The 114006-nt window shown below is 67.0% G+C and carries 102 protein-coding genes and 3 pseudogenes (1 of these 105 only partly in view); 79 read left to right on the forward strand and 26 right to left on the reverse strand.

Annotated features, from left to right (window positions below):
- The 3 genes in view from IED13_RS01710 to IED13_RS01720 are tightly spaced (at most 2 nt apart) and all read left to right on the forward strand, a layout consistent with a single transcriptional unit that may run on beyond the window.
- Positions 1-582, forward strand: the 3' portion of a protein-coding gene (locus IED13_RS01710; protein ID WP_113252194.1) for an ABC transporter permease. It extends 369 nt beyond the left edge of the window; only the last 582 of its 951 coding nucleotides appear in the window; its start codon lies off the left edge, out of view; its stop codon occupies positions 580-582.
- A 2-nt stretch (positions 583-584) separates the two neighbouring features.
- The gene (locus IED13_RS01715; RefSeq protein ID WP_191123167.1) at positions 585-1442 is read left to right on the forward strand and encodes an ABC transporter permease; all 858 of its coding nucleotides are present in this window, start codon (positions 585-587) and stop codon (positions 1440-1442) included.
- Complete coding sequence (locus tag IED13_RS01720) at positions 1442-3109, forward strand: ABC transporter ATP-binding protein (RefSeq protein WP_191123168.1); 1668 nt, start codon at positions 1442-1444, stop codon at positions 3107-3109. Before IED13_RS01715 ends, IED13_RS01720 begins: the two co-directional genes overlap by 1 nt.
- A 7-nt stretch (positions 3110-3116) precedes the next feature.
- Here IED13_RS01720 and IED13_RS01725 read toward each other — a convergent pair whose 3' ends face one another.
- Positions 3117-3605: an Lrp/AsnC family transcriptional regulator gene (locus IED13_RS01725; RefSeq protein WP_038361612.1), complete on the reverse strand. Its 489-nt coding sequence runs from the start codon at positions 3603-3605 to the stop codon at positions 3117-3119.
- A 255-nt stretch (positions 3606-3860) separates the two neighbouring features.
- Here IED13_RS01725 and IED13_RS01730 point away from each other — a divergent pair, with 255 nt between their 5' ends.
- The 6 genes from IED13_RS01730 to IED13_RS01755 all read left to right on the forward strand — a co-directional run bounded on the left by IED13_RS01730 (position 3861) and on the right by IED13_RS01755 (position 9778).
- Positions 3861-5186: an NAD(P)/FAD-dependent oxidoreductase gene (locus tag IED13_RS01730; protein WP_191123169.1), complete on the forward strand. Its 1326-nt coding sequence runs from the start codon at positions 3861-3863 to the stop codon at positions 5184-5186.
- Positions 5187-5330: 144 nt separating this feature from the next.
- A complete protein-coding gene (locus IED13_RS01735) occupies positions 5331-6077 on the forward strand; it encodes an ABC transporter substrate-binding protein (RefSeq protein ID WP_191123170.1) in 747 nt (248 codons plus the stop codon).
- A gap of 19 nt (positions 6078-6096) precedes the next feature.
- Complete coding sequence (locus tag IED13_RS01740) at positions 6097-6753, forward strand: amino acid ABC transporter permease (RefSeq protein ID WP_038361606.1); 657 nt, start codon at positions 6097-6099, stop codon at positions 6751-6753.
- Positions 6750-7484 (forward strand): amino acid ABC transporter ATP-binding protein, encoded by a 735-nt coding sequence (locus IED13_RS01745; RefSeq protein ID WP_210323456.1) that lies wholly within the window; start codon positions 6750-6752, stop codon positions 7482-7484. Before IED13_RS01740 ends, IED13_RS01745 begins: the two co-directional genes overlap by 4 nt.
- A 10-nt stretch (positions 7485-7494) precedes the next feature.
- Positions 7495-8805 carry an NAD(P)/FAD-dependent oxidoreductase gene (locus IED13_RS01750; protein ID WP_191123171.1) on the forward strand — a complete coding sequence of 437 codons (1311 nt, stop codon included), beginning with the start codon at positions 7495-7497 and terminating at the stop codon, positions 8803-8805.
- Between the two features lie 67 nt (positions 8806-8872).
- Positions 8873-9778 (forward strand): LysR family transcriptional regulator, encoded by a 906-nt coding sequence (locus IED13_RS01755; RefSeq protein WP_191123172.1) that lies wholly within the window; start codon positions 8873-8875, stop codon positions 9776-9778.
- A 15-nt stretch (positions 9779-9793) separates the two neighbouring features.
- Here the strand turns inward: IED13_RS01755 and IED13_RS01760 are convergent, their stop codons facing one another.
- From IED13_RS01760 to IED13_RS01775, 4 genes are read right to left on the reverse strand one after another with little or no spacing between them, the layout of a single operon-like run.
- Entirely contained in the window at positions 9794-11164 is a 1371-nt protein-coding gene (locus IED13_RS01760) for an FAD/NAD(P)-dependent oxidoreductase (protein WP_191123173.1), read from the reverse strand.
- Positions 11161-11412, reverse strand: coding sequence for a (2Fe-2S)-binding protein (locus tag IED13_RS01765; RefSeq protein ID WP_191123304.1), 252 nt, complete (start codon positions 11410-11412; stop codon positions 11161-11163). Before IED13_RS01765 ends, IED13_RS01760 begins: the two co-directional genes overlap by 4 nt.
- A gap of 59 nt (positions 11413-11471) precedes the next feature.
- Positions 11472-13460: a hydantoinase B/oxoprolinase family protein gene (locus IED13_RS01770; protein ID WP_191123174.1), complete on the reverse strand. Its 1989-nt coding sequence runs from the start codon at positions 13458-13460 to the stop codon at positions 11472-11474.
- 5 nt (positions 13461-13465) lie between these two features.
- Positions 13466-15553, reverse strand: a complete 2088-nt coding sequence (locus IED13_RS01775) for a hydantoinase/oxoprolinase family protein (RefSeq protein WP_404801874.1) — start codon at positions 15551-15553, stop codon at positions 13466-13468.
- Between the two features lie 228 nt (positions 15554-15781).
- Between IED13_RS01775 and IED13_RS01780 the strand changes: the two genes are divergently transcribed.
- The 11 genes from IED13_RS01780 (at position 15782) to IED13_RS01830 (ending at position 27279) form a co-directional block, all read left to right on the forward strand.
- Entirely contained in the window at positions 15782-16918 is a 1137-nt protein-coding gene (locus IED13_RS01780) for an NAD(P)/FAD-dependent oxidoreductase (RefSeq protein ID WP_191123175.1), read from the forward strand.
- 274 nt (positions 16919-17192) lie between these two features.
- Positions 17193-17933 (forward strand): FadR/GntR family transcriptional regulator, encoded by a 741-nt coding sequence (locus tag IED13_RS01785; RefSeq protein WP_191123176.1) that lies wholly within the window; start codon positions 17193-17195, stop codon positions 17931-17933.
- A gap of 48 nt (positions 17934-17981) precedes the next feature.
- On the forward strand, positions 17982-18875 hold the full coding sequence (locus IED13_RS01790; protein ID WP_191123177.1) for an NAD(P)-dependent oxidoreductase: 894 nt from the start codon (positions 17982-17984) through the stop codon (positions 18873-18875).
- An 8-nt stretch (positions 18876-18883) separates the two neighbouring features.
- Positions 18884-19567 (forward strand): amino acid ABC transporter permease, encoded by a 684-nt coding sequence (locus IED13_RS01795; protein WP_191123178.1) that lies wholly within the window; start codon positions 18884-18886, stop codon positions 19565-19567.
- A 13-nt stretch (positions 19568-19580) separates the two neighbouring features.
- The gene (locus tag IED13_RS01800; protein WP_191123179.1) at positions 19581-20249 is read left to right on the forward strand and encodes an amino acid ABC transporter permease; all 669 of its coding nucleotides are present in this window, start codon (positions 19581-19583) and stop codon (positions 20247-20249) included.
- Between the two features lie 15 nt (positions 20250-20264).
- Positions 20265-21029, forward strand: a complete 765-nt coding sequence (locus IED13_RS01805) for an amino acid ABC transporter ATP-binding protein (protein WP_191123180.1) — start codon at positions 20265-20267, stop codon at positions 21027-21029.
- Positions 21030-21057: 28 nt separating this feature from the next.
- Entirely contained in the window at positions 21058-21846 is a 789-nt protein-coding gene (locus IED13_RS01810; protein WP_038361579.1) for a transporter substrate-binding domain-containing protein, read from the forward strand.
- Between the two features lie 64 nt (positions 21847-21910).
- Positions 21911-22357: a ribose 5-phosphate isomerase B gene (rpiB, locus tag IED13_RS01815; protein WP_038361576.1), complete on the forward strand. Its 447-nt coding sequence runs from the start codon at positions 21911-21913 to the stop codon at positions 22355-22357.
- Between the two features lie 255 nt (positions 22358-22612).
- Entirely contained in the window at positions 22613-25330 is a 2718-nt protein-coding gene (locus IED13_RS01820; RefSeq protein WP_191123181.1) for a caspase family protein, read from the forward strand.
- 480 nt (positions 25331-25810) lie between these two features.
- The gene (locus tag IED13_RS01825; RefSeq protein ID WP_038361573.1) at positions 25811-26068 is read left to right on the forward strand and encodes an acyl carrier protein; all 258 of its coding nucleotides are present in this window, start codon (positions 25811-25813) and stop codon (positions 26066-26068) included.
- Entirely contained in the window at positions 26065-27279 is a 1215-nt protein-coding gene (locus tag IED13_RS01830) for a beta-ketoacyl-[acyl-carrier-protein] synthase family protein (RefSeq protein WP_191123182.1), read from the forward strand. Before IED13_RS01825 ends, IED13_RS01830 begins: the two co-directional genes overlap by 4 nt.
- Before the next feature lie 16 nt (positions 27280-27295).
- Here the strand turns inward: IED13_RS01830 and IED13_RS01835 are convergent, their stop codons facing one another.
- Positions 27296-27913: a ParB-like protein gene (locus IED13_RS01835; RefSeq protein WP_191123183.1), complete on the reverse strand. Its 618-nt coding sequence runs from the start codon at positions 27911-27913 to the stop codon at positions 27296-27298.
- 138 nt (positions 27914-28051) lie between these two features.
- Between IED13_RS01835 and IED13_RS01840 the strand changes: the two genes are divergently transcribed.
- The 9 genes from IED13_RS01840 to IED13_RS01880 all read left to right on the forward strand — a co-directional run bounded on the left by IED13_RS01840 (position 28052) and on the right by IED13_RS01880 (position 40364).
- Positions 28052-28636 (forward strand): ANTAR domain-containing response regulator, encoded by a 585-nt coding sequence (locus tag IED13_RS01840; RefSeq protein WP_038361565.1) that lies wholly within the window; start codon positions 28052-28054, stop codon positions 28634-28636.
- Positions 28633-29706, forward strand: a complete 1074-nt coding sequence (locus IED13_RS01845) for a CmpA/NrtA family ABC transporter substrate-binding protein (protein ID WP_191123184.1) — start codon at positions 28633-28635, stop codon at positions 29704-29706. Before IED13_RS01840 ends, IED13_RS01845 begins: the two co-directional genes overlap by 4 nt.
- 285 nt (positions 29707-29991) lie before the next feature.
- Positions 29992-31320: a CmpA/NrtA family ABC transporter substrate-binding protein gene (locus IED13_RS01850; protein ID WP_112763472.1), complete on the forward strand. Its 1329-nt coding sequence runs from the start codon at positions 29992-29994 to the stop codon at positions 31318-31320.
- Positions 31321-31324: 4 nt separating this feature from the next.
- Positions 31325-32539 (forward strand): NAD(P)/FAD-dependent oxidoreductase, encoded by a 1215-nt coding sequence (locus IED13_RS01855; RefSeq protein WP_191123185.1) that lies wholly within the window; start codon positions 31325-31327, stop codon positions 32537-32539.
- The gene (locus IED13_RS01860; RefSeq protein ID WP_191123186.1) at positions 32539-35226 is read left to right on the forward strand and encodes a nitrate reductase; all 2688 of its coding nucleotides are present in this window, start codon (positions 32539-32541) and stop codon (positions 35224-35226) included. The genes IED13_RS01855 and IED13_RS01860 overlap by 1 nt, the downstream gene beginning before the upstream one ends.
- A gap of 41 nt (positions 35227-35267) precedes the next feature.
- On the forward strand, positions 35268-36176 hold the full coding sequence (gene ntrB, locus IED13_RS01865; RefSeq protein WP_142020326.1) for a nitrate ABC transporter permease: 909 nt from the start codon (positions 35268-35270) through the stop codon (positions 36174-36176).
- An 11-nt stretch (positions 36177-36187) separates the two neighbouring features.
- Entirely contained in the window at positions 36188-36979 is a 792-nt protein-coding gene (locus IED13_RS01870; protein ID WP_038361557.1) for an ABC transporter ATP-binding protein, read from the forward strand.
- An 11-nt stretch (positions 36980-36990) separates the two neighbouring features.
- On the forward strand, positions 36991-38781 hold the full coding sequence (locus tag IED13_RS01875; RefSeq protein WP_038362506.1) for a NirA family protein: 1791 nt from the start codon (positions 36991-36993) through the stop codon (positions 38779-38781).
- A complete protein-coding gene (locus IED13_RS01880; protein WP_191123187.1) occupies positions 38778-40364 on the forward strand; it encodes a sulfite reductase subunit alpha in 1587 nt (528 codons plus the stop codon). The genes IED13_RS01875 and IED13_RS01880 overlap by 4 nt, the downstream gene beginning before the upstream one ends.
- 138 nt (positions 40365-40502) lie before the next feature.
- Here IED13_RS01880 and IED13_RS01885 read toward each other — a convergent pair whose 3' ends face one another.
- The 5 genes from IED13_RS01885 to IED13_RS01905 are packed head-to-tail and all read right to left on the reverse strand — an operon-like array spanning position 40503 to position 44556.
- Positions 40503-40838 carry a hypothetical protein gene (locus IED13_RS01885; RefSeq protein ID WP_191123188.1) on the reverse strand — a complete coding sequence of 112 codons (336 nt, stop codon included), beginning with the start codon at positions 40836-40838 and terminating at the stop codon, positions 40503-40505.
- On the reverse strand, positions 40838-41734 hold the full coding sequence (locus tag IED13_RS01890; protein ID WP_191123189.1) for a DUF6772 family protein: 897 nt from the start codon (positions 41732-41734) through the stop codon (positions 40838-40840). Before IED13_RS01890 ends, IED13_RS01885 begins: the two co-directional genes overlap by 1 nt.
- A 5-nt stretch (positions 41735-41739) precedes the next feature.
- Complete coding sequence (locus tag IED13_RS01895) at positions 41740-42567, reverse strand: carbohydrate ABC transporter permease (protein ID WP_260368235.1); 828 nt, start codon at positions 42565-42567, stop codon at positions 41740-41742.
- The gene (locus tag IED13_RS01900; RefSeq protein ID WP_112763465.1) at positions 42560-43432 is read right to left on the reverse strand and encodes a carbohydrate ABC transporter permease; all 873 of its coding nucleotides are present in this window, start codon (positions 43430-43432) and stop codon (positions 42560-42562) included. The genes IED13_RS01895 and IED13_RS01900 overlap by 8 nt, the downstream gene beginning before the upstream one ends.
- Positions 43432-44556, reverse strand: coding sequence for a mandelate racemase/muconate lactonizing enzyme family protein (locus IED13_RS01905; protein ID WP_191123190.1), 1125 nt, complete (start codon positions 44554-44556; stop codon positions 43432-43434). Before IED13_RS01905 ends, IED13_RS01900 begins: the two co-directional genes overlap by 1 nt.
- 98 nt (positions 44557-44654) lie before the next feature.
- Here IED13_RS01905 and IED13_RS01910 point away from each other — a divergent pair, with 98 nt between their 5' ends.
- The 15 genes from IED13_RS01910 to IED13_RS01980 all read left to right on the forward strand — a co-directional run bounded on the left by IED13_RS01910 (position 44655) and on the right by IED13_RS01980 (position 59526).
- On the forward strand, positions 44655-45446 hold the full coding sequence (locus IED13_RS01910) for a FadR/GntR family transcriptional regulator (RefSeq protein ID WP_191123191.1): 792 nt from the start codon (positions 44655-44657) through the stop codon (positions 45444-45446).
- Positions 45418-46713 (forward strand): ABC transporter substrate-binding protein, encoded by a 1296-nt coding sequence (locus IED13_RS01915; protein WP_113252167.1) that lies wholly within the window; start codon positions 45418-45420, stop codon positions 46711-46713. The genes IED13_RS01910 and IED13_RS01915 overlap by 29 nt, the downstream gene beginning before the upstream one ends.
- A 57-nt stretch (positions 46714-46770) precedes the next feature.
- Positions 46771-48060, forward strand: coding sequence for an ABC transporter substrate-binding protein (locus IED13_RS01920; RefSeq protein ID WP_191123192.1), 1290 nt, complete (start codon positions 46771-46773; stop codon positions 48058-48060).
- Entirely contained in the window at positions 48060-48809 is a 750-nt protein-coding gene (locus IED13_RS01925; protein WP_191123193.1) for an SDR family NAD(P)-dependent oxidoreductase, read from the forward strand. Before IED13_RS01920 ends, IED13_RS01925 begins: the two co-directional genes overlap by 1 nt.
- A 320-nt stretch (positions 48810-49129) precedes the next feature.
- The gene (locus tag IED13_RS01930) at positions 49130-49822 is read left to right on the forward strand and encodes an MtnX-like HAD-IB family phosphatase (protein WP_197062721.1); all 693 of its coding nucleotides are present in this window, start codon (positions 49130-49132) and stop codon (positions 49820-49822) included.
- A complete protein-coding gene (locus IED13_RS01935; RefSeq protein ID WP_113252164.1) occupies positions 49815-51257 on the forward strand; it encodes an aspartate aminotransferase family protein in 1443 nt (480 codons plus the stop codon). The genes IED13_RS01930 and IED13_RS01935 overlap by 8 nt, the downstream gene beginning before the upstream one ends.
- Before the next feature lie 17 nt (positions 51258-51274).
- Positions 51275-52198, forward strand: a complete 924-nt coding sequence (locus IED13_RS01940; protein ID WP_210323457.1) for an arginase family protein — start codon at positions 51275-51277, stop codon at positions 52196-52198.
- Entirely contained in the window at positions 52195-52557 is a 363-nt protein-coding gene (locus IED13_RS01945) for an EamA family transporter (RefSeq protein ID WP_038361524.1), read from the forward strand. The genes IED13_RS01940 and IED13_RS01945 overlap by 4 nt, the downstream gene beginning before the upstream one ends.
- Before the next feature lie 10 nt (positions 52558-52567).
- Positions 52568-53422, forward strand: a complete 855-nt coding sequence (locus IED13_RS01950) for an alpha/beta hydrolase (RefSeq protein WP_197062719.1) — start codon at positions 52568-52570, stop codon at positions 53420-53422.
- Positions 53419-54579 carry a GNAT family N-acetyltransferase gene (locus IED13_RS01955; RefSeq protein WP_191123194.1) on the forward strand — a complete coding sequence of 387 codons (1161 nt, stop codon included), beginning with the start codon at positions 53419-53421 and terminating at the stop codon, positions 54577-54579. The genes IED13_RS01950 and IED13_RS01955 overlap by 4 nt, the downstream gene beginning before the upstream one ends.
- Entirely contained in the window at positions 54576-54983 is a 408-nt protein-coding gene (locus tag IED13_RS01960) for an EamA family transporter (RefSeq protein WP_051987741.1), read from the forward strand. The genes IED13_RS01955 and IED13_RS01960 overlap by 4 nt, the downstream gene beginning before the upstream one ends.
- Positions 54964-55392: a DUF2147 domain-containing protein gene (locus IED13_RS01965; RefSeq protein WP_112763456.1), complete on the forward strand. Its 429-nt coding sequence runs from the start codon at positions 54964-54966 to the stop codon at positions 55390-55392. Before IED13_RS01960 ends, IED13_RS01965 begins: the two co-directional genes overlap by 20 nt.
- A 158-nt stretch (positions 55393-55550) precedes the next feature.
- The gene (locus tag IED13_RS29140) at positions 55551-57281 is read left to right on the forward strand and encodes a sensor histidine kinase (RefSeq protein WP_112763455.1); all 1731 of its coding nucleotides are present in this window, start codon (positions 55551-55553) and stop codon (positions 57279-57281) included.
- Positions 57278-58657 carry a sigma-54-dependent transcriptional regulator gene (locus tag IED13_RS01975; RefSeq protein ID WP_112763454.1) on the forward strand — a complete coding sequence of 460 codons (1380 nt, stop codon included), beginning with the start codon at positions 57278-57280 and terminating at the stop codon, positions 58655-58657. Before IED13_RS29140 ends, IED13_RS01975 begins: the two co-directional genes overlap by 4 nt.
- Positions 58654-59526, forward strand: a complete 873-nt coding sequence (locus IED13_RS01980) for a MipA/OmpV family protein (RefSeq protein ID WP_191123195.1) — start codon at positions 58654-58656, stop codon at positions 59524-59526. Before IED13_RS01975 ends, IED13_RS01980 begins: the two co-directional genes overlap by 4 nt.
- Positions 59527-59574: 48 nt before the next feature.
- Here the strand turns inward: IED13_RS01980 and dusA are convergent, their stop codons facing one another.
- Together dusA and IED13_RS01990 are read right to left on the reverse strand one after the other, a co-directional pair.
- Entirely contained in the window at positions 59575-60531 is a 957-nt protein-coding gene (dusA, locus tag IED13_RS01985; RefSeq protein WP_248312405.1) for a tRNA dihydrouridine(20/20a) synthase DusA, read from the reverse strand.
- Between the two features lie 32 nt (positions 60532-60563).
- Entirely contained in the window at positions 60564-61259 is a 696-nt protein-coding gene (locus IED13_RS01990; protein ID WP_191123197.1) for a hypothetical protein, read from the reverse strand.
- 90 nt (positions 61260-61349) lie between these two features.
- Between IED13_RS01990 and IED13_RS28630 the strand changes: the two are divergent.
- From IED13_RS28630 to IED13_RS02030, 9 genes and pseudogenes are all read left to right on the forward strand, one after another.
- A pseudogene (locus IED13_RS28630) lies at positions 61350-61612 on the forward strand (NmrA/HSCARG family protein); the annotation flags it as partial.
- 531 nt (positions 61613-62143) lie between these two features.
- Entirely contained in the window at positions 62144-62860 is a 717-nt protein-coding gene (locus IED13_RS01995; protein WP_191123198.1) for an IclR family transcriptional regulator, read from the forward strand.
- A gap of 1 nt (position 62861) precedes the next feature.
- On the forward strand, positions 62862-64592 hold the full coding sequence (locus IED13_RS02000) for a hypothetical protein (RefSeq protein WP_191123199.1): 1731 nt from the start codon (positions 62862-62864) through the stop codon (positions 64590-64592).
- Entirely contained in the window at positions 64589-65284 is a 696-nt protein-coding gene (locus IED13_RS02005) for a hypothetical protein (RefSeq protein WP_191123200.1), read from the forward strand. The genes IED13_RS02000 and IED13_RS02005 overlap by 4 nt, the downstream gene beginning before the upstream one ends.
- A gap of 12 nt (positions 65285-65296) precedes the next feature.
- Positions 65297-66262, forward strand: a complete 966-nt coding sequence (locus tag IED13_RS02010) for a dipeptidase (protein WP_191123201.1) — start codon at positions 65297-65299, stop codon at positions 66260-66262.
- Between the two features lie 12 nt (positions 66263-66274).
- On the forward strand, positions 66275-67336 hold the full coding sequence (locus tag IED13_RS02015) for an ABC transporter substrate-binding protein (RefSeq protein ID WP_191123202.1): 1062 nt from the start codon (positions 66275-66277) through the stop codon (positions 67334-67336).
- Positions 67321-68211, forward strand: a complete 891-nt coding sequence (locus tag IED13_RS02020; RefSeq protein WP_191123203.1) for an ABC transporter permease — start codon at positions 67321-67323, stop codon at positions 68209-68211. Before IED13_RS02015 ends, IED13_RS02020 begins: the two co-directional genes overlap by 16 nt.
- Position 68212: 1 nt before the next feature.
- Entirely contained in the window at positions 68213-69001 is a 789-nt protein-coding gene (locus tag IED13_RS02025) for an ABC transporter permease (protein WP_191123204.1), read from the forward strand.
- An 8-nt stretch (positions 69002-69009) separates the two neighbouring features.
- Complete coding sequence (locus IED13_RS02030) at positions 69010-70074, forward strand: ABC transporter ATP-binding protein (protein ID WP_191123205.1); 1065 nt, start codon at positions 69010-69012, stop codon at positions 70072-70074.
- Between the two features lie 229 nt (positions 70075-70303).
- Here the strand turns inward: IED13_RS02030 and IED13_RS02035 are convergent, their stop codons facing one another.
- From IED13_RS02035 to IED13_RS02050, 4 genes are read right to left on the reverse strand one after another with little or no spacing between them, the layout of a single operon-like run.
- Entirely contained in the window at positions 70304-71101 is a 798-nt protein-coding gene (locus IED13_RS02035) for a transporter substrate-binding domain-containing protein (RefSeq protein WP_191123206.1), read from the reverse strand.
- Between the two features lie 38 nt (positions 71102-71139).
- On the reverse strand, positions 71140-71787 hold the full coding sequence (locus tag IED13_RS02040) for an amino acid ABC transporter permease (protein WP_191123207.1): 648 nt from the start codon (positions 71785-71787) through the stop codon (positions 71140-71142).
- 3 nt (positions 71788-71790) lie between these two features.
- Positions 71791-72468 carry an amino acid ABC transporter permease gene (locus IED13_RS02045; RefSeq protein ID WP_191123208.1) on the reverse strand — a complete coding sequence of 226 codons (678 nt, stop codon included), beginning with the start codon at positions 72466-72468 and terminating at the stop codon, positions 71791-71793.
- Between the two features lie 10 nt (positions 72469-72478).
- On the reverse strand, positions 72479-73135 hold the full coding sequence (locus IED13_RS02050; RefSeq protein ID WP_260368233.1) for an HD domain-containing protein: 657 nt from the start codon (positions 73133-73135) through the stop codon (positions 72479-72481).
- Between the two features lie 111 nt (positions 73136-73246).
- On the opposite strand from IED13_RS02050, the gene IED13_RS02055 reads away from it, so the two are divergent.
- Complete coding sequence (locus tag IED13_RS02055; protein ID WP_191123209.1) at positions 73247-74137, forward strand: LysR family transcriptional regulator; 891 nt, start codon at positions 73247-73249, stop codon at positions 74135-74137.
- A 266-nt stretch (positions 74138-74403) separates the two neighbouring features.
- Here IED13_RS02055 and IED13_RS28635 read toward each other — a convergent pair.
- The 3 genes and pseudogenes from IED13_RS28635 to IED13_RS02065 all read right to left on the reverse strand — a co-directional run.
- Positions 74404-74535, reverse strand: a pseudogene (locus tag IED13_RS28635) (IS3 family transposase); the annotation flags it as partial.
- Positions 74536-74590: 55 nt separating this feature from the next.
- Entirely contained in the window at positions 74591-76246 is a 1656-nt protein-coding gene (locus tag IED13_RS02060; RefSeq protein WP_210323458.1) for a M28 family metallopeptidase, read from the reverse strand.
- A 17-nt stretch (positions 76247-76263) separates the two neighbouring features.
- Entirely contained in the window at positions 76264-78006 is a 1743-nt protein-coding gene (locus tag IED13_RS02065; RefSeq protein ID WP_191123211.1) for a M28 family metallopeptidase, read from the reverse strand.
- Between the two features lie 282 nt (positions 78007-78288).
- On the opposite strand from IED13_RS02065, the gene IED13_RS02070 reads away from it, so the two are divergent.
- Genes IED13_RS02070 through IED13_RS02115 form a run of 10 tightly spaced genes read left to right on the forward strand, consistent with a single transcriptional unit; the run spans position 78289 to position 91090 of the window.
- Positions 78289-79962, forward strand: coding sequence for an ABC transporter substrate-binding protein (locus IED13_RS02070; protein ID WP_260368232.1), 1674 nt, complete (start codon positions 78289-78291; stop codon positions 79960-79962).
- Positions 79963-79986: 24 nt separating this feature from the next.
- Complete coding sequence (locus IED13_RS02075; protein WP_191123212.1) at positions 79987-80952, forward strand: ABC transporter permease; 966 nt, start codon at positions 79987-79989, stop codon at positions 80950-80952.
- Positions 80952-81872 carry an ABC transporter permease gene (locus IED13_RS02080; RefSeq protein ID WP_191123213.1) on the forward strand — a complete coding sequence of 307 codons (921 nt, stop codon included), beginning with the start codon at positions 80952-80954 and terminating at the stop codon, positions 81870-81872. The genes IED13_RS02075 and IED13_RS02080 overlap by 1 nt, the downstream gene beginning before the upstream one ends.
- Complete coding sequence (locus IED13_RS02085; protein WP_191123214.1) at positions 81872-82879, forward strand: ABC transporter ATP-binding protein; 1008 nt, start codon at positions 81872-81874, stop codon at positions 82877-82879. The genes IED13_RS02080 and IED13_RS02085 overlap by 1 nt, the downstream gene beginning before the upstream one ends.
- Entirely contained in the window at positions 82867-83847 is a 981-nt protein-coding gene (locus tag IED13_RS02090; RefSeq protein ID WP_210323460.1) for an ABC transporter ATP-binding protein, read from the forward strand. The genes IED13_RS02085 and IED13_RS02090 overlap by 13 nt, the downstream gene beginning before the upstream one ends.
- A gap of 19 nt (positions 83848-83866) precedes the next feature.
- Positions 83867-84637, forward strand: coding sequence for an IclR family transcriptional regulator (locus IED13_RS02095; protein ID WP_191123215.1), 771 nt, complete (start codon positions 83867-83869; stop codon positions 84635-84637).
- A 21-nt stretch (positions 84638-84658) separates the two neighbouring features.
- Complete coding sequence (locus IED13_RS02100; protein ID WP_191123216.1) at positions 84659-85789, forward strand: M20 family metallopeptidase; 1131 nt, start codon at positions 84659-84661, stop codon at positions 85787-85789.
- Between the two features lie 60 nt (positions 85790-85849).
- Complete coding sequence (locus IED13_RS02105) at positions 85850-87673, forward strand: hydantoinase B/oxoprolinase family protein (RefSeq protein ID WP_191123217.1); 1824 nt, start codon at positions 85850-85852, stop codon at positions 87671-87673.
- Complete coding sequence (locus IED13_RS02110) at positions 87660-89717, forward strand: hydantoinase/oxoprolinase family protein (RefSeq protein ID WP_210323462.1); 2058 nt, start codon at positions 87660-87662, stop codon at positions 89715-89717. The genes IED13_RS02105 and IED13_RS02110 overlap by 14 nt, the downstream gene beginning before the upstream one ends.
- Positions 89714-91090 (forward strand): M20/M25/M40 family metallo-hydrolase, encoded by a 1377-nt coding sequence (locus tag IED13_RS02115; RefSeq protein ID WP_191123219.1) that lies wholly within the window; start codon positions 89714-89716, stop codon positions 91088-91090. Before IED13_RS02110 ends, IED13_RS02115 begins: the two co-directional genes overlap by 4 nt.
- Before the next feature lie 924 nt (positions 91091-92014).
- Here IED13_RS02115 and IED13_RS02120 read toward each other — a convergent pair.
- From IED13_RS02120 to IED13_RS02125, 3 genes and pseudogenes are all read right to left on the reverse strand, one after another.
- Positions 92015-92458, reverse strand: coding sequence for a hypothetical protein (locus tag IED13_RS02120; protein ID WP_210323463.1), 444 nt, complete (start codon positions 92456-92458; stop codon positions 92015-92017).
- A 152-nt stretch (positions 92459-92610) separates the two neighbouring features.
- Positions 92611-92867 (reverse strand): annotated as a pseudogene (locus IED13_RS28640) (DDE-type integrase/transposase/recombinase); the annotation flags it as partial.
- 45 nt (positions 92868-92912) lie between these two features.
- Positions 92913-93623 carry a GntR family transcriptional regulator gene (locus IED13_RS02125; RefSeq protein WP_191123220.1) on the reverse strand — a complete coding sequence of 237 codons (711 nt, stop codon included), beginning with the start codon at positions 93621-93623 and terminating at the stop codon, positions 92913-92915.
- A gap of 487 nt (positions 93624-94110) precedes the next feature.
- Here IED13_RS02125 and IED13_RS02130 point away from each other — a divergent pair, with 487 nt between their 5' ends.
- From IED13_RS02130 to IED13_RS02200, 15 genes are all read left to right on the forward strand, one after another.
- Complete coding sequence (locus IED13_RS02130) at positions 94111-95529, forward strand: amidase (protein WP_210323464.1); 1419 nt, start codon at positions 94111-94113, stop codon at positions 95527-95529.
- A 12-nt stretch (positions 95530-95541) separates the two neighbouring features.
- Complete coding sequence (locus IED13_RS02135) at positions 95542-95769, forward strand: hypothetical protein (protein WP_191123221.1); 228 nt, start codon at positions 95542-95544, stop codon at positions 95767-95769.
- A gap of 4 nt (positions 95770-95773) precedes the next feature.
- Positions 95774-97207 (forward strand): amidase, encoded by a 1434-nt coding sequence (locus IED13_RS02140; RefSeq protein WP_191123222.1) that lies wholly within the window; start codon positions 95774-95776, stop codon positions 97205-97207.
- An 86-nt stretch (positions 97208-97293) separates the two neighbouring features.
- Positions 97294-98919, forward strand: coding sequence for an ABC transporter substrate-binding protein (locus IED13_RS02145; protein WP_248312406.1), 1626 nt, complete (start codon positions 97294-97296; stop codon positions 98917-98919).
- A 73-nt stretch (positions 98920-98992) separates the two neighbouring features.
- Entirely contained in the window at positions 98993-100621 is a 1629-nt protein-coding gene (locus IED13_RS02150) for an ABC transporter substrate-binding protein (RefSeq protein ID WP_248312407.1), read from the forward strand.
- A 60-nt stretch (positions 100622-100681) separates the two neighbouring features.
- The gene (locus IED13_RS02155; RefSeq protein ID WP_191123223.1) at positions 100682-101635 is read left to right on the forward strand and encodes an ABC transporter permease; all 954 of its coding nucleotides are present in this window, start codon (positions 100682-100684) and stop codon (positions 101633-101635) included.
- Positions 101636-101647: 12 nt separating this feature from the next.
- Positions 101648-102550 carry an ABC transporter permease gene (locus IED13_RS02160; protein WP_191123224.1) on the forward strand — a complete coding sequence of 301 codons (903 nt, stop codon included), beginning with the start codon at positions 101648-101650 and terminating at the stop codon, positions 102548-102550.
- A gap of 49 nt (positions 102551-102599) precedes the next feature.
- Positions 102600-103664, forward strand: a complete 1065-nt coding sequence (locus tag IED13_RS02165) for an ABC transporter ATP-binding protein (RefSeq protein WP_191123312.1) — start codon at positions 102600-102602, stop codon at positions 103662-103664.
- Positions 103661-104713 carry an ABC transporter ATP-binding protein gene (locus IED13_RS02170; protein WP_191123225.1) on the forward strand — a complete coding sequence of 351 codons (1053 nt, stop codon included), beginning with the start codon at positions 103661-103663 and terminating at the stop codon, positions 104711-104713. The genes IED13_RS02165 and IED13_RS02170 overlap by 4 nt, the downstream gene beginning before the upstream one ends.
- A gap of 14 nt (positions 104714-104727) precedes the next feature.
- Positions 104728-105810 carry an AbrB family transcriptional regulator gene (locus IED13_RS02175; protein ID WP_248312429.1) on the forward strand — a complete coding sequence of 361 codons (1083 nt, stop codon included), beginning with the start codon at positions 104728-104730 and terminating at the stop codon, positions 105808-105810.
- 11 nt (positions 105811-105821) lie between these two features.
- A complete protein-coding gene (locus IED13_RS02180) occupies positions 105822-107261 on the forward strand; it encodes an amidase (RefSeq protein ID WP_191123227.1) in 1440 nt (479 codons plus the stop codon).
- Positions 107262-107279: 18 nt separating this feature from the next.
- The gene (locus IED13_RS02185) at positions 107280-107504 is read left to right on the forward strand and encodes a hypothetical protein (protein WP_191123228.1); all 225 of its coding nucleotides are present in this window, start codon (positions 107280-107282) and stop codon (positions 107502-107504) included.
- Positions 107501-108829 (forward strand): amidase, encoded by a 1329-nt coding sequence (locus IED13_RS02190; protein ID WP_210323465.1) that lies wholly within the window; start codon positions 107501-107503, stop codon positions 108827-108829. Before IED13_RS02185 ends, IED13_RS02190 begins: the two co-directional genes overlap by 4 nt.
- A 34-nt stretch (positions 108830-108863) precedes the next feature.
- Complete coding sequence (locus tag IED13_RS02195; protein ID WP_191123229.1) at positions 108864-110174, forward strand: amidase; 1311 nt, start codon at positions 108864-108866, stop codon at positions 110172-110174.
- 587 nt (positions 110175-110761) lie between these two features.
- Positions 110762-111202 (forward strand): PPC domain-containing DNA-binding protein, encoded by a 441-nt coding sequence (locus IED13_RS02200; protein WP_038361516.1) that lies wholly within the window; start codon positions 110762-110764, stop codon positions 111200-111202.
- Between the two features lie 10 nt (positions 111203-111212).
- Here IED13_RS02200 and IED13_RS02205 read toward each other — a convergent pair whose 3' ends face one another.
- Genes IED13_RS02205 through IED13_RS02215 form a run of 3 tightly spaced genes read right to left on the reverse strand, consistent with a single transcriptional unit; the run spans position 111213 to position 114002 of the window.
- Complete coding sequence (locus tag IED13_RS02205) at positions 111213-112043, reverse strand: ABC transporter permease (RefSeq protein WP_038361514.1); 831 nt, start codon at positions 112041-112043, stop codon at positions 111213-111215.
- Between the two features lie 4 nt (positions 112044-112047).
- The gene (locus IED13_RS02210) at positions 112048-112938 is read right to left on the reverse strand and encodes an ABC transporter permease (protein WP_260368230.1); all 891 of its coding nucleotides are present in this window, start codon (positions 112936-112938) and stop codon (positions 112048-112050) included.
- On the reverse strand, positions 112935-114002 hold the full coding sequence (locus IED13_RS02215; RefSeq protein ID WP_191123314.1) for an ABC transporter ATP-binding protein: 1068 nt from the start codon (positions 114000-114002) through the stop codon (positions 112935-112937). Before IED13_RS02215 ends, IED13_RS02210 begins: the two co-directional genes overlap by 4 nt.
- Between the last annotated feature and the right edge of the window lie 4 nt (positions 114003-114006).

The following is a 114006-nucleotide window of genomic DNA, read 5'->3' on the forward strand; positions in this document are numbered from 1 at the left end:
TCCGCCATGCTGCGCGGCTCGGTTTACGACCGCTCGGTCACGATGGCGACGATCATGGTGATCTCGGTGCCGGAATTCATGATCGCCACCGCCGGCGTGCTGATCTTCGCTGTCTGGCTGAAATGGCTGCCGGCCCTGTCCTTCGCGCGGGACGTCCACTCCTTCGGCGAGATGCTGCGCATCTATGCGATGCCCGTCTTCACGCTGAGCTTCGTGATCTCGGCCCAGATGATCCGCATGTCGCGCGCCGCCGTCGTCGAGGCGCTCAACACGCCCTATGTCGAGATGGCGCAGCTCAAGGGCGCCTCGCGCCCGCGGGTCGTGCTGCGTCATGCGCTGCCCAACGCGCTCGGCCCCATCGTCAACGCCGTCGCGCTGTCGCTCTCCTATCTGCTCGGCGGCGTCATCATCGTCGAGACGATCTTCAACTATCCCGGCATCGCCAAGCTGATGGTCGACGCGGTGGCGACGCGGGACCTGCCGCTCATCCAGAGCTGCGCGATGATCTTCTGCGTCGTCTACCTGCTCCTGATCACGACGGCGGACGTCATCGCCATCCTGTCGAACCCGAAATTGCGCTGACCATGGCCATCGACGCAGCCAACACGACAACCGCCAGCCAGCGCCGCACCGGGTATCGGTTCAACCTCACCGGCTGGATCAGCCTGATCGTCATCCTCGCCTGGGCGCTGATCGCGATCCTTGCGCCCTATGTCACGCCCCATGGCATCAGCGACATCGTCGACACCGACTATTTCGGCCCGATGAGCCTGCAGTTTCCGCTTGGCACCGACTATCTCGGGCGCGACATGCTCTCGCGCATCCTGTTCGGCGCGCGCTACACGGTCGGCATCTCGCTGGCGGCCACGCTGATCGCCTGCAGCATCGGCGTCACGCTCGGCATGGCGGCGGCCGTGACCGGCGGCTGGTTCGATACGGCGCTGAGCCGCTTCATCGATGCGTTGAGCTCGATCCCCAGCAAGCTGTTCGCCCTCGTTGCCGTTGCCGGCGTCGGCTCCTCGATCCCCGTGCTGATGCTGATCCTCGGCATCATTTACACGCCCGGCTCCTATCGCTTCGCCCGTGCGCTCGCGGTCAACGTCAACACCGCGGATTTCGTCACGGTGGCGCGCCTTCGCGGCGAGAAACTGAGCTACCTGATCCGCGCGGAAATCCTGCCGAACATCATCGGCCCGGTGCTGGCCGATGTCGGCCTGCGTTTCGTCTTCATCGTGCTGCTCCTGTCGGGCCTGTCCTTCCTCGGGCTCGGCGTGCAGCCGCCGGAGGCCGATTGGGGTTCGCTGGTGCGCGAGAATATCGGCGGCCTGCCCTTCGGCTCGCCGGCCGTGATGGCGCCCTCCTTCGCCATCGCCAGCCTGACGATCGCGGTGAACATGCTGATCGACAACCTGCCGCAGAAGATCCGCGACCGGAGCGCCTGATGAGCCATCTCGTCGAAATCCGCGGGCTCAAGGTCGAGGCGACCACCGATGCCGGCCGCCGCGTCGAGATCATCAAGGGGGTGAGCTTCGAGATCGCGCCCGGCGAGATCGTCGCGCTGATCGGCGAGAGCGGCTCGGGCAAGACCACGATCGCGCTGACGCTGCTCGGCTACACCCGCACGGGCTGCCGCATCACCGGCGGAAGCGTCAGCGTCGACGGCCGTGACATGGCGCGCCTCTCCGAGGCCGAGCGGGCGAAGGTCCGCGGAGTCGATGTCGCTTATGTGCCGCAGAGCGCGGCCGCCGCCTTCAACCCGGCGCAGCGCATCATGGATCAGGTGATCGAGATCACCCGCATCCACCGGCTGATGCCGCGCCCCGCCGCCGAGGCCAAGGCCATCGAGCTGTTCAAGGCGCTCTCGCTGCCCGCGCCGGAGACGATCGGCTCGCGCTATCCCCACCAGGTCTCGGGCGGCCAGTTGCAGCGCCTCTCGGCCGCGATGGCGCTGATCGGCGATCCGAAGGTCGTGATCTTCGACGAGCCGACGACCGCGCTCGACGTCACCACCCAGATCGAGGTGCTGCGCGCCTTCAAGTCCGTGATGCGGCAAAGCCGGATGGCCGGCGTCTATGTCTCGCACGACCTTGCCGTCGTCGCCCAGATCGCTGACCGCATCGTCGTGCTGAAGGGCGGCCAGATCCAGGAGATCGGCACGACCGAGCAGATCCTGTCCGCGCCGAAGCATCCCTATACGCGCGAATTGCTGGCGGCCTTCTCGCCCGTCGCCCGCGTCGCAGCGCAGGCGGCCGCCACGGCAAGCCCGCCGCCGCAGCCGGTCCTCGAGCTCGACGCCATCAGTGCGGGCTACGGTCGATTGCAGCCGAACGGCAAGCCGCTGATGCTCGCGGTCGACGCCGTCAGCTTCAAGCTGGAACGGGGCCGCAATCTCGGCGTCATCGGCGAGTCCGGCTGCGGCAAGTCGACCCTCGCCCGGACCATCGCCGGCATCCTGCCGCCCTCCTCCGGCCATATCCGTTTCGACGGACGGCCGATGGCCCCGCTGGCGCGCGACCGCACGCCGGAAGAGCTGCGCAAGCTCCAGATCGTATTCCAGTCGGCCGACACCGCGCTCAACCCGGCGCAATCGATCGAGGATATCCTCGGCCGTCCCCTCGCCTTCTATCACGGCCTGCGCGGGCCGGCCCGCGACGCGCGCATCGACCGCCTGCTCGATCTCGTGCACCTGCCGCGCGCCCTGAAGCACCGGCTGCCGGGCGAGCTCTCCGGCGGGCAGAAGCAGCGCGTCAACCTGGCGCGCGCGCTCGCGGCCGACCCCGAGCTCGTGCTCTGCGACGAAATCACCTCGGCGCTCGATACGGTCGTCGCCGCGGCGATCATCGAGCTGCTGAAAGAGCTGCAGCGCGAGCTCGGCCTGTCCTATCTCTTCATCAGCCATGACCTGACGACGGTGCAGGCGATCTGCGACGAGGTCGCGGTGATGTATCGCGGCGTGAAGGTCGAGCAATTGCCGGCCGACCAGGTCGGCAAGGCCGGCGGCCACCCCTATGCGCGGCTGCTGATGTCCTCGGTGCCCAAGCTCGACCCATCCTGGCTCGACACGCTCGAGCGCGATCCGGAGCTCGTCGCCGCCTTCTCGAAGCGCTGAGCTCGCCTCAGCTCGTCGCCGTGACCGGAAACAGGCTCGTCAGCGGCATGTGCGGCTTGACGATGGGCGACTTCAGCACGACGAAGCTGAAATACTTGTCGATGCCGATATCGAGGTCGATCAGCCGCTCCATCAGCGTCTGGTACTCGATGATGCCGCTGGTCACGAATTTCACGAGATAATCGTAGCCGCCCGAGACGAGGTGGCATTCGATGACCTGGTCGAGCTTCTCGATGGCCGCCAGGAACCGCGCGAAATCGACCTGGCGGTGGTTCTTCAGCGTCACCTCGGTGAAGACCGTCAGCGTCTGGCCGAGCTTGCCGATATTGATCCGGGCGGAATAGCCGGTGATGTAGCCTTCCTGCTGCAGCTTCTTGACGCGCATCAGGCAGGGGCTCGGCGAGAGGTTCACCAGCTCCGCCAGCTCGACATTGGTGATCCGGCCGTTCTTCTGCAGCTCGTAGAGGATCTTGATGTCGATCTGATCGAGCTTCATGGGGGTCTCGTCCGCTGGCGCCGTCGCAGGATGGGTCATGGGCGGCCCGGCTCCGCCCGATCATGACGGAAGCCGGCGCTCCCGGCAATCGCACGGCAGATGCTGCCGCGCGCGAAGCCCTTGTTACCGGGACTTCGCGAAAGAAGAACGCGGAATCCGCCGGTCCGAACGGAAGGAAATGCCGCGGAACGGCGATATGCGGTGCGCGCCCCCTGTCCCGACGGGCTAGGCTTCGTCTTCGTCAAGGAGACCGTGATGCCGGCACCGCTTTTCGAGATCGAGACCAGCCCGCCCCTGCCCGAGAGCGCGGATGTCGTCGTGATCGGCGGCGGTATCGTCGGAGTCTGCACCGGCTATTATCTCGCGCGCCGCGGCATCAAGGTCGCGCTCGTCGAGAAGGGGCGCGTCGGCGCCGAACAGTCGAGCCGCAACTGGGGCTGGTGCCGGCAGCAGAATCGCGATGCGCGCGAATTGCCGATGGCGACGGAGAGCCTCGCGTTGTGGGACCGTTTCGCCGCCGAGATCGGCGAGGATCTCGGCTTCCGCCGCTGCGGCCTGCTCTATCTCAGCGACGACGAGGCCCAGATCGCCGGATGGGCGAAATGGCGCGACTTCGCGATCGGCCAGGGCGTCACCACCCACATGCTTTCCAGCGACGAGGCCTCCGCCCGAGGCGCCGCCACCGGCAAAAGCTGGAAGGGAGGCGTCTTCTCGCCGAGCGACGGCACCGCCGACCCCTCGCGCGCCGCGCCGGTGATCGCGCGCGGCATCGTCAAGGCAGGCGGCACGGTGCACCAGTTCTGCGCGGCGCGCGGGATCGAGACGAGCTGCGGGCGGGTCTCGGGCGTCGTCACCGAAAAGGGCACGATCCGCACGAGCACGGTCGTCCATGCTGGCGGCGCCTGGGCTTCCTCCTTCCTCAACCAGCTCGGAATCCGTTTCCCGCAATCATCGGTGCGGTCGTCGATCCTGTCGGTGATGCCAGGGGTGTCCGGCATTCCGGACGCCCTTCACACGACCGAGGTCTCCGTGACGCGCCGCGGCGATGGCGGCTATGCGCTCGCGATCAGCGGCGGCGCCCGCGTCGATCCGACGCCGCAGCAACTGCGCTTCGCACGCCAGTTCGTGCCGATGTTCCTGCGGCGCTGGCGCAACCTCGCCATCGGCGGCCTGCAAGGCTGGCGCGCCGGCCACGAGACCCTGGCGCGCTGGCGGCTCGACGCGCCGACGCCGATGGAGGCGAACCGCATCCTCGACCCGACGCCCGATCGCAAGCAGATCGCCGAGACCCATGCGCGAGCGCTCAAGCTGCTGCCGGCCCTGAAAGGCGTGCCGGTGCAGGCGCGCTGGGCCGGCTATATCGACTCGACTCCGGACGGAGTGCCGGCCATCGGCGAGCTCGCGGGTGTGCCCGGCTTCATCCTCGCCGCCGGCTTCAGCGGCCATGGCTTCGGCATCGGCCCGGGCGCCGGCCACCTGATCGCCGACATCGCCAGCGGCGCGAAGCCGATCGTCGATCCGGCATCCTATCGGCCGGACCGGCTGGATGGCTCGGCCTTCGGCAAGGTCGCCGAGTTCTGAGCCCCGGCGGGTGCTGGCTTGCGAGCACATAAGTCGATCTTATGGGGTCGGCATGAATTCGTCTTGTCGCTCCCGACGGACGGTACGGATGCTGCATGAACCGGTTCGGGAGACCGGGTGGATTCCAAGAAGGGGAGATGGGGAATGATCGGATTGAGAACGGTTCTGGCGGCTCTCGCCATGGTGGCGGCCGGGGCCAGCGCTCAGGCGCAGACGGTCTACAAGGTCGGCTCGACGCCGACGGGCACGCCCTTCACCTTCCTCGACGCGAAGACCAACACCATCCAGGGGATGATGGTCGACGTGATCGAGGAGATCGGCAAGGATCAGGGCTTCAAGGTCGAGATCCAGCCGATGCAGTTCTCCGCGCTGATCGCGGCGCTGACCTCGGGCAAGATCGATATCATCTCGGCCGCCATGTACGGCTCGCCCGAACGGGCAAAGGTCGTCGACTTCAGCAAGGACGTCTACGCCTATGGCGAGGGGCTCGTCGTATCGACCAAGGACGAGAAGGACTATGCCGGCTTCGATGACATGAAAGGCAAGAAGGTCGGGGCCCAGATCGGCACCCGCTACATCGATGCCCTGAAGGCCGCCGGCACGGCTGCCGAAGTCAATGCCTATGACAGCCTGCCCGACATCCTGCGCGACGTCTCGAACGGGCGCCTCGACGCCGGCATCGGCGACTACCCGATCCTGGCCTACAACCTCGCCCAGGGGCGCTTCCCGCAATTGCGGCTGGTGAAGTCGTACAAGCCGTCCGTGCCCGGGCCGATCAACATCGCTGTGAAGCAGGGCAATGCCGAATTGCTGGGCAAGATCGACGCCGGCCTCGCCGCCATCAAGAAGGATGGGCGCTTCGACGCGATCCTGAAGAAGTGGGGCCTCTGAGCGCTCCACGGATCGCATCATGAGCCACTTCCTCAGCCAGGTACCGACGTTCCTGCCGATCCTGATGCAGGGCGTCTACCTGACCATCCTGGTCACGCTCGGTGCCTTCGTGCTCGCGACGGCGCTCGGCCTGCTCTGGGCCTTCATGCGGGTGAGCGGCATCGCGCCGCTCGCCTGGACGGCGCGCACGATCATCGTCGTGGTGCGCGGCATCCCCGGCCTGGTGACGCTGTTCTACATCTATTTCGTGCTGCCGGATCTCGGCCTCTCGCTGACCGCGCTGCAGGCCGCGATCATCGGTCTCGGCATCGCCTATTCGCCCTATATGGCGGAGGTGTTCCGGGCCGGGATCGAGGCGATCGACCGCGGGCAGACGGAAGCCGCGCTCTCGATCGGCATGGGCTGGGGCCTGATGATGCGGCGCGTCGTCCTGCCCCAGGCGATCCGCGTGGCGCTGCCGCCCTATGGCAGCACCATGGTGATGCTGCTCAAGGATTCCTCGCTCGCCTCGACGATCACGGTCGCGGAGCTCTCGCTGCAGGGCAAGCTGCTGGCGTCCTCCACCTTCGAGAACACGGCGATCTTCACCTTGGTGGCGCTGATCTATCTCGCCATGAGCCTGCCATTGACGGCGTTCAACGCCTGGCTCGAACGGCGTCTGGGGGCTGGCCGATGAGCATCGTCGCGCTGCACAATGTGCGCAAATCCTTCGGGCCGCTCGAGGTGATCCACGACGTCTCCTTCTCGGTCGAGAAGGGCGAAGTGGTCTGCATCATCGGGCCGTCCGGCTCGGGCAAGTCGACGCTGCTGCGCTGCATCAACGGGCTCGAGACCTATCAGGGCGGCGAGATCGTCGTGCATGGCGAGCGGGTCGATACCAAGGCGCGCAGCATCCGGCAGGTGCGGACGCGGGTCGCCATGGTGTTCCAGCGCTTCAACCTGTTCCCGCACCGGACGGCGCTGGAGAATGTCGCGGAAGGGCCGATCTTCGTGAAGAAGGAGCCGCGCGAGCAGGCGCTCGCCCAGGCGCGGCAGCTCCTCGAAAGGGTCGGGCTCGGCGCCAAGATCGACGCCTACCCCGCCCAGCTCTCCGGCGGCCAGCAGCAGCGCGTCGCCATCGCCCGCGCGCTCGGCATGCGGCCGGATGCGATCCTGTTCGACGAACCGACCTCCGCGCTCGACCCCGAGCTCGTCGGCGAGGTGCTCGCGGTGATGCGCTCGCTCGCCGACGAAGGCATGACGATGATCGTCGTCACCCACGAAATGGGCTTCGCCCGCGAGGTGGCCGACCGCGTGCTCTTTCTCGATGGCGGCGTACTGGTCGAGCAAGGGCCGCCGAGCGAAGTGCTCAGCCGGCCCCAGAACCCGCGTACGCAGGACTTCCTGCGGCGCATCCTGCAAGCATGAGGATCGCGGCATGGCACAGGTGACCGGGCCGTTCTTCGCCGAGGGCGCCGTCGACACGCCCTATTGGTGGGATGCGGCCGAGCCCAGGGCCGCCCCCTCCACCGCGCTGCCGGCCAGCAGCGAGGTCGTGATCGTCGGGGCAGGCTTCACCGGCCTCAATGCGGCGCTGACGCTGGCGAAAGCCGGCAAGCAGGTGACGGTGCTCGACGCGGAAGCGCCGGGCTGGGGTGCCTCCTCCCGCAACGGCGGCATGCTGGGGCCGGGATGGGCGACCTTCGACACGGCCATGGCCTATGGGCCGGAAAAGGCGCGCGCCATCGTCGGAGAGAGCTTTCTCGCGCTCCAGCACGTCAAGGACGTGGTGGAGCGCGAGGCCATCGCCTGCGACCTCGCTGTGGTCGGCTATTTCCGCGGCGCCATGACGCCGCGCCTCTACGAGGCCATGGGCCGCCAGCTCGACCGCATCCGCAAGGTCATGCCCTGCGACGCCTATCTGGTGCCGCGGGCCGAGCAGCATGGCGAGATCGGCACCGATCTCTACCATGGCGGCCTCGCCATTCCCGGCTATGCCGGGCTCCATCCCGCCCGCTATGTCGCAGGCCTCGCCGAAGCGGCGCACCGCGCCGGAGCCCAGCTCTTCGGCGGCGCGCGCGTTACAGCGATCGCGCCGGACGCCGGCGGCTTCACCGTCTCCGTCGGCCGGCAGCGGATCGCGGCGAAGCAGCTTCTCGTCGCCACCAACGGCTATACGGGTTCGCTCCTGCCCTTCCTGCAGCGGCGGATCATCCCGATCCGCAGCGCGCTCATCGCCACGGCGCCGCTGCCGCCAGAGGTCATGGACAGGCTGATGCCGAAGCGGCGCATGCTGGCGGGCAGCCAGCGCGTCGTGACCTATTACAGGCCCTCGCCGGACGGCACGCGCGTGCTCTTCGGCGGCCGCGTGCTCAAGGTCAACGGCGAGAACGTGGCGCGGGCCAATGCCGGCCATCTGCGCAAGCAGATGCTGCAGGTCTTCCCGGAACTGGAGCGGACGCCTCTCACCCATTACTGGCACGGCCAGACCGGCTTCACCTTCGACAAGCTGCCGCATCTCGGCGAGCGGGAGGGCATCTTCTACGCCTGTGGCTACAACGGCACCGGCATCGCGCGGGCAAGCTGGTTCGGCCACAAGATCGCGCAGCGGATGCTCGGCAGCGTGGAAAAGCCCAGCGCCTATGAGGACCTGCCGTTCAGGAGCCGCCCGCTCTATTACGGCAAGCCCTGGTTCCTGCCGCTCGCCGTCCAGTTCTACGAGATGCTGGATCGCTGGGAACAGCGTTAAAGCATCGGACTGGACATCGGCGCTCGCGGCGGCGATGTCTGCGCCATCGCCGATGCTGGAACCACCGATGCGGGCCCGCCAACTCGAAGTCTTCTGCACGCTGATGCGCAGCGGCACCGTCACCGGCGCGGCGGCGATGCTCAACATCTCGCAGCCGGCGCTGAGCCAGATCCTGCTCCACACCGAAGACCAGCTCGGCTTCAAGCTGTTCGACCGCGTGCGCGGCCGGCTGGTGCCGACGCAGGAGGCCGAGGAGCTCTACGCCCAGGCCGAGCACATCTTCGGGGAGCTCGATGCGCTGCGGCGGCGCACCGTCGACATGCGGCACGGGCGCACCGGGCTCGTCAGGCTGGCGGCGTCCGCCCCGCCCTCGATGTCGATCGTGCCGCGCGCGCTGCTCGCCTTCCGGGAAGCGCATCCCGATATCGTCGTGCGCTCGCTCATCGCGTCGCAGGTGAGCATCATCGACATGCTGCGCAGCGGCGAGGTCTCGCTCGGCATCACCATGAACAACCTGCCGCATCAGGGAATCTTCACGGAGACGGTCGGCCATGCCGATCTGGTCTGCGTGCTGCCCGCGCAGCATCGGCTCGCGGCGCTGGACCGGATCGGCTTCGCGGATATCCAGGCGGAGACCCTGATCTCCTACCGCGCCGACACCCTGCCGGGGCGCCTGCTCGCGGTTGCGGCCGAAACGGAGGGGCTTGCCTATGCTCCCGCGATCGAGATCGACCTGTCGATCACGGCGCTGCCCTTCGTGCGCGACGGCCTCGGCCTTGCCGTCGTCGACGGGCTGCTGCCATGGGAGCAGTTCAACGGCATCGTCGCCCGGCCGTTCTCGCCGCGGATCGAGGTGCCGATCGCGATCGTGACCAGCAAGGACCGGCCGCTCTCCGCCAGCCATGAATGGATGCGCGACTGCCTCAGAGCCGCCGGCCGCGACTTCAGCCGGGCGGCGCTTGCGGGCGAGTGAGCTCGCGCGGACGCCTCAACCGTCGGCGTCCCCCAGCAACGCACCGATCGGCGCGGGCCTGACCGGGGCCTGGGCCCGCAGCCGGCCGGCTTCGCGAGCACAGCCCAGGCCTGCCCGGTCGGCCACGATCTCGGCGGCGGCGAGCTCGCAATAGCGGCCCTGGCAGCGCCCCATGCCGACACGCCCGAGCGATTTGGCGCGGTTGACCTCGCCGCCGCCGAAATCGACGGTCTCGCGCAGCTCTCCTGCCGTCACACCCTCGCAGCGGCAGATCACGGTCTCACCGGGAAGCGTGGCCGCCGCCGGCCAGGGGAAGGCCTCGGCGACGCCGCCTGCGAAGCGGGCGAAACGACGCAGCCGGCGCCTGTCGGCGACGATATCGGGCGCCGGCAGGCCGAGATCCTGCAGGCAGGCAGCGGCGGCGAGGCGCCCCGCGACCTCGGCCGCGTCGGCACCGAGAATGCGCAAGCCGTCCCCCGCGAGGTAGACCCCCGCGCTGGCCCGCCCCAACTCGTCGGCCTTCGGCAGCCATTGGCGCCAGCTCTCGTCATAGGCGAAATCGCAACCGGCGAGGTCGGCGAGCCGCGTCTCGGACCGCAGATGCCAGCCGAGGCCGACCGCGTCGCAGTCCGTGTGACGCTCCTGCCCGGCCGCGTCGCGCCAGCGGATGGCCACCGGCCCGCGCGCATCGGCCTCGATCCGGTCGAGCCGGACCCCGGCATGGTAGCGACCGGCGAGGCGCGCCCGCATCGCGAGCCCGCGCAGGACGAAAACCGGCCGCGCCACGAGACCGCCGAGACCGGCAAGCTGCCGGCGCGTCGGCGAGGTGTCGAGCACCGCCGCGACCTCGCCGCCGGCCTTCAGCAACTGCACCGCGAGCAAGGTGAGCAGCGGGCCCGAGCCTGCCAACACGATCCGGTGGCCGAGCGCCGCGCCTTGCGCCTTCAGCGCGATCTGCATCGCGCCGAGGCCGTAGACGCCGGGGTTCTCCCAGCCCGGCACCGGCATGATCCGGTCCATCGCGCCGGTCGCGAGGATCAGGCGATCATAGGCGACCCAATGGCTGCCGGCCGGCCCGAGCACGAGCAGGCGCCCATCCGCGATCGCGGCAACGGAGCTGCGCGCGTGATGGACGAGCCGGCCTGCCGCGAGCATTCCGTCGAAGGCGGCATGCAGCGCCACCGCCTTCGACGCTTCCGAACCGTAGAGAGTCTCGGGCGGGCGCGTGAAACCGGGTGGCGACCGACGGTAGATCTGGCCGCCGGCGCGCTCGGCCTCGTCGATCACGATCGGCGTGAGCCCGGCCGCGACGAGCGTCTGCGCGGCGCGGATGCCAGCTGGACCGGCGCCGACGACGACCACGCGCGGCGTTCCGCCGCCGCTCACGGCCAGTCTCCCGGAGCGTCGGTCAGCAGCCGCATACCCTCAGTGAGCGGCGTCGAGCAGGCGCGGATGCGTGGCCCCTCCTCCTGCCAGACCCAGCAATCCTGGCAGGCGCCCATCAGGCAGAAGCCGGCGCGGGTTTCCGTCCCGAATTCGGAATGGCGCAGCGCCGGCGCCACGGAAAGGATGGCGCTGAGCACCGTGTCCCCGGCAAGTGCCTGCCGTTCCGCGCCGTCGAGGACGAAGCGCATCGGCGCGCGATTCGTCTCGGCAAGCCGGACGAGGCGCCCGGCCGGATGGCCCGCCGCGCTCACTCGGCCGCCTCGGGCAAGGCAGCACCGCCCTCGGGCATTTCAGGGAAGCGCAGGCGCGCTTCCCTGAAAGCCTGCGCCACGCCCTGCGCGCCCACCTTGCCCTTCATCCGGCGGAAGATCTCCGTCTTGGCGAAGAAGCGCCAGTGGATCGGCAGGCCGGCAAGCAGCGCGGTGAGCCAGTCATAGGCTTCCGGCGTCCATTGCGCCTCGTAGCCCTCGCGCTCGGGGCCGAAATGGAAATGGCCCTCGACCGGCGAGCGTGATGCGCGGCGCGCCTGCGTCGCCGCCTCGTCGACCTCGCCTGCGCGGATGACGACGCCGTACTCGCGCTCCGCCGCCTCGGCCGAGACGTAGCCGCGCGCCACATCCGTCGCGACGCGCCAGGGCTCACGGTCGAAAGGATGGCCGCGGCCGCCGCCGCCGGCGGAGCGGATTTCGAGCACATCGCCCGGCTGGAGCACGGCGGTGTCGATATTGCCGAGCCGCCGCTCCTCCGGCTGGCCGGGATTGACGACCATGTCCGACAGGCCCGCCGCGCGGCCGCCGAGCACGCCCCAGGGGCGGAAGAAGCTGCGGTCGCGGTTGCGGGCGGTGATGCGGCTATCCGGCGCGAAGACGCGGAAGGCCATCTCGGTGGCGAGCCCGCCGCGCCAGCGCCCGGCGCCGCCGCTGTCCCTGGCCAGCCCGTATCTGACGAACTCGACCGGGGTTTCCGTCTCGGTGATCTCGATCGGCGTGTTCCTGAGATAGGCGGCATCGGCCCCCGAACCGTTGGTGCCGTCGCGATGGGGCATGCCGCCGCCGCCACCCACCACCGGGTTGACCGCGGCGATGACGGTGCGGCTGGTGCGCTCGTCGGTGGTCATCACGTTGACGATGCAGTTGTTGCCGGCGGGTGCTGCCGGCAAACGCTCCGGCACGGCCTGCGAAAAGGCCCCGAAGATCACCGAGCGCAGCCGCGCGCAGGTGAGCGAGCGCATGCCGACCGCGGCGGGGAAGACCGGGTTGAGCACGGACCCTTCCGGCGCGATGCAGGTGAAGGGGCGTGTCAGGCCGGTATTGAGCAGGATCTTCGGGTTCAGCGTGTAGAGGACGTAATAGACCCCGACCAGCAGCATCGTATGCCGGGGGTTGCCGCCGCTGGGAACGTTGAGCGACGAGGCGAGCTGCGGGTCGGAGCCGGTGAAGTCGAGCACCGCCTCGCCGCCGCGGATCGTCAGTTTGAGCTTGAGGCGGCAGGGATTGGCCTCGACCGAATCCTCGTCGGCATAGTCGGCGAACTCCCAGGTCCCGTCCGGCATGGCCCGCAGCACTTCGCGCGCCTGCGCCTCGGCATGGTCGAGCAGCGCGTCGACACCCTCGAGGAAGGCCTGTCGGCCGAACTTCTCGATCATCGCCAGCACCTTGCGCTCGCCGGTGTTGAGCGCGCCGACCAGGGCCTTGATGTCGCCGATGTTCAGGTCCGGCTTGCGGACGTTCGTCGTCATGATCCGCAGGATCTGCTCGTCGAAGACGCCTTCGTTGACGAGCTTCATCGGCGGGAAGCGGATGCCCTCCTGATGGATCTCGGTCAGGGCGCGCGACAGCGAGGCCGGCACCGCGCCGCCCATATCGGTGTTGTGGATATGGCCGCCCGTCCAGGCGACGATCTCGCCCTGGTGGAAGACCGGCTTCCAGAGATGGGTGTCGGGAGCGTGGGTCGCGACGAAGCAGGAATAGGGGTCGTTGGTGAAGGCCACGTCGCCGGGCTTGTAGTCCTCGACCATCTCGATCGCGGGCGCCCAGGAGAGGCCGGGATACCAGGTCGCGCCCAGCTCCATCGGCACGGCGAAGGTGTCGCCGCGCCGGCTGATCAGCATGACGGTGAAGTCCTCCGTCTCCTTGACGAAGGCGGAATGCGCCGTGCGGTGCAGCGTATGCGCCATATTCTCCGCCGCGGCGCGGGCGTGGTTGGCGAGGACCTGCAGCTTCATCCGGTCGAACATCGGCGTCACTCCGCGAAGGTCAGGTGCAGGTTGAGATGGCGGTCGATCCGGGCGCGGGCGCCGAGGGGGATCGCGACGGTGGTGTCCTCCTGCGCCACCACGGCCGGGCCGGTGAAGCGGCTGCCGGGCTTCAGCTCGGCGCGGCGATAGAGGCCGACCGCGCGGCGGGCGCCGCCGGTATGGACCGCGATCTCGCGTTCGGGCTCTGCTTGTTCGTCGACCTCATCCCATTCGGGGAAGGTCAGCGCCGGGCCGGCGCCGATGGCCGAGAGGCGCAGATTGACGATCTCGACGCGGCCCTGCGCATCGTCGAAATCGTAGATGCGCGCATGCGTCAGGTGGAATTCCCGCGCGATCGCTTCGGCGTCGCCGCTCTCCAGCCAGGCGGGCTGCAGCGGCACCTCGATCTCGTAGCTCTGGCCGACATAGCGCATATCGGCCGAGAGCCTGAGATCGGCCGGTCCGGCATGGCCCTGGGCGGCGAGCCAGGCGCGTCCGTCCTGCACCATCGCGGCGAAGGCCCGGTGAAGCTCCGGCAGCACACCCGGCGACAATTCGGCGAAGAGCGTACGCACGAAATCGCCGCGCAGATCGGCGACGAGGCCGCCCAATGCCGAGACGACGCCGGGGCGGCGCGGCGCGATCAGCCGGGTCATGCCGAGCTCGCGGGCGAGAAAGGCGCCGAGCATCGGGCCGCCCCCGCCGAAGGGCATCAGCGTGAAATCCTTGAGATCGACACCGGCCCGCGACGAGAGCTTCTCGACCTCGACGAACATCTCGGAGACGGCGATGTCGAGGATGGCCTGGGCGGCCTCCTCCACCGAGCGGCCGAGCGCCTCGGCGAGGCGCCCGACGGCAGCGCGAGCTAGGCCGGTATCCATGCTGAGCTGGCCATAGGCCATCTCGCTATGGCCGAGCCAGCCGCAGACCACCATCGCGTCCGTCACCGTCGCCTGGTGGCCGCCGCGGCCGTAGCAGGCGGGCCCCGGCGTCGAGCCGGCCGATTCCGGGCCGACGCGCAGCACGCCCTGCCCGTCGACCGAGGCGATGGAGCCACCGCCGATGCCGATCGAGCTGACCGAGACGGAGGGGATATAGAGCGGGAACTCGCCGATCATCTCGCCGGTGCCGTATTGCGCCTCGCCGTCGATGATCAGGGCGAAATCGGCGGAGGTTCCGCCGATATCGAGGGTCAGCACGCGCTTCTCGCCGGCCTGCCGCGCGAACCAGGCCGCGCCGATCACGCCCGAGGCCGTGCCCGACAGCAGCATGGAGACGCAGGCGCGCTTGCCCTCGGCGGCGTTCATCACGCCGCCATTGGACTTGGTGAGCAGGCAGCGCGCGGGCACGCCGCGCCCCTCCAGCCGCTCTTCCAGCGCCGAGAGATAGCCGGCGATGCGCGGATGGACATAGGCGTTGAGGATCGCCGTCGTCGTGCGCTCATATTCGCGGATGACCGGCCAGACCTCGGCCGAGGTGAAGACGAAGAGCTCGGGCGCGAGCCGCGCGATCTCGGCTTTCACCACCTCCTCCTGGGCGCCGTCGCGCCAGGCATGCAGAAAGGCGACGACGATGCCGACGGCGCCACGCGCCTTGGCCGAAGCCACCGCGGCGGCAACCGCAGCAAGATCGGGCTTGACCGTCTCGCGGCCGTCCGAGCGCATCCTGGCGGGGATGCCGAAGACACGGTCGCGAGTGATGAGCTGCTCGGGGCGGGAGCAGAACAAGGAATAGACGTCGGGCATGCGCAACCGGGCGAGCTCGATGACGTCCTCGAAACCGGCATTGGTGAAGAGCGCGAGCGGCGCGCCCTTGCGCTGGATGACCGTGTTGACGCCGACCGTGGTGCCGTGGACGAAGCGCGTCACGGCGGTGGCATCGAGCCCCTCGCGCTCGGCCAGCAGCGTGAGGCCCGTCATCAGCTCCGCGCCCGGATCGTCCGGCGTCGTCAGCACCTTGAGCGAGGCGACGCGGCCGCTGCGCGCTTCCAAGGCGCAGAAATCGATGAAGGTGCCGCCGATATCGACACCGATCTTCCAATCCGCGCCGTCGCCCACATCCGTGCCGAGCGCTGCCCCGCCTGCCATGTCCATGCCTCTCCTGTGCCGATCCGGAAGCTGGCATGGGCGACGCCGCCCCGTCCAAGAGACAAGCCGGGCAGACGCATAAGCCGGACTTATGCCCTCGACGGCAGCCGCCTTGTGCCCTGTCCATAGGCGGCGCTTATGGCCTTTGCGCCAACGCGTCTTTGACTGGAGTTCCGGGGGGCGGCAGCTTCGGCAGCTGGACGACCTGCCGCCTCGGCGCGGCGAGAGGCGGATATGGACGTGATCGTGCTCGGCGGCGGCCTGATGGGGACCGCCTCCGCCTATTTCCTGGCCCGGCGGGGCTTGCGCGTGACGCTGCTCGAGCGCGGCCGGGTGGGAACGGGAGCGACCGTCGCCTCCTTCGGCAATATCCGCCGCACCGGCCGCCATCTCACGCAACTGCCGCTGGCGCATCGCTCCCGCGCACTCTGGGGCGAGGCCGCGCGCCTGCTCGGGCGCGACGTCGAGTTCCGCGCCACCGGCCATCTGCGCCTGATCTTCGAGGAGGACGCGCTGGCGGATATGCGCGCCTATGCCGAAGCCGCGCGGCCCTGGGGGCTGGAACTGGAAGAGCTCGGCGCCAACGAGATCCGGGCACGTTTTCCCGGTCTCGGGCCTGGCGCGATCGCGGCCTCGTTCTCCCCGCAGGACGGGTCCGGCAATCCGCGGCTGATCGCGCCCGCCTTCGCCGATGCGGCACGGCGGCTCGGCGCCAGCATCGTCGAGGATTGCGCGGTCACCGACCTCAAGGCGACGGCGGCGGGCTTCCGCGTCACCACCGCCAAAGGCGTGTTCGAGGCGGATCGTCTGCTCAACACGGCCGGCGCCTGGGGCGCAGCCATCGCCGCCCGTTTCGGCGAGCCCGCGCCGCTGACGCCGCGCGGCCCGCAGATGGGCGTGACGGAACCCCTGCCCCACCGCGTCCTGCCCGTGGTCGGCATCTGGAGCCGGCAGCATGGAGCAGACGGCTATTTTCGACAGGTCGAGCGCGGCAACATCGTCTTCGGCGGCGCGGCCGAGCGCGTCGCGGTCGATCTCGAGCCCGGCCATGCCAAGGCCGACCCGGCACGCCTGCCGGCCCAGTTGCGCGCACTCGTGCGCCTGCTGCCGGCGCTCGAGAATGTCGCGGTGATCCGCACCTGGTCGGGCTGCGAGGGCTATCTCGCCGATATGCTGCCGGTGATGGGCCCTTCCGCCACCACGCCGGGCCTGTTCCACGCCTTCGGCTTCAGCGGGCACGGCTTCCAGCTCGGCCCCGGCGTCGGCGACACCATGGCCGAGCTGATCGCGACGGGCACGACCGAGATCCCCCTGCACGATTTCCGCATCGAGCGCTTCGCGGCGGCTTCCGGGACAGCGGCACAGGGCTGAACGCTGCGCTCTTCGGCACGGCGCGCCGGGCGATCCACCGCAACGCCCCGGTGGAGGCGGGCTTCCCAATCCCTGAGCGAGTATTGCACCGGTGATGGCCGCCTCAGGCCGCACGGTTCAACCGGCAATCCGAACGTCTCCGGGATCGACGCGGCAAACGGAGCCCGCGAACCCGAACAGAGCACGGCTTCACTCGCTGCCGCCATCTCGCGGTTGATTTTCGCCTCTGGTCATCGTACTGGTCTTACCAGAAATAAGAACGGTGACGTCAGGGATGGATGCTCAAGGTACCGACAGCGCGTCGGGGTTCGAGCGCGTCTTCGCCTATCTGCGGGAGCGGCTGCTCGACGGCACGCTGAAGCAGGGCGAACGGCTCATGGCCGAACGCGAACTGGCCGCGCAGCTCGGCGTGAGCCGGCCGATCGTGCGCGAAGCACTGCGCGCCCTGCACATGCTCGGCATCGTCGAGATCCGCGAACGCGTCGGCACCATCGTGAAGCGGCCGGACGCCTCGATGCTGAAGGACTTCTTCACGCTCGCGCTCGCCCAGCAGGCCGACCTCATCGACGATGTGATGGAGGCGCGCATCGCCATCGAGTGCCAGGCCGTGCGCCTGGCCTGCGAGCGCGCCACCATCGCCGATTTCGAGCGGCTGCAACGCGCGCTCGTCCGCATCGGCGAGACCATCGACGATGCCGATGCGGGTGGCGACGCCGATTTCGAGTTCCACCGAGCCATCGTGCTGGCGGCGCGTTCGCCGACGCTGGCGGTGCTGCATGAATCCATGTCGACGCTGCTGGCGCGCTCGCATCGCAGCCGCCGCGAGCTCGTCCAGCGCTTCAGCTCGATGAAGACCTACCTGATCGATGACCACAAGCGCGTCTTCGACACCATCGTCGGGCGCGATCCCGACCGCGCCGAAGTGACGCTGCGCCGCCATTTCGCGATCGGCGACGAATACCGCCGCCGCGCGGTGACCGGCGAGGGCGACCGGTCGGAGACGCGGAGCGCCTAGCGAAACCGAGGCGCCGATTTCATCAAAACAATGCCGAAAGAGCAGGTTATGGGACGGAACGAAACGGGCAGCGTCGGCTTCATCGGCCTCGGCACGATGGGGCGCGAGATGGCGCGCAATCTCATCAAGGCGGGGCATCGGGTCACCGTCTACGACGTCCTCGACGAGGCGGTCACCGTGCTGGCGGCCGAGGGCGCGAAGCCGGCTGCGAGCCCGGCCGAGGCTGCGGCGGATGCCGATATCGTCATCACCATGCTGCCGGATACGCCACAGGTCGAGGATGTCGTCTATGGCGAGGACGGCCTGCTGGCCGCGCCGCCGCGCGGGCGCCTGATCGTCGACATGAGCACGATCTCGCCTGTCGCCGTCCGCCGGATGCATGCCGATCTCAAGGCGACGGGCACCGATTTCGTCGACGCGCCGGTCTCAGGCGGCCCGATCGGTGCGAAGACCGCGACTCTGACGATCATGGCGGGCGGCGAGGCGGCGGCCTTCGCCAGGGCCGAACCGTTCTTCCGGGGCATGGGCACGACCATCACCCATGTCGGCGCACCGGGCGCCGGCCAGGCGGTCAAGCTCTGCAACCAGCTGATCTGCAGCATCAATATCCAGGCGGTCTGCGAGGCGATCGCGCTCGGCCGCGCCTGCGGCGTCGATCTGGAGCAGATGCGCTCCGTGCTGCTCGGCGGCTCGGCCGCGTCCTGGATGCTCGACAAGCTCGGCCCCGCGATGATCGCGGGCGATGCCGGGGCGGGTTTCCGCATCGACCTGATGCTGAAGGATTTGCGCCTCGTGCAGGAACAGGCGCAGGCGCTTTCGGTACCACTGCCGGGCACCGCGCTCGTCACCAGCCAGTACATCGAGGCGCGCGCCCATGGCGAAGGCGGGAACGGCAACCAGGCGCTGTTTCGCGTCTATGACCGCATGACGAACCGGGCCTGACGGCGGCGATGGGGCTCCATCTCGACTTCTCCGTCGTGCTCGAACGCTGGCCGCTCTTCCTCGACGGCGCGGCGATGACGCTGAAGCTCGCCTTCATCGCGATCCTGACCGGCGGCGCGATCGGCACCCTCTGTGCCATCGGCCGCGGCAGCAGCAACCGCTTCATCGCCGGGCTCTGCGCCGCTTACGTCGAGACGATCCGCAACACGCCGCTGCTCGTCCAGATCTTCCTGGTCTATTTCGGGCTGGCCAGCATCGGCTTCAAATTCTCGGCCTTTTCCGTCGCGGCGGCCGCGCTCGCCATCAATGTCGGCGCCTATACGGCCGAGATCATGCGGGCGGGCTTCGAGGCGATCCCGCCCGGCCAGATCGAGGCGGCGGAGGGCCTCGCCCTCTCGCGCGTCCAGATCTACTGGCACGTCATCCTGCTGCCGGCGATCGAGAAGGTCTATCCGTCGCTGACCAGCCAGTTCGTGCTGCTGATGCTGGCGTCTTCCGTCACCTCGCAGATTTCGGCGGAAGAGCTGACGGCCGTCGCCAACTACGTCCAGTCCGACACCTACCGCGCCTTCGAGACCTATATCCTCGTCGCGCTCGCCTATATCGCGCTCTCGCTCGTCCTGCGCGCCGCCTTCTGGGCGCTGGGGCAGGTGCTCTTCCCGCGCCGCCGGCGCCTCGGCACGCCGCTTTAAGGGAGCGATCACCATGGGCGGCTCCCTCAATGCGAACCATCTCCTCTTCCTCGGCCAGGGCGCGCTCTGGACCATCGGGCTGTCGATGATCGCGCTGATCGGCGGCGGGATCGTCGGCCTCCTGATCGCGCTCGCCCGGGTCTCGCCGAGCAAGGCGGTGCGGCTGCTCAGCGGCGCCTATGTCCAGCTCGTCCAGGGTACGCCGCTGCTTGTGATCATGTTCCTCGGCTATTTCGGCCTCTCCGCGCTCGGCTTCGCGATCACGCCGCTCTGGGCTGCCGGAGCCTCGCTGACGATCTATGTCGGCGCCTATTTCGGCGAGATCTGGCGCGGCTGCATCCAGGCCGTGCCGCGCCCGCAATGGGAGGCGGCCGAAGGGCTGGCGCTCAGCCGCACCCAGCGCATGCTCAAGGTCATCCTGCCCCAGGCGATGCGCATCGCCACGCCGCCGACCGTGGGCTTCATGGTGCAGATCATCAAGAACACCTCGCTCGCCTCGGTCGTTGGCTTCGTCGAGCTCGCCCGTTCCGGCCAGATCATCAACAACTCTCTGTTCGAGCCCTTCCTGATCTACGCGATCATCGCCCTGATCTACTTCGCGCTCTGCTTCCCGATCTCGCTCCTCAGCCGGCGTCTCGAACGCCGCATGGGCGTCGGCCGCGCGAAGCTGATGCCGGCCTGACGAGATTTGAAAGCCATGAGCCAGGAACGCCCCCAGGAACACCTCATCGTCGAACGCCCCATCGTGGTGCTCGACAAGGTCCATAAGAGCTTCGGCACGCTCAAGGTGCTGGACGGCGTCAGCTTCACCGTCGAACGCGGCGAGGTCCTGGTGCTGATCGGCCGCTCCGGCTCCGGCAAGAGCACGGCACTGCGCTGCATCGACCGCTTCGAGAAGATCGATTCCGGCGAGATCCGCGTCTGCGAGCACCGCGTCGACGCCGCCGATATCGATCTTCGGGCGCTGCGGCAGGATGTCGGCATCGTCTTCCAGAGCTACAACCTGTTCCCGCACCTCACCATCGAGCAGAACATCACGCTGGCGCCGGTCTCGGTGAAGCGGATGAGGAAGGCCGAAGCACGCGAGCTCGCCAAGGCGATGCTGGCCAGGGTCGGCCTCTCCGAGAAGCTCGACGCCTATCCCGAGCAACTCTCCGGCGGCCAGCAGCAGCGCGCGGCGATCGCCCGTTCGCTCGCGATGCAGCCCAAGGTGATGCTGTTCGACGAGGTCACCTCCGCGCTCGATCCGGAGCTGACCGGCGAGGTGCTCAAGGTCATCGAACAGCTCGCCGCGGACGGCATGACCATGGTGATGGTTACCCATGAGATGGGGTTCGCGCGAGGCATCGCCGATCAGGTGGTGTTCATGCATGCGGGCAGGGTTCACGAGGCCGGAAGTGCCTCGATCCTGTCAGCTCCGGCCACGCCGGAACTCGCCCAGTTCGTCGGAACCGGGCTCTAACGACCAAAAAGAAGGGAAGGAACCAAGGATGAAACGCTCTCTCACGCTTGCCCTGTTGGCGGCGACGGCCCTGGCCTGCGCCGGCCAGGCCGCCCGCGCCGACCTGCTCGACGACATCATGAAGGCCGGCAAGATCCGCATCGCGACCGATCTCGCGATCCCGCCATCGGGCATGATCGACGGAGCCATGAAGCCGACCGGCTCGGATGTCGAGACCGCCGAGCTTCTCGCCAAGGATTGGGGCCTTCAGCTCGAATTCGTCCAGACCACGGGCGCGACCCGCATCCCCAACGTCCAGACCAACAAGGCCGACATCATCATCTCGACGCTGTCGGTCACGCCCGAGCGCGCCAAGGTCATCGACTTCTCAAAACCCTATGCCGCGCTGCAATCGGTGGTGGGCTGCCTGAAATCGGTCGAGGCCAAGAGCTGGGACGATCTGAAGGGCAAGACCATCGCCGTCTCGCGCGGCACCACGCAGGACACGACGCTGACCAACATGAAGGAGCGCGACCTCAAGCTCGCCCGCTACGAGGACGATGCGACGATGGTCACGGCGGCCGTCTCCGGCCAGGCCGATTGCGTCGCGAGCTCGGCGACGATCGTCTCGCAGATCGGCGTCAAGGCGCCGGCGCGGCCCTTCGAGCCCAAGGTCTCGATCACCAATTTCGACCTCGCCATCGGTGTGAAGAAGGGCGAGCCGAAGCTGATCGAGAAGCTCGACGCCTGGGTCGAGCAGAACCTCAAGAACGGCAAGCTCAACGCGATCTACAAGAAGTTCCACGGCACCGACCTGCCCGCGAACATGCGCGGCTGATCCCTACCGAGCCGGCGCTCGCCATGGGCGCCGGCCCTTCGCTCCAACCACCACAGGATATCCCATGCGCCTCGTCATCGGCTCCGACCATGCCGGCTGGTCCCTCAAGCAGCACGTCATCGACCACATCACATCGCTGGGCCACGAGGTCGTCGATGTCGGCTCCCACGACGACCAGCCGGTCGATTTCCCCGACATCGCCCGCGAGGTCGCCCGCAAGGTTACCTCCGGCGAGGCCGAGCGCGGCATCATGGTCTGCGGCACCGGCGTCGGCGCCTCGATCGCCGCCAACAAGATGAAGGGCATCCGGGCGGCCGTCTGCCACGACATCCATTCCGCCCATCAGAGCGTCGAGCATGACGACGTCAACGTGATGTGCATCGGCGCCAAGATCGTCGGCCCCTGGCTCGCCAGCGACCTGATCTCGTCCTATCTCGCCGCCGAATTCTCGACCGACGAGGATTTCCGCCGCCGGGTCGAGAAGCTCCACCAGATGGATGCCGAAGGCTGAGACCCGGATCCGGGAGCGAAACGATCCCGGTTTCCGGCTCCGTGAACAGCGATCCAGCGGCGCGGGCCGCCGGCATCGGCGCCTCTTTTCTTGCGGCCGGCTTGCGGCCGGCCCGTCTGCGCCGGATCCGGCCGGATCGCTCCGGGCTGAGCCCGATCGACCCGAAAAAGCCGCCGGGCTGCCACGTTTCATTCAAATACCGTTCAGCCTGATGGGCACAGCCTCGTTTACGGCGATCTTTCGCGGGAGGCTCCCATGTCACTATGGCGCATCGTTTGCGGCCTGTTTTTCGCAGCCGCTCTGCTGGGCGGCCCGCCCGCGCACGCGCAGTCGTCGGAAAAGCGAATCGCGCTGGTCATCGGCAACGGCGCCTATCCGGACGGCGCGCTGGCGACGCCCGCCAACGATGCAGGCCTGATCGCGCAGACGCTGCAGGCCGCCGGCTTCGATGTGGTCGGCGCGCGCGACCTCGACACCGCGACCCTGCGCTCCTCCCTGCGCGAGTTCCTCGACAAGGCAGCGGCATCGGGCCCCGATACCGTCGCCTTCGTCTACTATGCCGGCCACGGGCTTCAGTTCGAGGGCGAGAACTATCTCGTTCCCGTCGATGCCCGCATCGCACGCGACGCCGACGTGCCGCTCGCCGCCATCCGCCTGACCGATCTCGTCAGGCCGCTGGCGACGCTGCCGCTGAAGGCGCGGATCGTCGTACTCGATGCCGCGCGCGCCAATCCGTTCGCCCGCTCGGGCCAGCCGCTGGCGGGGGGCCTCGCGCTGATGCAGCCCGACCCCGGCTCGCTGATCGCCTTCAATGCCGCGCCCGGCACGATCGCACCCGAGGGCAAGGACTACAGCGCCTACGCCACGGCACTGTCGGAGATGATCAAGCAGGGCGGCCTGCCGCTCGACGACCTGTTCGAGCGCGTGCGCCTGCGCACCAGCGAACTGACGGGCGGCGCCGAGGTGCCCTGGCAGGCCTCGAAGGTGCAGGTGCCTTTCCTGTTCTTCGAGCGCACCAACGCCGCGCCGCTGGACCAGAACCGCTTCGTCGAGCTTCGCGACAAGCCGATCCGGGGCTTCGACGCGCGCGACGCCTATCTTGCCGCGCTGACCCGCGACACCATGCGCGGCTATCAGGACTTCCTGGCCGCCTATCCGGGCGATCCGCTGGCGAAGCGCGTACGCGCCATCCTGGCCGCCCGGCGCGAGGCCATCGTCTGGCGCGAAAGCGCCGTCGCCGACACCCCGGAGGCCTACTGGTCCTATCTCGGGCGCTATCCGCGCGGCCCTCATGCCGGCGACGCGCGGCGTCGGCTGGCCCATTTCGCCGTCGCCTACGAGCCTCCGGCGTCCTTTGCCGCGCTCTCCTATGACGTGCCTCCGCCCCCGCCCGACGAGATCGTCTATGTCGAGCGGCCGGTGGTCTATTTCGCCGATCCGGTCTACGAGCTGCCGCCACCGCCGCCGGTGCCGGTCGTCTTCCTGCCGCCGCGGCCCGTCTTCTATGTCGATCTGGCGCCACCGCCGCCGCCTGTCGCCGAGTTCGTGCTGCCGATCCCGATCTATCATCCGGTGCCGCTCTGGGTGGAACGCCCGGCCTATGTCGTCCCGCCGCCGGTCAATGTCGTCAACGTCAACATCCACAACACCGTGGTGGTGAACCCGGCCTCGCAGAGCGTGGTGGTGACGAGCCCGCAGGGCCAGTCCCTGCCTCCCCTGCCGCCCACGGTGACGGGGGGCGCCCCGGCAGCGGCACCTCCGGCAGGGGGACCGGCGCCGGCTCCCTCCTCGGGCCTCCAGCAAATGATCCAGGCGCATCCGGTCGCTTCCGCCGCGATCGCGGCAACCGCCGCCGCGCTGCCGGCCGCCGCCCTGTTGCGCGCCCGGCAACAGCAGGCGCAGCCTCCGCACGCCGCGGCGCCGGCCGCGACGGGGCCCCAGCCCGGTGCGCCGCAGGGCTCGCTCGCCACCATCGGCCAGCCACGTCCCGGCCAGCCACCCGCTGGCGGCCCCGCGCCTTCGGCCGCGGCTCCCGCCGGTGCAAAGCCTTTGCCGGCGCCGGGTGCCTTGCCCGCCGCTCCCGGCAACACGGCCCCGGCGCAGCATCTCGCCACACCGCCGCAGACGCCTCAGACGGGTCGCCCCGGCGCGCCGCCGGTTGCGACGGCCCCGCAGACCGCGCCCTCGCAGGCTCCGGCCGGCGCGAAGCCTCTGCCGGCGCCGGGTGCCTTGCCCGCCGCTCCCGGCAACACGGCCCCGGCGCAGCATCTCACCACACCGCCGCAGACGCCTCAGACGGGTCGCCCGGGCACGCCGCCGGTTGCCACGGCTCCGGCCGGTGCAAAGCCCCTGCCCGCGCCGGCCGCCCTGCCCGCCGCTCCCGGCAACACGGCCCCGGCGCAGCATCTCGCCGCACCGCCGCAGGCGCCTCAGACGGGTCGCCCGGGCACGCCGCCGCTTGCGACAGCCCCACGGACCGCGCCCCAGCCTGCCCAAATTCCGCAGCCGAATGCGGCCGACGCGGCGCAGCGTGCGGCGGCGCAGCAGGCCGAGCGCCAACGCGCTCAGCAGGCCGCCACCCTGCAGGCGCAGCAGCAACGCGCGGCGCAGGCTGCCCAGCAAAGGGCGGTGCAAGCGCAGCAGCAACAGCGTGCCGCACAGGCGCAGCAACAGCAGCGGGCCATGCAAGCCCAGCAGCAGGCTCAGCAAAGAGCCGCCGCGCAGGCCTCGCAGCTTCAGCAGCAGCGCGCGGCGCAAGCGGCTCAGCAAAGGGCGATGCAAGCTCAGCAGCAACAGCAACAGCGTGCTGCGCAGGCCGCCCAGCAGCGGGCCGCGCAAATGCAGCAGCAAGCTGCGATGCAGGCCCAGCAACGCGCCCAGATGATGGCCCGGCCGCGGGCACCGCAGCCTGCCCATGGTCCGCAGCCCCAGCACCGGCCGCCTTGCGAGCCCGGCAAGCCGCAATGCCGGTGAGGGGTACGCCGGGGTCCCGAAATCGATGCGCGGCGGCCCTCGCCGCGCAGAATCCGAGGGAACCATCAAATCTTGGTGCTCCCGACACGGAATGTCGGAAGCATCATCCGCGATACGGATCACTCCGGATAACGCATCAAAGCAGCCATTCGGGATTTCCCATCGATATCAAGGGACAAGCCGGTCGAACAGGAGCCCCCCCGCGCCGCTCGCGCCGGCAGGACGGTTGGCACGGAACCTGCCCTACGCGCTGCAACCCGTGACGTGCGAGGTGCGGCGCCCTTGCTTCGGCGAGCGACACTCCTTGCCCCGTATCGGCCACGAAACCGTATCGAGTCAGACGAGCGCATTTTCAAGCGAAGCGGACACCGGTTCGCGTGAAGAAAATGCGAGAAAACAAAGAGGTAGAGCAATTCGGCGGCGCTTGAAAACGCGGAATTCCTCTAGCCCCCAGCATCATGGGCAGTCGCAGGTTCGGGAATGAACATACTCAAGGTCGTGCAAGAGATCGTGGCTGGACAGATCAGCCGCGATCCCGCGGAGATCACTGAAAAGACCAGCCTCGAAGAGGCCGGATACGATTCTCTCGACGTGCTCGAAACGATCTTCGCAATCGAAGAGCGCTTCAAGATCCGCGTCCCCTTCGATGCCAACGACCCCAGGGTCAAGGAACTGAAGACGGTCGGAGACATCGCCCGCATCGTCGAGTCGGCCCTGGGCGAGAAAGCGCCGGCGTGACACGGAGACGCGTTGCGATCACCGGCCTCGGCGCGATTTCGCCGGCCGGACCGACCATGCCGACAACCTGGGAACGCATCGTGGCCGGGGACAGCGCCATCGGGCCGCTGATGCTGCCGCAGATGGACGAGCTTCCCTGCCCGATCGCCGCCCAGATCCATGACTTCGACCCCGACGCCCATTTCACCGCGAAGCGGCTGGGGTCACTCGACCGGATGTCCCAGTTCGCCGTCGTGGCGGCGCGCGAAGCGGTCGCCGATGCGGGGCTGGAGCCGGACGACGCGACGCTCGCCCAGGCGGATGTCGTCGTCGGCGTCAGCGTCGGCGGCATGACCACGCTGGACGACAGCTTCCAGCGCCTTTACCGCGAGCAGCGGCGTTCGGTTCACCCGCTCACGATTCCGAAGCTCATGGCCAACGCGCCGGCGAGCCAGATCTCGATGGATCTCGGCCTGCACGGCAACACCTTCGCCGTGGCGAGCGCCTGCGCATCGGGAACGCACGCCATCGGCCTGGCCTACCGCGCCGTCCTCCATGGGGATTGCGACATCGCGATCACGGGCGGCTCGGAAGCCTCGATCACGCCCGGCACGATGACCGGCTGGAGCGCGTTGCGCATTCTGTCGCGCGACACCTGCCGGCCGTTCTCGCGCAACCGCAGCGGCCTGGTGCTCGGCGAAGGCAGCGCCATCCTCGTCCTCGAGGAATGGGAGCATGCCGTCGCCCGCAAGGCACGCATCTATGCCGAGCTGGTCGGCTTCGGGGCCAATGCCGATGCCGGCGACCTGACCTCCCCCGATCAGGCGGGGGCCGAAGGGGCGATGCGGCGCGCGCTGGCGAGCGCCGGACTCGATCCGGCGGCCATCGACTACATCAACGCGCACGGCACCGGCACGCTGATCAACGACGTCGTCGAGAGCCGGGCCATCCGCGCGGTCTTTCCGAGCGAGAAGCTGCCTCCGGTCTCCTCGATCAAGGGCGTTCTTGGCCATTGCCTGGGCGCGGCCGGGGCGTTCGAGGCGCTGGCCACGGCGCTCGCGCTGCACCACCAGATCGTTCCCCCGACGGCGAATTGCTCGGAGCCCGACGCGGAATGCGGGCTCGACGTCGTCCCGGAGGGCGCGCGGCAGGCGGTGCTGCGCCATGCGCTGTCGAATTCCTTCGCCTTCGGCGGCCTCAACGCGGTGCTGGCGTTCGGCCGCAGCGCGTGAACGGCGGCGGCCGAGCCTAATCCTTCACGGGACCGCACCAGCCGGCCAGGTAACTGGCCTCCTGGCCCTTGGCCAGTTTCAACGCCTTCTTGAGCGCCTTCTCGAAATCCGCATCGACGAGCTTGCGCCCTATGCGTCTGCGCAGGAAATCCGCCCAGAGGAACTCGGAGTAAGGGGTGACGTCCTTGGCGAAGCCACCGAGGCGGCGCAATTCGCCGGCAAGGGAACGATAGGGATCGTCCTCGAGCCTCTCGATGCGCTTCGGCATCAATTCGATGCTGCGGCGGCGCCCTTCGCTGTCATAGGGGTGAGCCCAGTTCCGGTGCTCGCAGACGACCCAGAAGGCCGCCGTCGAGAGCCATGAGACATCGGCGACGATGTTGACGAAAACCTGCTTCTGACCCTCGTCGTGCAGGGCCCGGACGAGATGATGGTGATCGATGATATAGAGGCGCGCCTTGGGCCCCTTGATCGCCGGGACCATGTGGCTGCCGAGGAACCCCTCGGCGCGGCCGCCCTCCCGCTCCCTCCAACTCTGGCGCTTGGCCTCGACCTCACGGAGGCCCACCGTCATCTGCGTGGGGCGAAGATCGGCGATCGGAACGGAATGGAGGACGGGTTCCCGCAGTGACATGACCTTGCTCCAAAGCCGCCGCGGCAACATTCTCGACGGATATGCTGCAATGTCGAGAGCAAAGCCGGCCCGCCAGCCGCACTGGCACGATTCCTGATAGGGCGACGCCGGATCATTCGATGGGAACGACTGAAAGGCATGGTGCCCACTCTGCGCATCCTCATCGTCGACGCGAACCAGGTCAGGGCCGCCATCATCGAGGAAGGCCTGCGGGAAGCGGGCTACCAGCACCTGATCCGCATCGCCGCGACGACGGGACTGGTCGCCGCCATCGAGGCCCATGATCCCGACGTCGTGGTGATCGACCTCGAGGATCCCAGCCGCGACGCGCTGGCCGACATGTTCCTCGTCAGCCGGCATATCCGCCGGCCGATCACCATGTTCGTCGACCAGTCGGATTCCGCCTCGATCGAGGCCGCGGTCGAGGCCGGCGTCTCCGCCTATATCGTCGACGGGCTGAAGAAGGAGCGGATGCAGCCGATCCTGCAGACCTGCATCAGCCGCTTCAACGCCTTCCGCCGGCTGCGCGAGGAGCTCGACGAGGCCCGCTCGCAGTTGGAGGACCGCAAGACGATCGACCGCGCCAAGGCCATCGTCATGCGGCTGAAGGGCCTCTCCGAGGAAGAGGCCTACGCGCTGATGCGCCGCACCGCGATGAACGAGAAGCGCAAGCTCGTCGATATCGCCCGCTCCCTCATCACCGCCGCGGAGATGCTCAAATGACGACGCTGCACCTGCGTGTCGGCTTCATGCCGCTGGTCGATTGCGCGCTGGTCGTGCTGGCGAAGGACGAGGGCTTCGCCGAGGCCGAGGGGCTCAATCTCGAACTGGTGCGGGAGGTCTCCTGGTCGAATCTGCGCGACAAGTTGAATGTGCGCCTGTTCGACGCCGCCCATATGCTCGGCCCCGCGGCAATCGCCGCGACGCTGGGGATCGGCGGGGTGAAGGCCCCGATGGCCGTGCCGATGGCGCTCAATCGCGATGGCGCCGCGATCACGGTCTCGGTTCGGCGCTTCGAGGAATTGTCGCGCCTGGCCGAGGGCGATATGGCCGATACGGCCGTCTCGGCCCGCGCCCTCGCGGCCATGGTCGCGCGTCGCAAGGCCGCCGGGCTGCCGCCTTTGACGCTGGCCGCCGTCTTCGGCTTCTCGATGCATATCTACCTGCTTTGCGAATGGCTGGAGAAGGGCGGGCTCAGGCTCGGCGAGGATATCCGCTTCGAGGTCGTCCCTCCGCCGCAGACCGTCGAGGCCCTCGCCAGCGGACGGATCGACGGCTTCTGCGCCGGCGCGCCCTGGAATTCCGCTGCCGTGGCGGCCGGCGTCGGCGCGATGGTGCATGCCAGCGTCGACCTGCGGCGCGACTGCCACGACAAGGTCCTGGCCTGGCGCGCCGACGACGTGCACAGGCGCCCGGCCGCCGTTGCGAAGCTCGGCGCTGCGATCCTCAAGGCCAGCGCCTGGGCCTGCCGGCCCGAGAACTTCGCCCGCATGGCGCATCACCTCTCGGCTCCGGACCGGCTCGCGCTGCCCGCCCCGCTGATCGAGCGCATCCTGCATGGCGAGCTGATCCAGGGCGCCGAACGGCCGCCCAGGCTGATCGAGCGCTTCATCCGCTTCGACCAGGAGGCGCTGCGGCCCGAGCCTGATGATGCCGACTGGGTCCTGGCCGGGATGGAGCGCGCCGGCCAGATCGTCGCGACGCCGCAGATGCGGGAGATCGCCGCCGGCGTCTTCCTTCCCGCCTCTTTTGAAGGCATTCTTTCCGCAAGCAAAGTTTCGCCTAAAAAATAGGCCCCTGCGTTTCCATTGTGCGACGCAACAAGGCAATTGCGCCGGCCGTCGGCACCATCTCCATTCGCAAACTGTTGCAATTCAAGGCCGGCCCCATGGCGGAACGGTTGGCACGATCCTTGATACGTCTGCCGTGACGCGGCCAACGCTGCCCGCGCCCCCCGATCCGGAAGACACAGCAACGTCGCTGTCGAAATGCGCCTGGCAAGGCGTCTTTCGCGCGGCGTTTTTCGCGTTCGGGGCCAGCTCCAGGGCAAGCGGTTTTCAGCAACCGAGAGGCGATCGATGACGCAGAGCTCCAAGACCAGGATCGGGATGACCGCATTTGCGCCGGCAGGTGCCAGCCGCCGCCGCTTCCTGCAACTGTCCGGCACGGCCGCGCTGCTGGCGGCGGCGAAGACCGCCCTGCCGTCGGGCGCCTTCGCGCAAGGGACCGGGCCCGAAGTCAAGGGCACGCGCCTCGGCTACATCGCCCTGACCGACGCCTCGCCGCTGATCATCGCGAAGGAGAAGGGCCTCTTCGCCAAATACGGCCTGCCCGACATGGACATCGCCAAGCAGGCCTCCTGGGGTGCGACGCGCGACAACATGGCGCTCGGCTTCAAGGCGAACGGCATCGATGGGGCGCACATCCTCTCGCCCAAGCCGTATCTCTACACCACCGGCAAGGTCATGCAGAACAGCCAGCCGCTGCCGATGTACACGCTGATGCGGCTGAACGAGGACTGCCAGGGCCTGTCGGTCTCCAACGAATACAAGGAACTGCCGGTCGGAACCGATTCCTCCGCGCTGAAGGAGGCCTTCGCCAAGAAGCGCGCGGCCGGCAAGGAGGTGAAGGTCGCCATGACCTTCCCTGGCGGCACGCACGACCTGTGGATCCGCTATTGGCTCGCCGCCGGCGGCATCGACCCGGACAATGACCTCGCGACCATCGTCGTGCCGCCGGCCCAGATGGTGGCGAACATGAAGGTCGGCACCATGGACTGCTTCTGCGTCGGCGAGCCGTGGAACGAGCAGCTCGTCAACCAGGATATCGGCTTCACCGCCGCCACCACCGGCGAGATCTGGTTCAAGCATCCCGAGAAGGCGCTGGGCATGCGCGCCGACTTCGTCGACGCCAATCCCAAGGCCACGCAGGCCATCATGCTGGCCACGATGGAAGCCCAGATCTGGTGCGAGAAGATGGAGAACAAGCAGGAGATGGCCGAGATCATCGGCCGTCGCCAATGGTTCAACGTGCCGGTGCCGGACATCATCGGCCGCATCAAGGGCGACATCAATTACGGCCGCGGCAAGGTCGCCAAGGGCACGAACCTGCTGATGAAGTTCTGGGGCGAAGGCGGCTCGGTCTCCTATCCCTGGAAGAGCCTCGATACCTGGTTCGTCACCGAGAACATCCGCTGGGGCAAGTTCGAGGCGAACACTGACATCAAGGCGCTGGTCAACAAGGTCAATCGCTCCGATCTCTGGCTGGAGGCCGCCAAGACGCTCGGCGTCGCAGGCGCCCCGACCTCGGATTCGCGTGGCGTCGAGACCTTCTTCGACGGCATGAAGTTCGATCCTGCGGCGCCGATGGACTACCTCAAGGCGCTGAAGATCAAGCGGATCGCCTGACGCCATGGCCGAGCCGCTGATCATCGTCGGCAATGGCATGGCCGCGACGCGGCTGGTTGACGAGCTCAGCCAGCACGCGCTCGGGCGCTATTCCATCGCGGTGATCGGGGACGAGCCGCGCCTCGCCTATAACCGCGTCCTGCTCTCGCCGCTGCTGGCTGGCGAGATCGGCGAGCCGGAGATCGAGCTCAAGCCGGCCCCCTGGTGGCGGGCGCGCGGCATCTCGACCTTCTACGGCCGGCCGGCGCAGACCATCGACCGCGACGCGCGGAGGGTGACCCTCAGTGACGGGCTGACGCTGCCTTATGGCAAGCTCGTGCTCGCGACCGGCTCGACGCCGCTCAGGCCGCCCTTCCCCGGCAGCGACCTCGCCGGCGTCGCGACCTTCCGCGACACCGCCGATGTCGGCGCAATGCGGGCCTATGCCGAGCGCGGCGCCCGGATCGTGGTCATCGGCGGCGGGTTGCTGGGACTGGAAGCCGCCTATGGCCTTTCCCGAGCGGGCGGTGCGGTGACGCTGCTGCATCTGGTCGACCGCCTGATGGAACGCCAGCTCGACCATGAAGGCGCAGGATTGCTTGCGGCAGCGATGGCCGCGCGCGGCATCGATGTGCGACTGGGAGCAGAGACGAAAGGTTTCGTGGGCCGCGACCATGTCGAAGCTGTCGCGCTGACCGACGGCACCGAGATTCCCGCCGATCTCGTGGTCATCGCCATCGGCGTGCGCCCGAATACCGGCCTCGCGCGGGCTGCTGGCTTAAGCGTCGGGCGCGGCATCCTGGTCGATGACGGGCTCTCCACCGACGACCCCGCCATCTTCGCCATCGGCGAATGCGCGGAGCATCGCGGCCTCGCCTATGGGCTGGTCGAGCCGGCCTATGAGCAGGCCCGCGTATTGGCCGCGCGGCTCGCAGGGCGGGAGGGCGCCTATCAGGGCTCGCTGCTCGCGACCAATCTCAAGGTCTCCGGCGTCGGCGTCTTCTCCGCCGGTGAGTTCGAAGCCGGTGACGGCGCCGAGACCATCGTGCTGCGCGATCCCAGCGCCGGCATCTATCGCAAATTCGTGCTGCGAGACGGACGCCTCGCCGGCTGCGTGCTCGTCGGCGACACGCAAGGCGCGCTGTTCTATCTCGGGCTGATCCGCTCGGGCCAGGACATCAGCGCGATCCGCGCCGACCTGCCTTTCGGCGAGAGCTACTGCGTCAGGGAAGCCGCCTGATGCGCCATGACGCCCCCCTCGCCCCGGCCGCGACGCGCACGACCTGTCCCTATTGCGGGGTCGGCTGCGGCGTGCTGGCGACGCCGGACGGGCTCGGCGGAGCCGCAATCGCGGGCGATGCGGATCACCCGGCCAATCGGGGGCGGCTCTGCTCCAAGGGCTCGGCGCTCGGCGAGACGCTCGGGCTGGGCAGCCGGGTGCTCCATCCGCTGAAGCGCAATGCCGCCGGGAGCTATGACAGGATCGGCTGGGGCGAGGCGCTCGACGCCGTCGCCAACGGGCTGCGGAGCATCGCCGCATCGCACGGGCCCGAGGCGATCGCCTTCTACCTCTCCGGCCAGCTCCTGACCGAGGACTATTACGTCGCCAACAAGCTGGCGAAAGGCTTCATCGGCTCGCCCCATGTCGACACCAATTCGCGGCTGTGCATGTCCTCGACCGTCGCGGCGCAGCGTCGGGTCTTCGGCTCGGACACGGTACCCGGCGCCTATGAGGATTTCGACGGCGCCGACCTGATCGTCCTCGCCGGCTCGAACACGGCCTGGTGTCACCCGGTCCTGTTCCGGCGGATGCAGGACAATCGTCAAGGGCGCAGCGCGCGCCTCGTCGTGCTCGATCCGCGCGTCACCGCGACCGCGGAGGACGCCGACATGGTGCTGGCGCTGAGGCCGGGTTCCGACGCAGCACTCTTCGCGGGGCTGCTTGTCCATCTCGCCGGGCGCGGCCTGGTCGACCGCAGCTATGTCGCGCGCCATGTCACCGGCTTTGAGGAGACACTCGCCAATGCGTGCGAGATCGCCCCCGACATCGCTGCGGTTTCCGTCGCCACCGACCTGCCCACCGAGCAGATTGCGGCCTTCTACGAGCTCTGGGCCAGCACGCCGCATGTCGTGACGGCCTGGAGCCAGGGCGTCAACCAATCGGCGCAAGGCACGGACAAGGTCTCCGCGATCCTGAACTGTCATCTCGCGACGGGGCGGATCGGACGGCCCGGCTGCGGTCCCTTCTCGCTCACCGGTCAGCCGAATGCGATGGGCGGGCGCGAGGTCGGCGGGCTCGCCAACATGCTGGCCGCCCATATGGGTTACGCTCCCGAGGAGGTCGATCGCGTCCGCCGCTTCTGGCAGGCGCCGAACATCGCTCGCCGCGAGGGGCTGAAAGCGGTCCAGATGCTGGACGCGGTCGCTGAGCACCGAATCCGCGCGATGTGGGTGATGGCGACGAACCCCGCCGCCTCTCTCCCGGACGCCGACAAGGCCCGCGCCGCGCTCGCCGGCCTCGATCTCTTCATCGTCTCCGAGAACGTGCTTTCCAACGACACGCTCTCGGCCAAACCGCATTACATCCTGCCGGCCGCGGCCTGGGGCGAGAAGGACGGCACCGTCACCAATTCCGAGCGGCGGATCTCGCGCCAGCGCGCCTTCCTGCCGCTGCCGGGCGAGGTGAAGCCGGACTGGTGGATCGTCTGCGAGGTGGCGAAGCGTCTCGGCTTCGGCGCCGCCTTCACTTACACCGGCGCGCACCACATCTATGCCGAGCACGCGGCGCTGTCGGCCTTCGAGAACGACGGCAGGCGCGATTTCGACATCGGCGCCCATGCCGGCCTCGACAAGGCCGCCTATGACAGGCTGCGGCCGGTGCAGTGGCCGGTACCGGTGCAGCAGCGCGAGGGCACCGCGCGGCTCTTCGCCGATGGCGGCTTTTTCAGCCCCGAGCGCCGCGCGCAGATGCGCCCGCTCGCCACGCCGAAGCTCGCCTCTGAAACCGACAGCACCTTCCCGCTGCTGCTCAACACGGGCCGCGTCCGCGACCACTGGCACACGATGACCCGGACCGGGCTCAGCCCCCGGCTCAGCGCCCATATCGCCGAGCCTTCGGTTTCCGTGAATCCGGCCGACATCGCGCGTTTCGGGCTGATCGAGGGCGGCTTCGCACGGCTCGCCAGCGCCCATGGCAGCGCTGTGCTCAAGGTCGCGGCCGGTGAGGGCGTGGCCCAGGGATCGCTGTTCGCGCCGATCCATTGGTCCGGAGAAACCGCCTCCGACGCGCGCATCGGAGCGCTGGCGCAGCCGCTCTGCGACCCCTTTTCCGGCCAGCCCGAAATGAAGGCGACGCCGGTTTCGATCGCGCCGGTCGCCTATCGCTTCGAGGGCTTCGTCCTGTCGCGCGAGCCCTTCGCGCTGCCTGCGGAAAGCTGGTGGGCACGGCTCGCGGTGCAGGGCGGCGAAGGCCGCCTCTTTGCCACCGACTCAGCCATCGATGCCCTAGCGGCGCTGATGCGCGAACGCTTCGACGCTCATGAGATGACCGAGCTGATCGACCGCGACGGCGGCAGCTATCGCTGCGCCGTGCTCCGCGAAGGCCGGCTCGCGGCCGCCCTCTTCCTCGCGCCGGCGGGCCGCGCCCCGCTCTGGGACACGGTCAAAGCCGTCTTCGCCGATCCCGCCGCGACCGTGGAGAGCCGGCTCACCCTGCTGTCCGGACGCAGCCCCGGCGGGAGCGATCCCGGTCCGACCGTCTGCGCCTGCTTCGGCGTCGGCCTGAACGCCATCCGTGCCGCCTTCGAGGCCGGAGCGGCGACGGCCGAGGAGATCGGCCTGCAACTCAGGGCGGGGACCAATTGCGGTTCCTGCCTTCCCGAAATCCGCCGCATCGGGGCGCGGCCACGCGCCAGCGAGGCGGCATGACGCATGCGACGCAAGAGCTCGGTCAGAGGAGAGACTGGAACATGGGTCAGCCTGTCTTGAAGGACACGATCGCGGGCGCGACGGTGGTCACGCTTCCCGGCAAGCCGCCGGAGGTCGTGTCGCTGCCGGCCGCGACGTCGAAGCCGCTGGGGGCGAAGCTGGCGGGTTGGGCGAAGGCAGCGATGGTCAATCTGCTGCCGCCGCTGATCACGGTGGCCCTGATCCTGCTGTTCTGGCAGCTCGCCGCGCATGGACCGCAATCCTCCCTGCCGACGCCCACCAAGATCTGGGAAGAGGCGAAGGACCTGATCGTCGAACCGTTCTACTGGGCGGGCTCGCAGGATATCGGGCTGGGCTGGCGCATCCTGGTCTCGCTGCAACGCGTCGCCATCGGCTTCAGCCTGGCGGCCGTGGTCGGCGTGCTGCTCGGCGCGCTGGTCGGCCAGTCGATCTGGGCGATGCGCGGGCTCGACCCGGTCTTCCAGGTGCTGCGCACGGTGCCGCCGCTCGCCTGGCTGCCGCTCTCGCTCGCCGCCTTCCGCGACAGCCAGCCCTCGGCGATCTTCGTGATCTTCATCACCGCGATCTGGCCGATCATCATCAACACGGCCGTCGGCATCCGCAACATTCCGCAGGATTATCGCAATGTCGCGAAGGTGCTGCGGCTGAACCAGATCGAATTCTTCTTCAAGATCATGGTGCCTTCGGCCGCGCCCTACATCTTCACCGGCCTGAGGATCGGCGTCGGCCTGTCCTGGCTCGCCATTGTCGCCGCCGAAATGCTGACCGGCGGCGTCGGCATCGGCTTCTTCATCTGGGATGCGTGGAACTCCTCCCGCCTCTCCGACATCATCGTGGCGCTGGTCTATATCGGCGTGGTCGGCTTCCTGCTGGACCGCCTCGTCGCCCTTCTCGGCCATGTCGTCACCCGCGGCACCGCGACCCATTGAGGGCTTGAACGATGAGCTATCTCAAGATCGACCACGTCGACAAAAGCTTCCAGCGCGGCGCCGCCACAACGGAGGTGCTCAAGGACATCAGCCTCGTCATCGACAAGGGCGAGTTCGTCTCGATCATCGGCCATTCCGGCTGCGGCAAGTCGACCCTGCTCAACATCGTCGCGGGGCTGACCCCGGCGACGAGCGGCGGCATCCTGCTCGAGGGCAAGGAGGTCAACGCGCCCGGCCCGGACCGCGCCGTGGTCTTTCAGAACCATTCGCTGCTGCCCTGGCTCACCGTCTACGACAATGTCGCGCTCGCCGTGAACAAGGTCTTCGGCAGCTCCAAGAGCAGGGCCGAGCGGCATGGCTGGATCATGCACAATCTCGACCTCGTCCAGATGGCCCATGCCAAGGACAAGCGGCCGGCCGAGATCTCCGGCGGCATGAAGCAGCGCGTCGGCATCGCGCGGGGGCTCGCCATGGAGCCGAAGATCCTGCTGCTCGACGAGCCCTTCGGCGCGCTCGACGCGCTGACGCGGGCGCATCTGCAGGATTCGGTGATGCAGATCCATGCCGCGCTCGGCAACACCATGATCATGATCACCCACGACGTCGACGAGGCCGTGCTGCTCTCCGACCGGATCGTGATGATGTCGAACGGCCCCTCCGCCCGCATCGGCGAAGTGCTCGACGTGCGGCTTGCCCGCCCGCGCAAGCGGCTGGAGCTGGTCTCTGACCGCACCTACATCGGCGCGCGCGAGGCGGTGCTGAAATTCCTCTACGAACGCCACCGCTTCGTCGAGGCGGCGTGACGACGCCGGCCATGAGCGACGATTTCACCCCCGATCAGAAGCGCTATCTCGAAGGCTTCACCAGCGGCATGCAATCGGCCCGGGCCGCGCGCGGGCTCGCGCCGCTCGGCGGAGCAGGTGGCGGAACGCCTCCCGCCGGGCCCGACCGAGAACATCTGGAAGCGCAGGAGCGCGCGGTCGCCGCCGGCGGCAAGCTCGTTCCGCAGGAGAAGTGGAAACAGGCCGAGCACCCTTTCGACGCCTATGCCCGCTTCAAGGCACAGGCCGCCACCGGCGCATTTCCCAAGCCCGAGGATGATTTCCGCTGGCGCTATCACGGCCTGTTCTATGTGGCGCCGGCGCAGAACAGCTATATGTGCCGCCTGCGCATTCCCAACGGCATCCTGAACGCCTGGCAATTCGAGGGCGTGGCGGATCTCGCCGAGCGCTGCGGCGGGGGATATAGCCATGTCACCACGCGGGCCAATCTCCAGATCCGCGAGATTTCGGGCGAGAATGCGCCGTCGCTGCTGGAAGGGCTCGCCGATCTCGGCCTGACCGCCAAGGGCTCGGGCGCCGACAACATCCGCAACGTCACGGGCTCGGCGACGGCCGGCATCGACCCGCTCGAACTCCTCGACACGCGCCCGCATGCCCGCGCCTGGCATCACCACATCCTCAACGACCGCTCGCTCTACGGCCTGCCGCGCAAGTTCAACGTCGCCTTCGACGGCGCCGGCTCGATCGCGACGCTGGAGGACACCAACGATATCGGCTTCCAGGCCATCGACGTGCTGGAAGGCGCCTCCTGCGACGGGCAACCGGTCGAGCCGGGCATCTGGTACCGCCTCGCGCTCGGCGGCATCACCGGCCACAAGGATCTCGCCCGCGACACCGGCGTGATTGTCGCGCCTTCCGACGCGATTGCCGTGGCGGATGCCATCGTGCGCGTCTTCATCGCCCATGGCGACCGGACGGACCGCAACAAGGCCCGGCTCAAATATGTGCTCGATGCCTGGGGCTTCGAGACCTTCCTCACCGCCGTCGAGGAGAAGCTCGGGCGCCGGCTGCTCCGGCTCGACGGCGCCTTCGTCGCGCCGCGCCCCGTCTATGACCGTCTCGCCCATATCGGCGTGCATGCGCAGGCTCAGGCCGGCCTGAACTGGATCGGCGTCGCCTTGCCGGTGGGCAAGCTCACCGTGCCGCAGATGCGCGTCATCGCGGCGATCGCGCGCCAATGCGGCGACGGCGATATCCGCCTCACCGTCTGGCAGAACCTCCTGATCTCCGGCGTGCCCGACGCGAAGATCGAGGACGCGCTCGCGAATTTGCAAGCCGCCGGCCTCTCGGCCGAGACCTCCATCCTGCGCGCCGGGCTGATTGCCTGCACGGGCGCGACCGGCTGCAAATTCGCCGGCGCGCACACCAAGGAGGACGCGCTCGCCATCGCCGCCCATTGCGAGCCGCGCATCGCGCTCGACCAGGCGGTCAACATCCACCTGACCGGCTGCCACAACTCCTGCGCCCAGCACTATATCGGCGATATCGGCCTGATCGGGCAGAAGGTGCCGGTCGGGGACGAGGGCGACACCGTCCCCGGCTACAATGTCCTCGTCGGCGGCGGCTATGGCGTGGAAGGCGGCATCGGCCGCGAATTGCTGACGCATGTGAAGGCCGAGGAGGCCCCTGCCATCGTCGAAGCGATCCTGCGGAGCTGGCAGTCGCATCGGGCGGCGCCCGACGAAAGCTTCGTCGCCTTCGCGCGGCGCCACGAGATCGCGGCCCTGAGGGCACTGGTCACCGAGGCGGGAGAAGCGGCATGACCGTGCAGACGCCGACTCCGCTCGCGCAGATCGTCCCCGAGAGCGCGCCCTTTAGCGAGGAGCAGCGCTCCTGGCTCAACGGCTTCTTCGCCGGGCTGCTCTCGCTCGACAATGCCGGCGTCACCGCCCTGTCGCCGGCACAGAACGCCGCGATGATGGAGCAGGCCGAGGATGACGGAGCGCCCTGGCACGACCCGTCCATGCCGATGACGGAGCGCCTGCAGCTCGCCGAGGGCAAGCCCCTGCCCCGCCGGCTGTATGCTGCGATGGCCCAGCAGGATTGCGGGCAATGCGGCTATGTCTGCGAGACCTATTCCGCCGCCATCGCTTCGGGCGCGGAAGGGCGGCTCAATCTCTGCGCGCCGGGCGGCAAGGAGACGCTGCGGCAGGTCAAGGCGCTGATGGAGGAGCCCGGCGCCTCGGCCCCGGCCGCCCCCATCGAGGCCGCACCGGCAGCGGAATTGGGACCGAAAGGTCGCTGCCGCGAGAATCCGGCGCTCGCGACCTTTCTCTCGCGCCGCAAGCTCAATGGCGCGGGCTCCGAGAAGGAAACCTGGCATGTCGAGTTCGACCTCTCCGAAAGCGGGCTCGACTATGTCGTCGGCGACGCTTTCGGCATCGTCGCGCGGAACGATCCCCGCCTCGTCGATGCGGTGATCGCGCTTCTGGGCGCGCGGCCGGACGCAGAGATCGGCGGCAAGCCCCTGCGCGACAGGCTCATGGAAGATTGCGCGCTCGGACCGGCGCCTGATGCGCTGTTCCAGCTCATCTCCTATGTCACCGGCGGGGAAGCCCGCGCCAAGGCGAGGCGCCTTGCCGCCGGGGAGGATCCCGACGGCGATATCGACCGGCTCGACGTGCTCGGCACGCTGCACAAATTCTCGCAGGCGCGGCTTTCAGCGGAGGCCTTCGTCGAGGCGCTCGATCCGCTGCAGCCGCGGCTCTATTCGATCTCCTCCTCGCACAACGCCACGCCGGGCCGCATCACGCTGACCGTCGATACCGTGCGCTACAAGATCGGCACGCGCCCGCGCTGGGGCGTGGCCTCGACCTTCCTCGCCGAACGCGTCGAGCCCGGCGACAAGGTGCCGGTCTATGTCCAGCGCGCCCATGGCTTCGGGCTGCCCGCCGATCCGGCGACGCCAATCATCATGTGCGGTCCGGGCACGGGCGTTGCACCCTTCCGCGCCTTCCTGCACGACCGGCAGGCGACCAAGGCACCGGGCCGCAACTGGCTGTTCTTCGGCCATCAGCGGCGTGCCTGCGACTTCTTCTACGAGGACGAATTGCAGGCGATGAAGGAGGCCGGCATCCTCACCAACCTGACGCTCGCCTGGTCGCGCGATGCGGGCGAGAAGGTCTATGTCCAGGACCGCATGCGCGAGCGCGGCGGCGAAGTCTGGGCCTGGCTCGAACAGGGCGCGCATTTCTACGTCTGCGGCGACGCCAAGCGCATGGCCAAGGATGTCGAGCGCGCTCTGGTCGATGTCGTCGCGGAGCATGGCGGGCGCTCCAGCGAGGAGGCGATCGCCTATGTCGCGTCCTTGCGGAAGGCGGGGCGCTATCAGGCCGACGTCTATTAGGGCATGCCGATTTTGCGCGGAACCACGCCGTCATCCCGGGCCTGACCCGGGATCCATGCCTGACCCTTTTCGATCAAGGCTCCGGCATGGATCCCGTGCTTCCGCGACAACGCAGCAAGCTCTACGGATGTCCCGCGATCAGGCCTTCAGATGGAAGGTCACCAGCACGGTAATCTCGGCGCCCTCCGGCAAGGTCGCGGCGACGCGCAGGAAGTTGCCGAAATGGGCAAGCCGCTGGAAGGTCACCGCGTCCTTCGCCGCCGGCAGATCGAACTCCGAGCCCTCGGGACACCAGTGAATCCCGTCAGCGGAAATCTCGACCCGGGCCTTCGGGAGGGCTCCCTTCGGCTCCTTCAGCGCCCGGACGAAGACGATCGCTTCCTTCGCCCAGCCGGCCTCATAAGGCTCGGTGGCGCTGGCGCCGGTCCAGCTTTCGTTGCGGGCAACGACGGCGGTCAGGTTCTCGGGCAGCATCAGAAATCCCCCGACAGGCAGACGGAGTCGAGATAGGCGAAGGCGCGCTTGTCGGTGTCCGTCTCGGCGAAGAAGGCGAGGTTCAGCATGCACCACAGGTTCTTCATCGCCGGGATGCGGATGCAGTCGAACCCGTCCATGGCGAAGACGCGGTCGTTGACCTGAAAGCGCGTCGCCTGCATCGCGGCGAGGTCGAAGTCGAAGCACAGATAGTGCCAGTTCACCTTGGTCGGAATCTCGTTGTAGCAGAGCCTTTGCTCGCCGCCGGGCAGGTCCTCCCAGTCCTCGGGAGCGAGATGGTAATGCGTGATCGTCTTGCCGGCGGTGCCGATCGGCTTGATCGGCGTCGTCTTTCGTTTGAACTGCCATTTCTGCAGGTGCTGGCCGTCCTGCGCGTTGAGGAAGCGCAGATGCGGCATGACGCGATCTCCCGGCCCTGAGGCGTCGCCGATCTGGAGATCGTAGAGAAAGCCGAAGGAGCGGATATCGGTCTCCGACAGGGCGAGCTCCGTCGCCTCCGGCTTGAAGGTAAAATAGGCCTCCAGCCGGATCGGCCCGGCCTTGCGGAAGGTCAGCCGCTTGATCGCGACATTCTGCGCGCCCTTTTTCGGGCGGGTGGCGATCTTCAAGGCATAGGAGCCGTCGACGCCGCCATGCGAGCCGAAATCCCAGTTCGGCAAGGTCGAGAGCATGGCGTGGCTGTGCTGGGCATAGCCCGGCAGCATCGCGTCCAGCGTGTCCTCGTAATTGCCGACGAGCTGCGTCCAGCCGCACATGCCGCGGTCGAAATCATCGAGGCAGATGATGCGCGGCAGCGGGTCGAAGCGGCTTAAGCTTGGGTCGCTCTCGCGCAGGGCGCGTCTGAAGTCGTCGAGCCGGGAATCTGACGGGGTCATGGCGATCAGCCTTTCACCGCGCCGGCGGTGAGGCCGGCGACGAGGTGTTTCTGCATGAGGATGACGAAGGCGAGCACCGGCACGAGCTGCACGGTGGACGCAGCGAAGAGCACGCCCCATTCGACGCCCTCGACGGCGCCGATCATCTCGGAGATCACCAGCGGCGCCGTCTTGGCCTTGGTCGTCGTGAAGATGAAGGCGAAGAGGAACTCGTTCCAGGCGTAGACGATGACGAAGACCGAGACCGCCAGCATGCCCTGCGCCGCCATCGGCAGGATGACCCGCATGATGATCTGGAACTGCGAGGCGCCGTCCATCATCGCGGCCTCGTCCAGCTCGCGCGGGATCTGGTCGATGAAGGTGCGCATCACCACCGTGCCCAGCGAGACGAAGAAGGTGGCGTAGAGCACGATCAGCACGACATGCGTGTCGTTGAGCCCGAGCCAGTTCACCACCGGGAAGAGCGGCAGCGTGATCACGATCGGGGGAATGAGGCGGATGAAGATCAGGAAGAACGCCGAGGCCTGCAATCCGCGCGAGGCGAAGCGCGAATAGGCGAAGCCGGCGAGCAGCGAGACGCCGACCGCGAGCACGGTCGCACCCACGGTGACGAGAAAGCTGTTCCACAGGCCGAAGAAGAAGTCGCCCCAGCGGCTCCACAGCGCCTGGTAGTTCGCCAGCGTCGGCGCGAAGGAAAAGGCGCCCGTTGGCGAGAAGATGTCGCGGTCGGCCTTGAAGGACGACATCGCGATCAGGCCGATCGGCACGAGCGACCAGGCGACGACCGCCAGCACGCCCAAAAATTTCAGGAAATGGCGAAGCAGCTTAGGCACGCGCGAACATCTCCCGGTAGAGCCGGCGCAGATAGAACAGCGCGAGCAGGAGCGAGGCGAGCACGAGCAACCAGCCGGTGGCCGCGGCCGGGCCGAAGGCGTTGTAGCGGAAGGCCTCGAGATAGAGATAGACCGCCATCACCTCGGTCGAGCGTGCGGGTCCGCCGCCGGTCATCAGCCAGACCTCGGAAAACAGGCGGAAGGCGAAGATGTAGCGGAACAGCGCCGCGATCAGCAGCGCCGGCATCAAGAGCGGCAGCGTCACGCGGCGAAAGCTGGTCCAGGCCGAGGCGCCGTCAATGGACGCCGCCTCGTAGAGGTCGCTGGGGATCGAAAGCCGTGCGGCATAGAGGATGATGAAGCTGAACGGCAGATGCAGCCAGATCGAAAGCAGGCTGACCATGGCGAGGCCGTGGCTCGGGTTCACCGCCCATTCGATCGGCGGCAGCCCGATCGTGGCGAGCAACCGGCTCATCATCCCGACATCGGGCTCGAACAAATAGCGCCACATCACCACCGCCGAGACTTCGCTGACGGCATAGGGCGCGAGCACGATGGCGAGCAGGAGCGCGCGAAACGGCACGCCCGAGGCGAAGAACAGCGCCATGCCGAGCCCGATCAGCAACTCCACATGCACGACGATCGCGACGACGATGACGGTATTGAGCAGCGCCTTCCAGAAATACGGATCGGCCAGCACCTTGGCGTAGTTGGCGAGGCCGACGAATGTCGCCTGCTGGCCGAAGGAGGACTGGTTGAGGCTCAGCCAGAAGACATAGATCGCCGGCAGGAAGATGATGCCGCCGATCATGAGCTGGACCGGCGTGACCAGCGCGATGGCGGAAAGGGGCGTGCGGCTGGTCATCAAGCGATCCTGAAGCGCTTCAGCGCCTCGCGGTCGATCTCGATGCCGAGGCCCGGCGCCTGCGGAATGGCGAGCTTGCCGTCGACCAGTTGCGAGCCCTCGCCGACGAGCGGGCGCGTGAAGGCATCGCGCAGTGGGTTCTCGTAGACCATGCATTCGAAGGTGCGGAAGGTTTCCGCCGCCGCCGCCAATTGCAGGCTCGCGGCAACGCAGATCGCGCCTGACCAGCCGACATGCGGCGCATAGGCCGTATTGAAGGTCGCCGCGAGCTCGGCGATGCGCCAGGTCTCGGTGATGCCGCCCGAGCGCGTCACGTCCGGCTGGATCAGCCCGAGCGAGCGGTCCTGCAACGAGATCAGCGCCTCAGACGCGACATAGTCACTCTCGCCGGCCGCCAGGCGGATCGGCAGGTGCTGCGCTAGACGGCGATAGCCCTCGCGGTCATGCGGAGCGATCGGCTCCTCGAAGAAGCCGTAGCCGAGATCGGCGAGCGCGCGGCCGACGATCAGCGCATCATCGACATCATAGGCCCAGTTGGCGTCGACATAGAGGGCGATGTCGTCGCCGGCGAGCCTACGGATCAGTTTCGCGCGGGCGATGGCGTCCCTGAGCGGATGGCCGAGCTTGACCTTGATCTCGCGGAAACCGGCTTTCAGCACGGCCACTACCTCGGCCTCGACCGTCGCATCATCGAGCCAGTTGATCGAGGAGGCGTAGGCCGCGACCTCCTTGCGCCCCATGCCGCCGAGCAATCGGTGAATCGGCTCGCCCGCCTGCTTTCCGGCGATGTCCCAGAGCGCGATGTCGATCGCGGCGATCGCCTCGACGATCTGGCCGCCGGGCCGGCCTGACAAGGCAGCGCGCATCGCCTTCCAGAGCGCGCGCCGGTCGGCGGCGTCGCGCCCGATCAGGCGCGGAACCAGCGCCTCCTCGATGAAGCGCGCATAGCCCGCGGCGCCGCGCCGGCAGAGCCCCTCCCCGAAGCCGACCGTGCCGTCCTCGGTCTCGACCTCGACGACGACGATCTCGATCGCCGGGTAGTCACCCTGCGATGTCCGCTGGACCTTGGGCAGGGTCGCCCGCAGCGGATGCACGGCGATCTTCGATATCCGGCTGGCCGGCATGGGCTCGCGCCCTCCCTGAAGGACATCATCTTATCTGATAGGTTGAACAGTTGCCAAGGAACGCGGCATCTGTCAATGATCGCCGCCGGAGGAATTTGATGAGCGACACCGCCCGTTCCGTGCTGGATGAGGACGACCTTTTCGCCGGAGGCGATGTCGTGCCGATGCGTCTCGGCGATGCCGTGATCCAGCGCATCACGCAGGCGATTCATGACGGGCGGCTCAAGCCGGGCGATTTCCTGCCCTCGGAAGCGCGCATCGCCGCCTCCTTCGGCGTCAGCAAGCCGATCGCCCGCGAGGCCATCCGCCAGCTCGCGGCGATGGGCGTCGTCCATATCCAGCAGGGCAAGCCGACGCGGGTGCAGGCGCTCGATGCCGCCCCGCTCGACCGCTTCTACCGCTTCGCCGTGCGCGGCCGCGCCAATGGCCTGACCGAGGCGGTGGAGCTGCGCCGCATCCTGGAGCCGCCGATCGCGGCGCACAGCGCCGAGCGCCGCACCGCCGAGGATATCGAGAAGCTCGACCTCATCCTCGCCCGGATGGAAGATGCGCTTGGCAACGTGCCGCGCTGGATCGAGGCCGATCTCGATTTCCATGAGGCCGTCGCCGCCTCCTCGGGCAACCGCCTGCTGGATTTCCAGATCCGGGGCCTGCGGCCGGTGATCCGCGAGGTGATGGAGATCTTCAATTCGCGCGAGGCGCGTGGCCCCGCCGACTGGCAGCGCACCTTCGATCGGCATGTCCGCGTCGTCGACGCGATCCGGGCCGGCGATCCGGCCGCGGCCTTTGCCGCCATGAACAAGCATTTCGAAGCGGCCGAAGCCGCCATCGCGGAACTCGCGAACCACAGGGAGGATCACCATGAGCCAGAGGGCGACGCTCGACCGTAGGCAGTTCGGGGCCGGCATCCTGGGTTTGAGCTTCGCCGGGCTCGGCGGCGCGGCTCGGGCGCAGAGCAATCCGTTCAACGTCTTCACCCATCGCGTCATGCAGACGGTCGCGACCGGCGCGCAGGGCGGCGACATCACCAAGGACTGGGCGCAGAAGAACGGCGTCACCGTCCAGTGGACGACCTTCGACACCGGCCCGCTGCAGGAGCGGCTGTTTCGCGAGGCGAGCCTGGGCGAGAGCTCGGTCGATGTCGGCTTCGTGGTCAATACCCAGGTCGTGCCGCGCGCCGCGACTTTGTTCGAGCCGCTCGACGACTACCTCAGGAAGGACCCGGTCGAGGACCCCGCCGACATCTTTCCCGGCCTGATGCAAGGCATGAAGGTCAGCGGCAAGCAGCTCGCCATCCCCTTCCGCCACGCCTCCTCCGGCCTGCACTACAATGAGGAGATCCTGGCCGAGAAAGGCTTCTCCAAGCCCCCGGCGACGATCGAGGAGATGATCGAGATCGCCAAGGCCTGCAGCTATCGCCGCAGCGACGGCACCCAAGTCGTGGGCTTGTGCACGCCGGGCGTGACCTATCCCAACGTGATCGACCTCGCCCGCGCCTGGGATGGCGACTTCATCACGCCCGATTTCAAATGCGTCGCCGACCAGCCGCCGATGCTGAATGCGATCCGCACCTTGCGCGAGCTTTTCCAGATCAACGCCTTCCCGCGCAGCTTCGCGACGCTCTCGCCCGAGGATGTCAATGTCTGGATGCAGCAGGGCCGCGCCGCGATGAGCCTGCAGAGCATGGGCCGCAACCGCATCTACAACGACCCGCAGAAATCCAAATTCCCCGGCAAGATCAAGACGATCGCCGTACCGGCCTCGAAGACGCTCGCCGGCAAATACGATGCCGCCCCGGCCAAGGTCGAGTTCTGGGGGATGGTCATTCCGAAGAACGCCAAGCGCAAGGACCTCGCCTGGAGCTTCATCAAGGCGATGACCTCGAAGGAGGCGACATTGAAGGCCGCGCTCAACGGCAACGGCCCGGTGCGCGCCTCGACCTATGCCGACCAGAGCTTCGCCGGGACCGTGCCCTATGCCGCCGAGGAATTGAAGGTCTTGAAGGTCGCACGCGTGCCCCTGCCGGCCTTCGACGAGGCGGCCCGCGCCGGCGACTTCTTCAAGGAGGAGGCGGAAGCCGCCGTGCTCGGCATGAAGACGCCCGAGGAGGCGATGGCCTCGCTGGTCAAGCGCGTGCAGCCGCTGCTGCCGGCCTGATCGATCGACAAAAGCGGCGCGACGACAGCGTCGAAACAACATCCCGGAGGACCATCGATGACGCTCCGCATTTCACGCCGCCGGTTCGGCGCCCTCGCCGGTGCGACCGCTACGGCGGCGCTTCTTCCCAAAGGCGCCCTCGCCCAGACCAGGACGCTGACCGCGCTCGGCCACCGCGTCCACCAGACGGCGGCGACCACCGGCCCCGGCGGCGATGCCACCGAGGGCTTTCGCAAGGCGAATGGCGCCGAGGTCAATTGGGTGACCTTTGGCGATGTCAATGCCGTGCATGAGCGGCTGCTGCGCGAGGCTTCGCTGTCGGAGACCTCGATCGATGTCGCCTATCTCGTCAATGGCCGCGCGGTTCCGCGCAATCTCCAGCTCTTCGAGCCGCTTGACGCGCTGATGAAGCAGGCGCCGATCGAAGCCTTCGACGATGTCGCGCCCGGCCTGATCGCGCCGCTCAAGGTCGGCGATGCCTTGCACGGCATCCCGGTGCGTCATGCAACCAATGCCCTGATCTACAACGAGGCGCTGCTGGAAGAGCGTGGCGTCACCAAATTGCCGACGAGCTTCGAGGAGCTGACGGAGCTCGCCCGCAAGCTCACCTTCAAGCGCGAGGACGGCACGCAGGTCTACGGCCTCGCCTTCACGGCCGTCTTCGCCTCGAACTTCCTGACGCTCGCCCGCTGCCTCGGCGGCGACTACATGACGACCGACGGCAAGATCGTCGCGGCCGAGCCGCCGATGGTGAAGACGCTCACGCTCCTCGCCGATTTCTACAAGGCCGGCGTGCTGCCGCGGAACTTCGCGACAGTGAACAACGAGGAGATCACCACCTGGATGCAGCAGGGCCGGGCCGCGATGACGATCAACCCCTTCGCCCGGCTCGTCACCTATAACGACCCGTCCAAGGGCAAATATGGCGGGCGCTTCAAGTCGTTGCTGCCGCCGATGGCGGCCGATCTCGCCGGCAAGGTCGCCTTCGCGCCGACGGTCGAGTTCTGGTCGCTGATGATCCCGAAGAACGCCAAGCAGAAGCCATTGAGCTGGGAGTTCATCCGTGCGCTCTCCTCCAAGGCCGGTACGACGGCGATGGCGCTCAACGGCAACGGCCCCGTCCGCATCTCGGCCTATGCCGACGAGAAACTGAAGGCGGCGATGCCCTATGCCGCCGACGAGGCCGCCGCGCTCAAGGCTTCGCGCATCCATCTGCCGGCCTTCGACGAGCAGGCGCGCGCGCACGACATCTTCGTCGAGGAGACGCAGGCTGCCGTGCTCGGCCGCAAGCCCGCACAGCAGGCGATGGACGACGCGACCGCGCGCGTGAAGCCGCTGCTCGGCTGATGGCGGGGCCGCTTTCGGGGCGCGTCGCGCTGGTCACCGGCGCGGCGCGGGGGATCGGGCTGGCCATCGCGACCGCTCTCGCGGGCGCGGGCGCCTTCCTCGTCATCCATGACCGCGACGAGGAGGCCGAGGCGGTCGCGCGCCGGCTCGGTGGCGAGGACGGTCGGGCAACGCCACTGATCGCGGATCTGGCACGGCCCGGCGCCGTCGACGGCATGGCCGCCGCGCTCGCGCGGCTAGCGCTGGCACCCGACATCCTCGTCCTCTGCGCCTCGGCCGAGATTCGCCAGACGCTCGACACCTTGAGCGACGAGGCGCTCGCCGTGCAGAGCGAGGTCAATCTGCATGCGACGGCGCGGCTCCTGAAAGCCTTCCTGCCCGGTATGCAGGCCCGCGGCTTCGGCCGCGTCATCGCGATCGGCTCCGTGCAGGAGGCGCGTGCCAATGCCGACTGCCTCTACTACGCCGCCACCAAGGCCGCGCAGACCAGCATGATCCTCACCCTGGCCCGCACCACGCAGGCACAGGACATCACCTTCAACCTCATCCAGCCCGGCGCCGTACGCACCGACCGCAACCGCGCGATCCTCGCGCAGCCGGGCCGGGAAGAGCTGGCTCTCGCGCGTATCCCGCTGGGCCGGATCGGCAGCCCCGAGGACTGCGCGGGCATCGCGCTGCTGCTCTGCTCACCGGAGGGCGCCTATATCAACGGCGCCGAGATCCCGGTGGATGGCGGCATGCGACTCTGACGGTTGACGTCGCGCCTGCCGCAGGCGGAGAATTCGCGGGTGGCCGGCGATCGCCTTGCCTGAGTGCGAAGGATCGGGGAACCCGCCGCGAGAAAAGCCCTGCTTCCCTAAGCATTGCCGTTCGGAACCGCCTGCCCGGCAGCAGGGAGCAGGCCTCGCCATGGCTACGGGATTTGCTGCAACGGCCCTACAAAATTTGATGGCGCTTCCAAACTTTGCAGGTACCCCACGCTGTCCCAAACTTAAAAACTTATATATGACAATGATGTAAGGTTTGGCACACCGCTTGCGCTATGCGCACGGTTCCGGAGCGCATACGCATGCAGTGGCAGGCCATCATTGATTTCGACGGCACGATCTCGCGCCGTGATACGACCGACAGTGTCCTTCAGCGCTTCGCCGCGCCGGGCTGGGAAGAGATCGAGGCAGAGTGGACCGCGGGCCATATCGGCTCGCGGGAGTGCATGGCACGGCAGGTCGCCCTGCTGCGCGTCTCGCCCGACGTGTTCGACACCTTCGTCGAAAGCCTCGAGATCGACTGGGCCTTCGCCGCTTTCGTCCATCTCTGCCAGCATCACGGCATCCCCGTCACCGTCGTTTCCGACGGGCTGGACCGGACGATCCGCCGGATCATGCGCAAGGCCGGTCTCGGCGACCTGACGATCATCGCCAACCATCTGGAATCGATCGGCGGCGATCGCTGGCGGCTGGATTCGCCGCATGCCGACCCGTCCGGCGGCTGCGCGAGCGGCACCTGCAAATGCCGGGTCGCGAGCAATCTCAGCCGGCCACTGACCCTGCTCGTCGGGGATGGGCGCTCGGATTTCTGCGTGGCGGCCCAGGCCGACATGGTCTTCGCCAAGAACAGCCTGGTTTCGCATTGCCGCGAGAACGGCATCGCCCACAGGCCCTTTACCGTCTTCTCTGAGGCCATCAGCCTGCTGGAGGGCGTCCTCGCCGGCACCGTCGTGCCCGAGGAACATACAGAACTCAAGGACAAGATCGATGGATGACGGATTCCCCCGGCTCGCCACCGCCGATGCGGTGCAAGCGGCATCGCGCGCCAGCCTCGCGGCGGAAGAAGCGCGCCTGCTCGCGCTCGAGGCGGAGTATTGCTCGCATGGCGACACCGTCCACTACACGCAGTTCCCCAAGATCTTCTCGGGCTGCGAGGGTTCCTTCATGCTCGATGCGGCGGGCAACCGCTTCCTCGACCTGCAGATGTGGTATTCGGCGGTCAATTTCGGCTACGCCAATCCGCGCCTCAACAACGCGCTGAAGCGCCAGATCGACACGCTGCCGCAGGTCGCGAGCCAGTATCTCCACCGCGAGAAGATCGAGCTCGCAGCGATGATCGCCAAGGACGCGGAAGCCAAGTTCGGCGCCAAGGGCCGGGTTCACTTCAATGTCGGCGGCGCGCAGGCGGTCGAGGATTCGCTCAAGCTCGTGCGCAACGCCTCCAACGGCAAGAGCCTGATGTTCGCCTTCGAGGGCGGCTATCACGGCCGCACGCTCGGCGCCTCCGCCATCACCTCGTCCTACCGCTATCGCCGCCGCTTCGGCCATTTCGGCGAGCGCGCCCACTTCATCCCCTTCCCCTATCATTTCCGGGGCCCGAAGGGCATGAGCAAGGAGGAGTATGGCGAGCACTGCGTGCAGCAGTTCGCGCGACTCTTCGAGAGCGAGTACAATGGCGTATGGGACCCCAAGGTCGGCCAGGCCGAATACGCCGCCTTCTATGTCGAGCCGCTGCAGGGCACGGGCGGTTACGTCATCCCGCCGCCGAACTTCTTCACCGGTCTGAAGAAGGTGCTCGACGACCATGGCATCCTGATGGTCGTCGACGAGATCCAGATGGGCTTCTACCGGACCGGCAAGCTCTGGTCGATCGAGCATTTCGGCGTGACGCCGGACGTGATCGTCTTCGGCAAGGCCGTGACCAACGGGCTGAACCCGCTTTCGGGCGTCTGGGCCAAGGAAGCGCTGATCAACCCGACCATCTTCCCGCCCGGCTCGACCCACTCCACCTTCAACGCCAACCCGCTCGGCACCGCCGTCGCGCTCGAGGCGATGAAGATGATGGAGGAGGAAGACTACGAGACCATGGTCATGGCCAAGGGCGCGTATTTCCTCGACGGCCTCAAGGATCTTCAGAAGCGCCACAAGATCGTCGGCGAGGTCGACGGCCTCGGCATGGCGCTGCGCATCGAGATCTGCGAGCCGCACGACAGCTACACGCCCTCCAAGCGCCTGGTCGACCTGATGTGCGACGAGGGCATGAAGGCCGATCTCGAGATCGCTGGGAAGCGCTACGGCCTCGTCCTCGATATCGGCGGCTACTACAAGAACGTGATCACCCTCGCGCCCGCACTGACCATGAGCTACGCCGAGATCGATCTGGCGATTGCGCTGCTAGACCAGCTCTTCACCCGCGTCGCAACGGCCTGAACGCCGCAGAGGCCACCTTGCGATTGCGCGTGATCGATCTCGACGCAGGCGTGGCGGCTCAGGAGCCGCTGCGCCGGCGCATCGATGCGGGGGCCGCAACCCGCATCGATGCTGCCGACCTTGCCTGCCGCCTGCGGATCGTGGCGAGCCGGGACGCGCTGCAAAGCCTCGCTTCCCGGCTCGCACCCGATGCCGGCAGCGGGCGGGAGATCACGGTGACCTTTTACGGGTCCGGGGACTTTCACCACTTGACCGCCAGCCTCGTCTCTGGCGTCGAGGAGGACGTGACCATCGTCCATTTCGATAACCATCCCGACTGGGTGCGTTTCCCCGCCACGGTCAATTGCGGCGCCTGGGTCAACCGGGCGCTGGAGCTGCCGCATGTGCGCAAGGTCGTGACAATCGGCCCCTGCAGCGACGACCTCGTTCGGCCCGAGCTGCAATTCGCCAATCTCGCTGCCGTCCGCGATGGGCGGATCGCGCTCTATCCCTGGCGCCACCAGCCGTCGCGCGTCTGGGGACGTTACGGGCGGACGGCGTGCTACCGGCAGGAAGGCGGCCATCTCCACTGGCGCAATCTCGCCGAGGAGAATTGGTCGGACTTCCTCGACGAGCTCGTCGAGGCGATCCCGACCCGCGCCATCTGGCTGACCATCGACAAGGATGTGCTCGGCCCCGAAGACGCCTTCACCAACTGGGACCAGGGTGAGATGCCGCTGACGCATCTGCTGCGCGCAGTCCAGCGCCTGGCCTCCGCGCGCGCGATCCGCGGCATCGATGTCTGCGGCGACTGGTCGAAGCCGCGCTTCACCGATCCGTTCCGCGCGACGCTCGCCTATTTCGATCACCCCAAAGGCCTGAAGCCGGAGCCCGGAACGCTCGACCGCAATGCGCGCGTCAATGCGGCCCTGATCGACTGCTTCGAGACGGTGCTGTCATGACGCCCTGGATCATCTTCTGGTTCGTGCTCTCGGTGGCCTGCGACGTCGCGGGCCAGCTCTGCTTCAAGATCGGCGCCGACAGGCTGCCGCAAGGCGCCGATTTCCGGACCACCGCCGTGGCGGCGCTTCGCTGCGGCTGGGTCACCGCCGGCCTTGCCACCTATGTCGCCGAGTTCTTCATCTGGCTGCGCATCCTGGCGGAGGTGCCGCTTTCGATCGCCTTCCCGATCGCCAGCGCCAACTTCCTCGCCATCGCGCTCGCCAGCGCCGTGCTTCTCGGCGAGCGTGTCGGCCGCCGGCAATGGCTCGGCGCCTTCCTCATCACCTGCGGCGTCATCGTCGTCGCCCAAACCGCCTGAGACCGCGCCCGTGACCATTCAGGACCATAGCCTGCGCTACGCCGGCAACCGCACCGGGTTCCTGCTCATCCACGGGCTGGGCGGAACCCCCGTCGAGCTCAGGCTGGTGGCGCGGGCGATCCATCGCTCGGGCTACACCGTGAATTGCCCGCAGCTCGCCGGCCATTGCGGCACGGAGGCCGACCTGCTCGCCACGAGCTGGCGCGACTGGGTGGCGAGCGTGCTCGCCGAACTCGACCGCATGAAAGAATCCTGCGACCGCATCATCGTCGGCGGGCTCTCGATGGGCGCGGTGATGGCGATGCATATCGCGGCCGAGCGCCCCGCGGACGTCGCCGGCCTCGCGCTCTATGCGCCGACGCTCTGGTATGACGGCTGGTCGATCCCGCGCTATGCCTTCCTGCTCAAATGGCTGATCAACACGCCAATGGGTCGGCGCTACAGCTTCGCTGAACGCGAGCCCTACGGCATCAAGGATCCGCGAACCCGCCAGGTGATCATGGGCGCGATGAGCAGCGGCGACAGCACGCAGGCGGGGCTGCTGACGACCCCTTCCCGCGCCTTGCAGCAGATGTGGCAGCTCATCGCGCTGACGCGCCGCCAGATGCCCTCGATCCGCTGCCCGGCCCTGCTCGTCCATCCCCGCGAGGACGACATCGCGAGCCTCTCCAACGCCTTCCATATCCAGCGCCGCCTTGGCGGCCTCGTCGATGCGGTCGTCCTCGACGACAGCTACCATCTCGTCACCATCGACCAGCAGCGCGACATCGTCGTGGAGCGCTCGGTCGCACTCGCGGCCCGGCTCGAAGCCGCCCACGAGGCCGAAAACAAGACGGTGCTCCTGCGCGCCGTCGCGGCCCCATGACCGGCCTGACCGGCCAGATCGCAGGCAGCATCGCAGAGGTCGAGAGCGCGGCCTGGGACGCCTGCCTGCCGCATGAGGCCGAGTGCCATGCCTATTATGCCGCCTGCGAGACGGCCGCGGCGGTCTCGGCCGTCGGCATCCGCAGCCTTGCCGTCACCGTCTCGGATGCGCAGGGTGTCGTCGCGGTCGCGCCGTTCTTCCGCCTCGACTACCGTCTGGACACGCCGCTCCAGGGGCCGCTGCGTGCGCTCGGCGAGGCCGTTTTCCGCCGACTGCCCGGGCTGATGACGCTGCGGGTGCTCTGCGTCGGCTCGCCCTATGCCGAACGCTGCCATGTCGGCTTCGCCCCTCGCCTCGACGATGCAGCCCGCCAGCAGGCCTGCCGCGTCATGGTCGAGACGCTCGCCGCCAGCGCCGCGACCGAGCGCGCGCATATCGTGGCCTGGAAGGATCTCGCCCCCGCTGAGGACGCCCTGCTCGGCCCGTTTCTCGGCGTGCAGGGCTTCGCGGAGCTCGGCAGCCTGCCGATAGCGGTGCTCGACCTGCCCTTCGCCGACGAGGCCGGCTACCTCGCCTCGCTCTCGGGGTCGACGCGCAAGGACATCCGCCGCAAGCTCGCCAAGGCGGATCAGGTCCGCATCGAGTTCCGCGGCGACATCGCCGGCCTCGAAGCCGAGATCGACGCGCTCTACGAATCGACCCGGCAACAGAGCGGCCTCGACTATGGCGACCTCGAAGTGCTGCCGCCCGGCTATTTCAGCGGCCTGTCGCAGGCGCTCGGCGCGCGGGTCGTCTTCGCGCTCTACTGGATCGGCGCGGAACTCGCCGCCTTCAACCTGCTGCTGGTCGAGGCCGACCGCGTGATCGACAAGTTCCTGGGCATGCGCTACCCGCTCGGCCGCGAGCACAATCTCTACGCCGTGAGCTGGATGGCGAATGTGCGCTTCTGCCTGGAGCGGCGCATCAAGCTGCTGCAGAGCGGGCAGACGGCCTATGCCGCGAAGCTGCGCTTCGGCAGCCGGCTGGTGCCGTCCACCATCCGCTTCCGGCATCGCGCCGCGCCGCTGCAATGGGCCATGCGCAAGCTCAGCCCGCATCTTTCCTTCGCGCGCTTCGACCCCGATCTCGCGGCCATGGCCAGAAGGAGCGCCGCATGAGCGCCGTCGCCCCGACCCTACAGCCGTCCCGCTGGCGCCAGATCGCGATCTGGACGGCCTTCATCGTGCTCGATACCGGCACGCAGCTCGCCTTCAAATGGGGCGCGGACGGACTCGGCGACATGGATTTCGGCCTCGCCATGATCGCGAAGGCGATCTCCCTGCCGGGTGTCTGGCTCGCCTGCATAGGCTATATCGGCACCTTCGTCGTCTGGATGGCGATCCTGCGCGACATGCCGCTGAGCCGGGCCTTCCCGATGACCGGCCTCGCTTATGTCACGGTTCCGCTGTTCGCTTGGCTCGCGTTCGGCGAGCGCATCGACCTCACCCGCAGCATCGGCATCGCGCTGATCCTGGCCGGCGTGGTCGCCCTCGGAGAGAAGAATGACGATGCCGATTCCTAAGCTGTCACATGCCCTGCTGATTGCCGCGGCACTGATGTCGCTGCCAGCCCGGGCCGACAGCACCGGCGAGGTCATCGGACGTTGGCGCGACTCGGATGGCGTGTCGGAGATCGCGATCAGCCGCTGCGGCCCGGCCCTATGCGGCAAGATCGTCTGGCTGAAGCAGCCTCACGTCGACCGCTTTAATCCCGATCCGAAGCTGCGCGAGCGCCCACTGCTCGGGCTGCAGGTCCTCAGCGACTTCAAGCCGGACGCGTCCGGCGTCCTGACCGGGACCGGCTACAATCCGGAAGACGGCAAGAGCTATCGCACGACCCTTTCGCCGAAAGGGCCGGATACCCTGGAGATCCGCGGCTGCGTGCTCGGCGGCCTCGTCTGCGACGACGATCTCTGGACGCGGCAGCGATGAAGCGGCGGTTCCGCCACACGCAGCGGGACCGTCTGCCGTCGGGGTCGCCGGGCGTCCGACAGGGCGCTGAAACGGCGACCTGTCTGTTTGTTTTCGCGTTCGATTTTTCCGGGAAGCGGATTCAATCCTTCGGTCCGGCGCGGTAGGGAGGCGAAGCCGTGCGCTTCCGCATGACGACCTTGCGACTGCGGCTCGTGATCGGGTTCATGCTGGTCAGCGTGCCGGCGATGCTGGCGTCCGCCTATGTCGCCGCCTGGCTCCTTTCCAGCGCCTTCGAGGACAATGTCGAGCAGTGGCTGGGGGAGACGTCGCGCTTCTTCAGGCTCGAGGTCGAGGAAGCCTCGCAGGAGGCGCAGCGCGTCGCGGCGGTGATCGGCCAGCGCATCGAGAGCAATGCCGACATCGACGTCCGCTCGTCATCGACCTTCGACGCGGAATCGGCCCTGCTGAACTCGGTCGGCTACGATGTGATCGCCGTCTATGACGACCAGCGGACGATTCGCTACACCTCGCAGCCCTTTCAGCCCATCACGCTCCTTCCGACGGACGAGAAGCAGGGCATTTTCAAGATGACGGCGAATGGCCAGCGCCGGATCATGGCAGGCGCGGTCCAGACGATCTCCGTGAAAGGGCAGACGCTGCACGTGCTGGTCGGCTCCTGGCTCGACGAAGCCTATCTCGGCAGCATCAAGGTGGTGACGTCCCTGAACGTCCGGCTCTTCGCCGATTTCGGGCCCCGGCTCGAACCCGTGCTGGAAACCCATCCCGACAGCGTCAGCCCGGTCCCCCAGGAGATCAGGCGCCAGCTCGCATCGGGGCAGGAGGCGGTGTTCGATCCCTCGGCCGATGGGGGCACCTACCGGGCCGTCTATATCGGCTTCCAAGGGATCGACGGCGAATTGGCGGCGGTGGCTTTCGTCGGCCTGCGCAGCGAGGCGGGGCTGTTCGAGCAGCTCGGGCGCGAAAGCCTCTTTCTCGGCATCTTCCTGTTCGGGAGCCTCCTTTCCGTCGCCGTCGGCATCGTGATGTCGGACATCCTGGTGCGTCCGCTGCGCGCGCTCACCCGCGGCGTGCGGGCCATCGCCGCGGGCGATTATCGCCAGCGCGTATCGGAGACGGGAGGGCGCGAACTCGTCCAGCTCGCGGCCGGCTTCAACAGCATGGCCGAACAGCTCGGCGCGCTGCGCGACCTCGAAACCGAGCTCCGGCGCCGGGACCGGCTGTCGGTGCTGGGTCAGGCGGCCATGGTCATCGCGCATGAGGTCCGCAACCCGCTCGGCATCATCAAGACCTCGACCGAGGTCGTCCGCAACCGCGCGAAGCTCGCCGGCTCCGAGGACAAGATGCTCGGCTACGTCATCGACGAGGTCCGCCGGATCGAAACGCTGGTGCGCGACTTTCTCGAATTCGCGCATCCCAAGCCGCCGATGACGAGCGAATTGCGGATGCGGTCGATCATCGATCGCGTCGCCGCGATTGCCGGGCCGGAGCTGGCGCGGCACAAGATTTCCGTCGCGGTCACCGACGAGAGCGGCGATGCCACGGTCCGCGGCGACCCGGACCAGCTGCATCAGGCCTGTCTCAACCTCGTGCTCAATGCCATCGACGCCATGCCCAATGGAGGCACGATCCATGCGGACGTCACCGCCCAGGGCGACACCGTCTCGCTGACGATCCGCGACGAGGGCGCGGGCGTGCCGGCGGAGATGCGCGACGAGATCTTCAACCCATTCTTCACGACAAAGACGAAAGGTACCGGGCTTGGCCTTGCCAAGGTCCAGACTGTCGCCGAAGCCCATGGCGGCCAGGCCACCTGCGCGAGCGAGCCAGGCCGGGGCGCCGCCTTCAGCATCACCTTGCCGCGCTGGCGATCAAAGGAAGCGCCATGAGCCACGCTGTTCTGATTGTCGACGACGAGGCGCGGCTCGCCGACGTGCTCGCGGCAGCCCTCGAAGACCTCGGCTATCGCACGACCGCGGTGGACAACGCCCGCGCCGCGCTGCAGGAGCTGGAACAGGCCCGCTTCGATCTGGTCCTGACCGATCTGCGGCTCCCGGTGATGGACGGGCGCGAGCTGCTGCAGGAGGTTCGCAAGCACTGGCCCGAGATCCCCGTCGTGATCATCACCGCCTTCGCGACCGTGCGCGACGCCGTCGATCTCGTGAAGGAAGGCGCCTTCGACTATATCGCCAAGCCCTTCGAGATGGACGAGGTCGCCGCCACCGTCCGGCGGGCGCTGCGGCTGTCCGACGTCGTGCGCGACAACGACCGTTTGCGCAGCGAGCTGGAGGGACGCTACAGCTTCGAGACGCTGATCGGCTCGAGCGCGCCCTTCCGGCGGGTGATCGAGCAGGTCACCGAGGTCTGCGAGACGCGCGCGACCGTGATGCTGAGCGGCGAGAGCGGCACGGGCAAGGAGGTCGTCGCCCGCGCGATCCATTTCAACAGTCCCCGGCGCAACAAGCCCTTCGTCGCCGTGAACTGCGCGGCGATCCCCGAGACGCTGCTGGAAAGCGAGCTTTTCGGCCATGTGAAAGGCGCCTTCACGGGGGCGCTGTCCAACCGCATCGGCCGCTTCGCTGCGGCAGATGGCGGCACCCTCTTCCTCGACGAGATCGGCGACATGCCGGTGGCCGTGCAGGCGAAGCTGCTGCGTGCCGTCCAGGAGCGCAGCTTCGAGCCTATCGGCGCCAACCGGAGCCAGACGGTCGATGTCCGCCTCATCGCCGCCACGCACAAGGATATGCGCCAAGCCGTCGCGGAAGGCCGTTTCCGCGAGGATCTGTTCTACCGGCTCAACGTTTTTCCCATCGCCCTGCCCGCCCTGCGCGATCGCCGGGAGGATATTCCGACGCTCGCCACGCATTTTCTCGGCCAGTTGAGCGAAGCCATGGGAAAGCGAGTCATCGGCTTCACGCCCGCCGCGATTTCGGCTATGTCCGACCATGAGTGGCCCGGCAACATCCGGGAACTGCATAACTGCGTGGAGCGTGCCATCATCGTCGCGAAGTCACCCACGATCGATGTTCACGACCTGCCGCGCGACCTCTTTGAATCGTCGCCACGCCGTGGCGATTCTGGCAGCATCCCCGGCGATCTTGATGCCGAGCTCGAACGCATCGAGCGCGACTTCATCCTCGCTGCTCTGCGCCGCACCGGCGGCGTGCAGGTCCAGGCCGCGCGGCTGCTCGGCGTTGCGGAACGCAGCCTGTGGCACCGCATCAAGAAACTCGGAATCAAACTCAGCCGGAGCGCCAGCGAATGACGCGGACGACCTGCGTATCCAAGGGCCGCGGCAAGCGAGTGCCTCTTGTCCAAAACCGCGGAGCATGGCTCTCGCTGCTCACGCTGTCCTGCGGCCTTTCCGCCGCCCGGGCCGCCGACACGACGCCGGCCCTGACCGACCCGACCCCCGCCAAGGGCTGGATCATCACGATCGGCGGCTCGCTGCAATACGAGCCCGATTTCGAGGGCTCGAAATGGCGCCGCTTCTCGCCCATGCCGTCGCTGAGCTGGCGCCGTGTCGGGGAGGCCGAAGGCTTCAGCGCGCCCGATGACGGGCTCGACTTCGCCCTGTACGACACCGACCGGCTCAAGGTCGGCGTGGTCGGCGACTACAAGTCAGGCCGCTATTCCGGCGCGGACCGGAAACTTTTCGGCCTGCGCGACGTGCCCTGGACGATCGAGGCCGGCGTCTTTGCCGAATTCTGGCCCGTCCTGGATCGCTTCCGCTTGCGCGCCGAGGTGAAGCAGGGCTTTCACGGCCATCACGGCGTCGTCGCGGATCTCTCCGCCGACTGGGTCGAGCGCTTCGGCAGCTTCACCTTCTCGGCGGGCCCGCGCTTCAGCATGGGCAGTAAGAGCTACATGACGCGCAATTTCGGGATCACGCCCGGAGAAGCGGCGCTGAGCGGCATCTACAGGCCCTATCGCCCGGACTCCGGCGCGAAATCGGCGGGCGTGGCCACGGCCCTCACCTATGACTGGTCCGAAAACTGGGCGACGACGGTCTACGCGCGCTACGACCGGCTCCTGGACGAAGCGGCGGGCTCCCCTCTCGTGCGGGTCAATGGCAGCCGGGACCAGTTCACCTTCGGCACGACGCTGAGCTATTCGTTCCAGGTCGGCGGTTAACCGGATCCTGATCGAGCGGGCCTACCGCCCAAGCGGGCGCCATATCGATCAGGCCGCAGCAGCCGTCTCGTGGCGCGAGACATGCGCGGTGGCGGCACGCAGATCGGCGAGCCCGGCGCCGGCTGCGACGCAATGCTCGGCGAGATGGCGGCGGAAGAGGCGTGCGCCCGGACGGCCCGGGAACAGCCCGACGAGATGGCGTGTGAAGGCATGCAGCCGCCCGCCTCGCTCCAGATGCGCGGCGAGATGGGGCTCCAGCGCCTCCAGCATCGCGAAGGCGTCGGCGACCGGCGGTGCCTGCCCGAACAGCAGCGGATCGACCTGGAGCAGGATTTCCGGATTCTGATAGGCCTCGCGGCCGACCATGACGCCGTCGAGCCTCTCCAGATGCGGGACCCACTCGGCCGGCGCCTTGACGCCGCCATTGATCGCCACCGGCAGATCGGGATTGGCGGCCTTGAGGCGGTAGGCGCGCTCATAATCGAGCGGCGGAATCTCGCGGTTCTCCTTGGGCGAGAGGCCCTGCAGCCAGGCTTTTCGGGCATGGACGATCAGCGCATCGACGCCCCCCGCGCGGACCGCTGCGGTCAGGGCATCGAGCGCGATTTCCGGGTCCTGATCGTCGACGCCGATGCGGCATTTCACCGTGACGGGGATCGCGACCGCTGCCTTCATCGCCGCGACACAATCGCCGACCAGCGCCGGCTCGCGCATCAGGCAGGCGCCGAAAGCGCCACCCTGGACGCGATCGGACGGGCAGCCGCAATTCAGGTTGATCTCGCCATAGCCGAATTCGGCGCCGATCCGCGCTGCCTCGGCCAGAAGCTTCGGGTCGTTGCCGCCGAGCTGGAGCGCGACGGGGTGCTCCATCGCGTCGAAGCCGATCAGGTGCTCGCGGTTGCCGTGGATCACCGCCTGCGCCGTCACCATCTCGGTGTAGAGCAGCGCATGGCGCGACATCAGGCGATGGATCGTCCGGCAGTGGCGATCTGTCCAATCCATCATAGGCGCCACGGCGAATCTATATGATTGATATCTCATTGTTTTTTCTTCAACAGCAAATCGCTCGGTCGTACCGAGCGCACACGGAAGCACGCCGTGATGCGACGCTTTTCGTCACGTTTCGACGGCTGATCGCACACGGAGCGCACACGAAAAATGGCCACCTTCACGAAGCTCTCCTTCGGGTCCTGGCGCGTCCAGGTCCGACGCAAAGGACGCTGCGTGAGCGAGACCTTTCTGCGCCGGGATGATGCGCGACGCTGGGCCATCGAGGCCGAGCGCCAAGTTGATCGTGGCGAGGCCCCGAACGAATCGCGCATCGCGCGCCTGAAAACATTCGGGAACTCATCGATCTTCATATCGACGACATGTGCGACGTCGGCAAGGCTCCTTTGAGATCCAAGGCGGCCGCACTTGAATTGCTGAAGCGGCAACTCGGAAAGTGCAATATGGCGTCCCTCGATCGCGAGCGGCTCATTCGCTTCGGTCGCGACCGGGCAGCGCAGGGCGCAGGTCCGGTCACCCTTGGCATCGATGTCGGGATGATCAAGCTCATTCTGCCTCACGCGGCCGCCGTGCACGGTCTGCCCGTAAAGGTCGAGACGGTTGACCTCGCCCGCATCGCTCTGAAGCGGCTTGAGCTCGTTGGCAAAGACGAGGAGCGCAACCGCCGCCCAACGCAGGAGGAACTCGACCGGTTGATCGCGCACTTCGACGGCAATCCCCGCCAACTCATCCCTATCGGACGGACCATCCGCTTTGCAGTGGCGCCTGCGATGCGCCTGCGCAGGAAATCCGCCCAGTACGCTGGTCAGACGTAGACCGGTCCCGAGGTGGCGGCGATCTGGTCGGACGTCATCGGTCGTCCTGTGGTCTATGGCGGCAACGATCCCACCGCGTTCGAGCAGAACATGGCGAGCTTCATGCCGAAGTGGATGGCCTACGAAATGCGCCTGATGGCCGAGCGCTACGTCAGCGACGGCATGATCCCCGATGCCGGCGACCTCGAGCGGCTGACTGGATACTCGGCCGTCCGCTCCATTCCTATCGGGGGTTCGCGACCAGGATTGCCGCGGCGGCCTGACAGCCCAGCAACCGGCTCTGTGCATTTGCTTCAGCTAAGCGCGACTGGCCCGCGAGCAGGTCCGGAAGGGCCAAAACAGCCGGGCGCCCAGCGCGCTTGGCTGTTCTGGCCGAGCCTGCCTGGCGCCAGAAGCGGAAGTTGGATCCTCGCCAGGAAGCGGACACTCGCTCTCCGAGCGATCTCGGCGCACTCGGCCCGGCACCGACCGATCTGCAGCATTTTGACCCAAGTAGCGATCGTAGCGCGCGACTGCTTCGGCGGTCGGGTTTGCGCCGCCAAAAGCGAGCCAGATCGGAGTTCGGAATTTTGCGCAGACTTGCCTCTGGTCCGACATCATGCAGCGGCCGCATGTAACGGCCGGGCAACCCATCAATCGCGCTTCGGATAGCCCTCGAACAAGGCTCCCTGAGCAAACTGTCGATTTTCGCGATCGCAATTTGTCCACCCGAGCCGAACTCGCAATTTCGAGCTTGACACGGGGTTCGCGCAGTATGATTTTTATATCATACATTATCTTCTATAAGAATACAAATGGCTGTTCGCTCTCTCTCCTCCACACTCAAGACGCTGGCGGTCTGCGATATTGTCGCGGCATCGCCGAAGCCGTTGCGGCTGGCCGATGTCGTGCGGGCAAGCGGCGATGCACGCGCGGTCGTCTATCAGCGGCTGCGGACGCTGGTGGAGGCCGGTCTGCTCGACCAGACCGAGGACGGCGCATTCCGACTGGCGCTGCGCTTCCAGTTCTATGCAGTGCGCGCGCTGGAGCAGGCCAATCTCGGCGAGCGCAGCAGCGAGTTGCTCCAGCAGATCGTCGATGAGAGCGGCGAAACCGCAACGATCTCCGTCGCCGACGGCTATCACGCCGTCATCATCAACCGCGTCGAATCCCGGCAGGTCCTGCGGGCCGATCTAAGGGTCGGCGCCAAGCTGACGCTCGGCGGCAGCGCCTCGGGCGCCGTGCTGGTCGCCTTCGGATCTGAAGAGATGCGCGAGAGCCTGCGAAAGCAGGGCGTCGCACTGCCACCGGAAGCTGAATTGCAGGCAGTCCGCGAGCGCGGCTACGCGGTCTTCGCGCCGACCGACCCGCATCTCGTCGCGGCCGTCGCTGCTCCCGTCTTCGATGCCGCGCGCCAATGCGTGGCGGTGCTTGCCATCTCCGGCCCGATCTTCCGCTTCGATCATGACCGCTGCGGCCCCATCGTCGTTGCCGGAGCACGGCGTCTCAGCGCCCAGTTTGGACATTCCTGACATGACGCTTTCCGCCCTTCTCGCCACGGAAGGCCCGCTGCTGCCGCGTGCATTGATGCGCGGTCCGGAGGAAGTGATGCGGCCGGAGCGGCTCGCCGCCATCCAGCCCTCGCGCGTCAGCGCCTCGCGCAACCTGATCGCGCGGGCGTCGCGCCAGCGCTGGACGATCACGCAAAAGGCCTTCGATATCGACGAGAAAGGCCGTGGCCACGCCCGCTACGCGATCGAGGCGGGAAGCTGGCGCTTCTCCTTCCCGATCTTCTCTTTCGAGCCCTCGTCGCGCGAACGTACAGGGCGCATCATCGGCCGAGCCTGGGACATGATGGGCGCGCTGGTCGAAGGCGATATGTCGCCCGCGGCGGTCTCGGCGCTCCAGGGCGAATTGCCGAAGCTCTACGAAGGGCGCGCCACGCCCAATACTCTGACCTGGGCGCGCTCGAACCGCTCCGGCCGCCTGTTCGACCTTGCCGTCAACGCTCTGGCCAAAGGCGAGCAGCCGCCGGTCGAAGCGCTCGGCGGCACCTGTTACCTGATGCGCAACACCGGCATCGACGGCAACGGCACCTTCGGCACAAAGTCCTTCCTCGCCTTCGAGAAGGACCATCCGCTGCGCGCCTCGCTGCAGGCGCAGATGCTGACCGCCTATATGATGCGGGTCTTCGCGCTCGATCTCGTCCAGCATTTTGCGCGGCTGCAGGGGGGCACGAAGGCGGCGGGCTTCGCGCCGGATCTCGCCCGCTTCCTCGGCGTCGGCAACGGCTCGGCGCTCGGGCTGATGTTCTTCGTCAATAACCATCCGCGCCTGATCAACCAGTGGCTGACGATCCGCGAGACCGCCATCGCCCATGGCAAGCTGGTGCCGGTGGGGCGGGACGCGGCGCCACTGCGAACGCTGGCGAGCCTGCTCGAAAAGGCGATCGTCGCACGCCAGCAGGATCGCTCGGAATACGAGTCCTTCACACCGAGCCTGCGCATCGCCGAGGATCTGGTCGTCATCCGCCGCGAGCTCGACGCGCTGATCGCCTTGGCTCAGGCGGGCGAGACGGGGGCGACCCCGCTGCTCGACTTCACGGCTTCGCTCGACGGCCGCGTTCATGCCGAGGCCTTCGAGACCTTGCTCTCGCTGCTGATCGAGCTGGTTCCCGACGTCGCCGACAGCCTCTCGGACACGCTGGTCATCGACGAGGAACTGACCGGCCGGCCGGAAATGCGGCTCGGGCGGCTGCGCGAGATCGTCCGCAGCGACTATCGCTGGGCCTTCGATCTCGATCTCACCTCCGAGCGCTCGCAGCGCTATGTCTGGTACAAGTCGCGCACCGCTGAGGAGCCGCGCCGGGGGCCGCGGGAGGAAATCGGCGAAGCCCATAATCTCGGCCTCGACCTGCCCCGACTGATCGTCGCGCTCGACCGCGACCTCAGCCAAGCAGACCCAAAGACCTGCGTCGCCCGCTTCCTGCTCCAGCATCCAGAGCACCGGCTGATCGCAACGCGCGTCCAAGCGCTGGCCGGGCTGCCCTACCATTCGCCGCATGCCGACATCATGAGCGAGGACTTCGTCCCGGCGCAGATCACGCGCCTGCTCAATGTCGGCATCCACGGCATCGACAAGGCGCGCGACTTCCTCAACCGCAACCTGCGCGGCGTGATCTTCCATGGCGCGCCGACGCCCGCCGATCTCGCGGCGGGAACGGCCGATCCCCACTGGTTCTATCCTCCGGAGCCCCGCTCATGACGGAGCTGCGCCTCACCCTGCGCGAGATACGCCTGATCATCGAACGCTTGGTCCAGGCGAACGGTGTCGCTCCGGGGCTTCTCTTCGCCGTCCGCGATGCGGCGGTGGTGTCCGCGATCCTGCCCGTCGCAGGCTTTGAGAAGCTCTCGGCCGAAATCGCTGCGCTGGCCGCTTCGTCTGTCAAGCCCGCCACATTGAGCGAAGGCGAGAACGGCGTTCTGCAAGTCGATGTCGCCGGCCAGCATCCCTGGCTCGTCGCCGAAGCCCTACTCGATCTCGCCGTCGAGCGGTTCCGCCTCACGGGGCGCGGCGAGGTTCTGGTGTGCGGCGCGGTGAGCCCGTGCGAGTTCGGTGTGGTCGCCGGGCTCGCCGAAAAGCATGGCCTCACGGCGATCTGCTCCGAGGTAGCGGGCGGCGTCCTCCTGGAAGTCCGACCCCGCCTGGCGCGAACCGAAGGCCTGCTCAACCACGTCCGGCGCGAAGGCTGCACGGTCGCGGCAGGCTTGTGGTGGCCGCTCTACCACGCTTCGCATGCAGCCCTCGCTCCCGACTCTTTCGAGAGCCGCCGCCATGCCGGCACCATCCGCGTCGAGGCCGATGGCCGCATCGTCGGTCGCAACGACGAGGACGAAACCGACCTCTCCATGCTCGCCGCCGATCCCATACGGCTGCGCCCCGCCTCCATCCCGTAAAGGTTCAAACCGATGCTGATCGACGGCTTGCAATGCGGCTTCTACGGCCGCGACGTGTTCGAGGAGCTCAAGGCCGGCGGCTTCACCTGCGTCACGCCGACGCTCGGATTCTGGGAGGGCGCAATCGAATCCTTCGACGCGATCGGCAAATGGCGCGACATGGCGCGCGCCAATAGCGACCTCGTCACCATCGCGCTGAAGACCGACGATATCCTCGCCGCCGACCGGTACGGCAAGACCGCGCTGCTGCTCGGCTACCAGAACACCAACCTGCTCGACGGGCGTATCCGCTATGTCGAGCTCTTCGCCGATCTCGGCGTCCGCGTCCTGCAACTCACCTACAACAACCAGAACGATGTCGGTTCGAGCTGCTACGAGGCGGTCGATCCCGGCCTGTCCCGCTTTGGGCGGGAGGTCGTGCGCGAGATGGACCGCTGCGGCCTGCTGGTCGATTGTTCGCATGTCGGCGACAGGACGACGCTCGATGCGATCGAATGGTCGCAAAAGCCGATCGCGATCACCCATGCCAACCCGTCCTCCGTCTTCCCGCACAAGCGCAACAAGAGCGACGAGGTCATCAAGGCACTGGCTGCCAAGGGCGGCATCATCGGCTGCGCCGCCTATCGCAACATCACCCCGGTCGAGGCCTGCGACCGCGTCGATGCCTGGGCCGAGATGGTGGCGCGCACCGTCGACATCGCCGGCATCGACCATGTCGGCCTCGGCACTGATTTCAGCCATCACACCAGCCAGACCTATCTCGACTGGATGCGCCAGGGGCGCTGGACGCGGACGGCCCAGTATGGCGCGGGTTCCGCTACCAATACCGCCCCGAGCGAGAAGCCGGCCTGGCTCAAGAAGATCAGTGGCCTGGCTGCGGTCGCGCCGGCGCTGGCGAAACAGGGGTTCAACCCGGAAGAAGTGGAGAAGATCACCTCCGGGAATTGGCTGCGCGTCTATCGCGCTGTGTTCGGCTGAGAGGAGAGAACCATGACCGGCGACGACGCTTCGAGCTTGCGGCTCTCACGACGGAAACTGCTCGTCGCCGCGGGCGCCGGCAGCCTGTCCATGCCCTTCATCCGCCGCGCCCGCGCGGCGGAGGCGATCTATGTGAACACCTGGGGCGGGCCCTGGGAGGAGGCGGCGCGCGCCGTGCTCTTCGACCCCTTCACCCAGGCGACGGGGGTCGAGATCAAGACGATCGCGCCAGTCTCCTTTGCCAAGCTTGCGGCGCAGGTCCGCACCGGCGTCTACGAGTTCGATGTCACGACGCTCGGCGTCTCCGAGCTCGCCCGCGCCAACCACGCCAATCTTCTCGACAAATACGACGAGAGCAAAATCCCGGCAGCCTCGCTCTGGCCCGGCGCCGTGACGCTCAATGGCGTCAATTCCCACGCCTTCGCCAACGTCATCGCCTATCGTCAGGACAAGTTTCCCGCGGGCGGCCCGAAGAACTGGGCCGAGTTCTGGGATACGGCGAAGTTCCCGGGCTCGCGCTGCCTGCAGAACTATTCCGCCCGCGTGCTCGCCTTCGCGCTGATGGCGGATGGCGTCGCACCGACCGATCTCTTCCCCTACGACCTCGACCGCGCCTTCAAATCCCTCGACCGGATCAAGAAGGATGTCCGCGTCTGGTGGAGTCAGAGCCCGCAATCCCAGCAATTGCTGCGCGATGGCGAGATCGAATTGATCGGCATGTGGAACACCAGCGCCCAGCAGCTGATCGATCAGAAGGTGCCGATCGCGCTGAGTTACGATCAGGCGGTGATCGATGTCGCGGCCTGGGTCGTGGCGCGCGGCACGCCACGGACGCGCAATGCCTGGCGCTTCATCGAATTCGCCGTGCAGCCGGAGCGGCTGGCGCAGTTCGCCCAACGCAACAATTACGGCCCGATGAACCCGGCCTCGTTCAAGAGCCTGCCGCCGGAGGTGGTCGCGCGGATGCCGACCTCGCCGGAGAACCTGGCCAAGGCCGTCGTGCTGAACGCGGAGAAGCTCGGCCCCCAATTCGACGTCATGGCGAAGCGTTTCGAACAATGGCTGTCGAGCTGACGCGCCCCGCGCTCGCGGCCGAGGCGCCCGCGCTTCCTGCGCGGGCGCTTCTGGTGACCCTCTTGCGCCCGCCCTTCATCCTCTATGTGCCGGCGGCGCTATTTCTCACCGCCTTCTTCCTCATCCCGCTCGGCCTCGTCGTCTGGATGAGCGTCAGCGACCCGGAATTCGGCTTCGGCAACTACGCGACCTTCTTCGGTTCGCGCTACGACCTCGCCGTGCTGGCGCGGACCTTCCAGACCGCCTTCGTCGTCACGCTTGCGAGCCTCGTCTTCGCCTATCCCATCGCCTATGTCGCGGCCCGGCGCGGCGGCGCCGTCGGCGGCTTCCTGCTCGGCGTGGTCGCGCTGAGCTTCTGGACCAGCTTCCTGGTCAGGACCTATGCCTGGATGGTGATCCTGGGGGCGAAGGGGCCGGTCGTCGGGCTGCTGACCGCGCTCGGCGTCAGCCCGCCCCCGCGCCTGCTCTTCACCACCTTCGCTGCGACTTTCGCGATGGCGCACATGCTCGTGCCCTTCATGGTGCTCGCGCTCTATGCCGTGATGAAGCGGATCGACGAGAGCTATATGCGCGCCGCCGCAAGCCTTGGCGCCCGGCCCCTGCGGGCCTTTCTCACGGTCTATTTTCCGCAGAGCCTGCCGGGCGTGGTCAACGGCGCGACGCTCGTCTTCATCACCTGCCTCGGCTTCTACGTGACGCCGACCCTGATCGGCAGCCCGCAGGACAAGATGATCGCCGGACGGATCGGCCAGGAAATCGAGCAGCTCCTCGATTTCGGCGCGGCCTCCGCAACCTCGATGATCCTGCTCGCCGCCGCGCTCGCGCTGTTTACGCTCTATGACCGCTTCTTCGGTCTCGACAGGATGTGGAGGTAGCATGTCCCGCTCCACGATCATCCTGGCGGTTCTCGTCGCGATCCTCCTCACGGGGCCGATGTTCATCGTCGTGCCGATGTCGTTCAGCACGGCGCCTTCGCTCGAATTCCCGCCGCCGGGCTTCTGGCTCGGCTATTACCGGCGCTTCTTCTCCGACCCGAACTGGACCGGGCCGCTGTTCAACAGCTTCGCGATCGGCTTCGGGACGATGGTGCTGGCCATGCTCTTCGGGGCGCCCGCGTCCTTCGCCCTGATGCGGCATCGCTTCCGGTTCCGCTCCGCCTTCCGCATGTTGGTGCTGTCGCCGCTGATCGTGCCGCATATCGTGATGGCGCTGGGCTACTATAGCTATTTCGGCTCGCTCGGGCTGGTGCAGAGCATGACCGGCGTCATCCTTGCCCATACCTGCTTGACCATCCCCGTGGTGGTGCTGACCCTGACCTCGGCGCTCGCCAATTTCGACCGCCGGGTCGAGAATGCCGCGGCCGGCCTCGGCGCACGCCCACTCACCACCTTCCGGCTGGTGACCTTCCCGATCCTGCGCCCGGCCTTCCTGGTCGCGGCCTTGTTCGCCTTCATCCACTCCTTCGACGAAACCGTGATCGCGATCTTCATCTCGGGTCGCGACAGAGCGACGCTGCCGCGCCAGATGTTCAACAGCTTCCAGATGGAGGCGGACCCGGCGATCTCTGCCGCCTCTTCGCTGCTGCTCGCCGCCGTGCTCGTCGTCATCGGCGCGCGTTGGGCCGCGCGCCTCGTCAAACCGCAGCCTGCCCGCGCGAGGGCCTAGGACAAGTCATGAAGAACGCCCGCGCCCTCTCCCTGCGAACTCTCTCGAAAAGCTATCTCGCCGGCCAGAACGCCGTCGACAGCATCGATCTCGAGATCAAGCCGGGCGAGTTCGTCTCCTTCCTCGGCCCCTCTGGCTCCGGCAAGACGACGACGCTGATGATGATCGCCGGCTTCGCCAAGCCTAGCAGCGGAGAGATCGCGATCGGCGGGCGCAAGATCGACAGCGTCGAACCCTATGACCGCAATATCGGCATGGTCTTCCAGAACTACGCCCTGTTCCCGCATATGAGCGTCGCCGACAATGTCGGCTTCCCGCTGCGGATGCGACAGGTCGCGAAGGCCCAAGCCGCGAAGCGTGTCGCCGATGCGCTCGCCATGGTCGGGCTCGCCGATTTCTCTGGTCGCAAGCCGGCCGAGCTCTCCGGCGGACAGCAGCAGCGCGTCGCACTGGCGCGCGCGCTTGTCTTCGAGCCCGATGTCGTGCTGCTCGACGAGCCGCTCGGCGCGCTCGACAAGGCGCTGCGCGAGCAGATGCAGATCGAACTCAAGCGCATCCATCGCGAGCTCGGCGTGACGATGGTCTATGTCACGCACGACCAGGGCGAGGCGATGGCGATGTCCGACCGCATCGCGGTGTTCAACCGCGGGCGGATCGAGCAGGTCGGCAGCCCGGCCGAGGTCTATGCCAGGCCGCAGACGCGCTTCGTCGCCTCCTTCATCGGCGACAGCAACCTGATCGAAGGCGTCGCCGGCCGTGACGGCATCGTCGACCTCGCCAACTTCGGCTCCGTCGCTACCGGACGTCGCGATCTCTCTCCGGGTGCGCCGGTCGACGTGCTCGTGCGGCCCGAGATCATCCGGTTCTCCAAGGAGGGTGCATCGTCGCCAGACGACTTCGCCTTCACCGTCGACGAGGTCGTGAACTACGGGGACAGCTTCCTGATCATCGGCAAGAGCGGCGGGCAGGAGCTGCGCGCCCGCGTACCAGGCCTAGATATGCCCGTGCTCACCCGGGGGGAGCGCTGCGGTATCAGTTGGCCTAAAGAGCGTGTTCACGTCGTTCCAAGATGATCTCAGTCCGGCAGAGCCCGGAGTCCAACGCCTGAGGTCATTCTGAAGCTATCCGATACGCGCCAGCTCAAGCCGCACGGGCGCTCCGCGCCAGGAGCGGACTCTGGTGCCTCGCTTGGAAGCGGACATTCGGATCAGGGGGCGGTCTGACAGGCGGCTGTTTCACATTCGGCAGCGAAAGCCCGAGCGGTAAGGCTGACAGGCCATACCGCTCGGGCTTGCATATCCTTCAGAACGCTGGAAGCGGCTTCCAAGCGTCGCCCATCCACTTCTCATAGGCCTTGGGGATGGCCCCGTTCAGGGTGTTCACGAACAGGAAGGTGTTGACCCAGCGCTGGAAGTCGAAATCGCCGCGGCGCACGCCCATCGCATAGACATTGCTGGTCAGCGTTAGCTTCCGTTCGAATTTCTTGTCAGGATAACGCTTGTTCAGCTCCGCGGCGAGGTAGGAGACCGTGCCTGCGGCATTGACCTGCCCGGCGACCAATGCGGTCAGATTGGCGCTATCGTCGGCGAACTGGACGAGCTGCAGGCCGGGGATGTTGGCTTGAGCGATCAGATTGGCATAGGCCGAGCCGCGCGCCACGCCGACCCGCTTGCCGGCAAGCTCGGAGAGCTGCGATGCCTTCAGCTCCGGCGGGCCGATTACCATCGATTCATGCATGCCGTAGGGCGCGGTGAACAGAACCGACTTGGCGCGTTCCGGCGTGATCTGCAGCGTCGAGGCGATCACGTCCGCCTTACCGGTCAGCAGGCTCGGGATGCGGTTCTCGTTGTTCACCGGCACGATCTCGAGCTGCACACCGAGATCCTTGGCCAACATCTTGGCGATCTCGACATCATAGCCGTCCGGCTGCATCTCGGCATTGGTCGTGCCGAAGGGCGGCGAAGCCGTGTTGACCCCGACCAGCACCTTGCCGCGCTTCAGTATCGCATCGAGCGTCTGCGCCTGGGCGGTCACGCCGGCCAGCAGCAGCGGCAATGCTGCGGCGGCACCGCGCAGCCAGTGTCCGAACCTGTTCGTCATCGTCGTCATCCCCTTTTTTGCTTCGACGGATTGCGGTCTCAATGGGTGCGAACCTGGCGCTGCTCCAGCCATTCTGAGAGCAGCGTGAAGGGCAGGCACATCACGAAATAGGCCGCAGCCACTGCACTGAAGGCGAGCAGCGGCTGGAAGGTCGCGTTGCTGACGATCTGGCCGGCGCGGGTGAGCTCAATGAAGCCGACGATCGAGGCGAGCGAGGTGTTCTTGATGACCTGAACGACGAAGCCGCAGCTCGGCGCCAGGGCGATCCGCAGCGCCTGCGGCAGGACGACCAGCCGCATCCTGAGCCAGCGCGACAGGCCCAGCGCGGACGCGCCCTCCCATTGGCCCGGGGGGACCGCGCGGATCGCGGCAAGCCAGATCGTCGAGAAATAAGAGCCGGCATAGAGCGTCAGCGCCAGCGCGCTCGACAACAGCGCGCCGATGTCGAAGCCGATGGCGCTGAGCCCAAAATAGGAGATCAGCAGCAGGATCAGCAGCGGCGTGCCCTGAACGAACTGCACGAACAGCATCTGCCCGCGCCGCACGAGCTTGTTGCGGCTGAGTCCGAGCCCGCTGAGCAGCGCGCCGAAGGCGCCGCCGCCGGCGAGAGCCAGCAGCGAGAGCAGCAGCGTCCAGCGCAGAGCCAGGGCGATATAAGTCAGTTCGTTGACGCCGATGCTGCGCATGGTTCAAGCCCAGACCCGGCTGCCGCGGAACAATCTCAAGCCCAGCAGCCAGAGCAGCAGGCGCTGCAGGTAGTTGAGGAGGAGATAGAGGCCCGCCGCCACCGAGAAGACCTCGATGCTGCGGAAGGTGTCCGAGTTAATGTCGGAGACGACGGCCGTCAGTTCCTGCGCGCCGATGGCGGAGGTGATGCCGGTCGACAGCATCAGCAGCACGTTCTGGCTGACCAGCGCCGGATAGACCCGCGCCAGCGCCGGCGGCAGCACGATGAAGGCGAGGATCTGCCAAGGCCGCAGCGCCAGGCTCCTGGCCGCCTCGACCTGCCCGCGCGGCGTCGCGGCAAGCCCGGCGCGGATGATCTCGCCGGTATAGGCGGCGTTGTTCAGCACCAGCGAGACGCAGGCCGCCGCCACCGGCGAGAAGCGGATGCCGAGCGCGGGCAGCCCGAGATAGACGATGAAGAGCTGCACCAGCAACGGGGTGTTGCGGAATATCTCGACATAGAGGCGCGCCAGCCAGCGCAGCGACCAATGCGCCGAGCGGCGCGCCAATGCGAGGACCAGGCCCGCGCCGGTGCCGAAGACCATGCCGACCAGGGTCAGCGCGATCGTCAGCGCGAGCCCGTCCAGCAGGAGCGGCCAGCGCTCGAGGACAGGCCCGAAGGTGAGCGAATAGCCGGTCATCGCGCGGCGATCACGGCAACGGCCGCGGCGTCATCATCGGCCCGGCGGCCGAGAGGCTGTCGGCGCGGCAGAGCCCAAGCGCCGCTGCGCTGTACCACCAGGAATTGTCGGCCCAGCGCACGATCATGCATTCGGTGCTGACCTTGATGTGCTGCCCCTCCATCGAATGGCCGAGCGCGATATGCGCGATCGTCTCGGGCAGCCCGGCCGCCAGGCAGATATGCGCGCCATAGACCGAATGGCGCAGCGAGGGATAGCCGGCCCGATCAGGGCGCTCCTGCCAGCGGGCGAGGTTGACCGGGTCGCATTCCCAGCACTTGCCGATGTCGTGGCAGAGCGCGCCGGCGAGCACGAGGTCGGGGTCGATCCGGACCTGCGGGAAGGTCGATGTGAATTCATCGACGATCGCCATGGCGAGCTTGGCGACGCCGCGCAAATGCAGTTCCTGCGAGCCTTCGTACAGCACGAAATGGTTGGGGGCACCTTCGCCCGGCATGTCGGAGATGCGATCGAAGGAGGAATCGCGCAGCGATAGCGCCCAGGCGCGAATGACGGCCTCGCGCAGCGCCTCGTCGCGGATGCCGAGGATTTCGGGCAGATCCTCGAGGATGCTCGCGCGAACCTGTGAAGGCACATTGCTCAATTCCGATTCGGGCAGGGTCGGCACGAGGAACCTCGGTTGTTTGGGGCGTCTTGGGAGAGAGCCTAAGCTCAGCCCTTTCCTGGTTTCCAATCGAAAATACGGCTAGGCTGATAGAGCCATTGTATCGGATTGCCGATGACGAGCCTGAAACTGATCGAGGCCTTCTATTGGGTAGCGAAGCTGCGTAGCTTCCACGCCACGGCGCGGCGGCTCAATGTGACGCAGCCGACGGTGACCTACCGGGTCAAGGAGCTGGAGCGCCAGATCGCCCGCCCGCTACTGGTCCGCAGCGACCAGCCGGTGCGCCTGACGCCGCAGGGCCAGGCGGTCTTCGCCTATGCCGAAAGGCTCGTCGGCCTGATGCAGGAGATGCACGAGCATCTCGGACGCGACAGCCCGGTGAGCGGCGTGCTGCGGCTCGGCGTGATGGATGCCTTCGCGGCCATCTGCCTGCCGGACCTGCTCCGGGACCTGTCCGAGCGGCACCCCAATCTCGCCGTCTCGGTGGTCGTCGACCTCAGCCACAGCCTGACGCTGAAGCTCGACGCCGGCGAGCTCGACATCGCCGTGGTTTCGACCCCGCCGAGCATCGCTGGCCTGCGCTATCTGCGTCTGGGCGCACTGAACGTCGCCTGGATCGCGACGCCGCGCTATCGCAGCATCGTCGGCGATGCCCGCGCCCTGTCGCGCCAGCGCATCTTCTCGACGCCGCCGTCCTCGAATGTCGGCACCATCATCGCCGACTGGTTCCGCAGTGCCGGCATCGACATGCCGACGCTCAGCATCTGCAACAGCATGCCCGCCATCGTCGGGCTCGTGACGGCCGGCGCCGGCATCGGCGTCATGCCGGCCAAGCTGGTCGAGGTGGCCATCAAGGCCGGAACCTTGTGCGTCCTGGACGAGATCGAGCCGGTGGCACCGCAGGACGTCTTCATCGGCGTGCCGGTCGGCGTCCTCGACCCGGTCATTCCCGCTGCGACCGATGCGATCCGCGCCGTGGCCAGCCGACATGCCTTTTGTGACTGACGCCAAGCGGTCAGGCTGGAAATGGGTGCTTGGCTTAGCTCAACGTACCCAAGTTGTCGGTCGTCACGCTATTTTTCGTTGGATGTTTCAAGGTGGTCGAAGCAACGATTGCCGTTGGCGATCTGCCAGAAGGATGAGATGCGCCACTTCCAGACGTGGAGACTTGGCCGGGAAGCAGACATTCCCCCTCATGGCGCGCCGTCACTTGGCGCGGCCCTCGTAATGGACATTCTGACCCGCCCCCGCCGAGAGGTCGGGCTTGATTGTTAGTGGGCGGTTGGCCTCGGTGCCCGCACGGGCGGCGTAGCCGGTCTGGCTTGCACAGCCGCCCGTGCGGTCATGGCGGGGATGAAGACCTCTGGCGCGGGAGGCTTGTAGCCGAGCAAGCTGTGCGGACGAAATTGCGCCGACCGACCAGGTCATTCGAGGCGAAGTCGAGCTGGCAAAGTGAGCTCAGCCCGCTTTTGCCGCCGCTTCCGCATCTTGAAGCGCGCTGAGCAATCGGTTCCTGGAGCGGGTGGCCGCCACCAGTGCGAAGTGAGAGCCGTCGGAACCCGAAGGGGCTGCGGCGAGTGCCCGTAAATCGTCGAGGGATGGCCAGGCGTTCTGCGGCAGCGCCGGATCGTGGTTGAAACGGTCTCCCCGCGTATAATCGAGCGGGACAATCGCCCGGCAGGCGCGCATCAATGCGATATCGCGCTTGCCGCAGGCGGCCTCGTCATCCGGTGGGCTGCCTTCGAGAACATCAAAGGCGGAACGCACCCTGGACAATGCAACCTCGATGGGGGCGAGGAAGTCCGCCGGCAGCGATCTGATCGCAGCGAGCTGCTCGGCCAGCGAGTCAAGTTGCTCTCGCGGATCGATCGGCAGCACCGGATCCGTCGTCAACCGCCACATCGTATGCAGCACGATGCGGGTATCGCGAACGAGGAAATCTCGGTCGATTTTGTCGAGAATATCCTCCGGCGTATGCCACCACCAGCCGAGCGCATGTCGCATCTTCTCCTGGCCGGCCGCCTGGTGGCTGACCGAGCCGTACATGGACGGGATGCCGATGCCCCAGAACGACTGATCGCTCGAGCGCGAAGGTCGCTTGCCCAGATGCTTCTGGCCGGCCTCGGCTTGCGTGGCGTCGCGGGCAAGCCCCGCCAACGCGGCGACCACGCCGTTCTCGCCACAGACGGTGGCGCCGACACCACCGGTCGAGTCGACATTCACATGAACGGCGCAGCGGCGGTCGAGATCCCGCCAGTTGAGATCGGCATACCAGGTCGAACCTGAATAGCGGCCATGCGAATGTCCTGACCAGAAGCAGATTCGGACATTGCGCCGGAGCTCGGACTTCTGCGCTGCAAGAAGACGCGCGACCTCCAGCATCGTGGCGTTGGCGCTGCCATTGTCCATGACCCCGTAGTACCAGGTGTCGTGATGGCCCGACATCAACACGAAGGGCGCGTTTTCCCCTGCCGGCGCATCGATATGCGCGACGAGAAGCGGTGTCTGACGCCAGCCGGTATCGACGACGGCGTGAAGCGTGATCGCCATCGTTGCCGACTGCGCCAGCGCCTCGCGCAAGGCGGCACCGTCGGCAGCCGCGATGGTGCACACGATCGCCGTGGGCATCGCTTCGATCGTAGCACCGGACGGATTGCCCCACACTGGCGAGATGCACATCTCATGGACGTATTCGTGGTGGCTGACATGCAGCAGGCCGGCGGCACCTGCGGCCTTGGCACGTGCCGCCACGGCGGGGCTCGCGATGCCGTCGACGAGGCCGATCCTGCCCTTGCAGTCGCGCGCGGCGAAGTCCGCCTCACTGCCACTACCGAGATCGACGAGCGGCGCGCTAAGCCCGCCCGCCGGTGAATTCAGCGAAAAGGAATGCGTGATGCAGGTCAGCTCACGCCCGAGCGCTTCGACACGGGCCGCTCCCGGCAGGCTGATATAGGCGTTGTGAAACAGCAGTTCCGTGCGACAGCCATAGTCATCGAGACAGCGCTGCAGGTACCGAAAGCTTTCCAGCTCCTCCGGCGTTCCCGACAGCTTGACGCGTTTGGCGAACTCGGCGCAATGCGCCATCAGGAGATCCCCGTCGACGCCGCCCGTCATTTGCGAAACGGTTGCGCTCATCCCAGCGCTCCTTCGACGACGCGACGGGCCGCGGTCAATGCGGCGACATAGCGGTTCTGCCCACGCATCAGCTCGACGGCAGCGTAGCGCTGCATATCCGTCGGCATCGAGGCGATCTCGGCCGCGACGGCCAGCGTCGGCAGCGGCGGAACCGTGTATGCCGGGTCGTGGCGGAAACGCGGCTCGCGCGTGTAGTTGATCGGCACGAGCGTGCGCGACAGGTCGCGCAGCGCCTCGTTTTTCTTAGAAGCGGAGGTGGACGCGCCCGCCAGCTTGGCGAGGGCCGCTTTCAAGGCTTGCGTCGCGTCGCGGGCCGGAGCGAGATCGGCCAAGCCTTTGGCCGCTGCCTCGTAACGAGCGATCGTATCGAGGAACTCATCGCAGGTCGCGTCCCAGGCGAAGGGCAGCTCCTCGGCATTGGCGATACGCAGCGCCGCCAGCAAATAGATTTTCATGTCCGTGAGAAGGATGTCGCGATCGGCGATCTCGATCGTGTCGTTCTCGGTGTGCCAGGCGATGTTGGCGCCGCAGCCGGAGACGTCATAGTAGTTCTTCTCGTGCCGCAACGCCTCCGGCATCGTCGAGGACAGCATGAACAGGCTCGGCAGGCCGATATTGTTGAAGGAATAGTCGCCCGCCTGCGGTGGACGCATGATCTTGACGTCGGCATCGGGAACGATGTCGCGGATCACCTCGGTGGCGAGTTTCGCGCTTTCCGAGAAGGCCCGCGTCTCGTGGTAGCTCGTGGCCCAGCGGCAGCCGGGGCTGTCGCAGTTGATCTGGGCAACGCAATGGGCATCGAGCTCGAGCGCATAATGATCGGTGAACCAGGTCGAGCCGGCATAGCGGCCGGTGGAGTGGCCGGGCCACCAGGCGAGCCAGACCGAACGGGCGAGATCGGCGCGATTTTCAAAGAAAACGCGGGCGAGTTCAAGCAGCGTTGCATCGCCAGTCGCGTTGTCGCCGACGCCGACATCCCAGCTGTCATAGTGGCCGTGGACGAGCACGAAGTCCTTCGAGGCATTGGCGCTCGGAATCTTGACGACCGGCACCTTCTGCTTGAACCAGCCTTCCTGCATCTCGGTGACGATCGTCACCTCGCTGCCGGCATCGGCCATCGCCATCAGTTCGCGGCCGTCGGGATTGTTGACCGCGACGACCGGGATCTTTGGCTTGCGCGGCAGGTCGGCGAGATCGGGCGAGCCCCAGATCGTCGTGCAGGTGCCCCAATGAATGTCGATACCGGGATTGACCGCGATCAAGCCGACGCCGCCCCACTCCTCGATCAGCGAAGTCAGCGCCGGATTGCCGAAACCTGACATCACGACGATCTTGCCGCCGACCTTGGCCTTCACCTCCTCGACCGAGCGGATCGAGCCGCCGAACAGCGTGGCGATGTCGCGATTATAGCTGCGCAGCGCCTTGGGGTTGGCGTCCAGCCTGACCAGCGGTGCGGTCAACCCGCCGGGCACCGAGAGCGTCGAGGATGGCGGCTTGGCCCGAAAGCTCTTGCCGCCTGCCTTCACCGAGGCCGAGAGCGGGACGGAAAGATAGATCTCCGGCTCGTGCACCTCGACCGGGACGCCGAGCGCCCTCAAGCGGCCGACGATGACGTCGGCACTGGCATTGACATCCTCCGGCCGCCAGCGCGGCATGGTGGAGAATGTCTCCACGAGCTTCCATGGCTCGTCGATCGATACCTTATCGAGAAAGCGACGTTCTGCGCTGCTCACGGCCATGGGTATTCTCCGCTGCGACGCCATGAGGGATGGCGCTCAAGACAATAATGAACCGGTGTTTCAGAATGGTCAACACGGCACCCGAAGCATGTGACTGGGCATTTTTAGAGCATATGAGCCAGTATTTTCGGCATCATGCGCGAATGTTGGGACATTTATGAAATCCACCAGAAATCGACCGATGACCTGCTTGTCATTAATTGAAACATCGGTTTAGCTGAGTGACGCGACGTTCCGAACCTCGATCGCCGAGGCTGGGACGATCAATTCAGGAGATCGGCCGTGCAGTCAGCCAGGATCACCCGTCGCTCGCTTCTCGGATCGGTCGCCGCGATATCGCTGGCGCGTCCGAGCTTCGCCGCCGAGGCCGGCGACCCCATCCGCAAGCTCGTCATCGTCTCGGCAGCACAGGCGAGCGACCCGCAGGAATTCCAGGCAGCGCAGCTCCTCGCGCAATCCTGGCGTCAGCTGGGGCTCGAGATCGAAGTTCGCGGCCTGCCCCGTCCGCAGCTCTCGGCGCTGGTCTGGAACACCCGCGAGAAATGGGACATGACGATGTGGCGCATGGTCGGCCGGCCCGAGCGCAGCGACCCCGACGAATTGACCTATAACCTTTTCAATCCGTCGACCGCCGACAAGGGCTACAATTTCGTCAACTACATCAACAAGGACTACATGGCCGAGGCCGAGGCGCAGCGCGCCGAGCTGGACAAGGATAAGCGTCAGCAGATCGTCTACAAGACGCAGGAGCTGATCGCCAAGGATCAGCCCTACATCTTCCTAGTCTATCCCAAGAACGTCTTCGCCTTCGATAAAACTATTTGGGATCAGGCTTCCTTCATCGACCAGCCCGGCATCGGCGTCCGTTCGTTCTGGACATTCCTGCGCGTGAAGCCGCTGACCGCGCAGAAGGACATGATCTGCAACGCCTCCGAAGCGTTGATCGCGATCAACCCGCTCTACATCAGTGGCGCCATCGATAGCTGGCTCACCGAGCTGATCTGGGACAGGCTGATGCGCATCGACGCCAACGGCCTGCCGGCACCCTGGGCGGCCGAAAAGATCACCTATGTCGATCCCACCACCATCGACGCGACCATCCGGGCCGGCCAGAAATGGCATGACGGCAAGCCGCTGACGGTGGAGGACGTGGTGTTCTCCTTCCAGGCGCCGGCCTTCGGCAACAAATCGCCGATGTACAAGCCCTTCGTCGCCAGCATCAAGGAGGTGAAGGCGATCGACGACCGTACGGTCCGGTTCACCCTGACCGCGCCGAGCGCTGCCTTCGAGGCCTCGACGCTGGCCAAGATCAACCTTATCCCGAAGCATGTCTGGGAGCCGATCCTCAAGAACCTCGAGAACAAGCCGGAGAATGCCGAGACCGTGCAGGAGCCACTGCCGATCGGGTCGGGCCCTTTCAAGGTCGCACGCTTCAAGCTGCAGGAAGAGGTCGTGCTGGAGGCCAATACCGACTATTGGGAGAAGCCGAAGATCGATCGCTGGATCCTGCGCATCGTCACCAATACCGGCGCGACGCTCGGCATGCTTGGCCGAGGCGAAATCAACTTCCTGTCCGACTATCGCGGAGATCCCGCGATCCTGGCCGATTTCGCCAAGCAAAACACCAAGATCAACGTCGTCTCGACGACGGATATGGGCTTTCGCTTCCTGGCGCCGAACCAGCGCCGGCCGCCCTTCGACGATGCGGCGTTCCGGCGGGCGCTGTCGATGGCGACGAACCGCCAGCTCATGGCCCAGGCTGCCTGGAACGGCTATGCCGAGCCGGCCAATTCGATCATCTCGCCAGCGCTGAAATTCTGGGCCAAGCCCGGCATCAGCGATACAAAACCCGACCTCAATGGAGCCAAGAAGGCGCTGGCCGATGCCGGCTACGTCATGGTGGGCAAAAAGCTTCACTATCCCAAGGGAGTGAAGGAAACGACGCAGGGCGAATAGAGGCCGACCGACGAGGCAACCGCAATGGCCTATTTTCTCCGTCGCGCCGTCCACATGCTCGTCGTGCTGTGGGCGATCGCGTCGATCCTTTTCTTCCTGTTCCGGCTGATGCCCGGAGATCCGACGATCGCCCAGCTCGATCCGACCTTCACGGAAGAGCAGCGCCAGCACGTCATGGCGCAGTTCGGCCTCGATAAGCCGCTGTCGGAACAATACGTCATCTATATGTGGAATCTGGCGCGGGGCGAGTTCGGCCTGTCGTTCCGCCAGCGCCAGCCGGTCGTCGGCCTGGTCCTGGCCGTGCTGCCGAACACGATGCTGCTGACGCTGGGTGCGCTCATCGTCGCCTATGTCTTCGGCGCGATCTTCGGCGCTTTCCTCGCCTGGCATCGCGGGTCCTGGTTCGAGCGGATTTCCGTCCCGATCGTGCTGACGACGCGCGCCGCGCCGGAGTTCTGGCTGGGCATGCTGGTGCTGTCGGTCTTCGCCTTCGGCCTGAACTGGTTTCCGTCGGGCGGCGCCAACATCGCCGGCGCCCGCTACAGCTCCGAATGGAACCGGATCTTCTCACTGGATTACCTGCGCCATCTGGTGCTGCCGGTGCTGACGCTGGCGATCTATCTCCAGGGCCTGCCGGTGCTCCTGATGCGCTCCAATATGCTCGAGGTGATGCGCGAGGAATTCGTCACGATGGCGCGGATGAAGGGGCTGCCGGAACGCACTATCATCCTGCGGCATGCCGCCCGCAACGCGCTGCTGCCGCTGGTGACGGCCTTCGCGCTCGGCTTCGGACAATCGGTCGGCGGCAATGTCGTCATCGAGAGCGTGTTCAGCTGGCCCGGGCTCGGCCGAATGCTGGTCGATGCCGTCGCCAGCAGCGACTACCCGCTGGCGCAGGGGGCCTTCCTCGCCATCGCCACCGTGCTCGTCGTGATGAACTTCGTCGCCGACCTGCTCTATAGCTGGCTCGACCCGCGGGTGGGTGGGTGATGGCGGCCATTGAGAGCGTTGCCACAGCCGGGGCCGCGGCGCCCAGACCCAGGACGCCCGGGCGGATCGCGCGTGCGCTGCGACACATGCTGCACCACCCTTCGGCACTGATGGGTGTATCGATCTATGTCATCTTCCTGATCCTGGCGATTTTTGCCGACCTGATCGCGCCCTATGACCCGACGGAAATCCTGTTCAAGGACGACGGGCGCCTCGCCGCCTCGCTGCCGCCGGGTCAAGGCCACTGGCTTGGCACCACCAATCTGGGGCGCGACGTGTTTTCGCAGCTGGTGATGGGAGTGCGACCTTCCTTCTTCGTCGGCGTCACCGCGGCGCTCGCGGTCGCGATGATCGGCAGCGTCGTCGGGCTGTTTGCGGGCTATCTCGGAGGCTTGGTCGACAGGGCCCTGATGCGGCTGGCCGATCTGGTGCTCGGCTTGCCCTTCCTGCCTTTCGTGATCGTGCTGGTGGCGCTGATCGGGCCGAGCCAGCGCAATGTCGTTCTGGCGGTGGCGATCCTGCTCTGGCCGAACGCGGCGCGCGTGATCCGCGCGCAGGTGCTGACGCTGGCCCAGCGCCAGTTCGTCGAGGCGGCCCGGGTCACCGGCGCTAGCGAATGGCGCATCATGCTGGTTCATATCGCTCCCAATATCGTGCCGCTCTCCTTCCTCTATGGTTCGATCGCGGTCGGCTGGGCGATCCTGACCCAGGCCAGCCTCAGCTTCCTCGGTTTCGGCGAGGCCGACACCATCTCCTGGGGCACGATGCTGCAGGATGCCTATGCCTCTCAGGCACTCGACCGACAGCAATACTTCTGGTTCATCCCGCCTGGGATCTGTCTCGTCCTGGTCGTCCTCGCGGGCTTCCTGATCAGCCGCGGCTACGAGGAACTGCTGTTCCCGAAGCTTGGAGAGGGCTGATGGGTGCCTTGCTCCAGATCGAGAACCTCTCGGTGTCCTATCGTCGCGGCGGGGCGACGATCCAGGCAGTCGACGCCGTCGATCTGGAGGTCCCCGCGGCAACGATGCTCGGTCTGGTCGGCGAATCCGGCTGCGGCAAGTCCACGCTGGCCCGCGCCATCATGGGCGTGCTGCCCGGCAACGCCAGGATCGCAGGCGGGCGTGTCGAACTCGCCGGCGAAGAACTCGTGCCCTCGACGGAGGCGCGACGGCGCGAGCGGCTCTGGCGCGAGATCTCGTTCGTGCCACAGACCGCGATGAACGCGCTCGATCCGGTCTATCGGTTGCGCGACCAGATGCGCGAAGTGTTGTGTTCGCGCGGGGGGCTCTCGGCCGCCGCCTCCGATGCCCGAACAGCCGAGCTGTTCCGCGCGGTCGGGCTAGACCCGAGCCGGTTGATGGATTTTCCGCACCAGTTTTCGGGCGGCATGCGCCAGCGCGCGGCGATCGCGCTCGCACTCGCGCTCAATCCCAAGCTGATCATCGCCGACGAGCCCGTGACGGCCCTCGACGTCATCGTGCAGCGTCAGGTGCTGGACACGATCCGCATGCTCGGACGGGATCTCGGCCTGTCCGCCATCGTCGTCACCCACGATATCAGCGTCGTCGCCTATCTCTGCACGTTGACGGCTGTGATGTATGGCGGCCGGATCGTGGAATCCGGCACGACGGCCGAACTCGTCGGTTCCCCTGCCCATCCCTACACGATGGGCCTGATGAACGCCTCGCCGGACCTGAAAGCGCGCATCGACACGCTCGTCCCGATCGAGGGGGCACCGCCGGATCTCTCCGCCCCTCCGCCCGGCTGTCGGTTCGCGGCACGCTGCCCCTTTGTCCTGCCGGCATGCCGGGAGCTCTCCCCGGACATCATCGAAATCTCGACCGGGCACAAGGTCGCGTGCCATCGCGCCGGCGAGGCGCCGGCGCTGCGCGAACTCGCCGGAAAGGTCGCGACATGGAGCGCCTGATCGAGGCCTATGGCCTGTCCAAGCATTTTCCGGTGAACAGGTCGCTGCAGCAGATGATGCGCGGGGAGCGCCCGTTGGTGCGCGCGGTCGACGGGATCGACCTCGCCATCGATCGGGGCGAGAGCGTCGGTCTGGTCGGCGAATCCGGCTCCGGCAAGACCACGGTCGGCCGGCTGCTTCTGCGCCTGACCTCGGCCACTGGCGGGCAGCTGACCTATCGCGGCGAGCACATCGACCGGATGAAGGCGGCAAGGCTGAGGACATTCCGGCGCGAGGTGCAGCTCGTCTTCCAGAATCCGTTCGACGCACTCAATCCGCGTTTCCCGATCCGGCGCATCGTCGCCGAACCCTTGGTCAATATGGGCGTGCCCAGGGACGAGCATGCGGAGCGTGTCGCGGAAAGCCTCAAATTGGTGGGCCTTGCCGAGCCGCAGCGCTATCTCGACAGCCTGCCGCACCAGCTCTCGGGCGGCCAGCTCCAGCGCATCGTCATGGCGCGCGCGCTCGTCATAAGGCCGGAATTCCTCGTCGCCGACGAGCCGGTCTCGATGCTCGACGTCAGCGTGCGCGCCGGCATCCTGAATCTGCTGCGCGACCTGAAAGCCCGGCTCTCGCTGACGTCCTTCACGATTTCACATGATCTGACGCTGGTCCGTTATATCTGCTCGCGCACGATCGTGATGTATCTCGGCCGCATCGTCGAACAGGGCCCGACCGAGGAGATCATCCAGCGGCCGGCGCACCCCTACACCAAAGCGCTGATCGCCGCCGTCCCGACGCCCGATGTCGATCAGCCCCGCGACGCCTTGCCGATTTCGGGTTCGATCGGCAATGCGCTCCATCCGCCGACAGGATGTCGCCTGTGCGATCGCTGCCCCCATGTCTTCGCTCGCTGCCGGGAAGAGGAACCTCGCCTTGTCGAAGTCACGGCAGGCAGATACTCCGCCTGCCATCTTCACGCCGCATGAGCCGGAATTTCATTACCCAATGAGCTATATCATCTCAGCCGTAGATCGCGCCTTGCAGGTCCTCGAGATCGTCGCCGAGAACCAGAACATCGGACTGTCCGAACTCGCGCGTCTCAGCGGCACGACCAAGACCCTCGCCTTCCGGATGGCCACGACCCTGGAGGCCCGCGGCTTCCTGATCAAGGATCCCAGCGAGAAGACCTATTCGCTCGGCTACAAGCCGCTCTATCTGTCCGAGCGGGTGCAATACCAGTCGCCGCTCGTGAAGGCCGCGAACCCCGTGCTGGACGATTTGGCGATCCGGACCCGAGAGAATGTCAGCCTGCATGTGCGCGAAGGGCTCGGCACGATCTGCCTCGCAATCCGCCAGTCGCCGCAGCCGATCCGCCTTTATGCAGAACTCGGCCGCCCCGGCCCGCTGCACGTCGGCGGCAGTCCCAAGCTGCTGCTCGCCTTCGCGCCGAAAGATGTCCAGGATGCGGTACTGGCAGACAAGCTGGAAGCCTTCACCGCATCGACCGTGGTCGATCCCAAGCGTTTGGCGGTCATTCTCGATCGCATTCGCAGCGACGGCTACAACATCAGCCATGGCGATCTCGACTTCGGCGCCTTCTCGGTGGCCGCACCGATCCGTGACCACGCCGGCCGCGTCATCGCGTCGGTTTCGGTCGCCGGCCCCCAGTCGCGGCTGACGGACGATCTCGAGAGCTTCTACGTGCGTCTGCTGCTGGAAGCGGCAGACGAGATTTCCAAGAAGCTCGGTTGGTTGCCGCAGGCCGCAGCCGAATAGCAGGCAAGAGAGACCCGCAGCATGACAGATCCCGGTTTCGAAACGACGAGCCTCCTGGACGAGATCCGTCAATGGGTCGAGATCGAGAGCCCGACGACGGATGCCGCTGCGGTCAACCGCATGGTCGACAAGGTCGAGGCAGATGCCGTGGCGGCCGGCACCCGCACCATCCGCATACCCGGACGTGACGGCTTCGGCGACCATCTGCTGGTGACCTCGCCCTGGGGCAGCGAACAGCAGAAGGGCATCCTCGTGCTGAGCCATCTCGACACGGTGCACGACATCGGCACGCTGGCGAAGGAATTGCCCTACCGGGTGGAGGGCGACAGCGCCTTCGGACCGGGCATCTGCGACATGAAGGGCGGCGCCTTCGCAGCCTTCGCTGCGCTGCGCAAGCTGGTCGCGGACGGCCGCAACAACCTGCCGCCGATCCGCCACCTCTTCGTCTCCGATGAAGAGGTGGGGAGCCACACCTCGCGTGCGATCATCGAGGCCGAGGCCAGACGCGCCACGCATGTTCTGGTCACCGAACCGGCACGCGAGGGCGGCAAGATCGTCACCGCCCGCAAGGGCACGGCGCGTTTCGACATCACGGTCACCGGCCGGCCTGCCCATTCGGGCTCGCGGCACCAGGACGGCCGTAGCGCGGTGCGCGAACTCGCCCGGCAGATCGTCGATCTGGAAGCGATGACCGATTACGCAACGGGCGTGACCGTCAATGTCGGCGTGATCCGCGGCGGCACGCGGGCCAATGTCGTGGCCGAGCACGCCAGCGCCGAGATCGACATGCGTGTGCCCAACCCCGAGATCGGAGACAGGGCCATTGCGAAGCTGATGGCGATCAAGGCTTACGACCCCGATTGCACCTTGGAAGTAACCGGCGGCCTCAATCGACCTGGCTATGAGAAGTCAGCGGAAATCGAAGCGCTCTTTCAGCACGCCCGCGGTCTCGCTGCCGAGATCGGCTTCGACCTGCAGGATCTCAAGACCGGCGGCGGCTCAGACGGCAATTTCACCGCCTCGATCGCGCCGACGCTCGATGGGCTCGGCCTCGACGGCAAGGGTGCCCATACACATGAAGAGCAGATCTATCTCTCCTCCATCGTGCCACGCACGATGCTGCTGATGCGGCTGATGGAAACCCTGAAATGAACGCCCCGCGGGGCCGTCCGGCGCCGAGCCGACAAGCGTTCGGCAATGAGAGGGACAGGCATGCTTCGGACTGACGAAACACGCGCCGCCCCGGCGCCGCAAAGCCCGCTCTGCGACCCGGTGACGCTCGAGATCGTGCGCGGCGCCATCCGCGCCGTCCAGGCCGAGATGGAGGCCCTGATCGAACGGACGGCGATCTCGGCCTTCATCCGCGAGAAGAAGGACTTCTACACCGGCCTGTTCGATGCCGACGGCGTCATGGCGGTGGGTTCAAACATTCCTATTTTCGGCGACATGACCGGGCCGATCATCCGGGAGTTCCCGCTGGAGACGATGCGGGAGGGCGATCTCTACTGGTACAATGACTGCTATGGCAGCCGTGGGGCCGTCTCCCATTCCAACGACCAGGTGCTGATCGCGCCCGTGTTCCACAAAGGGCGCCGCTGCGCCTTCGTGATGTGCTGGGCGCATTTCGCCGATATCGGCGGCATTCGCGCCGGTTCGATCAGCCCGGACGCGACCGACATATTCCAGGAAGGCATCATCGTACCCCCGACGAAGCTCAGCAATGGCGGCGTGACGAACGAGGCGACGCTGGCGATCTTCCATCGCAATTCGCGCTTTCCCGAACAAAGCCTCGGCGACATGCGCGCGCTGATGGCCGCCAATGCACTCGGCGTGAGGCGCGTCAGCGAACTGGTCGCGCGCTTCGGCACGGATGTCGTCGCCGACGCGCTGCGCCAGCTACTGGACCGGACGCGCGCGCTGGTCCGCGAGAAACTGGCGGAGACCTTCGACTACGGAACCCATTGCTTCACCGACGCGATCGATTCGGACGGCCATGGCCATGGCCCCTTCAAAATCCGCTTCGCGCTGACCCGGGAGAAGACTGCCTCTGGCGACCGCTTCATCTTCGATGCGACCGGCACCGACGACCAGGCACCCGGACCCGTGAACTTTCTGATGAATCCGGGCGTGCCCGGCATGGCGCTGGGCCTCTATTATCTGGGTGGCGACCCCGGCCAGGTCTGCAATGCCGGCGGGCCCCAGGCGCTCGACGAAGTGCGGCTGCGCCAGGGCTCGCTGCTCTGGCCGAAGTTCCCTGCCCCGCTCGGCATGCGCGGGCTGACGATGATGCGCGTGCTCGCCGGCATCAACGGCCTGATCAACAGCGCCGGCGGCGGCGCACCGGCCTCGCATTCGGCCTATGTCATCAGCTTCATGCGCGGCACCTTCCGCACGCAAACCGGAGAGCTGCAAGCCTTCCTGATGTCGGATGGGCTCGGCGTGGGCTATGGGGCGCGGCCCTATGCCGATGGTATCGACGCGGTCTATTTCGTCGCGCAGGAGAACTATCCGGTCGAGTTCCTCGAGGCCGGCTACCCGGTCGTGCTGCGCCAGTACGGCGTCGTGCGGGATTCAGGCGGGGCCGGCCGCTATCGCGGCGGCTGCGGCATCGTGCGCGAATACGAGATCCTTGCCGAAGAGGCGACCTTCGCGGTGCGCGTCGACAGCCTCAAGAACCCGCCCTGGGGCATTGCCGGCGGGCGCGGCGGCGGCGTCGGCAGCGTGACCTTGAATCCCGGCACGACAAACGAGAGGCCCATTCCGCCCTTGTCGGACGGGACCAGGCTGAAGCGCGGCGATGTGCTGCGCATCGAAACCGGCGGCGGCGGCGGCTATGGCCACCCCTTCGACAGGTCTCCGACCGCCGTGCTGGAGGACGTGCTCGGCGGCTTCGTCGGGACCGACGCGGCAGCGGCACTCTATGGCGTCGCCATCACGGGCCGACGCATCGACGAGGTCGCGACCGCCAGGCTGCGGGCGAACCGCCCCGAGACGCGTGCCTTCCACCGCAACGAGTATGTCGATGCCATCTCCTGAGCCCGGCCTTTCGGTCGCCGTCGATATCGGCGGCACCTTCACCGACGTCGCGCTGCACGATGCCCGGAGCGGCAAGGTCTGGCGCGCCAAGACGCCGAGCGTGCCGAGCGACCCGTCGCTCGCCTTCATTGCAGGCGTCAGGCTGGCGCTCGAAGAGGCCGGCCGCGAGGCGGTGGAACTCGACCGCGTACTGCACGGCACGACCGTCGCCACCAACATGATCCTGGAGGGCAAAGGCGCACGCGCCGCGCTCGTCACCACGGCAGGCTTTCGCCATGTGCTCTCGATCGGCCGGCAGGATATCCCGCGCAAGGCCAATCTCTACGCCTGGATCAAGCCCGAGCGCCCGGTACCGCCGTCCCGCACGCTCGAAGTCGAAGAGCGCATCGGCCCAGGCGGGATCGTGCTCACGCCTCTGGACGAGGACAGTGCACGCGCCGCCGCCGAAGCGTGCCGCGACCTCACGGTCGAGGCGGTGGCGATCTGCCTGCTGCACTCCTTCGCCAACCCGGCCCACGAGCTGCGTGTGGCCGAGATCTTCCGGGAGATGCTGCCGGGTGTCGCCATCACGGCCTCGGTCGATGTGCTACCGGTGGTGCGCGAATATGAGCGCTCGCTCGCCACCGTGCTGAATGCGGTGGTGATGCCCGGCGTATCCACCTATGTGGCGCGGCTCGAACAGCGGCTGAAGGACGAGGCGGTTGCAGCGCCGATCCTGCTGATGCAGTCGAATGGCGGGGTCGCGGGCGCCTCGGTAATCCGCCGAGCGCCGGCGCTGACCGCATTGTCGGGACCCGCGGCCGGTGTCGTCGGGGCGCGCGATGTCGCTGCGGCCTGCGGCATCCACGACATCCTGACCGTCGATATCGGCGGCACGAGCGCGGACATTTGCCTGATCAAGGAAGGCCGGATCAACCTGACGCAACAGGGCCAGATCGGCGACTGGCCGCTGCCGCTGCCGATGGTCGACATGGTCACGATCGGCGCAGGCGGCGGCTCGATCGCGCGGATCGAGAACGGCGCGCTTCAAGTCGGCCCGCAGAGCGCCGGTGCCGAACCCGGTCCCGCCGCCTATGGACGCGGCGGCTCGCTCGCCACGGTGACGGATGCCCATGTCGTGCTCGGGCATCTGCCGGCGCGGCTGCTCGGCGGGCGCATGGCGCTCGATGTCGCGGCTTCGCGGCGCGTCGTCGAGACCGAGGTAGCAAAACCGCTCGGGCTCTCGGTCGAGGCCGCCGCGCGCGGCATCCTCCAGATCATCGACAGCCACATGGTCGGCGCGCTGCGCATCGTCTCGGTCGAGCGCGGGCATGATCCACGCGACTTCACGCTCGTGCCTTTCGGTGGCGCGGGACCGCTGCATGGCTGCGCACTCGCCGATCTGCTGGGCGTCGAACGCGTGATGATCCCGCCCGCGCCAGGCGTGCTCTGCGCCGACGGGTTGCTGGTCGCGAGCCTCAAGGCCGAGTTCAGCCGGACTTTGCCGAAAGCAGGCACCATCGATGCGGCGGTCGCGAGCACGATCTTAGCCGAGCTCGAAACGCAGGCGGGCGCCTGGCTGGCCACCGAAGGCGTTGCGCCGGAACGGCAATCGCGCCAGGCCGTGGCGCTGATCCGCTATCAAGGCCAGGGCAGCGAGATCGCCGTCGGCTGGACCGGCACGGCGGAAGCGGCGGAGCGCGCCTTCGAGGATGCGCATCGCAGCCTCTATGGCTTTGCGCTGACCGCCCCGATCGAGCTCGTGACCTTGCGCATCGAGGCGGCGGGCACGATGGTCCCGCCGGTCAAGCATTCCCTGCCTGCCGGCAGCGGTGCGCAGCCGGCTGAGAGGCTGACGATCGAGCTGCCGGGCGGCCCGGCGCTGGTGCCGGCCTATGACCGCGCCGCGCTGGGAGCCGGCGACGGCTTCGCAGGCCCGGCCATCGTCACCCAGCTCGACGCGACGACCTTGTTGCCGGAAAGCTGGTCCGCGATCGTGCACGCATCCGGAGCCCTGTTGCTGACCAAGAACCCAACCGCGACGATCCGGGAAGCCAGAGCATGACACAAAAGCCCGATGCGGCGCTGACCGCTGTCTTCGACCATATCGACGCCAACCGCGAAAGCTTCCTCTCGCGGGTCATGGACTATGTGCGCTATCCCAGCATCTCGGCGCATGATATCGGCATCGGCGAAGTCGCGGCGCTGCTCGTCGACATGATCGGCCAGATCGGGCTCGACGTCGAACTGATACCGACCACCGGCCATCCCATGGTGGTGGGGCGGTGGAACAAGGCGCCCGGCGCCCCGACCGTCCTGCTCTACGGCCATTACGACGTGCAGCCGCCGGAGCCGCTGGAGGCCTGGATCAGCCCGCCATTCGAGCCGACGATCCGCGACGGCCGCATCTATGCGCGCGGCATCGGCGACAACAAGGGCCAGCATTTCGCGCAGCTGATGGCGCTCGAGTCGCATATGAAGGTGCATGGCAGGCTGCCCTGCAATGTCATCGTGCTACTGGAGGGCGAGGAGGAGATCGGCAGCCCACGCATCGCCGACTTCATCGCCACCTACCGCGACCGGCTGAAGGCGGACTTCGTCGTCACCTCGGATGGCGGCATGCACCCCTCCGGCCTGCCGACCATGACCTATGGCGTACGCGGCATCGCGACCTTCGAGCTGCGCGTGCGCCACGCCAGGCGCGACGTGCATTCGGGCAATTTCGGCGGGGTCGTGCCCAACCCGATCTGGACGCTGGTCCACCTGCTCGGCACGATGAAGAACGCGAAGGGCGAGATCACGATCGAAGGGCTGCACGACGCCGTCATCCCGCCCGGAGCGCTGGAGAAGGCGGCCGCCGCCAGGCTGCCGCTCGATCTGCCCGGGGTGATGAGCGAACTCGGCCTCTCCAGGCTCGACGCGCCGGCCGATCGCCCCTTCTACGACCGGCTGATGTTCCATCCGACGTTGACGATCAACGGTCTGCATGGCGGCTATGGTGGCCCCGGCTCCAAGACCGTGTTGCCCTGCGAAGCCTTCGCGAAATGCGACATCCGCCTGATCGACAACCAGACACCAGCCGATGTGCTGGCGAAAGTCGAGGCGCATGTGAAGCGCCATGCGCCGGAGGTCGAATTCGTGTACGGCCACGGCATGCTGCCTTCGCGCGTGCCGATGGATACACCTTGGGCACAGATCCTGCGGGATGCGATCACCACAGCGCAGGGCGTGGCGCCGCTCGAATACCCGTCCATGGGCGGCAGCTTGCCCGATTACGTCTTCACGAAAACCCTCGGCATCCCGGCCTTTGTCGTGCCTTATGCGAATGCCGATGAGGCGAACCACGCCCCCAACGAGAATATGAAGATCGACTGCTTCTACAACGGCATCCGCACCGGTGCGGCACTGCTCGACCGGCTGGGACGACCGAGCATGTAGAGCAATCCGCATTGCCATCGAATTGCGGCCGGCTGGGGCACGACCTCGCCCTCGCCCAGGTAACCTCACCTACTCCACTTTACCGGCATGGGACCCCGCGAATACCGCTTCAGCATCAGGGCCTCTGATCACCGGTTCCTGCGCCACCTCAGGCTATTTCCGCTCGATAGTCGAAGAATCAGAAAAGAGTAACGTCGTCGAAATAGATTCCGCACCAAGTCCCGGCGTCGTTGGCACTGTAAGCGCTCTATTTGCCACTGTCTTCTCTGGAGGATTATTCAGAACCTGAATATAATCGTTGGATTTGGAACGGTATGATTATGCTTCGAGCGCCATCGCCGTGACGGGCTCTGATATTGCTTGAATGGAGACTGAGCTACAAAGCGCGCTTGTACAATTGTGCGCCGAAACGCGAGTGCTTTAGGCTTCCGCCACTGCCGCAAACAGGACGCACTCGAAGATTCCACCGCAATCTCCGACGTCCGGCATAGCAATGTCCACGCCGCCGGCTCCCGGCGGCCCAACCGAAGATTTCCAAGAGCCGCAGCAGGTCACATGCCATGACCTGCTTTGACTTAAGTAGGCTCTGCCCAAAAGCGGACATTCCGGACTTCTGGAATGGGCCACCCTTGGCTGCTCGACCGCCAGCCTCAGCAGGCTGCCCTGAAGCAGACGTTCCAGACGTCGGCTAGGGGTCACAAACGTCAGTCGTTCGTCCGGACGAAATGCGCCACTTCCAGACATTGGCACATTGCCAGTAAGCGGACCTTCGTTTGCGATAGGCAATCCGCCGCCGGTGACTGGTGGCGGCCCTCCGAACCTCGCGGCGAGATTCGCTTTGAAGGCATGGTCGTGGGCGCCCTGACACAGCAAGCCCGTGTTAGGAGACACCGAGCGTGGCGCGCGGGCTTACCCTGCCCTGCATCAGGCAGAGCGAGCTGTTCCCCCAGCAGCCATTCGTAGAGAAACCAGAGCCGCCGTGCATAGGCGCCGGTCGGAGCCGCTCGTACCAACTCGATGATCGGGGCCGGTGACGCGAAAGAGTGCCTTGAGCATGGCTAAATCCAGCCCTTCATAACGAAGGGCGAAGGCCAGATGCCCGCCGAGATCGGCATCTGGCGCGTGGCGCGGCGTGTAGATGTGCCAGCCATCGGCTTCGTAGACCTTGTGGCGAGGGCCAATGGCAGCCAAGGCGAGCGGGAGAGGGACGGACAGATCATAGACTTCGATCAGAGCCGCATAGCCGACCGGCGTAGCCGCTTCCGGCAAGCGCTTGCCTTGAAATACGGTCGCCGCTTCTGAAAACGAATTCCGCTGCCCACTCCGCATGAATCTCGATGCTCGATTATGAAAATCGATAACCAGCAACGAAGATCCGCGAGATACGACCCTTCCTCCTGAATTTCGCTCACGAGCCAAGCCTCAGCGCGATCTCCTGTTTGCGCAGGCATAGCAACCACCAGGGGATGGTTCTCCTTCGGGCAATCGCGGCCTGCTCCAATATCGGCTGTTGGCGCGCAGCGGCGAACCGCAGCATAGGAACCGAGCTTGTCGGTGATCATCCGCCGGGGCACATAGCCCCGCTTCTTCAAAAGACGCCTCGGCAAGCGCCGCGCTGCCCTGGTGTTACGCTGGGCCTGGACGATCCCATCGAGGATATGCCGTCCTGATCGACCGTCCGCCACATCCAGTGCTTCTTCCCGGCTATGGTGACCACGACTTTGTCTAGATGCCAGAGGTCGCGTCGGCTCGGCCTCTTGCGCTTCAGGTGGCGGGCAATGCCCGACACCGGACATCCCACCAGCCATCTTGTTCATTGAATCTATGAAAGCGCGAGCGCGGCGTCGGAGCGGTTGGCAAGCTTGCGCCCGATCAGCCGGCCGGCGCGTTCGATATGCTCGCGCATGACGGCCTCCGCGCGCGCGCCCTGACGCGAGAGGATCGCCTCGCCGAGGTCGAGATGGTCGTCCTGAGAGCGGCGATAGGCGGCGCGGTCCCACCACACCACGGCGCGCTCGGCAAAGAAGGTGCTGACACCGAACTCGGTCAGGAGCGGCAGCGTGCGCGTGCGCTGGATCGAGCTGGCGAGATAGCTGTTTCCGGTCGCGCTGCAGATCAGGCCGTGGAAGGCGATGTTGAGATCGCCCCAGCGCTGGCGCTCGCCATCGCCCCAGGCCTCGCCGCTGACGAGTTGCTCCATCTCATCGAGCGTGGACTGGAAGCGCTCGCGCTCTGAAGCCGTCAGTCCGTTCTCGGCCGCCAGCCGGGCCGCGAGCCCCTCGAGCGTCGCCCTCACGGTGTAGATATTGACTGCCTCGTCCAGCGACAGGCGGCGCACGACATAGCCACAATTCGGCTCGTAATCGAGCAGCCCCTCAGCGAAGAGAACACTGAGCGCGGCTCGGATCGGCGTGCGCGAGACCTGCATGGTCTCGGCCAGCGCCATCTCGTTCAGGCGCCCGCCGGGCGCATAGCCGCCCTCGAGCACGGCCTCGCGAAGCCGGCGCGTGACTGACTCGGTTCGTGTGACCATGACGCCTCCTGAGCCCCCGCTTTACGCAGGCCCAAGCCCGCTATCTACCGCAATTCTACCGCATCGCGATTTTGTACACAATTTACGCAGAAGGCATTCTTTTGCACGAAACCTCCATAAACAATTGATATTAAAAACGAATATCCTGCACGCCACTGCCGCGACGTAACGTAGACATCGTCGCCTTGGCTGCCGATTGGGCAAAGGGGCCCTCGCGGGACGCGGGATCGCCCAGAGCCGTCCGGGATCAACGTCAGATCCAGGCGGCGCCCGACGCCCTCGCCCACCTCAAAGGACAACAGAGTCGAATAATAGCAGGGCCTTATGCCAAGCCCGGCGATATGCGCTGAACGCCACCGCCTCATGCACGCCGCCAGCGAGAAGATTGGCACGCCGATTGCTGATTTGCCGGAGGACAGGCTCATCGCCAGGCGATGATTGCCCAGTGTTATTGTACACAATCCCGGAGATACGACGGAGGAGTGCCATGTCGGTCATGGAAGCCGAGGCCGGAACAGCGGATGAACTGGTCGAGCACAGCGTCCTGGGGCTGGGACGGTTGATGCGCGAAGGCGCGCTCTCCCCGGTGACCCTGGCACAGGTCTGCCTCGACCGGATCGCGCGTCATGACGGCGCGCTGAACAGCTTCATCACCGTCACGGAGCAGCGAGCGCTGGCACAGGCGGCCACCGCCGCGCGGGAACTGGCGGCGGGCATCGACCGCGGGCCGTTTCACGGCATTCCCTTCGCCCTCAAGGACAATGTCGATACTGCCGGCATCCTGTCCTCGTCGCATTCGAAGATCTTCGTCGAGCGCTTTCCCAGGGAGAGCGCGACCGTCGCCGACAAGCTCGAAGCCGCAGGAGGCGTCCTGATCGGCAAGACCTCGACCTTCGAATTCGCGATTGGCGGCCCGTCCTGGGACCTGCCCTGGCCGCCGGCACGCAACCCCTGGAACAGCGACTACCTGCCCGGCGGCTCGTCCTCCGGCTCGGGCGCGGCCGTCGGCGCCCGCTTCGTACCGGCCGCAATCGGCACCGACACCGGCGGCTCGGTGCGCTGGCCCGCGGCGATGTGCGGCATCACCGGCCTGAAACCGACCTATGGCCGCATCAGCCGACGCGGCGTCCACCCCAACACCTATTCGCTCGACCATTGCGGGCCGATGACGCGCTCGGTCGAGGATTGCGCCGTGATGCTGGCCGCCTGCGCGGGGCATGATCCGCGCGACCCCGGCTCGATCGACGAGCCGGTGCCCGACTATCTCGCCGCGCTGTCGGGCTCGATCAAGGGTCTGCGCATCGGGCTGGTGCGGCATTGGTACGACGAGGAGGCGACCGACGAGGTCGTCGCCGCGGTCGACGAGGCCGTCGCGGTGCTGCGGGACCTCGGCGCGATCGTTGAGACCGTCACGCTCGATCCCCTGCGCGACTATGTCGACGCCAAGACGACGATCTCCGTTTCCGAGTTGTTCTCGGTCCACGAGAAGGACATGCGCACGCGCCCGCAGGATTTCGGCAAGCTGCTGCGCAGCCGCGTCATGGTCGGCGGGCTCGTCCGGGCCGAGGACTATGTCCAGGCGATGCGCTGGCGCGCCGAACTCTGCAGCCGGATGATGGTGCAGTTCGCCCGGTTCGACCTGTTCGTCACCGCCGGCTGGCTCGCCCCGGCCGACCCCGCCATTCCCGATGGCGTCGACTTCTTCAAGAAGCGTCAGCTCGTGACGATGCCGTTCAGCCTGACCGGCATGCCGGCGCTCAACCTGCCCTGCGGCTTCTCGTCCGGCGGGCTGCCACTCTCGCTTCAGTTCGGTGGCCGCCCCTTCGACGAGGCGACCGTGCTGCGGGCCGGCGACGCCTATCAGCGCGCCACCGCCTGGCACCTCGCCAAGCCCGAACTCGCGTGAAGGGAGCCCATCATGACTGCGACCAAAACCGTACCGCCTGCCCCCGCAACCCGCGAGGAGATCGCCGTTCTGGCGAAAAACGCCGGCCTCGACCTGCCACCCGATCTCTTCGAGGAGCTGGTGCTGGCCTATGGCAACATCGAGCCGATGCTGATGCGGCTGCGGCGCGGGCGCGACCGGGCCGACGAGCCGGCGCATGTCTTCGATCCGCGCAAGTTCATGCCGCACGAGCAGGCGTGAGGCGATGACGCAGGCGCTTCACGAACTGACCATCGCCGAAGCCGGCAGGCTGTTCCGCAGCCGCAAGCTGTCGCCCGTCGAACTGACGCAGGCCTGTCTCGACCGGATCGAGGCCATCGACGGCGCCCTGAACAGCTTCATCACCATCACGCCGGAACGGGCGCTGGCCGAGGCGCGCGAGGCCGAGGACCTGTTCGCAGAGGGTATCGACCACGGGCCCATGCAGGGCATCCCCTATGGGCTGAAGGACATCTACGACACGGCGGGCGTGCTCACGAGCGCGCATTCCAAGCTGCTCGCAGAGAATGTCCCGGCGCGGGATTGCACCGTCCAGGCCAGGCTGCGGGCCGGCGGCGGCGTGCTGCTCGGCAAGCAGTCGACCTGGGAATTCGCCATGGGCGGCCCCTCCTACGACCTGCCCTGGCCGCCGGCGCGCAACCCCTGGGACCTGTCGCGCTCGCCGATGGGGTCGTCGAGCGGCGCCGGCGCCTCGATCGCAGCCGGCCTCTGCCCGGCCGCAACCGGCAGCGACACCGGCGGCTCGATCCGCATGCCCGCCGCCGCCTGCGGCATCGCCGGGCTGAAGCCGACCTATGGCCTGGTCAGCCGCCATGGCCTCCAGCCCAACTCCTATTCCTTCGATCATTGCGGGCCGATGGCCTGGACCGTCGAGGATTGCGCGCTGATGCTCCAGGCCATGGCAGGCCATGACCCGCGCGACCCGGGCTCGCTCGACCTGCCCGCCGTCGACTATGCGGGTGCGCTCGCCGGCACGGTGTCAGGGCTGCGCATCGGCGTGGTCAGGCACTGGTATGAGGACGAACTCGACGCCGCCCCCTCCGTCGTCGCGGCGATGGACGACAGCATCGCGCTGTTCGAGCGCATGGGCTGTACCGTCACCGAGGTCGTGCTGCCGAGCCTGCGCGAATTCACCGACGCCAAGATGCCGCTCACCGCGGCCGAGATCTTCACCCTGCATGAGAAGGATCTGCGCGAGCGGCCCCGCGATTTCGGCCGCAGCCTGCGCTTCCGGATCCTCGGCGGCGCGCTGCTGCGCGCCGAGGACTACGTCCAGGCCATGCGGGCGCGCGCGCAGATGACCGCGATGGTGCTGGCCGTCATGAGGGATGTCGACGTGCTGCTCACGGCCGGCAGCGCCCAGCCCGCGCCGCCCCTCCTGCCGGACGAACCGCCGACCTTCTTCGGCGCGAAGACGCCCTCCCTGACATCCCAGTTCAACATGACCGGGCAGCCGGCGCTTGCGCTCTGCAACGGCTTCGATGCCGCCGGCTTGCCGCTCGGCATGCAGCTCGCCGGGCGCCCGGGCGAGGACGCACTCGTCCTGCGGCTCGGCCATGCCTTCGAGCGCGAGACAACCGATTTCCGCCGACGCAGGCCGTCACTCGACCAACTGGCGCAAGCCGTCGCCGCACAATGATCGAGAACGGCCGGAAAAGGCCGCCGTCTTCGGGGGAGAAAGCGCGTGAGGACGGGCGGAACGAAAACAGGAGAAGGGTTTCGTCAATGACCAGACGTTCGTTTATGCGGCTCCTGTCGGCGGCCTCGCTGACGGCGATGACGATCATGGCCGCCCGGTACGACACCGCCTGGGCGCAAAGCAAGCCAGGGGTGCTGCGCGTCGCAATGACGGCGGGCGACATTCCCCTGACCACGGGTCAGCCGAGCCAGGGCGGCGAAGGCATCCGCTTCATGGGCATCACGCTCTATGACGGGCTGACCCGCTGGGATCTCTCGAAATCCGACAAGGCTGCGGTGATCATTCCGGCGCTGGCCGAGAGCTGGGTGGTCAATCCGACCGACCAGAAGATCTGGACCTTCACCCTGCGCAAGGGCGTCAAGTTCCATGACGGGTCGGAGTTCAACGCCGACGCAGTGGTCTGGAACTTCGACAAGATCCTGAAGAAGGATTCGCCACAGTTCGACCAGGCGCAGGCCAACCAGGCGGCCTCCTACAGCGCGCCGATCGCGAGCTGGCGCAAAATCGACGACTGGACGGTAGAGGTGACGACGAAGCGCGTCGATGCCGTACTACCCTACAATCTCGCCGGCCTGTTCATGTCGAGCCCCAGGCGCTGGGAGGAACTCGACAAGGATTGGGCGAAGTTCGCCGAGAAGCCGTCGGGCACCGGCCCCTGGATGCTGGAATCCTTCAAGCCGCGCGAGCGGGCCGAACTGATCCGCAATCCCAACCACTGGGACAAGACCCGCATCACCAAATCTGACCGGCTGGTCCTGCTGCCCATGCCCGACGCCAATACCCGCGTCGCGGCGCTGCTGTCGGGGCAGGTCGACTGGATCGAGGCCCCGCCACCGGACGCCGTTCCGCGCCTCAAGCAGCAGAAGATGCAGATCGTCACCAATATTTATCCCCATGTCTGGCCCTACCAGCTCTCCTTTCTCGATGACTCCCCGTTCAAGGACATCCGCGTCCGCAAGGCCGCGAACCTGGCGATCGACCGCGAGGGCATCGTCAAGATGCTGGGCGGCCTCGCCGTGCCCGCCAAGGGCATGATCGACGACAAGCACCCCTGGTACGGCAAGCCCAACTTCCAGATCAATTACGACCCCGAGGCCGCCAAGGCCCTGCTGAAGGAAGCGGGCTACGGCCCCGACAAGCCGGTCAAGGTCAAGATGATCATCTCGCCGGCCGGCTCCGGCCAGATGCAGCCCTTGCCGATGAACGAATTCACCAAAGAGAACTTCAAGGATGTCGGCATCGACATGGAGTTCGAGGTGATGGACTGGGAGGCCCTGCGCACGCGCCGGCGTCTCGGCGCCGACGCGCCCGAGAACAAGGGCCGGCACGGCATCAACAACTCCTGGGCCTATTGGGACCCCGATATCGGCCTGATCGCCGCCGCTGGCTCCTTCGCCCGCGTCCCGATCGGCTTCAACTGGGGCGACTACAAGGACGCCAAGGCCGACGAGCTCGCGCTCAAGGCCAAGGCGACCTTCGATCCCGCCGAGCAGAACAAGATCCTGGGCGAGCTCCACACCCGGATCGTCGACGAGGCGATGTGGATCTGGGTGGTCCACGACCTGAACCCGCGCGCCATGCGGCCCAACGTCAAGGGCTTCGTCCAGGCCCAGAGCTGGTTCCAGGACCTGACATCCGTTTCCGTCGAGTGAGCCCGGGCTCGCCCCCTTCAAACCGCGCGAGGGGTCGCCCCCCCCTCGCCACCTTCACAGAGAGCTCAAGGCGATGATGTCCCTCAAGCCGACCCGGCCGGCCCGTTCGATCCTGGCAGCGACCTGCCTCATGCTGATGGCCGGCCTGTCTTATTCCGCGCTGGCCCAAAGCAAGCCCGGCACGCTGCGGGTCGCGATGACGGCCGGGGACATTCCGCTGACCACAGGCCAGCCCAGCCAGGGTGGCGAAGGCATCCGCTTCATGGGCATCACCGCCTATGACGGGCTGACGCGCTGGGACCTCTCGAAATCCGACAAGGCTCCGGTGATCATCCCCGATCTCGCCGAGAGCTGGACCGTCAGCGAAACCGACAAGAAAATCTGGACCTTCAAGCTCCGCCAGGGTGTCAAGTTCCATGACGGTTCGGAGTTCACGGCCGATGCGGTCGTGTTCAACTTCGACAAGCTGCTCAGGAAGGACGCGCCGCAATTCGATCCGGCCCAGGCCGCGCAGGGCTCGCTCTGGTCGGGCACGCTGGCGAGCTGGCGCAAGATCGACGCCTATACCGTCGAGATCACCACCAAGACCATCGATGCGGTGCTGCCCTACGCGCTCGCCAATCTGTTCATGTCGAGCCCGGCACGTTGGGAGGAGGTCGGCAAGGATTGGAGCAAGTTCGCCGACAAGCCATCCGGGACCGGCCCGTGGATGATCGAATCCTACAAGCCGCGCGAGCGCGCCGAGCTGGTGCGCAACAGCAATCACTGGGATAAGAACCGCATCCCGAAATCGGAACGGCTGATCCTGTTCCCGATGCCTGACGGCAATACGCGCGCGGCCGCGCTGCTGTCGGGCCAGGTCGATTTCGTCGAGGCACCGCCGCCCGACGTGATCCCGCGGCTGAAGCAGCAGAAGATGCAGATCGTCACCAATATCTATCCGCATAACTGGCCCTACCAGATCTCGCATCTCGACGACTCGCCGTTAAAGGACATTCGCATCCGCAAGGCGGCGAACCTTGCGATCGACCGCGACGGGCTGGTCAAGCTGCTCGGCGGGCTGGCGATCCCGGCGAAGGGACATATCGACCCCGGCCATCCGTGGTACGGCAATCCGGCCGAGCCCCTGCGCTACGACCCCGAGGCGGCAAAGGCCCTGCTCAAGGAAGCCGGCTACGGCCCCGAGAAGCCGGTCAAGGTCAAGATGATCATCTCTCCCTCGGGCTCCGGGCAGATGCAGCCCCTGCCGATGAACGAGTTCATCAAGGAGAACTTCAGGGATGTCGGCATCGACATGGAGTTCGAGGTGCTCGACTGGGAGGCGCTGCGTACGCGCCGTCGTCTGGGCGCCTTCGCACCCGAGAACAAGGGCCGGCACGGCGTCAACAACTCCTTCGCCTACTGGGACCCGGATATCGGCCTGATCGGTACGGCCGCCTCCTACATGCCCGTGCCCTTCGGCTTCAACTGGGGCGGCTACAAGAACGAGAAGGCCGACATCCTCGCCAAGCAGGCCAAGGAGACCTTCGACCCGAAGGAGCAGGACAAGCTTCTGGCCCAGCTCCACGAGGTCATCGTCGCCGACCACATGTGGATCTGGGCCGTCCACGACCTCAATCCCCGCGCGCTGCGGCCCAACGTCAAGGGCTTCGTCCAGGCGCAGAGCTGGTTCCAGGACCTGACCCCCGTCACGGTCGAGTAGCGCGCGTCACGCGGGACGGCGGTGTTCGCCGTCCCGTCTGGTCCGAAAGGGACGTCTGACATGTTCGTCTATGTGCTGCGGCGCATCTTCTACACGATACCGATCGCACTCGGCGTCACGCTGGTCTGCTTCGCGCTGATCCATCTCGCGCCGGGCGACCCGTTGAGCGCCGTCATCCCCGAAGGCGCGTCGCCGGAGATGGTCGCGCAGATCCGCGTCGCCTACGGCTTCGACCAGCCGCTGCCGGTGCAGTATCTGAAATGGCTCGGCCATGTCGTGACGGGCGATTTCGGCACCTCGATCATGACGCGCCGGTCGGTCCTGTCCGAGGTTATACCGGCGATCGGCAATACGCTGACGCTGGCCTCGGCCGCGGTCGTCTTCGGCTTCGTCCTCGGCTGCCTGTTCGGGATCGTCTCCGGCTATGTCGCGGGAACGCCGACCGATCGCGCCGTCACCGCCGCCTCGATCACCGGCGTCTCGATCCCGCACTACTGGCTCGGCATGGTCCTGATCGTGATCTTCGCGGTCAACCTCAACATGCTGCCGGCAACGGGCATGGGCGAAGGCGGTTCGGGCTCCTTCGGCTTCGGCTGGGACAGCCTGCAATATCTCATCCTGCCGGCGCTGACGCTGTCGGTCATACCCGCTGGCATCATCGCCCGCTCTGTGCGCGGCACGATCGCGGAGGTCCGCAAGCAGGACTACATGCAGACCCTCTACGCCAAGGGCCTGCCAGATCGGCGCGTCTTCGTCCACGTCATCAAGAACGCCCTGCCGGCCGTCCTCGCCGTGATGGGCCTGCAGGTCGCGCAACTGCTCGGCGGCTCAATCCTGGTCGAGACCGTGTTCGCCTGGCCCGGCACCGGCTTCCTCCTGAACAACGCGATCTTCACGCGCGACCTGCCGATGCTGCAGGGCACGATCCTGGTGCTGGCGATGTTCTTCGTCATGATCAACCTGCTCGTCGACATCCTGCAGACCGCGGTCGACCCACGCATCAAGCGCGCCTGACGGGAAAGCCACATGTCCCAGACCTCCATAGCACTCGCCGGCCCGACCACCCCGACCAAGGGCAAGCGCCCGGCCACGCGCAGCTTCTGGCGCAATGTCCTCCGCCGCCTGGCGCGCGACCCGCTGACAATGATCTGCTTTTGCATCCTCATGCTGATCGTGCTGGCGGCGATCTTCGCGCCCCTGGTCGCACCTCACGATCCCTACCGGACCAGCATGGCGCGCCGCCTGCTCGCGCCGGGCGACGCCCGCTACTGGCTCGGCACCGACGAACTCGGCCGCGACCTGCTCTCGCGCCTGATCTATGGCGGCCGGCTGTCGCTCTTCACCGGGCTGATGCCCGTGATGATCGCGACCGTCATCGGCGGCGCTCTAGGCGTCATCGCCGGCTATGTCGGCGGCGCAGTCAACATGCTGATCATGCGCGTCATCGACGTCTTCTACGCCTTTCCCTCCGTCCTTCTGGCGGTGGCGATCTCGGGCGTGCTCGGCGCCGGCATGGCCAACACCATCCTCTCGCTGACGCTGGTCTTCATCCCGACGGTGGCGCGCGTCGCCGAGAGCGTCTCAACGCAGATCCGCAACCAGGATTTCGTCGAGGCCGCGCGCGCCACCGGCGCGGCGAACTGGCGGATCGTCTGGTCCCATGTCGTGCCCAACGTGACCGGCCCGATCCTGAGCTATGCGTCCAGCCTGATCAGCGTCGCGATCGTGCTGGCGTCGGGCCTCTCCTTCCTCGGGCTCGGCATCACGCCGCCGGAGCCGGAATGGGGGCTGATGCTCAACACGCTGCGCCAGTCGATCTATGTCGCGCCGCTCAACGCCGTGATGCCCGGCATCATGATCTTCATCACCTCGATGTGCTTCAACCTGATGAGCGATGGCCTGCGCAGTGCCATGGACGTCAAGCAGTGAGGGCCATGCCATGAGCCTCGCCCCGTCCGCCCAGCAGCGTGGTATTCCCATGACCGCCATCCCCAACGACGCCAATCCGCGCGACCGCGGCGGACCGGCCCAACCGCTCCTCATCGTTGAGGGGCTTAAGAAGCACTTTCCCATCCGCGGCGGCCTGCTCGGCCGGGCCCAGGCCTGGGTCCAGGCGGTCGACGGCGTCGACTTCGTCGTCGGCAAGGGCGAGACGCTGGGCATCGTCGGCGAGTCCGGCTGCGGCAAGTCGACGACGGCCCGCCTGCTGATGCACCTCATGACTCCAGATTCCGGCGACATCATCTTCGACGGCGACGCGGTCGGCACCTTGCGCGGGCTCAGCGTCCGAGATCTGCGCCGCCAGATGCAGATGGTCTTCCAGGACAGCTACTCCTCACTGAACCCGCGCATGACGATCGAGGATTCGATTGCCTTCGGCCTCGTCGCGCAGGGAACCTCCGCAAAGGAAGCCAGGACACGGGCGGCGAGCATGCTGCGCATGGTCGGGCTGACGCCCGACATGTTCTCCCAGCGCTATCCGCACGAACTCTCCGGCGGGCAGCGCCAGCGCGTCAACATCGCCCGCGCGCTGACGATGAGCCCGCGCCTGCTGATCCTCGACGAGGCGGTCTCGGCGCTCGACAAATCGGTAGAGGCGCAGGTGCTGAACCTGCTCCAGGAACTGAAGCGCAAGCTCGAACTGACCTACATCTTCATCTCGCACGACCTGAACGTGATCCAGTACATCAGCGACCGCGTGCTGGTGATGTATCTCGGCAAGGCCGTCGAGATCGGCCCCGTCGACGAGATCTACCGGGCGCCGAAACATCCCTACACCCGCGCCTTGCTCTCCTCGCGCCCCTCGATGGATCCGCGCCAGCGCATGCACGCGCCGCCCTTGTCCGGCGACCCGCCCAATCCGATCAATCCGCCGAGCGGCTGCCGCTTCCGGACGCGCTGCCCGATCGCCGAACAGGTCTGTTCCGACAACGTGCCGCTGCTGGGCAGCGTCGAGGGCGGTGAGGCCCATCCCGTCGCCTGCCATGCCCATCGTCCCGGTTCCGGGCACAGCGCGGCCCCGACGGAAGGAGTGGTCCATTGACACAAGCGACTTCGTCCCAGCCAGGGTCGTTCCTTGCCCCCCTCGTCGAGATCGAGGACCTGACCGTTCGCTTCACCGGGCGCGATCTCGACATCGGCGTCGTCAACGGCGTCTCCTTCACGCTCGATCGCGGCTCCTCGATGTGCATCCTGGGCGAGTCCGGCTCCGGCAAGAGCGTGACCATGCGCGCGTTGATGCGGCTCTTCCCGCCCACCGCCAGGGTCGGGGGGCGCATCAGGGTCGACGGCACCGACGTTCTCGCGCTCGGCAGCCATCAGCTCCGCCGCATTCGCGGCGGGCTGATCTCGATGATCTTCCAGGAACCGATGACGGCGCTCGACCCCGTCTTCACCATCGGCCAGCAGATCGCCGAGACTTTGGTCTATCACGAGGGCATCTCGTTTCGCGCCGCCGACAAGCGGGCGCTCGAACTGCTCGAACTGGTGCAGGTGCCCTCGGCCAAGCGCCGGCTCGCGGCCTACCCGCATGAATTGTCGGGCGGTCTGCGCCAGCGCGGAATGATCGCGCTGGCGCTGGCCTGCAAGCCCAAGCTGCTGCTGGCCGACGAGCCGACCACGGCGCTCGACGCCACCGTGCAAATCCAGATCCTGCTGCTGCTGCGCGAGCTTCAGCGCGAACTCGGCATGGCGACGATCTTCGTGACGCATGATCTCGGCGTCGCCTGCGAGGTCGCCGACAAGATCGCAGTGATGTATGCGGGCAAATTCGTCGAGACCGGCTCGGTCGAGCAGGTGATGGACGCAGCCCGCCACCCCTACACCCAGGGGCTGATGAACTCGACGATCCATGCCGACATGCGCGGCGCGACGCTCGATCCCATTCCCGGCACCCCACCCGATCTCACCGACCTGCCACCCGGCTGCCCGTTCGCGCCACGCTGCTCGGCCGCGCGTGAACCCTGCCTGTCGCTTCAGCCGGAGCTGATCTCGCTCGATGGCGGCCAAATGGCGCGCTGCCTGCAATACGGTCCCGGCCCGGCTTTCGCGCAGGCGCCACTCCTGCAGACCCAGCTCCTGAAAGCGAGCTGAGCGACGCCGTGATAATGGATCTCGGTCATATCGGACGGGTCGCGCTCGGCCTCGCGATCGGCGCCCTCGGCGGCGCCCTCTTCAACGCGCTCGGCACGCCCCTGCCCTGGATGATCGGGCCGATCGTCTTCAGCGGGCTGGCGACCTTCTTCGGCCTGCCGGTCGCCGGGACACGGGTCGGACGCATCGCCGGGATGCTGGTTCTCGGCACGGCGCTCGGACTCTATTTCACGCCCGAGGCGGCCGGGATGGTGCTGTCGCATCTGCCGGTGATCATCGCCGCCAGCGCGACGACCCTGCTCGTCGGGGCCGCCGCGTCCTTCCTGCTCGCCCGCACGGCGCGGATCGACCACGCCACGGCCTTCTTCTGCAGCGTGCCCGGCGGCGTCGCCGAGATGAGCATGATCGGCGAGCGCTTCGGCGGGCAGCCGCTGCCGATCGCCGTGACGCAGCTCCTGCGCGTCGTCTGCGTGACCATCGTCATCCCCAGCACGCTCACCTTGCTGGGCGCAGGTGGCAACAGCGACAATGTCCACGGCCTGCTGCCATCATCGGGGCCGGGCCTCGCCGCGACGCTGACCTTTTCGCTGGCCTTCTCCGCGCTGCTTGCGCGCTTCAAGTTCCGCAATGCCTGGCTGCTCGGGCCGATGGCGGCGGGCTGCATCCTCGGTCTCTCGGAGGCCAATCTGTCCTCGATTCCGCCCTGGCTTTCGGCGACGGGACAGGTGCTGGTCGGGGCGCAGATCGGCTCGCAGTTCCGGCGCTCGCTGCTGGCGAGCATGCAGCGCTTCATTCCGGCAGCCCTGCTCAACCTCGCCGTGCTGATGGCGGGCTGCGCCAGCGTCGGCTTGCTGGTCGCCCATCTCACCGGGATTTCGCCGGCCAACATGATCCTGGCGACCTCACCCGGCGGCGTCACCGAAATGTGCATCACCGCCAAGGTGCTGCATCTCGACGTGCCGATCATCGTCGCCTTCCACCTCGTCCGGATCTTCCTGGTGATCCTGTCCTCGCCCTACGTGTTCCAATTGCTCAGGGCGGTCGGAATCTTCCCCGCAATGCCTGTCGACGCGCCATCGCGCGTTCCGGCCGAATGAGAGGTGTCGCCATGAACAAGCCGAGCCCGGCTTCTGAATTCGCAGGCCAGGACAAGCCGCTGCACTTCCTCACCGTGACGGAAGCGTCCCAGCTGATCGGCAGCGGACAGCTCTCGCCGGTGACGCTGGTCGAGGCCTTCCTCGCCCGCATCGCCGCGCTCGACGAAGCCCTGCACTGCTACATCACCGTGGCTGGCGAGCGCGCACTGGCCGCCGCCCGGATTGCCGAGACCGAGATCGCGGCGGGGCGTTGGAAGGGGCCACTCCACGGCATCCCCTTTGCGGTCAAGGATAATTACTACGTCGCCGGCCTGCCGACGACCGGCGGCTCGCGGCTGATGCTCGACCATGTCTCCACGACGACCTCGACAGCCGTAGCGCGGCTGGAGGACGCCGGCGCGATCCTGCTCGGCAAGCTCAACACCTGGGAATACGGCACCGGCAATGGCGGGGTCTATCACGACCTGCCCTTCCCGGTGGCGCGCAACCCCTGGGATCTCGAGCGCTTCACCGGCGGCTCCTCGACCGGCGCCGGAGCCTCCGTTCCGGCCGGACTGGCGATGTTCGCTCTGGGCTCGGACACGGGCGGCTCGATCCGCCTGCCGGCTGCGGCCTGTGGCCTCCAGGGCTTCAAGGCCACCTTCGGCCGGGTCAGCCGCGCCCATTGCCTGCCCAATTGCTGGACGCTCGACCACACCGGCCCGCTGACCTGGACAGTCGAGGACAACGCCATCGTGATGCAGGCGATCGCCGGCCATGACACCGAAGATCCCTCCAGCGCCGACGTGCCGGTGCCGGATTATCGCAAGGCGCTGCATGCCGGGGTAAAGGGGCTCGTCATCGGCTATGTCCGCGATCTCGGTCCCGGCGGCGAGGCGCTCGACGCGGTCAATGCGCAGGCCATGGACGAGGCGGCGGCGCTGCTGGAGAAGCAGGGCGCGATCATCCGTGAGGTCAGGTTGCCCGCGCCGCTGGTGGATTATCGCAGCGTCACCAAGGTGATCAACTGGGCGGAATCCTACTCGATCCATGAGAAGGACTTCCTCGAACGCAGCGCCCTGATGGGCCAGGCGCTGCGCGAGAAGATGATGTCGGGCTTCACCGTGCGTGCCGCCGACTATCTCGCCGCGACCCGACTGCGGCGGACGCTGGTCGCCTCGACCGATGCGCTGGTGCGCTCCTGCGACGCGCTGCTGATCGCCGGCGCCTTCCATGTCGCGCCGCGCTTCGACGAGCCGGAGACGGTCTCCCCCTTCACCTCCGACACAGCGACCACGGTGTTCAACGTCACCGGCCACCCGGCAATGTCGATCTGCACCGGCTACGACGCCGGCGGCGTGCCCCTCAACGCCCAGATCGTCGGCCGCTTTTTCGACGAGGTGACCGTGCTGCAGGTCGCCCAGGCCTATGAATCCGCAACGCCCTGGCGCGATCGCCGCCCTGCGCTCTGATCTCAAGAGGATAAGCCCATGTCCGACACCCAGACCTCCGACATCCAGACCACGAGCCTCGACGAGATCAGGCTCTATGCGCAGCGGCACGGCCTCAAGGGCCTGCCCGAGGACCAGTTCGCGCGTTTGGCAGAACTCGCCAAAACCGTACGCGAGGCCGGGATCGCCTTGCGGCGCATGCCATCCGAGGAACAGGAGCCGGCTCATCTCTTCACCGTTGCCGCCTTGCGGGGCCTGAAATGAGCCAGATCGAACCCTGTTTCCTGACGGCGGCGCAGGCGGCCGCCGAAATGAAGGCCGGCCGCCTGACCAGCGAGACCCTGATCCGCTCCTGCCTCGAGCGCATCGAGGCCCGCGACCCGGTCGTGAAGGCCTGGCTGCATGTCGATCGCGACCACGCCATCGCGCAGGCGCGCGAACTCGACAAGCGCCCGTCCATGGGCCCGCTGCACGGCCTGCCCTTCGGCGTGAAGGACATCATGGACACCGTGGACATGCCGACGACCTACAATTCGCCGGCCTGGCAGGGCCACCGCCCGACGCGCGACGCGGCCTGCGTCGGAATCGTCCGCCATGCCGGCGCCGTCATCCTCGGCAAGACCGACACGGTCGAGTTCGCCTTCAACTCGCGCAAGGCCGCCAGCTCCAACCCCTACAACGCCGCCCATACTCCCGGTGGCTCGTCCTCGGGCTCGGGCGCGGCGGTTGGCGATTTCCAGGTGCAGTTCGCCTTCGGCACGCAGACGGCCGGCTCGCATATCAGGCCGGCCTCCTTCAACGGCATCTACGCGATCAAGCCGAGCTGGGGCACGGTCAGCCGCGAGGGCGTGCACATGATCTCGGCCATCCTCGACACGGTCGGCTGGTATGGCCGCAGCGTCGAGGACCTGATCCTTGGCGCGCTGGCCTTCCGCCTCGACGGGATCGATGCCCTTGCCGCGCCCGAACCGAAGGGCATGCGGATCGGCTATTGCGAGACGCCGTTCTGGGACCAGGCGGAAGCCGGCGCGAAGAAGGCCATGGCAGCCAGCATCGAGCGCCTGCGCAAGGCCGGTGCCATCGTCGAGGAGATCGTGCTGCCGGCGCATTTCGGCGACCTCGCCGAGGCCCATACGATGATCATGTATGGCGAGGGCCGTGTCGCGCTGCATGACGAATATCTGCGCCATGGCGCGGGCCTGCATCCCGAGCTGCGGCTGACGGTTGAGAACGGGCGCGGCGTGACGCCCCGCCGCCTCGTCGAAGCCTTCGACCTCTCCGACATCTGCCGCAAGGAGTTCGATGCGATCGCCTCGCGCTACGACGCGGTGCTGGCGCCGGCCTCGACCGGCGAGGCGCCCAGGGGCCTGCACACCGTCGGCAACTGGATCTTCAACGGCCTCTGGACGCTGCTGCACACGCCTTGCGTCGCCATCCCCGCCGTCCATGGCGAGCTTGGCCTGCCGGTCGGCATCCAGCTCGTCGGCCCGCGTCTTTCCGATGCGCGCCTGCTGGCGGTCGCGCAGGCCCTGCAATCCGTCATCGACGTCAACGCGGACGAGCGCGCCCGCATCCTGTCGGCCGCCTGAGCATCCTTTCCGTTGCCTGAGAAAGCCCGATCCGATGGAACCCTGTTTTCTGACCGCCTCCGAAGCCGCAACCCGAATCCGCGACGGCAAGCTGACCAGTGAAGCCCTGATCCGCTCCTGCATCGAGCGGATCGAAGCACGCGACCCGCAGGTCAAGGCCTGGCTTCATCTCGACAAGGGTAAGGCGATCGCCACCGCCCGCGAACTCGACAAGCGCCCGGCCATGGGCGCGCTGCACGGCCTGCCCTTCGGCGTGAAGGATATGATCGACACCGCCGACATGCCGACAACCTATAATTCGCCGGTGTTTCAGGGCTACCGGCCTGCCCGCGACGCGGCCTGCGTCGGCGTGGCGCGGCTTTCAGGCGCCGTCATCCTCGGCAAGACCGATACGGTCGAGTTCGCCTCGGCCGGACGGCGGGCGGCGACGCGCAATCCGAAGAACCTCGCCCATACGCCGGGCGGCTCCTCATCGGGCTCGGGCGCGGCGGTGGGCGACCGGCAGGTGCAGCTCGCCTTCGGCACGCAGACCGGCGGCTCGCATATCCGCCCGGCCTCGTTCAACGGCATCTACGGGCTCAAACCCACCTGGGGCTCGGTCAGCCGCGAGGGCGCCAAGCAGTATTCCAACATGCTCGACACGATCGGCTGGTATGGCCGCAGCGTCGACGATCTCGCACTGGTGGCATCCGCCTTCCGCCTGCACGATGTCGGCGGAATAGCCGCTCCAGAGCTCTCGACGCTGAAGGTCGCGATCTGCCGCTCACCGTTCTGGAGCAAGATCGAACCGGCCGGCGAGAAAGCGTTCGACATCGCCTGCGAGCGCCTGAAGCAGGCCGGCGTCACCCTGGTCGAGCTGACCCTGCCGGCCCCTTTCGACGGCATGGTCGAGGCGCAGAACACCATCATGATGGGCGAGGGGCGCGCCTCCTTCCTCGACGCGGCGCTCGAATTCGGCGACCGCCTGCACCAGGATTTCCACGACCGCGCCAACAACAAGCTCGGCATCACCCCCGAAAAGATGATTGCGGCCTATGATCTCGCGGCGGACTGCCGCCGTGCCTTCGAGGCACTCTATGTCGACTTCGACGTGGTGCTGACGCCGGCCGCGCCCGGCGAGGCGCCCGAGGGCAGCTACAACACCGGCAACCACATCTTCAACGCGATGTGGACGCTACTGCATGTGCCCTGCCTCGGCATCCCCTGCACGACGGGGCCGAAGGGCCTGCCTGTCGGCGTGCAGATCGTCGCGCCGCGCTTCGACGATGCACGGCTTCTGGCCATGGCTGCGGTTCTGGCGCCCGTTATCGATCTCGAAACCCCGCACTACAGCGCCGACGCCTGACACGCAGCGCCACAACGGGGTCTTCCTCAATTTGTGTGCGGATAGACGGGATGGTTTGCGCAGGCATTGCAACCACCGGGTGATGGCTCTCTTTCAGGCAATCGCAACCGGTTCCAATGTCGGCAGTTGGCGCGCTGCGGCGATCGGCTTCAGCCTTCCGAGTTCCCCCCGAGCGAAGAGAGATCATCAGCCTGATCAAGCCCTACCAAAACGCCCGTTCGTAAAACGCCTGCGCGCGTCCTCGCAAAGCAGGTCGAACGAGGGGACAATCAGAACCTTCTGGCGAGTTCCCGGCAACGCAATCGTATGAACGAAAAGCAAAGGGAACAAGAACATCCATGTGCATTTCTTGCACACGAATTTCTCCAAGTTATTGATTTAGCCTATCTATCTACCCCATCCATCATCGGTGCGATGGAGAAGCGAAAGGGCGAGAACTGCGTCATGTTTCCGTGAGATGGGTGGCGCGCGCGTCATCGCAAGCGGTCGGCGCTCATACCTCATTTGCCGCGACGGCGCGAGATGCCGGCTAGGCCGCTGCGGATCAAAAACCCGGCCGCCGCGTTGGCCCGTCAGGAGGTTCGCTCATGAATTTCAGGCAAGTCGGCGAGCAAGGCGGCACGCGCCGCTTCGTGGTGATCCTGGACGCTGGCGAGGAGGCATTCGAGACGCTGACCCGCTTCGCCGACCAGCAGGGCCTGAGCGGAGCATCGGTCAGCGCCATCGGCGCCTTCCAGAAGGCGGTCGTCGGCTGGTTCGACCTGCCGGCCAAGACCTATCGCGAAATTCCGGTCGATGAGCAGAGCGAGGTGCTGAGCCTTCTCGGCGACATCGCCCGCGACGAGAACGACGAACCGAGCCTCCATCTTCACGCCGTGCTGGGCCTGCGCGACGGCTCGACCCGGGGTGGTCACTTCCTGCGAGGGACCGTGAGGCCGACGCTGGAAGTGACGATCACCGAGGCACCTGCGGAGCTGTGCCGCCGCAAGCGCCCGGAACTCGGCATCGCGCTGATCGATCTCGGCTAGCGCGCCGCCCTCACCTCTTGGCGCGGGCGACGATCTGGGTCGGGTTGACGAAGCGCAGCGCGATGATGAGCCAGATCAGCGTCGTGACCATGTAGATCACCGCCATGGCGTCGATCGACTGCACCGCGCGAACGCCGGAGGCGAAGACCGCGTAGTAGAGCGCGACGACGAGCGTCTGACTGGTCGGACCGGCCGTGAGGAAGGTCAGCTCGAACATGGCGAGCGTGCGCACCAGCACCAGCAGCAGCGCCGCCAGGATGCCGGGCGTCAGCAGCGGCAGCAGCACATGCACGAAGAGCTTGAAGGTATTGGCGCCGAAGACACGCGCCGCCTGCTCGATCTTGGTGTCGATCTGCTCGATGAAGGGGATCATCACCAGGATAACAAAGGGCACGGTCGGCACAAGGTTCGCCAGCACCACGCCCGACATCTGGCCGGCGAAGCCCGTCTGGTAGAGCACCGTCGCCAGCGGAATGCCGAAGGTGATCGGCGGCACCAGCAGCGGCAGCAGGAAGAGCAGCATGACGAGCTTCTTACCCGGGAAGTCGCGGCGCGCCAGCGCATAGGCCGCCGGCACGCCGATCAGCCCCGAGATCACCACCACCAGGAAGACGATCTGGAAGGTGACGAACAGCACGTCATGGAGCTGGAATTCCGACCAGGCGGCCGCATACCAGCGCGTCGTCCAGTCGGCCGGCAGCCAGGTGCCGAGCCAGCGTGTGGCGAAGGAGGAGGTCACCACCGTCGCGATCATGCCGAACAGATTGATGATGAAGAAGCCGATCAGCGCCCAGTTCGCGGCCGCCCAGAGCTTCGTCGAGATACGGGTGTCCTTGATCATCGGCTCAGCCCTTTCCGCCGCCGGCCGGGCCGCGATAGAGCAGGCCGCGCGCCGCCAGCACCGCGACGACGATGGCGAGCTGAACCGCCGCCATGATCATCGCCACTGCCGAGGCCATGGAGTAGTCGTATTCCTCGAAGGCCGCCTGATAGGCCGCGATCGAGATGACGCGGGTCGGGCCGGCCGGCGCGCCGAGCAGCACCGCCGAGGGGAAGACCGAGAAGGCCTGCACAAAGCTCAGGCAGAAGGTGATCGCCAGACCGGGCAGCAGCAGCGGGAAGAGGATGTGCTTGAAGCGCTCCCAGGGCCCTGCCCCCAGCGTCGCGCCGGCATTCTCCAGCGCCGGGTCGATGCCCGACAGGTACGACAGCGTCAGCAGGAAGGTGAAGGGGAAGCCGGTGATGACAAGCGAGAGCATCACGCCCCAGTAGTTGTGCAGCAGCTTCACCGGCGTCGAGATGAGGCCGAGCGTCATCAAGGTCCGGTTGAACCAGCCTTGCGGGCCGAGATAGTTCAAAAGGCCCTCGGCGACGAGCACCGTCCCCAGCGTGATCGGGATCACCAGAATGGTGGTGAGCAGGCGCTGGTTCTGCATCAGCCGGACGCGGAAGGCGATCGGGATGGCGAGCCCCAGCGTCGCGACCGTCACCGGCAAAGCGAGCCAGAGGGTCGTCGCGATCGTGCCGTAGAGGAAGGAATCGGAGAAGAAGCGCTGGTAATTCGACAGCGCTCCGCCCGCCTTCGGCTCGAAGGAGAGGATGAGCCCGTAAAGGAACGGGTAGATGAACAGCGCCAGCAGGAACAGGATCGCCGGCACGACGAGCAGCGTCAGCCCGTCGAGCCCGCGCGCCGCCAGCCGCTGCTTCAGCGGGATGGAGGTGTCTTCCGCGCTCACGCCGCCTCTCCATAGACGAGGACGCGGTCGGCGTCGGCGGCGAGTGTGACCGCCTCGCCGGGCGACAGCTTGTCATGAGCGAGGAAGGACAGGTCCGTTCCATCCGCCATGCGGGCGAAGCCGACGAATTCGCGGCCGCGGAACTCGGTCGAGACCACCTGCGCCTTGAGACCGGGCTGACCGGCCGCCACAGGATGGAGATCCTCAGGGCGGATGGCGAGCCAGGCAGCACCGCCGGCAGAGACCGCGTTGCGGGTGCGGCCGGAGAGTTGCGCCTCGCTAACCGCGACCGTGGCGTGGCCCTCGGTCACCGTGGCGACCGTGCCCTTGACCTTGTTGCGGAAGCCCATGAACTCGGCGACGTCGAGATGGTCAGGGCGCGAGAACAGATCCTCGGGCGTGCCGACCTGGCGGACCACGCCGTCGCGCAGCACGACGATGCGGTCGGCGAGCGAGAGCGCCTCCTCCTGGTCGTGGGTGACGTAGATCGTGGTCGCGCCGAGGGTGTTGTGGATGCGGCGGATCTCGGCGCGCATCTCGAGACGCAGCTTGGCGTCGAGGTTGGAGAGCGGCTCGTCCATCAGCACGAGCGGCGGCTCGACGACGATGGCGCGGGCGATAGCGACGCGCTGCTGCTGGCCGCCGGAGAGCTGGCCGGGCAGCTTCGCGGTCTGGCCCTGCAGGCGCACCAGCGCGACCGCCTCGGCGACGCGCTTGTCGATCTCGGCCTTGGCCACGCCGCGCATCTTGAGGCCGAAGCCGATGTTCTTCGCCACCGTCATATGCGGGAACAGCGCATAGTTCTGGAAGACCATGCCGAAGCCGCGCTCTTCCGGCCGCAACGGGTCGATGCGCTTGTCGTCGAGCCAGATGCCGCCACCGGTCGCCGGCAGCAGCCCGGCGATCAGGTTCAGCGTGGTCGACTTGCCGCAGCCCGAAGGCCCGAGCAGGGCGATGAACTCGCCCTTGCCGATGGTCAGCGAGACGTCCTTGAGCGCGTTATGCGTGCCGAAGTCACGGCTCAGGCGATCGAGCTTGAGCTCGCGGAAGGAGGCTGCGTTGATCGTC

It is taken from the genome of Allobosea spartocytisi, from assembly GCF_014764685.1.
Classification (GTDB): Bacteria; Pseudomonadota; Alphaproteobacteria; order Rhizobiales; family Beijerinckiaceae; genus Allobosea; species Allobosea spartocytisi.

What these genes read in the sequence shown, in the direction of transcription:
- IED13_RS01785 (WP_191123176.1), top strand. Translation starts at nt 17,193, where the DNA reads ATGGATGCTCAAGGTACCGACAGCGCGTCGGGGTTCGAGCGCGTCTTC.
- IED13_RS01765 (WP_191123304.1), bottom strand. Translation starts at nt 11,412, where the DNA reads ATGCGCTTCGTCCTCGACGGCGCGGAACGGCAGGCACTTGCCGGGGAC.
- IED13_RS01875 (WP_038362506.1), top strand. Translation starts at nt 36,991, where the DNA reads ATGAGCGACGATTTCACCCCCGATCAGAAGCGCTATCTCGAAGGCTTC.
- rpiB (WP_038361576.1), top strand. Translation starts at nt 21,911, where the DNA reads ATGCGCCTCGTCATCGGCTCCGACCATGCCGGCTGGTCCCTCAAGCAG.
- IED13_RS01775 (WP_404801874.1), bottom strand. Translation starts at nt 15,553, where the DNA reads ATGGACATGGCAGGCGGGGCAGCGCTCGGCACGGATGTGGGCGACGGC.
- ntrB (WP_142020326.1), top strand. Translation starts at nt 35,268, where the DNA reads ATGGGTCAGCCTGTCTTGAAGGACACGATCGCGGGCGCGACGGTGGTC.
- IED13_RS01780 (WP_191123175.1), top strand. Translation starts at nt 15,782, where the DNA reads ATGGACGTGATCGTGCTCGGCGGCGGCCTGATGGGGACCGCCTCCGCC.
- IED13_RS01965 (WP_112763456.1), top strand. Translation starts at nt 54,964, where the DNA reads ATGACGATGCCGATTCCTAAGCTGTCACATGCCCTGCTGATTGCCGCG.
- IED13_RS02025 (WP_191123204.1), top strand. Translation starts at nt 68,213, where the DNA reads ATGTCCCGCTCCACGATCATCCTGGCGGTTCTCGTCGCGATCCTCCTC.
- IED13_RS01755 (WP_191123172.1), top strand. Translation starts at nt 8,873, where the DNA reads ATGCGGGCCCGCCAACTCGAAGTCTTCTGCACGCTGATGCGCAGCGGC.
- IED13_RS02085 (WP_191123214.1), top strand. Translation starts at nt 81,872, where the DNA reads ATGGGTGCCTTGCTCCAGATCGAGAACCTCTCGGTGTCCTATCGTCGC.
- IED13_RS01945 (WP_038361524.1), top strand. Translation starts at nt 52,195, where the DNA reads ATGACGCCCTGGATCATCTTCTGGTTCGTGCTCTCGGTGGCCTGCGAC.
- IED13_RS02205 (WP_038361514.1), bottom strand. Translation starts at nt 112,043, where the DNA reads ATGATCAAGGACACCCGTATCTCGACGAAGCTCTGGGCGGCCGCGAAC.
- IED13_RS01995 (WP_191123198.1), top strand. Translation starts at nt 62,144, where the DNA reads ATGGCTGTTCGCTCTCTCTCCTCCACACTCAAGACGCTGGCGGTCTGC.
- IED13_RS01735 (WP_191123170.1), top strand. Translation starts at nt 5,331, where the DNA reads ATGATCGGATTGAGAACGGTTCTGGCGGCTCTCGCCATGGTGGCGGCC.
- IED13_RS02110 (WP_210323462.1), top strand. Translation starts at nt 87,660, where the DNA reads ATGCCATCTCCTGAGCCCGGCCTTTCGGTCGCCGTCGATATCGGCGGC.
- IED13_RS01730 (WP_191123169.1), top strand. Translation starts at nt 3,861, where the DNA reads ATGCCGGCACCGCTTTTCGAGATCGAGACCAGCCCGCCCCTGCCCGAG.
- IED13_RS01890 (WP_191123189.1), bottom strand. Translation starts at nt 41,734, where the DNA reads ATGACCCCGTCAGATTCCCGGCTCGACGACTTCAGACGCGCCCTGCGC.
- IED13_RS02125 (WP_191123220.1), bottom strand. Translation starts at nt 93,623, where the DNA reads ATGGTCACACGAACCGAGTCAGTCACGCGCCGGCTTCGCGAGGCCGTG.
- IED13_RS01845 (WP_191123184.1), top strand. Translation starts at nt 28,633, where the DNA reads ATGACGACGCTGCACCTGCGTGTCGGCTTCATGCCGCTGGTCGATTGC.
- IED13_RS01885 (WP_191123188.1), bottom strand. Translation starts at nt 40,838, where the DNA reads ATGCTGCCCGAGAACCTGACCGCCGTCGTTGCCCGCAACGAAAGCTGG.
- IED13_RS01840 (WP_038361565.1), top strand. Translation starts at nt 28,052, where the DNA reads ATGGTGCCCACTCTGCGCATCCTCATCGTCGACGCGAACCAGGTCAGG.
- IED13_RS02040 (WP_191123207.1), bottom strand. Translation starts at nt 71,787, where the DNA reads ATGCGCAGCATCGGCGTCAACGAACTGACTTATATCGCCCTGGCTCTG.
- IED13_RS02175 (WP_248312429.1), top strand. Translation starts at nt 104,728, where the DNA reads ATGGATCTCGGTCATATCGGACGGGTCGCGCTCGGCCTCGCGATCGGC.
- IED13_RS02015 (WP_191123202.1), top strand. Translation starts at nt 66,275, where the DNA reads ATGACCGGCGACGACGCTTCGAGCTTGCGGCTCTCACGACGGAAACTG.
- IED13_RS02020 (WP_191123203.1), top strand. Translation starts at nt 67,321, where the DNA reads ATGGCTGTCGAGCTGACGCGCCCCGCGCTCGCGGCCGAGGCGCCCGCG.
- IED13_RS02095 (WP_191123215.1), top strand. Translation starts at nt 83,867, where the DNA reads ATGAGCTATATCATCTCAGCCGTAGATCGCGCCTTGCAGGTCCTCGAG.
- IED13_RS02045 (WP_191123208.1), bottom strand. Translation starts at nt 72,468, where the DNA reads ATGACCGGCTATTCGCTCACCTTCGGGCCTGTCCTCGAGCGCTGGCCG.
- IED13_RS01980 (WP_191123195.1), top strand. Translation starts at nt 58,654, where the DNA reads ATGACGCGGACGACCTGCGTATCCAAGGGCCGCGGCAAGCGAGTGCCT.
- IED13_RS02160 (WP_191123224.1), top strand. Translation starts at nt 101,648, where the DNA reads ATGTCCCAGACCTCCATAGCACTCGCCGGCCCGACCACCCCGACCAAG.
- IED13_RS02060 (WP_210323458.1), bottom strand. Translation starts at nt 76,246, where the DNA reads ATGACGGGCGGCGTCGACGGGGATCTCCTGATGGCGCATTGCGCCGAG.
- IED13_RS02065 (WP_191123211.1), bottom strand. Translation starts at nt 78,006, where the DNA reads ATGGCCGTGAGCAGCGCAGAACGTCGCTTTCTCGATAAGGTATCGATC.
- IED13_RS02080 (WP_191123213.1), top strand. Translation starts at nt 80,952, where the DNA reads ATGGCGGCCATTGAGAGCGTTGCCACAGCCGGGGCCGCGGCGCCCAGA.
- IED13_RS02180 (WP_191123227.1), top strand. Translation starts at nt 105,822, where the DNA reads ATGAACAAGCCGAGCCCGGCTTCTGAATTCGCAGGCCAGGACAAGCCG.
- IED13_RS01810 (WP_038361579.1), top strand. Translation starts at nt 21,058, where the DNA reads ATGAAACGCTCTCTCACGCTTGCCCTGTTGGCGGCGACGGCCCTGGCC.
- IED13_RS01740 (WP_038361606.1), top strand. Translation starts at nt 6,097, where the DNA reads ATGAGCCACTTCCTCAGCCAGGTACCGACGTTCCTGCCGATCCTGATG.
- IED13_RS01935 (WP_113252164.1), top strand. Translation starts at nt 49,815, where the DNA reads ATGGATGACGGATTCCCCCGGCTCGCCACCGCCGATGCGGTGCAAGCG.
- IED13_RS01955 (WP_191123194.1), top strand. Translation starts at nt 53,419, where the DNA reads ATGACCGGCCTGACCGGCCAGATCGCAGGCAGCATCGCAGAGGTCGAG.
- IED13_RS02010 (WP_191123201.1), top strand. Translation starts at nt 65,297, where the DNA reads ATGCTGATCGACGGCTTGCAATGCGGCTTCTACGGCCGCGACGTGTTC.
- IED13_RS02090 (WP_210323460.1), top strand. Translation starts at nt 82,867, where the DNA reads ATGGAGCGCCTGATCGAGGCCTATGGCCTGTCCAAGCATTTTCCGGTG.
- IED13_RS02150 (WP_248312407.1), top strand. Translation starts at nt 98,993, where the DNA reads ATGATGTCCCTCAAGCCGACCCGGCCGGCCCGTTCGATCCTGGCAGCG.
- IED13_RS01820 (WP_191123181.1), top strand. Translation starts at nt 22,613, where the DNA reads ATGTCACTATGGCGCATCGTTTGCGGCCTGTTTTTCGCAGCCGCTCTG.
- IED13_RS02115 (WP_191123219.1), top strand. Translation starts at nt 89,714, where the DNA reads ATGACACAAAAGCCCGATGCGGCGCTGACCGCTGTCTTCGACCATATC.
- dusA (WP_248312405.1), bottom strand. Translation starts at nt 60,531, where the DNA reads ATGATGGATTGGACAGATCGCCACTGCCGGACGATCCATCGCCTGATG.
- IED13_RS01850 (WP_112763472.1), top strand. Translation starts at nt 29,992, where the DNA reads ATGACGCAGAGCTCCAAGACCAGGATCGGGATGACCGCATTTGCGCCG.
- IED13_RS01930 (WP_197062721.1), top strand. Translation starts at nt 49,130, where the DNA reads ATGCAGTGGCAGGCCATCATTGATTTCGACGGCACGATCTCGCGCCGT.
- IED13_RS02185 (WP_191123228.1), top strand. Translation starts at nt 107,280, where the DNA reads ATGTCCGACACCCAGACCTCCGACATCCAGACCACGAGCCTCGACGAG.
- IED13_RS02130 (WP_210323464.1), top strand. Translation starts at nt 94,111, where the DNA reads ATGTCGGTCATGGAAGCCGAGGCCGGAACAGCGGATGAACTGGTCGAG.
- IED13_RS01770 (WP_191123174.1), bottom strand. Translation starts at nt 13,460, where the DNA reads ATGTTCGACCGGATGAAGCTGCAGGTCCTCGCCAACCACGCCCGCGCC.
- IED13_RS02055 (WP_191123209.1), top strand. Translation starts at nt 73,247, where the DNA reads ATGACGAGCCTGAAACTGATCGAGGCCTTCTATTGGGTAGCGAAGCTG.
- IED13_RS02135 (WP_191123221.1), top strand. Translation starts at nt 95,542, where the DNA reads ATGACTGCGACCAAAACCGTACCGCCTGCCCCCGCAACCCGCGAGGAG.
- IED13_RS01905 (WP_191123190.1), bottom strand. Translation starts at nt 44,556, where the DNA reads ATGCCGGCCAGCCGGATATCGAAGATCGCCGTGCATCCGCTGCGGGCG.
- IED13_RS02195 (WP_191123229.1), top strand. Translation starts at nt 108,864, where the DNA reads ATGGAACCCTGTTTTCTGACCGCCTCCGAAGCCGCAACCCGAATCCGC.
- IED13_RS02100 (WP_191123216.1), top strand. Translation starts at nt 84,659, where the DNA reads ATGACAGATCCCGGTTTCGAAACGACGAGCCTCCTGGACGAGATCCGT.
- IED13_RS01805 (WP_191123180.1), top strand. Translation starts at nt 20,265, where the DNA reads ATGAGCCAGGAACGCCCCCAGGAACACCTCATCGTCGAACGCCCCATC.
- IED13_RS02105 (WP_191123217.1), top strand. Translation starts at nt 85,850, where the DNA reads ATGCTTCGGACTGACGAAACACGCGCCGCCCCGGCGCCGCAAAGCCCG.
- IED13_RS01880 (WP_191123187.1), top strand. Translation starts at nt 38,778, where the DNA reads ATGACCGTGCAGACGCCGACTCCGCTCGCGCAGATCGTCCCCGAGAGC.
- IED13_RS02140 (WP_191123222.1), top strand. Translation starts at nt 95,774, where the DNA reads ATGACGCAGGCGCTTCACGAACTGACCATCGCCGAAGCCGGCAGGCTG.
- IED13_RS01725 (WP_038361612.1), bottom strand. Translation starts at nt 3,605, where the DNA reads ATGAAGCTCGATCAGATCGACATCAAGATCCTCTACGAGCTGCAGAAG.
- IED13_RS01835 (WP_191123183.1), bottom strand. Translation starts at nt 27,913, where the DNA reads ATGTCACTGCGGGAACCCGTCCTCCATTCCGTTCCGATCGCCGATCTT.
- IED13_RS01745 (WP_210323456.1), top strand. Translation starts at nt 6,750, where the DNA reads ATGAGCATCGTCGCGCTGCACAATGTGCGCAAATCCTTCGGGCCGCTC.
- IED13_RS01975 (WP_112763454.1), top strand. Translation starts at nt 57,278, where the DNA reads ATGAGCCACGCTGTTCTGATTGTCGACGACGAGGCGCGGCTCGCCGAC.
- IED13_RS01825 (WP_038361573.1), top strand. Translation starts at nt 25,811, where the DNA reads ATGAACATACTCAAGGTCGTGCAAGAGATCGTGGCTGGACAGATCAGC.
- IED13_RS01870 (WP_038361557.1), top strand. Translation starts at nt 36,188, where the DNA reads ATGAGCTATCTCAAGATCGACCACGTCGACAAAAGCTTCCAGCGCGGC.
- IED13_RS01915 (WP_113252167.1), top strand. Translation starts at nt 45,418, where the DNA reads ATGAGCCAGAGGGCGACGCTCGACCGTAGGCAGTTCGGGGCCGGCATC.
- IED13_RS01860 (WP_191123186.1), top strand. Translation starts at nt 32,539, where the DNA reads ATGCGCCATGACGCCCCCCTCGCCCCGGCCGCGACGCGCACGACCTGT.
- IED13_RS01900 (WP_112763465.1), bottom strand. Translation starts at nt 43,432, where the DNA reads ATGACCAGCCGCACGCCCCTTTCCGCCATCGCGCTGGTCACGCCGGTC.
- IED13_RS01855 (WP_191123185.1), top strand. Translation starts at nt 31,325, where the DNA reads ATGGCCGAGCCGCTGATCATCGTCGGCAATGGCATGGCCGCGACGCGG.
- IED13_RS02200 (WP_038361516.1), top strand. Translation starts at nt 110,762, where the DNA reads ATGAATTTCAGGCAAGTCGGCGAGCAAGGCGGCACGCGCCGCTTCGTG.
- IED13_RS02030 (WP_191123205.1), top strand. Translation starts at nt 69,010, where the DNA reads ATGAAGAACGCCCGCGCCCTCTCCCTGCGAACTCTCTCGAAAAGCTAT.
- IED13_RS01720 (WP_191123168.1), top strand. Translation starts at nt 1,442, where the DNA reads ATGAGCCATCTCGTCGAAATCCGCGGGCTCAAGGTCGAGGCGACCACC.
- IED13_RS01800 (WP_191123179.1), top strand. Translation starts at nt 19,581, where the DNA reads ATGGGCGGCTCCCTCAATGCGAACCATCTCCTCTTCCTCGGCCAGGGC.
- IED13_RS02005 (WP_191123200.1), top strand. Translation starts at nt 64,589, where the DNA reads ATGACGGAGCTGCGCCTCACCCTGCGCGAGATACGCCTGATCATCGAA.
- IED13_RS01790 (WP_191123177.1), top strand. Translation starts at nt 17,982, where the DNA reads ATGGGACGGAACGAAACGGGCAGCGTCGGCTTCATCGGCCTCGGCACG.
- IED13_RS02075 (WP_191123212.1), top strand. Translation starts at nt 79,987, where the DNA reads ATGGCCTATTTTCTCCGTCGCGCCGTCCACATGCTCGTCGTGCTGTGG.
- IED13_RS01925 (WP_191123193.1), top strand. Translation starts at nt 48,060, where the DNA reads ATGGCGGGGCCGCTTTCGGGGCGCGTCGCGCTGGTCACCGGCGCGGCG.
- IED13_RS02165 (WP_191123312.1), top strand. Translation starts at nt 102,600, where the DNA reads ATGACCGCCATCCCCAACGACGCCAATCCGCGCGACCGCGGCGGACCG.
- IED13_RS01920 (WP_191123192.1), top strand. Translation starts at nt 46,771, where the DNA reads ATGACGCTCCGCATTTCACGCCGCCGGTTCGGCGCCCTCGCCGGTGCG.
- IED13_RS02000 (WP_191123199.1), top strand. Translation starts at nt 62,862, where the DNA reads ATGACGCTTTCCGCCCTTCTCGCCACGGAAGGCCCGCTGCTGCCGCGT.
- IED13_RS01750 (WP_191123171.1), top strand. Translation starts at nt 7,495, where the DNA reads ATGGCACAGGTGACCGGGCCGTTCTTCGCCGAGGGCGCCGTCGACACG.
- IED13_RS01910 (WP_191123191.1), top strand. Translation starts at nt 44,655, where the DNA reads ATGAGCGACACCGCCCGTTCCGTGCTGGATGAGGACGACCTTTTCGCC.
- IED13_RS02035 (WP_191123206.1), bottom strand. Translation starts at nt 71,101, where the DNA reads ATGACGAACAGGTTCGGACACTGGCTGCGCGGTGCCGCCGCAGCATTG.
- IED13_RS02190 (WP_210323465.1), top strand. Translation starts at nt 107,501, where the DNA reads ATGAGCCAGATCGAACCCTGTTTCCTGACGGCGGCGCAGGCGGCCGCC.
- IED13_RS01960 (WP_051987741.1), top strand. Translation starts at nt 54,576, where the DNA reads ATGAGCGCCGTCGCCCCGACCCTACAGCCGTCCCGCTGGCGCCAGATC.
- IED13_RS01795 (WP_191123178.1), top strand. Translation starts at nt 18,884, where the DNA reads ATGGGGCTCCATCTCGACTTCTCCGTCGTGCTCGAACGCTGGCCGCTC.
- IED13_RS02145 (WP_248312406.1), top strand. Translation starts at nt 97,294, where the DNA reads ATGACCAGACGTTCGTTTATGCGGCTCCTGTCGGCGGCCTCGCTGACG.
- IED13_RS01715 (WP_191123167.1), top strand. Translation starts at nt 585, where the DNA reads ATGGCCATCGACGCAGCCAACACGACAACCGCCAGCCAGCGCCGCACC.
- IED13_RS02155 (WP_191123223.1), top strand. Translation starts at nt 100,682, where the DNA reads ATGTTCGTCTATGTGCTGCGGCGCATCTTCTACACGATACCGATCGCA.